The organism is Clostridium sp. D43t1_170807_H7 (assembly GCF_015555905.1).
Lineage (GTDB): Bacteria > Bacillota > Clostridia > Clostridiales > Clostridiaceae > Clostridium.
On record NZ_JADNLK010000008.1, the window covers coordinates 57,672 to 149,875 of the forward strand.

At 28.0% G+C, this 92,204-nt stretch carries 85 protein-coding genes, 5 tRNA genes, 1 other RNA gene, 1 pseudogene and 1 riboswitch (1 of these 93 only partly in view); of the genes and pseudogenes, 76 read left to right on the plus strand and 16 right to left on the minus strand.

The annotated features are described in order from the left end of the window. Positions 1 to 824, plus strand: partial view of a transcriptional regulator gene (locus I2E98_RS06725; protein ID WP_243251002.1) — the 3' portion only. 151 nt of this gene lie to the left of the window's left edge; the window shows 824 of its 975 coding nt (coding positions 152–975); its start codon lies off the left edge, out of view; the stop codon is at positions 822 to 824. Positions 825 to 1,163: 339 nt separating this feature from the next. On the opposite strand, the gene I2E98_RS06730 is transcribed toward I2E98_RS06725, so the two are convergent. Next, positions 1,164 to 3,230, minus strand: a complete 2,067-nt coding sequence (locus I2E98_RS06730; protein ID WP_195468194.1) for a helix-turn-helix domain-containing protein — start codon at positions 3,228 to 3,230, stop codon at positions 1,164 to 1,166. Between the two features lie 205 nt (positions 3,231 to 3,435). Between I2E98_RS06730 and clpB the strand changes: the two genes are divergently transcribed. Further along, positions 3,436 to 6,036 (plus strand): ATP-dependent chaperone ClpB, encoded by a 2,601-nt coding sequence (gene clpB, locus I2E98_RS06735; RefSeq protein ID WP_195468195.1) that lies wholly within the window; start codon positions 3,436 to 3,438, stop codon positions 6,034 to 6,036. Between the two features lie 45 nt (positions 6,037 to 6,081). On the opposite strand, the gene I2E98_RS06740 is transcribed toward clpB, so the two are convergent. Together I2E98_RS06740 and I2E98_RS06745 are read right to left on the minus strand one after the other, a co-directional pair. Beyond that, complete coding sequence (locus tag I2E98_RS06740) at positions 6,082 to 7,263, minus strand: MFS transporter (RefSeq protein WP_195468196.1); 1,182 nt, start codon at positions 7,261 to 7,263, stop codon at positions 6,082 to 6,084. A gap of 227 nt (positions 7,264 to 7,490) precedes the next feature. Further along, positions 7,491 to 8,408 carry an aldo/keto reductase gene (locus I2E98_RS06745; protein ID WP_195468197.1) on the minus strand — a complete coding sequence of 306 codons (918 nt, stop codon included), beginning with the start codon at positions 8,406 to 8,408 and terminating at the stop codon, positions 7,491 to 7,493. Positions 8,409 to 8,577: 169 nt separating this feature from the next. Here I2E98_RS06745 and I2E98_RS06750 point away from each other — a divergent pair. The 12 genes from I2E98_RS06750 (at position 8,578) to I2E98_RS06805 (ending at position 17,494) form a co-directional block, all read left to right on the plus strand. Then, positions 8,578 to 8,651 (plus strand) — tRNA-Gly (locus I2E98_RS06750). Positions 8,652 to 8,725: 74 nt separating this feature from the next. Beyond that, positions 8,726 to 8,802 (plus strand) — tRNA-Arg (locus tag I2E98_RS06755). 4 nt (positions 8,803 to 8,806) lie between these two features. Next, positions 8,807 to 8,882 (plus strand) — tRNA-His (locus I2E98_RS06760). A gap of 3 nt (positions 8,883 to 8,885) precedes the next feature. Beyond that, positions 8,886 to 8,960 (plus strand) — tRNA-Gln (locus tag I2E98_RS06765). A gap of 5 nt (positions 8,961 to 8,965) precedes the next feature. After that, a tRNA-Lys gene (locus I2E98_RS06770) sits at positions 8,966 to 9,041 on the plus strand. 144 nt (positions 9,042 to 9,185) lie between these two features. Beyond that, the gene (locus I2E98_RS06775) at positions 9,186 to 10,184 is read left to right on the plus strand and encodes an ATP-binding cassette domain-containing protein (RefSeq protein WP_195468198.1); all 999 of its coding nucleotides are present in this window, start codon (positions 9,186 to 9,188) and stop codon (positions 10,182 to 10,184) included. A gap of 2 nt (positions 10,185 to 10,186) precedes the next feature. After that, positions 10,187 to 11,005 (plus strand): ABC-2 family transporter protein, encoded by an 819-nt coding sequence (locus I2E98_RS06780; protein WP_195468199.1) that lies wholly within the window; start codon positions 10,187 to 10,189, stop codon positions 11,003 to 11,005. 5 nt (positions 11,006 to 11,010) lie between these two features. After that, a complete protein-coding gene (locus I2E98_RS06785; protein ID WP_195468200.1) occupies positions 11,011 to 11,802 on the plus strand; it encodes an ABC-2 family transporter protein in 792 nt (263 codons plus the stop codon). A gap of 165 nt (positions 11,803 to 11,967) precedes the next feature. Then, positions 11,968 to 12,999, plus strand: a complete 1,032-nt coding sequence (locus I2E98_RS06790) for a LacI family DNA-binding transcriptional regulator (protein ID WP_195468201.1) — start codon at positions 11,968 to 11,970, stop codon at positions 12,997 to 12,999. A 263-nt stretch (positions 13,000 to 13,262) separates the two neighbouring features. Next, positions 13,263 to 14,921: an alpha-glucosidase gene (locus I2E98_RS06795; protein ID WP_195468202.1), complete on the plus strand. Its 1,659-nt coding sequence runs from the start codon at positions 13,263 to 13,265 to the stop codon at positions 14,919 to 14,921. Positions 14,922 to 15,019: 98 nt separating this feature from the next. Next, positions 15,020 to 16,687, plus strand: a complete 1,668-nt coding sequence (locus tag I2E98_RS06800) for a PTS transporter subunit IIBC (RefSeq protein ID WP_195468203.1) — start codon at positions 15,020 to 15,022, stop codon at positions 16,685 to 16,687. Positions 16,688 to 16,699: 12 nt separating this feature from the next. Further along, positions 16,700 to 17,494, plus strand: a complete 795-nt coding sequence (locus I2E98_RS06805; protein WP_195468204.1) for an endonuclease/exonuclease/phosphatase family protein — start codon at positions 16,700 to 16,702, stop codon at positions 17,492 to 17,494. Between the two features lie 125 nt (positions 17,495 to 17,619). Here the strand turns inward: I2E98_RS06805 and I2E98_RS06810 are convergent, their stop codons facing one another. After that, a complete protein-coding gene (locus I2E98_RS06810) occupies positions 17,620 to 17,802 on the minus strand; it encodes an alpha/beta-type small acid-soluble spore protein (protein ID WP_133015732.1) in 183 nt (60 codons plus the stop codon). A gap of 234 nt (positions 17,803 to 18,036) precedes the next feature. Beyond that, entirely contained in the window at positions 18,037 to 18,627 is a 591-nt protein-coding gene (locus I2E98_RS06815; RefSeq protein ID WP_195468205.1) for an ECF transporter S component, read from the minus strand. Positions 18,628 to 18,835: 208 nt separating this feature from the next. Here I2E98_RS06815 and I2E98_RS06820 point away from each other — a divergent pair, with 208 nt between their 5' ends. From I2E98_RS06820 to I2E98_RS06880, 13 genes are all read left to right on the plus strand, one after another. Next, on the plus strand, positions 18,836 to 19,174 hold the full coding sequence (locus I2E98_RS06820) for a hypothetical protein (RefSeq protein ID WP_195468206.1): 339 nt from the start codon (positions 18,836 to 18,838) through the stop codon (positions 19,172 to 19,174). A gap of 6 nt (positions 19,175 to 19,180) precedes the next feature. Beyond that, the gene (locus I2E98_RS06825; RefSeq protein ID WP_195468207.1) at positions 19,181 to 20,443 is read left to right on the plus strand and encodes a hypothetical protein; all 1,263 of its coding nucleotides are present in this window, start codon (positions 19,181 to 19,183) and stop codon (positions 20,441 to 20,443) included. Positions 20,444 to 21,014: 571 nt separating this feature from the next. Next, the gene (locus I2E98_RS06830; protein WP_347708018.1) at positions 21,015 to 21,209 is read left to right on the plus strand and encodes a hypothetical protein; all 195 of its coding nucleotides are present in this window, start codon (positions 21,015 to 21,017) and stop codon (positions 21,207 to 21,209) included. Between the two features lie 147 nt (positions 21,210 to 21,356). After that, complete coding sequence (locus tag I2E98_RS06835; RefSeq protein WP_195468208.1) at positions 21,357 to 22,061, plus strand: hypothetical protein; 705 nt, start codon at positions 21,357 to 21,359, stop codon at positions 22,059 to 22,061. A 109-nt stretch (positions 22,062 to 22,170) separates the two neighbouring features. Beyond that, a complete protein-coding gene (gene tig, locus I2E98_RS06840) occupies positions 22,171 to 23,454 on the plus strand; it encodes a trigger factor (protein WP_195468209.1) in 1,284 nt (427 codons plus the stop codon). A gap of 157 nt (positions 23,455 to 23,611) precedes the next feature. Continuing rightward, on the plus strand, positions 23,612 to 24,208 hold the full coding sequence (clpP, locus tag I2E98_RS06845; RefSeq protein WP_133015725.1) for an ATP-dependent Clp endopeptidase proteolytic subunit ClpP: 597 nt from the start codon (positions 23,612 to 23,614) through the stop codon (positions 24,206 to 24,208). A 38-nt stretch (positions 24,209 to 24,246) separates the two neighbouring features. After that, positions 24,247 to 25,542: an ATP-dependent protease ATP-binding subunit ClpX gene (gene clpX, locus I2E98_RS06850; RefSeq protein ID WP_195468210.1), complete on the plus strand. Its 1,296-nt coding sequence runs from the start codon at positions 24,247 to 24,249 to the stop codon at positions 25,540 to 25,542. A gap of 158 nt (positions 25,543 to 25,700) precedes the next feature. Continuing rightward, on the plus strand, positions 25,701 to 27,353 hold the full coding sequence (gene lonB / locus I2E98_RS06855; RefSeq protein WP_195468211.1) for an ATP-dependent protease LonB: 1,653 nt from the start codon (positions 25,701 to 25,703) through the stop codon (positions 27,351 to 27,353). A gap of 545 nt (positions 27,354 to 27,898) precedes the next feature. Beyond that, positions 27,899 to 30,229, plus strand: coding sequence for an endopeptidase La (gene lon, locus I2E98_RS06860; RefSeq protein WP_195468212.1), 2,331 nt, complete (start codon positions 27,899 to 27,901; stop codon positions 30,227 to 30,229). Next, entirely contained in the window at positions 30,219 to 30,818 is a 600-nt protein-coding gene (gene yihA / locus I2E98_RS06865) for a ribosome biogenesis GTP-binding protein YihA/YsxC (protein ID WP_195468213.1), read from the plus strand. Before lon ends, yihA begins: the two co-directional genes overlap by 11 nt. Positions 30,819 to 31,054: 236 nt before the next feature. Further along, positions 31,055 to 31,459: a hypothetical protein gene (locus I2E98_RS06870; protein WP_243251005.1), complete on the plus strand. Its 405-nt coding sequence runs from the start codon at positions 31,055 to 31,057 to the stop codon at positions 31,457 to 31,459. A gap of 23 nt (positions 31,460 to 31,482) precedes the next feature. Next, a complete protein-coding gene (locus I2E98_RS06875; protein WP_195468214.1) occupies positions 31,483 to 31,788 on the plus strand; it encodes a hypothetical protein in 306 nt (101 codons plus the stop codon). A gap of 108 nt (positions 31,789 to 31,896) precedes the next feature. Beyond that, on the plus strand, positions 31,897 to 32,409 hold the full coding sequence (locus tag I2E98_RS06880) for a hypothetical protein (protein ID WP_195468215.1): 513 nt from the start codon (positions 31,897 to 31,899) through the stop codon (positions 32,407 to 32,409). Positions 32,410 to 32,562: 153 nt separating this feature from the next. Here the strand turns inward: I2E98_RS06880 and I2E98_RS06885 are convergent, their stop codons facing one another. Next, complete coding sequence (locus tag I2E98_RS06885; protein ID WP_195468216.1) at positions 32,563 to 33,486, minus strand: hypothetical protein; 924 nt, start codon at positions 33,484 to 33,486, stop codon at positions 32,563 to 32,565. 77 nt (positions 33,487 to 33,563) lie between these two features. Beyond that, a complete protein-coding gene (locus I2E98_RS06890) occupies positions 33,564 to 33,971 on the minus strand; it encodes a Fur family transcriptional regulator (protein WP_195468217.1) in 408 nt (135 codons plus the stop codon). 219 nt (positions 33,972 to 34,190) lie between these two features. On the opposite strand from I2E98_RS06890, the gene I2E98_RS06895 reads away from it, so the two are divergent. Both I2E98_RS06895 and I2E98_RS06900 read left to right on the plus strand, forming a co-directional pair. Further along, positions 34,191 to 34,520 (plus strand): hypothetical protein, encoded by a 330-nt coding sequence (locus tag I2E98_RS06895; protein ID WP_195468218.1) that lies wholly within the window; start codon positions 34,191 to 34,193, stop codon positions 34,518 to 34,520. A gap of 213 nt (positions 34,521 to 34,733) precedes the next feature. After that, on the plus strand, positions 34,734 to 34,958 hold the full coding sequence (locus I2E98_RS06900) for a hypothetical protein (protein WP_195468219.1): 225 nt from the start codon (positions 34,734 to 34,736) through the stop codon (positions 34,956 to 34,958). A 44-nt stretch (positions 34,959 to 35,002) separates the two neighbouring features. On the opposite strand, the gene I2E98_RS06905 is transcribed toward I2E98_RS06900, so the two are convergent. Next, complete coding sequence (locus tag I2E98_RS06905) at positions 35,003 to 36,469, minus strand: nicotinate phosphoribosyltransferase (RefSeq protein ID WP_195468220.1); 1,467 nt, start codon at positions 36,467 to 36,469, stop codon at positions 35,003 to 35,005. Between the two features lie 123 nt (positions 36,470 to 36,592). Here I2E98_RS06905 and I2E98_RS06910 point away from each other — a divergent pair, with 123 nt between their 5' ends. The 7 genes and pseudogenes from I2E98_RS06910 (at position 36,593) to I2E98_RS06940 (ending at position 44,210) form a co-directional block, all read left to right on the plus strand. Further along, entirely contained in the window at positions 36,593 to 38,587 is a 1,995-nt protein-coding gene (locus I2E98_RS06910; protein WP_195468221.1) for an ATP-dependent helicase, read from the plus strand. Between the two features lie 68 nt (positions 38,588 to 38,655). Next, positions 38,656 to 39,042 carry a hypothetical protein gene (locus I2E98_RS06915; RefSeq protein ID WP_195468222.1) on the plus strand — a complete coding sequence of 129 codons (387 nt, stop codon included), beginning with the start codon at positions 38,656 to 38,658 and terminating at the stop codon, positions 39,040 to 39,042. Between the two features lie 128 nt (positions 39,043 to 39,170). Then, a complete protein-coding gene (locus tag I2E98_RS06920; protein ID WP_195468223.1) occupies positions 39,171 to 40,355 on the plus strand; it encodes a M20 family metallopeptidase in 1,185 nt (394 codons plus the stop codon). 329 nt (positions 40,356 to 40,684) lie between these two features. Next, entirely contained in the window at positions 40,685 to 41,653 is a 969-nt protein-coding gene (locus tag I2E98_RS06925) for an RluA family pseudouridine synthase (RefSeq protein ID WP_195468224.1), read from the plus strand. A gap of 21 nt (positions 41,654 to 41,674) precedes the next feature. Then, the gene (locus I2E98_RS06930) at positions 41,675 to 43,279 is read left to right on the plus strand and encodes a polysaccharide biosynthesis protein (RefSeq protein ID WP_195468225.1); all 1,605 of its coding nucleotides are present in this window, start codon (positions 41,675 to 41,677) and stop codon (positions 43,277 to 43,279) included. A gap of 116 nt (positions 43,280 to 43,395) precedes the next feature. Continuing rightward, positions 43,396 to 43,986 (plus strand): annotated as a pseudogene (locus tag I2E98_RS06935) (catalase). Then, entirely contained in the window at positions 43,983 to 44,210 is a 228-nt protein-coding gene (locus I2E98_RS06940) for a catalase (protein WP_195468226.1), read from the plus strand. The pseudogene I2E98_RS06935 and the gene I2E98_RS06940 overlap by 4 nt, the downstream one beginning before the upstream one ends. Positions 44,211 to 44,258: 48 nt before the next feature. Here I2E98_RS06940 and spoVB read toward each other — a convergent pair whose 3' ends face one another. Next, a complete protein-coding gene (gene spoVB / locus I2E98_RS06945) occupies positions 44,259 to 45,758 on the minus strand; it encodes a stage V sporulation protein B (RefSeq protein ID WP_195468227.1) in 1,500 nt (499 codons plus the stop codon). A gap of 196 nt (positions 45,759 to 45,954) precedes the next feature. Here spoVB and I2E98_RS06950 point away from each other — a divergent pair, with 196 nt between their 5' ends. From I2E98_RS06950 to I2E98_RS07020, 15 genes are all read left to right on the plus strand, one after another. Next, complete coding sequence (locus I2E98_RS06950) at positions 45,955 to 47,229, plus strand: PQQ-dependent sugar dehydrogenase (RefSeq protein WP_195468228.1); 1,275 nt, start codon at positions 45,955 to 45,957, stop codon at positions 47,227 to 47,229. A gap of 217 nt (positions 47,230 to 47,446) precedes the next feature. Continuing rightward, positions 47,447 to 47,944, plus strand: a complete 498-nt coding sequence (locus I2E98_RS06955; RefSeq protein WP_195468229.1) for a hypothetical protein — start codon at positions 47,447 to 47,449, stop codon at positions 47,942 to 47,944. 21 nt (positions 47,945 to 47,965) lie between these two features. Further along, entirely contained in the window at positions 47,966 to 49,642 is a 1,677-nt protein-coding gene (locus tag I2E98_RS06960) for a B12-binding domain-containing radical SAM protein (protein WP_195468230.1), read from the plus strand. Between the two features lie 211 nt (positions 49,643 to 49,853). After that, entirely contained in the window at positions 49,854 to 50,180 is a 327-nt protein-coding gene (locus I2E98_RS06965; RefSeq protein ID WP_195468231.1) for an ATPase, read from the plus strand. After that, entirely contained in the window at positions 50,167 to 52,116 is a 1,950-nt protein-coding gene (locus I2E98_RS06970) for a V-type ATP synthase subunit I (RefSeq protein ID WP_195468232.1), read from the plus strand. The genes I2E98_RS06965 and I2E98_RS06970 overlap by 14 nt, the downstream gene beginning before the upstream one ends. A 12-nt stretch (positions 52,117 to 52,128) precedes the next feature. Further along, complete coding sequence (locus I2E98_RS06975; RefSeq protein ID WP_195468233.1) at positions 52,129 to 52,611, plus strand: V-type ATP synthase subunit K; 483 nt, start codon at positions 52,129 to 52,131, stop codon at positions 52,609 to 52,611. Between the two features lie 52 nt (positions 52,612 to 52,663). After that, a complete protein-coding gene (locus I2E98_RS06980) occupies positions 52,664 to 53,248 on the plus strand; it encodes a V-type ATP synthase subunit E family protein (protein ID WP_195468234.1) in 585 nt (194 codons plus the stop codon). A gap of 11 nt (positions 53,249 to 53,259) precedes the next feature. Next, positions 53,260 to 54,261, plus strand: a complete 1,002-nt coding sequence (locus tag I2E98_RS06985) for a V-type ATP synthase subunit C (RefSeq protein ID WP_195468235.1) — start codon at positions 53,260 to 53,262, stop codon at positions 54,259 to 54,261. After that, positions 54,254 to 54,565, plus strand: a complete 312-nt coding sequence (locus tag I2E98_RS06990; protein WP_195468236.1) for a V-type ATP synthase subunit F — start codon at positions 54,254 to 54,256, stop codon at positions 54,563 to 54,565. The genes I2E98_RS06985 and I2E98_RS06990 overlap by 8 nt, the downstream gene beginning before the upstream one ends. Before the next feature lie 17 nt (positions 54,566 to 54,582). Beyond that, entirely contained in the window at positions 54,583 to 56,352 is a 1,770-nt protein-coding gene (locus I2E98_RS06995) for a V-type ATP synthase subunit A (RefSeq protein WP_195468237.1), read from the plus strand. Then, positions 56,352 to 57,734 (plus strand): V-type ATP synthase subunit B, encoded by a 1,383-nt coding sequence (locus I2E98_RS07000; protein WP_195468238.1) that lies wholly within the window; start codon positions 56,352 to 56,354, stop codon positions 57,732 to 57,734. Before I2E98_RS06995 ends, I2E98_RS07000 begins: the two co-directional genes overlap by 1 nt. A gap of 3 nt (positions 57,735 to 57,737) precedes the next feature. Then, a complete protein-coding gene (locus I2E98_RS07005; protein ID WP_195468239.1) occupies positions 57,738 to 58,382 on the plus strand; it encodes a V-type ATP synthase subunit D in 645 nt (214 codons plus the stop codon). Positions 58,383 to 58,544: 162 nt separating this feature from the next. Next, the gene (locus I2E98_RS07010) at positions 58,545 to 59,498 is read left to right on the plus strand and encodes an MraY family glycosyltransferase (protein WP_195468240.1); all 954 of its coding nucleotides are present in this window, start codon (positions 58,545 to 58,547) and stop codon (positions 59,496 to 59,498) included. A gap of 55 nt (positions 59,499 to 59,553) precedes the next feature. Continuing rightward, positions 59,554 to 59,729: riboswitch (SAM riboswitch) on the plus strand. Positions 59,730 to 59,906: 177 nt separating this feature from the next. Then, positions 59,907 to 60,794 (plus strand): methylenetetrahydrofolate reductase [NAD(P)H], encoded by an 888-nt coding sequence (gene metF, locus I2E98_RS07015; RefSeq protein WP_195468241.1) that lies wholly within the window; start codon positions 59,907 to 59,909, stop codon positions 60,792 to 60,794. A 15-nt stretch (positions 60,795 to 60,809) separates the two neighbouring features. Further along, a complete protein-coding gene (locus tag I2E98_RS07020) occupies positions 60,810 to 61,265 on the plus strand; it encodes an S-ribosylhomocysteine lyase (protein WP_195468242.1) in 456 nt (151 codons plus the stop codon). Positions 61,266 to 61,384: 119 nt separating this feature from the next. Here I2E98_RS07020 and I2E98_RS07025 read toward each other — a convergent pair whose 3' ends face one another. Beyond that, complete coding sequence (locus I2E98_RS07025) at positions 61,385 to 61,540, minus strand: hypothetical protein (RefSeq protein ID WP_195468243.1); 156 nt, start codon at positions 61,538 to 61,540, stop codon at positions 61,385 to 61,387. A 187-nt stretch (positions 61,541 to 61,727) separates the two neighbouring features. Here I2E98_RS07025 and I2E98_RS07030 point away from each other — a divergent pair, with 187 nt between their 5' ends. From I2E98_RS07030 to I2E98_RS07045, 4 genes are all read left to right on the plus strand, one after another. Beyond that, positions 61,728 to 61,997, plus strand: coding sequence for an ACT domain-containing protein (locus I2E98_RS07030; RefSeq protein WP_195468244.1), 270 nt, complete (start codon positions 61,728 to 61,730; stop codon positions 61,995 to 61,997). Between the two features lie 29 nt (positions 61,998 to 62,026). Beyond that, on the plus strand, positions 62,027 to 63,382 hold the full coding sequence (locus I2E98_RS07035; protein ID WP_195468245.1) for a PFL family protein: 1,356 nt from the start codon (positions 62,027 to 62,029) through the stop codon (positions 63,380 to 63,382). 269 nt (positions 63,383 to 63,651) lie between these two features. Next, complete coding sequence (gene helD / locus I2E98_RS07040; protein ID WP_195468246.1) at positions 63,652 to 65,943, plus strand: RNA polymerase recycling motor HelD; 2,292 nt, start codon at positions 63,652 to 63,654, stop codon at positions 65,941 to 65,943. A 220-nt stretch (positions 65,944 to 66,163) separates the two neighbouring features. Beyond that, positions 66,164 to 67,144: a calcium/sodium antiporter gene (locus I2E98_RS07045; RefSeq protein WP_195468247.1), complete on the plus strand. Its 981-nt coding sequence runs from the start codon at positions 66,164 to 66,166 to the stop codon at positions 67,142 to 67,144. A 90-nt stretch (positions 67,145 to 67,234) separates the two neighbouring features. Here I2E98_RS07045 and I2E98_RS07050 read toward each other — a convergent pair whose 3' ends face one another. Next, the gene (locus I2E98_RS07050) at positions 67,235 to 68,146 is read right to left on the minus strand and encodes a hypothetical protein (protein ID WP_195468248.1); all 912 of its coding nucleotides are present in this window, start codon (positions 68,144 to 68,146) and stop codon (positions 67,235 to 67,237) included. 168 nt (positions 68,147 to 68,314) lie between these two features. On the opposite strand from I2E98_RS07050, the gene I2E98_RS07055 reads away from it, so the two are divergent. Both I2E98_RS07055 and I2E98_RS07060 read left to right on the plus strand, forming a co-directional pair. Next, the gene (locus I2E98_RS07055) at positions 68,315 to 69,469 is read left to right on the plus strand and encodes a hypothetical protein (protein ID WP_195468249.1); all 1,155 of its coding nucleotides are present in this window, start codon (positions 68,315 to 68,317) and stop codon (positions 69,467 to 69,469) included. Between the two features lie 61 nt (positions 69,470 to 69,530). After that, positions 69,531 to 71,324, plus strand: coding sequence for a hypothetical protein (locus tag I2E98_RS07060; protein WP_195468250.1), 1,794 nt, complete (start codon positions 69,531 to 69,533; stop codon positions 71,322 to 71,324). 56 nt (positions 71,325 to 71,380) lie between these two features. Here the strand turns inward: I2E98_RS07060 and I2E98_RS07065 are convergent, their stop codons facing one another. Then, a complete protein-coding gene (locus tag I2E98_RS07065) occupies positions 71,381 to 72,517 on the minus strand; it encodes an aminotransferase class V-fold PLP-dependent enzyme (RefSeq protein ID WP_195468251.1) in 1,137 nt (378 codons plus the stop codon). Positions 72,518 to 72,539: 22 nt separating this feature from the next. Further along, positions 72,540 to 72,815, minus strand: coding sequence for a DUF3343 domain-containing protein (locus I2E98_RS07070; protein WP_195468252.1), 276 nt, complete (start codon positions 72,813 to 72,815; stop codon positions 72,540 to 72,542). 295 nt (positions 72,816 to 73,110) lie between these two features. Between I2E98_RS07070 and I2E98_RS07075 the strand changes: the two genes are divergently transcribed. Further along, positions 73,111 to 74,280: a clostripain-related cysteine peptidase gene (locus tag I2E98_RS07075; protein ID WP_195468253.1), complete on the plus strand. Its 1,170-nt coding sequence runs from the start codon at positions 73,111 to 73,113 to the stop codon at positions 74,278 to 74,280. Positions 74,281 to 74,414: 134 nt separating this feature from the next. Then, positions 74,415 to 76,094, plus strand: coding sequence for a YrzE family protein (locus I2E98_RS07080; protein WP_195468254.1), 1,680 nt, complete (start codon positions 74,415 to 74,417; stop codon positions 76,092 to 76,094). 25 nt (positions 76,095 to 76,119) lie between these two features. Here the strand turns inward: I2E98_RS07080 and I2E98_RS07085 are convergent, their stop codons facing one another. Continuing rightward, positions 76,120 to 76,746, minus strand: coding sequence for a CoA pyrophosphatase (locus tag I2E98_RS07085; RefSeq protein WP_195468255.1), 627 nt, complete (start codon positions 76,744 to 76,746; stop codon positions 76,120 to 76,122). A gap of 137 nt (positions 76,747 to 76,883) precedes the next feature. Here I2E98_RS07085 and I2E98_RS07090 point away from each other — a divergent pair, with 137 nt between their 5' ends. The 7 genes from I2E98_RS07090 to I2E98_RS07120 all read left to right on the plus strand — a co-directional run bounded on the left by I2E98_RS07090 (position 76,884) and on the right by I2E98_RS07120 (position 81,580). Beyond that, a complete protein-coding gene (locus I2E98_RS07090; protein WP_195468256.1) occupies positions 76,884 to 77,399 on the plus strand; it encodes a SprT-like domain-containing protein in 516 nt (171 codons plus the stop codon). A gap of 46 nt (positions 77,400 to 77,445) precedes the next feature. Then, the gene (locus I2E98_RS07095; RefSeq protein WP_195468257.1) at positions 77,446 to 77,718 is read left to right on the plus strand and encodes a DUF1292 domain-containing protein; all 273 of its coding nucleotides are present in this window, start codon (positions 77,446 to 77,448) and stop codon (positions 77,716 to 77,718) included. Positions 77,719 to 77,735: 17 nt separating this feature from the next. Continuing rightward, positions 77,736 to 78,137 (plus strand): hypothetical protein, encoded by a 402-nt coding sequence (locus I2E98_RS07100; protein WP_195468258.1) that lies wholly within the window; start codon positions 77,736 to 77,738, stop codon positions 78,135 to 78,137. Between the two features lie 62 nt (positions 78,138 to 78,199). Then, positions 78,200 to 78,378, plus strand: a non-coding RNA gene (ssrS, locus tag I2E98_RS07105) — 6S RNA. Between the two features lie 677 nt (positions 78,379 to 79,055). Continuing rightward, positions 79,056 to 79,250 carry a DUF896 domain-containing protein gene (locus I2E98_RS07110; RefSeq protein WP_195468259.1) on the plus strand — a complete coding sequence of 65 codons (195 nt, stop codon included), beginning with the start codon at positions 79,056 to 79,058 and terminating at the stop codon, positions 79,248 to 79,250. 13 nt (positions 79,251 to 79,263) lie between these two features. Continuing rightward, entirely contained in the window at positions 79,264 to 80,178 is a 915-nt protein-coding gene (gene hprK / locus I2E98_RS07115; RefSeq protein ID WP_195468260.1) for an HPr(Ser) kinase/phosphatase, read from the plus strand. A 13-nt stretch (positions 80,179 to 80,191) separates the two neighbouring features. Then, positions 80,192 to 81,580 carry an aminopeptidase gene (locus tag I2E98_RS07120; protein ID WP_195468261.1) on the plus strand — a complete coding sequence of 463 codons (1,389 nt, stop codon included), beginning with the start codon at positions 80,192 to 80,194 and terminating at the stop codon, positions 81,578 to 81,580. A gap of 79 nt (positions 81,581 to 81,659) precedes the next feature. Here the strand turns inward: I2E98_RS07120 and I2E98_RS07125 are convergent, their stop codons facing one another. Continuing rightward, complete coding sequence (locus I2E98_RS07125; protein ID WP_195468262.1) at positions 81,660 to 82,493, minus strand: PHP domain-containing protein; 834 nt, start codon at positions 82,491 to 82,493, stop codon at positions 81,660 to 81,662. Positions 82,494 to 82,706: 213 nt separating this feature from the next. Here I2E98_RS07125 and I2E98_RS07130 point away from each other — a divergent pair, with 213 nt between their 5' ends. From I2E98_RS07130 to folK, 7 genes are read left to right on the plus strand one after another with little or no spacing between them, the layout of a single operon-like run. Then, entirely contained in the window at positions 82,707 to 83,303 is a 597-nt protein-coding gene (locus tag I2E98_RS07130) for an aminodeoxychorismate/anthranilate synthase component II (RefSeq protein ID WP_195468263.1), read from the plus strand. Between the two features lie 27 nt (positions 83,304 to 83,330). After that, positions 83,331 to 84,674 carry an aminodeoxychorismate synthase component I gene (pabB, locus tag I2E98_RS07135; protein ID WP_195468264.1) on the plus strand — a complete coding sequence of 448 codons (1,344 nt, stop codon included), beginning with the start codon at positions 83,331 to 83,333 and terminating at the stop codon, positions 84,672 to 84,674. 11 nt (positions 84,675 to 84,685) lie between these two features. Continuing rightward, positions 84,686 to 85,441 carry an aminotransferase class IV gene (locus I2E98_RS07140; RefSeq protein WP_195468265.1) on the plus strand — a complete coding sequence of 252 codons (756 nt, stop codon included), beginning with the start codon at positions 84,686 to 84,688 and terminating at the stop codon, positions 85,439 to 85,441. Further along, a complete protein-coding gene (folE, locus tag I2E98_RS07145; RefSeq protein WP_195468266.1) occupies positions 85,434 to 85,985 on the plus strand; it encodes a GTP cyclohydrolase I FolE in 552 nt (183 codons plus the stop codon). The genes I2E98_RS07140 and folE overlap by 8 nt, the downstream gene beginning before the upstream one ends. 7 nt (positions 85,986 to 85,992) lie before the next feature. Beyond that, positions 85,993 to 86,466, plus strand: coding sequence for an HD domain-containing protein (locus I2E98_RS07150; RefSeq protein ID WP_195468267.1), 474 nt, complete (start codon positions 85,993 to 85,995; stop codon positions 86,464 to 86,466). A gap of 13 nt (positions 86,467 to 86,479) precedes the next feature. Beyond that, entirely contained in the window at positions 86,480 to 87,289 is an 810-nt protein-coding gene (gene folP / locus I2E98_RS07155; RefSeq protein ID WP_195468268.1) for a dihydropteroate synthase, read from the plus strand. An 8-nt stretch (positions 87,290 to 87,297) separates the two neighbouring features. Then, a complete protein-coding gene (folK, locus tag I2E98_RS07160; RefSeq protein ID WP_195468269.1) occupies positions 87,298 to 88,101 on the plus strand; it encodes a 2-amino-4-hydroxy-6-hydroxymethyldihydropteridine diphosphokinase in 804 nt (267 codons plus the stop codon). Positions 88,102 to 88,176: 75 nt separating this feature from the next. Here the strand turns inward: folK and I2E98_RS07165 are convergent, their stop codons facing one another. Next, positions 88,177 to 88,668, minus strand: coding sequence for a DUF4883 family protein (locus I2E98_RS07165; RefSeq protein ID WP_195468270.1), 492 nt, complete (start codon positions 88,666 to 88,668; stop codon positions 88,177 to 88,179). Between the two features lie 234 nt (positions 88,669 to 88,902). Between I2E98_RS07165 and I2E98_RS07170 the strand changes: the two genes are divergently transcribed. The 3 genes from I2E98_RS07170 to I2E98_RS07180 all read left to right on the plus strand — a co-directional run bounded on the left by I2E98_RS07170 (position 88,903) and on the right by I2E98_RS07180 (position 91,880). Further along, positions 88,903 to 89,925 carry a pyruvate kinase gene (locus tag I2E98_RS07170; protein WP_195468271.1) on the plus strand — a complete coding sequence of 341 codons (1,023 nt, stop codon included), beginning with the start codon at positions 88,903 to 88,905 and terminating at the stop codon, positions 89,923 to 89,925. A 73-nt stretch (positions 89,926 to 89,998) separates the two neighbouring features. Further along, complete coding sequence (locus tag I2E98_RS07175) at positions 89,999 to 91,459, plus strand: amino acid permease (protein ID WP_195468272.1); 1,461 nt, start codon at positions 89,999 to 90,001, stop codon at positions 91,457 to 91,459. A gap of 151 nt (positions 91,460 to 91,610) precedes the next feature. After that, positions 91,611 to 91,880, plus strand: a complete 270-nt coding sequence (locus I2E98_RS07180) for a hypothetical protein (RefSeq protein ID WP_195468273.1) — start codon at positions 91,611 to 91,613, stop codon at positions 91,878 to 91,880. Positions 91,881 to 92,204 lie beyond the last annotated feature (324 nt).

A 92,204-nucleotide genomic window follows, 5' to 3' on the forward strand; every position in this document is an offset into this window, starting at 1 on the left:
AAGAAATTATTGTTTATTATAATGATATGGGAACATTCTTTATGAAAACAGAAGAGTATCATGAAGCAATAAGTTATTTTTCAAGAACAAGAGAAATTTATGAAAATAATTATATAAAAGATAAACGGAATTACATTTATGCATGCTTTTATGAAGGAATTTGCTATAAAAATATTAAAATAATTGAAAAAGCATACGAATGTTTAAAGAAAGTATTAGAATTTGTAGATATCTTTAGTGATAAGGCTAGAGGAGATTTTTATCATGAATTTGCAGATTTAAATATTCTATTATATAAGGGGGAGGCAGAAAGATACTTAAATAAAGCTTTTGAATATAAAAAGAATGATCCAAAGGAATTAGCTAAATTTAAAGGAAAGAATGGAGAAACATATTTTGAAGTTCAAGAAGTTGAAAAGGCTATGAAAGAAATAAAGGATGCTATAGAAATTTATCCAAGAGAAGATAAAAAAGGTTGTGCTGAATTCTTAATAGAATGTATTAATACACTATATAATAATAGAGAATATGAAGAAGCTTTCCAATATACTGATGAGGCCTTAGATTTAGCTATTGATATAGATGAAATAAAGCTTATTGAAAAGGGTTATTATTTTAAAGGTATGATATATCAGAAGAAAGGTCAATTTATACAAGCAGAAATGTATATGAATTTATCTACTGACTTTTTATTTAGATTTGCTAATAGAGAAGAAAAATATAAGAGATATAATGAAATGGCTGAATTGTATTATAATTTAGGAGAATTAAAAGAGTCTGTTAAATACTTTACATTAGCTATAAATATTGAGAAAAAATTATAATATAAAAAATAGAGGAGTTTAAAACTTCTCTATTTTTTATATTATAATTAATTTATTTACTGTCATAATAAAAAATTAGTTATCGTGATGTAAAAGGTTAGACATCCAAATCCAAAATGCCCACTTTGATTTAGTATCATTTAATAGTGATGGATTAAAAAATAGCCCTCTCATAAAAAACATCCTTTCATAAAAACAATTTATATTATTAGTATAGCTTAAAGATAAAAATAATGTATTCATGTAGATGCTTTAGTTTTAGTACAATAAGTGTTAATTATCTAAAAGTAAATATTTATAAAAAGCATAAAAACACCTAAAAAAGGTGTTTTTGGTACGTTATTTTATATTTTTTAGTACTATTAGCTTAGCACCATAACCCTTAAGTTCAGTAATTATATTTAAAACAGAACTTTTTTTAGAATATTTAAATTCTATTTTAGGATAAGATGCTTTGTGAAGAATCTCCTTTTCTTCTTTTCTAAGTCTATCAGGAGAACCCATGGATAGCCAATAATTATAAGAGGAACCTATAGCTTCATTAAGTTCGTAGGTAATAATTCTAGTTGAGTTTTTTATATTTACTATATTAAGTGAGTATTTTCTTTCAAAAGATTTTTTTATACCCCCTTGTTGATAAATATCTTCATAGCTAACTAAGGTATTGACATCATCGTTATGAGAGTATAAAAGAATAGCATAATAGTCATCTGATTTTGTAACAATATATCCATCATCAAGTGAAATTATATCATTACCTAATTTACTTAATAGATAATATGCATAATATGATGGTTTTCTAATTCCCATATCATTAACTATACCAGGAGCCCCTATAAATACTTCATTTGTAATGTTTATTTCTTTCTCAAGAGCATCAAAGGCTTTAAGAAAGTTTAAAGAATTACTTTTAAAAATAGTGCTGTGAATTATATATGGAAGCATGTAGGCTGTATCATATATTGAATTTAAATCAGATTTAGAGGTAAAATCAACTTCACAAACTTCTAACTCATAAGAATCTTTTATATAATTACGTAGATTACTTTTAATTTCCTCAGATAATCTAGAATCAAATTGAAACTTAAAATCAGCAACTTCTACGATATCTAACTCTGAAAAATAGTCTAAAAAGCTACTCAAAATATTAGTATACTTTTCTAAAGAGTAATCTAAGTTGTCAAGTAAAATAAGAGGTTTTAGATATATGTTAGATAAAAATTCTAATACACCTTTTGCTTTATTCCAATTATAGAAATCAGAATCTAAAAATACTCCCATATCACTATGAAACATTTTTTCAAGGCGTCCATATTCAAAATGTATTTCTTCTTGTATTTCCTCTAATATATCCTTGTTATCTTCAATCAAAAGGTCAAAAGACTCTCCTAAGTTAATACATTTTTTAAAATCTTTTTCTAATGGATTTAATATCCTATCAACATCAACATGAATATTCCAAAGTTTATTTTCAAAATTAAATCTATTATAATTTTCTAAGCTGTAAGAAAGGGTTTCAAGAGCATCATTAAGGGAAAGTTCCACAAATTGCTTAGATAAATCATATTCTTTTTCTGTAGTGGCATATTTTTTTCTATATTGAAGAGGAGTACAGCCATAATAATACTTAAAGTTCTTATTAAAGTAACGTACATGAGAAAAACCTATTTCATCAGAGATTTCAGAAATACTCATATCGCTATCTAGTAATAGTTTTATAGATTCCTCAATTCTAGTTAGGTTAATCAAGTCTGTAAAGCTGTAACCAGTAGCATATTTTATCTCGTGAGATAGATAATGTGGGCTTAAGAATTCCTTTTTTGCAATTTCTTTTAGCGTAATATTATTATTGTAATTATTATATATATACTTCGAAATTCTATGGTATCTAGCTAATTGGTCTGTTTTTTCTTTTAATTCTTCTTTTTCATGAGTTAAATAATGAAAATTATTAACCAGATGATAAAGAAGTGTTATAAGAAGTTCTTCTATTTCTTCATCATAATCTTCTAATTTTTGAACGTATTCACAAAGCATTTGAGATAAAATTGTTTTTAATTCTTCATATTCAGGTCCGTTTTGGTCTTCATCATCATTGGAGTTAGTATAGAAAAATATATTATTTATATCTTTATAATATTTTTCAAAGAAAAATGGATCTATATTAAAAATTAATACTTTATTATCATCTACACCTTGAATTTCATGAGATTCATCTGAATTTATTATTTCAACTTCACGTTCCTTTAGTGTGAAGGAGTCTGTATCTATTTTAATGTGTAAAGAACCCTTTAAAACATATATAATCTCAATTGAATTATGCCAATGAGTTGGATAATTTTTTATATTCAAATACGAGATTTTTATAGGCAAATCAAAGGGATAATTTATATATTCTCTTCTCAAAATTTCACCTCTAATTTTAAAATAAATGTATCTTGTAAATATTATAGCAATAACTACCATTAAAAACAAAAAAATATATAAAAAAGTGATATACTATATATGGAATAAAAAACCAAAAAACAAAAATGAAATTTACTTTGACTTTCTTTGACTTTTGTATTAAAATTAAATTAAAGTTAAGAATACTAATAAGAGGTGAGTAGAAATGAACGTTGAAAGAATGACATTAAGAGTACAACAAGCATTAAATGATGCAAATTTAACTGCAGTAAAATATAATCATCAACAAATTGATGTTATTCATTTATTTTCTGCATTAGTAGAAGCTGAAGATGGATTAATTCCCAATATCTTCACAAAGATGGGAATAAACGTGAAGATGATGAAGGTTGATATAAAAAATGCTCTAGATAAAATGCCTAAGGTTACAGGTGATGGAGCAAATGGATCAGGAGTTTATATAACAAGACAAGTAGATGAGGTTCTTGTTAAGGCTGATGATTTAGCAAAGAAATTTGGAGATTCTTATATTAGTGTTGAACATTTAATGTTAGCTATTATAGAGGTTGATAAAAATGGACCTACAAAGCAAATATTAAATAAATATAATATAACTAAAGATAATTTTATGAAGGTATTATCAGAAGTTAGAGGAAACCAAAGAGTTGATACTCAAGATCCTGAAGGGACTTATGATGCACTAGCTAAGTATGGTACTAACTTAGTAGAACTAGCTAAAAAGCATAAATTAGATCCTGTAATAGGAAGAGATGATGAAATAAGAAGAACTATTAGAATTATTTCAAGAAGAACTAAAAATAATCCAGTATTAATAGGTGAGCCAGGTGTTGGTAAAACTGCTATTGTTGAAGGGTTAGCTGAAAGAATAGTAAGAGGGGATGTCCCTGAAGGATTAAAAGATAAAATTATTTTTTCATTAGATATGGGATCACTTATAGCAGGTGCTAAATATAGAGGTGAATTTGAAGAAAGATTAAAAGCAGTTTTAAAAGAAGTTCAAAATAGTGAAGGTAAGATTATATTATTTATAGATGAAATTCATACTATTGTTGGAGCAGGTAAAACTGATGGAGCAATGGATGCAGGTAATTTAATTAAGCCATTACTTGCAAGAGGTGAATTACACTGTATTGGTGCAACTACTTTTGATGAATATAGACAATATATTGAAAAAGATAAGGCACTTGAAAGAAGATTCCAACCTGTTATTGTTGATGAGCCATCAGTTGAAGATGCAATTTCAATATTAAGAGGATTAAAGGAAAGATTTGAAATTCACCATGGAGTTAGAATTCATGATTCAGCTATAGTTGCAGCAGCAAAACTTTCTGATAGATATATTCAAGATAGATATTTACCAGATAAGGCTATTGATTTAATTGATGAAGCTGGAGCTATGATAAGAACTGAGATAGATTCACTTCCAGCAGAATTAGATGCCATTAGAAGAAGAATTGTACAACTTGAAATAGAAAAAGAAGCTTTAACAAGAGAAAAAGATGAAGGTTCTAAGAAAAAGTTAGAGGCTTTAGAAAAAGAATATTCAGAACTTAAAGCTAAAAATGATGAAATGACAGCTAAGTTTGATAGAGAAAAGGGAGCTATCTTAAAGTTAAAAGAATTAAAAGGTAAACTTGATGAAGCTAGAGGAAACCTTGAAGCAGCTCAAAGACAATATGACTATAATAAGGCTGCTGAAATCCAATATGGTGAAATTCCTAGTTTAGAAGCTGCTATTGAACAAATGGAAGTAGAAGTTAAGGAAAATTATGAAGGTGCTTTATTAAAAGAAGAAGTTACTGAAGAAGAAGTTTCACAAGTATTATCAAGGTGGACTGGTATACCTGTTTCTAATTTATTAGAAGGTGAAAGAGAAAAATTATTAAGACTTGAAGATGAAATGCAAAAAAGAGTAATTGGGCAAGAAGAGGCTATCACATCTGTTACTTCTGCAATACTTAGAGCAAGAGCAGGATTAAAAGATATAAATAGACCTATAGGTTCATTTATTTTCTTAGGGCCAACAGGTGTAGGTAAAACTGAGCTTGCAAAGACTTTAGCAAGAAATCTATTTGATTCTGAAGATAATATTATAAGAATAGATATGTCTGAATATATGGAGAAACATGCTGTATCTAGATTAGTTGGAGCGCCTCCAGGATATGTGGGATATGAAGAAGGTGGTCAATTAACTGAAGCTGTTAGAAGAAAGCCTTATAGTGTAATATTATTTGATGAAATTGAAAAGGCACATGAAGATGTATTTAATATGTTCTTACAAATACTAGATGATGGTAGACTTACAGATAATAAAGGTAAAACTGTTGATTTCAAAAATACAATTATCATTATGACTTCTAATATAGGAAGTAGCTATCTTTTAGAAAATAAATCAGAAGATGGTATAGATCCGCAAATAAGAGAAGAAGTAATGAATGAAATGAAAATGAGATTTAAACCAGAGTTCTTAAACAGAGTAGATGATATTATAATGTTTAAGCCATTATCTGAAAATGGAATCACTAAGATTATTGATATCTTCGTTAATGAAGTTGCTAGCAGATTAAGAGATAGAAATATAACTTTAGATATCACACCAGAAGCTAAGCATATATTAGCAGTTGAAGGTTATGACCCAGTTTATGGAGCAAGACCACTTAAGAGATATATTCAAAATATTTTAGAAAATAAACTAGCAAGATTAATTATTGCTGGAGAAATTAATTATGGTTCTCATGTTGTAATTGATGGTAAAGATGATGAAATTGTAATTAGAACTGAATAGGAGGAAAAGGCTATGGTATTAAAAATACACATAGCCTTATTTTTATTATGAATACTTATTATTTAAAATTAAATTTGAGTTTAAAGGAATTAGCACTATAAAACTTATAAAAACTAAAATAGCAGAAATTAAAAATGGTAATTTATTTCCTATATCAAAGATAAATCCAGCAGTTAATGATCCGGTAACTTGACCTATTGCTTTAGATGAATTAAAAACTCCCATAAGAGATCCGTAATTTTCTTTAGCAAGTTTTGTTATTATACTTTGTTGTAGTGGGATATGTATACTTGCAAATGATACAAATATTACTGCACAAGTTAAGAATAAAATAACATTATTTGATATTACCATAAGAATTAATGAAGCTATAATACATAGAGTTATAGTTTTAAATATATTAATTTCTTTAAAGAACTTTGCCAATAAAGGTGTAAAAATTAAATTTACCATAAAACCAACTATTCCAACAAATGCCATGAATCCACCTATGAATGTAGGAGGAAGTTTTAAAACATCTTCTATGTAATAATTAATAGTGGAGTTATAGCTTGTTGATGCAAAGTAAAAGGCAATAACTATTATAAACATAATTATTAAGTTTTTATTTAAAAGCTTTGAATAATTAATTTTATTATAATTATTAGTTACGGAAGTTATAGAACTTTTCTCTTTTTTAGGTTCTTCTAATAATAAATATACTAAGGTACCTAAGATTAAACATAAAATAAATTGAGAAAAGAAAGTATATTTAAAATTATTGTTACCTATTACGCCTCCAAGAAGTGATCCTAAAGAGGAGCCAATTGTATTTGCAGATGCATAGTATGTAATATATTTTATTCTATTTTCTTTTGTTGTTATATCAGTTAAATATGCCATTGATGTAGTTAAATAGCTTACTACAAAAAATCCCCCAGTAAATCTAAATATAAGTATTATAAATGGATTAGTATTAAAACCAAAACCAAGTTGGCTTATACCATAGCCTATAGCACCTAATATTAAAAATTTAATTCGTCCTTTTTTATCAGATAAAGTACCAAATAATGGTGAACCAATAAAGTTACCAATGGACATTGCGGCAAAGAATAGTCCAAACATAAAGGTAGGTAATCCAAGTCTTGTTATAAACATAGGGGTAACTGGATGAGCCATGTTAAATGTAAGTGAACTAAACATAGTTAAAATTATAATAAATATTAATGATTTATTCTTATTTTTCATTTATCCTCCTCAATATAATTGTTTAAAAACATAAGTTTTTTTATATTTAATAGTATATCTATAAAATCAAAAAAATCCAATTAACTTTTAAGGTGATTACGTAGAAAATTGTACTTTTTAGCTTAAAAGTCAGTGATAGAGAAAAAATTGATTATATTACTTTCTGGAGATTATATAATCAATTTTTCGGCATCACGGCATTCAAGCCTTAACGAACAATTTAGTTATTAAGGGAGTTGATTTCCTGCTGATAGATATATAGAATACCATTCTTCACGAGTTAATTGTACGTTAGAAGCAGTACAGATATCTCTTAATCTACTTTCGTTCGTTGTACCAACAATAGTTTGTATTTTAGCTGGATGTCTAAGTATCCATGCTGTTGCAACTGCAGTGGAACTTACTCCATACTTTTCACCTAATTCTTTAAGTTTTTTATTAAGTTCAGGAAATTTTGGATTATTTAAGAATGTACCTTCAAAGAATCCATATTGGTAAGGTGACCATGCTTGAATATTTATATCTTTTAAACGACAATATTCTAAAATTGATCCATGTCTATCTATAGAAGGAGATATTTTCATGTTTACGTTTAAACCAGAATCAATAATTCCAGTATGCATAATGCTAAATTGAAGTTGGTTAATAGTAACTTTATTTTTTAAATACTTATTTAATAATTCTATTTGCATTGAATTGTGGTTACTAACACCAAAATTTCTAACTTTACCTTCGTTATATAGTTTTTCAAAAGCTTCATTTACTTCTTCAGGTTCCATTAATGTGTCAGGTCTATGCAATAATAATATGTCTAAATAATCAGTTTTCAATCTTTTTAATATAGAATCAACAGAATTTATAATATGTTCTTTAGAATAATCATAAAATCCAGGTCTAATAGCACATTTAGACTGAATAATAATTTTTTCTCTTAAAGATGTAGACATAGAAAGTGCTTCGCTAAAGATTTCTTCTGACTTTCCTTTGCCATAAATATCAGCATGATCAAAAAAATTAATGCCACAATCTAAGGCTGTATTAATTAAGCTATTAACTGAAGTTTTATCCATAGTTGAAATTCTCATGCATCCAAGACCTATTTCGGATGCCTTAATATTACCATTTGCCATTATTATTTCTTTCATAAATATAATCCTCTCTATGATGTAAATTATTAATTAATCATTTACATTATATCATTTAGATGAATTATAAGTCTATGTGGCTAAGATATTAAAAAAATAAATAAAAAAATGAAAAAATAGTGTTGACAAACATCGACAAACATAATATACTAAACAACGTAGTCGATGCGCGGGTATCGTATATCGGTAATACTCCAGCCTTCCAAGCTGGAAAGGTGGGTTCGATTCCCACTACCCGCTCCATTTTATTTGAATAGGAAACTCAGCAAAGCTGAGAAAATTCAAATAACTAAATCTAAGATTTAGATTTTCATTTTGCGTGTTTAGCTCAGCTGGATAGAGCAACGCCCTTCTAAGGCGTGGGCCAGGAGTTCGAATCTCTTAACACGCACCATATGGTGAACGTAGTTCAGTTGGTAGAGCGCCAGTTTGTGGCACTGGTTGTCGTGGGTTCGAGTCCCATCGTTCACCCCATATAGGGATATCGCCAAGCGGTAAGGCACCACACTTTGACTGTGGTATTCGTAGGTTCGAATCCTGCTATCCCTGCCATTTTTGGTTTACTAGCTCAGTCGGTAGAGCACTTGACTTTTAATCAAGGTGTCCGGGGTTCGATTCCCCGGTAAGCCACCAAAGCAACTAAGAATTTTCTTAGTTGTTTTTTTGTGCTTTTAAACAATATTACTGTAAAAAATTATAAAAATAACAAAGGAAATATGAATAATAGTTAAATAATGGTATAATATTTAATGAAGTAAAATAAAAAAGGGTGAGTTTATGATAAGGGTAGAGAATTTAACTAAGGAATTTAAGATTAATAAAAAATATCCAGGCTTTAAAGGCGCAATTAAATCTTTCTTTTCAACAGAGTATATTACTAAAAGAGCAGTAGATGATATTAGTTTTGAAATAAATGATGGAGAAATAGTAGGTTATATAGGAGCAAATGGAGCTGGAAAATCAACAACCATAAAAATGATGACAGGAATTTTAACACCTACAAATGGAATCGTTACCGTAAATGGTATAGTACCCTATGAAAATAGAGAAAAAAATGCTAAAAATATAGGGGTAGTATTTGGACAAAAGACTCAGTTGTGGTGGGACTTACCCATCTCAGAAACATTTTCACTATTAAAAGATATATATGATATTAGTGATAATGATTTCGAAGAAAGAATGAACTTTTTGAAAAAGGTATTAGGATTAGAGGAATTCTTTTTAAATCCTGTTAGAACTTTATCTTTAGGACAAAGAATGAGAGCTGATTTAGCTGCTGCCCTTATACATAATCCTAAAGTTATATATCTAGATGAGCCTACTATAGGATTAGATGTAGTTGTAAAGGAGAGTGTACGTAAAGCAATAAAAGAAATAAATAAAAAATATGGTACAACCATTATATTAACTACTCATGATTTAAATGATATAGAAGAACTTTGTAGCAGAATAATCATAATTGATAAGGGTAAAAAAATATATGATGGTGAAATTGAAGGGGTTAAAGAAAAATATGGTTATTTAACTACAGTAGAGATACAGGTAAAAGAAAATATAAATTTAGGTAAATTTAATGAATTTACAGATATAAAAGAAGATGAGGAATTTAATTTATCATATAAAGATAATAAGTTATTTATAACATTTAATAAAAATAAAATATCTTCAACAGATATTATAGGAAGAACAATGAAAAAGTTAAATGTTATTGATTTTTCAATAAAAGAAACTAGCATAGAAGATATAGTTAAAAAGATGTATAGAAATGAGGTATAAAAATGGAAGGAATAAAAGGAATAAAATCTTATCTACCCTTTACCAGAAATGTATTTCAACGTCTTATTTCATATAAAGCTAATGCAATAATATTTATGTTTGGTGATTTTCTCATGTTAGCCGTTACTTATTATTTATGGAAAGCTATTTATGGAAGTACTGCTGAAACTGTATTAAATGGATTTACTTTTAATGAAATGATAATATATATATTCATATCATTTTTAACATCAATAATGATAAATGTTGATATAAGTTATGATATATCAAGAGAAGTTAAGGATGGTTCAATTGCAATTAATTTAGTGAGACCTATAAACTATGAAAAAAGAATGCTTTTTCAAGGGTTAGGAAATGTATTGTATAATTTTATAATTATATTTATAATAGCATTTTCTGCTACTACATTTTTATTTTATAAGTTTTTTGGATATATAAGTATATTTAGAATAATTATTTATTTTATAAGTATTATTTTAGGTATTTTTATAAATTTTTATTTTAGTTATATATTTGGACTTATTTCTTTTAAGATAACAAATATGTGGGGGTTATCACAAATAATGCAAGCTATAGTAAATTTGTTATCAGGAACTTTAATACCAATAGCATTTTTCCCAAAATGGGCACAAGCTATAATAAATTTTTTGCCTTTTAGTTCTGCTATATATACTCCATCAATGATTTACTTGGGGAAAATAAATGGAATAAGTATTTTATTTGCTTTAGGATTACAATTGTTTTGGGGGCTTGTACTAATGATAATAGCTAAAAAAATGTGGAAAGCTTTAATTAAGAGTTTAACAATTCTAGGGGGATAAGATATATGAAAAGATATTTTAGGTTATATTTAAAGTTTTTGGAACAGTATATCAAGACCTTAATTGAATATAGGGCAGATTTTGTATTAGGTCTTATAGGATTTTTGTTTGTGCAATCTATAGGGGTAATATTTATTGCATTAATATTTAATACTATACCATCATTGAAAGGCTGGAGTTTTTATGAAATATTATTTATATATGGCTTTGCACAAATTCCAAGGGGAATAGATCATGTATTTACAGATGAACTTTGGATATTTAGTTGGCAAACTATAGTTGAAGGTAAATTTGATAAATATTTAGTACGTCCATTAAATCCACTATTTCAAGTAATAGTAGAAAAATTTCAGCCCGATGGATTTGGAGAAATAGTTATAGGTACTGTTCTTTTAGTTACTTCATGGATAAAGCTTGGATTGGATATATCTATTGCTAAAATAATATCATTAATAGTTGTTATAATTTTTGCAAGTTTGATTTATACTGCAATAAAGTTGGCAGTAACATCTATTGCATTTTGGATAAAATTTGCTCAAAGTTATTTATTTATGGTTTATCAATTAAGTACTTTTGTAAAATATCCTATTACTATTTATCCAGCCTGGATAAAGGGAATAATAACCTTTATGATACCATTTGCTTTTACAGGATATTTTCCAAGTGCATATTTTTTAGGAAGGGAAAGTTTCTTTAGTGGTATTTTATTAACCTGCATAGTTGGAGTAGTTAGCTTAATTATTGCCTATAGAATTTGGTTAATTGGAATGAAGAGATATGAAAGTAGTGGTAGTTAAATAAAATATTATACTTGAAATAGAAAATGAAAAAATTTATTAGAATATAGTTAATAGCACAGCAATATTTAGTAAAATATGTAAAAATTATGCTGTGCTTCTATTTATTTTATTATAAATTTGTACTATAATAATTTTGATATGAGAAAGTAAGAGGGAGTATTTATGAAGGTAACAATAAAAGATGTAGCAAGAGAGGCAAAAGTGGCAACGTCTACAGTATCAAGGGTTTTAGCCAATAGCAGTAAAATAAGTGAAGAGACAAAAGAGAGAGTTAATGAAGCAATAAAGAAATTAAATTACACTCCAAGTGTTGTAGCAAGGGGCCTTGCTAATAATAAAACAAGGATACTAGCAGTTTTATTACCAGGAGGGGCTGAGGTGTCTTTTGAAAATCCCTTCTTTGTTCAAGCAATGAAGGGAATTAGTATGTATTCACAAAAAGAAGATTACTATATAATATATGCTTTTAATGAAAATAAAAAAGGTGATGAAGAATGGATAAAAAAATTTACTGAAGGTAATCTTGTAGATGGAGTATGTTTATTTAACGTAAAAGATAATGATATAACTATTAACTATTTAAAGAAAAAGGAATTTCCTTTTGTTGTAATAGGTAGGCCAGATGAAATTCATGGTGTTTTATGGGTAGATAATGATAACTTTGCAGCTATGTATAACTTAACTCAAAATATGATAGAGTTAGATAATAAGAAAATATCATTCATAGGAGCTAAACCTGAAATGAATGTTTCTAAGGATAGATTAAATGGATACAAGCAAGCATTGTTCAGTAGAAATATAGAGCTAGACAATGAATTAATTATAGAGATGGATGATTTTTCGGAGGAAAATGGTTATTTAGCAGCAAAAAGAATATTAGAAAAAAATAAAGTAGCAGCTTTTGTAACAACGGATGATTTACTTGCTTTTGGAGTACAAAAAGCGATTCAAGAGTTAGGATATAAGGATATATCTATAGTGGGATTTAATAATATACCGTTAACTCAATATAAAAATCCACCATTAGCATCTGTTGACATTAATTCTGAAAAATTAGGAATGTATGCTACTAAATTGCTAATTGATAAATTAGAAAATAGAGAAAGTAAAGGATATTATGTTATTGAAACTAAGCTTGTTGAAAGAGAATCATTAAAAAAAGAAAATATAAATTTAATGCAACCGATTGCATAATATAAAGAAAATGAAAGATATTGCAAGTTGATTTCAAAATTTGACTAAAAATAGGATAATTTAATTATTGTAAACAGTTTCTTGGAATGTTATAGTAAACTCATGGAGCTGGTAACGGTTTAGTAAATTAACTGGTAACGGTTTAGTGAATTATAAGCTTAACAGATGGACAAGCTCATAATGTAAATATTGTACAGTACTATTTACTGTACATATTATTTAAACGTTTATGCAATCGATTGCGTATGAAGAGGTGAGTTTTAATGAAAGAAGTTTGGTGGAAAGAGGCTGTAGGATATCAAATATATCCTAGAAGTTTTAAAGATTCTAATTGTGATGGAATAGGCGATTTAAAGGGGATAACTTCTAAATTAGATTATTTGAAAGATTTAGGTATTAATGTAATTTGGATATGTCCTATGTATAAATCGCCAAATGATGATAATGGATATGATATAAGTGATTATCAAGATATTATGGATGATTTCGGAACAATGAAAGATTTTGATAAATTGTTAGAAGAGGTTCATAAGAGGGATATGAAACTTATAATAGATTTAGTAGTAAATCATACTAGTGATGAACATGAATGGTTTATAGAGTCTAGATCATCGAAGGATAATCCAAAGAGAGATTGGTATATTTGGCGAGAAGGCAGGAATGGAATGGAACCTAACAATTGGGAGAGTATTTTTAAAGGATCAGCATGGGAATATGATAAAAATACTGAGGAATATTTTTTACATTTATTCACAAAGAGGCAACCAGATTTAAACTGGGAATGTAAAGAGTTAAGAGAAGCAGTTTATAATATGATAAATTGGTGGTTAGATAAAGGAATTGATGGATTTAGAGTTGATGCAATTAGTCACATAAAAAAAGAAAAAGGATTAACAGATATGAATAATCCAGAAGGTTTAAAATATGTGGAATCTTTTGATAAGCATATGAATGTGGAAGGTATACATAAGTATTTGAAAGAGCTAAAAGAGAGAACTTTTGATAACTATGACATTATGACTGTTGGAGAAGCAAATGGGGTAGATGCTGAAGAAGCTGACCTTTGGGTGGGAGAAGAAAATGGAAAGTTTAATATGATATTTCAATTTGAACACTTACATCTTTGGGGAGCTGAAAGTGAAAATACCTTTAATGTAAAGAATTATAAAAAGGTATTAACAAAGTGGCAAAAGGCATTAGATGGTAAAGGGTGGAATGCATTATATATAGAAAATCATGATATTCCTAGAGTAATTTCTACATGGGGAAATGATGAGGAGTATTTAAGAGAGTGTGCAACGGCATTTGGTCTTATGTATTTTATGCAGCAAGGAACACCTTTCATATATCAAGGTCAAGAAATTGGAATGACAAATGTTAAGTTTGATTCAATTTATGATTATAACGATGTAAGAGGGATAAATATATATAAGGAAAAATTATCAGAAGGGTTGAGTAAAGAAGAGGCATTAAAGTATGTATGGGCAGTATCAAGAGATAATTCTCGTACTCCGATGCAATGGGATGATAGTGTTAATTCAGGATTTACTGAAGGAAAGCCTTGGATAAATGTTAATGAAAATTATAAGAATATAAATGTACAAGCACAATTAAAAGACGAAAATTCAATTTTAAATTTTTATAAAAAAATGATTAGAATAAGAAAAGAGTATAAAACGTTAATTTACGGTAGTTATGATCTTATTTTAGATGAAGATGAGAAAATTTATGCGTATACAAGAACTATGGATAATGAAAAATTCATAATAATAGTAAATTTATCACACGATGAAGCAAAATATAATTATGAGGAAGAATTAAACTACGAAAGATTATTATTAAGCAATTATAATGTTGATAAACATAATGCAATAAAAGAATTTATTTTGAGACCATATGAAGCAAGACTTTACAAGATATAGGTATGTAAATAAAAAATAGAACTCTGGTATATTAAATACTTAAAATAAAAAATATAAATTTAGGAGGTTAATCCTCCTAATGAAAAGGGGAATAAAAAATGGGTAAAACAAAGAAAAAGGGCAAATTATTATCTTTCGATTTTTGGCAAAAATTTGGTAAGGCGTTATTAGTAGTTATTGCTGTCATGCCAGCAGCTGGATTAATGATAACTATAGGAAAACTGCTAGGAATGTATTTTGAGGCAGATATAATACAAGCAGTATCAAGAGTTATGGATAATATAGGTTGGGGAATAATTGGAAACTTACATATATTATTCGCAGTTGCAATAGGTGGTTCATGGGCTAAGGAAAGAGCAGGAGGAGCTTTCGCAGGATTATTATCATTTATTCTTATTAATCGTATTACAGGTGCGATATTTGGAGTAAGTACTGAAATGTTAGCAGATAGTACTGCAACGGTTAAGTCATTGTTAGGCGCAACATTAACAGTTCCAGATTACTTTACAAGTGTTTTAGGCTCTCCAGCACTAAATATGGGTGTATTTATAGGAATTATTTCAGGTTTCTTAGGTGCAACATTATTTAATAAATATTATAACTATAACAAATTACCACAAGCGTTAAATTTCTTTAATGGAAAAAGATTTGTTCCATTCGTTGTTATTTTATGGTCAACAGTTACTGCTGTTATATTATCTATAGTTTGGCCTTTTGCTCAAGGTGCTTTAAATAACTTTGGTATTTGGCTTGCAAATTCAAAGGATACAGCACCAGTATTAGCACCATTTGTATATGGAGCATTAGAACGTTTATTATTACCATTTGGATTACATCATATGTTAACGATTCCTGTTAATTATACTGAATTAGGTGGAGTTTATACATCGTTAACAGGAGCAGCAGCAGGTACAGTTATTGCAGGTCAAGATCCATTATGGTTTGCTTGGATAACAGATTTAATTAACTTTAAGTCTGCAGGAAATATGGCTGAATATAATAATTTATTAGCAACAGTAACTCCAGCAAGATTTAAAGCTGGACAAGTAATATTATCAACAGCATCATTATTAGGTGTTGCATTAGCCATGTATAAGAATGTAGATACAGATAAAAAGAAAAAATATAAATCAATGTTTATATCAATTAGTTTAGCAGTATTTTTAACAGGTGTAAGTGAGCCAATAGAATTCTTATTTATGTTTATTTCCCCAGTACTTTATGTAATTTATGCAATATTAACAGGACTAGCATTTGCTTTAGCTGATGTAATTAATTTAAGAGTTCATGCTTTTGGTGCAATAGAGCTTATCACACGTGTACCTATGATGATTAATGCTGGATTACTTGGAGATGTTATTAATTTTGTTATTGCGTGCTTAGCATTCTTTGGAATTAACTTTGGTGTGTTTAGTTTTTGTATTAAAAAATTCAAGATTCCAACTCCAGGACGTTTAGGGAATTATGATGAGGAAGAGTCAAATGATGCAAAAAATGAAGCCGCAGTAGATAAGGCAACAGCTAATGATGTATTGTCTTTAAAAATAATTTCTTTATTAGGTGAGAAAGAAAATATTGAAGATGTTGATGCGTGTATGACACGTTTAAGAGTAACTGTTAAAGATATTGAGAAGGTTGCAGATGAAAAAGAGTGGAAGAAAAATGGAGCTCTAGGATTAATATTGAAAGATAGTGGAGTTCAAGCAATTTATGGTCCAAAGGCAGATGTATTAAAATCAAATATTCAAGATATATTAGGAGTTTAGTAGGGGTTTAATATGAAACTTTTAACTTTAAATTGTCATTCGTGGCAAGAGGAAAATCAAGCTGAAAAAATTAAATATTTAGCAAGTGTTATTAAGGAAAAGCAATATGATGTAATTGCACTTCAAGAGGTAAGTCAAAGGATTGATGCTAAATCTGTTGATTCAAGAATTAAAGAAGATAACTTTGCTAGATTATTGATTCAAGAATTAAATAAACTTGATGACTATAAATATAACTTCATATGGGATTATTCACATATAGGATATGATATATATGAAGAAGGATTAGCGATACTTACAATTCATGAAATTAAAGATTCTAAATCCTTTTATATTTCACAAAGTAATGATAAAAGCAATTATAGAAGTAGAAATATAGTTAGTATAACAATTGAACTGAATGATGAACTAATTGATTTTTATAGTTGTCATGCGGGTTGGTGGAATGATGATATAGAACCTTTTAAATATCAAGCTGAAAAGTTGTTAGAAAATATATCAAATGAAAGATTATCATTTATTATGGGGGACTTTAACAATAATGCATTAGTAAGAAATGAAGGATATGATTATTTAATAAATAAAGGGTTAATAGATACTTATTGCATTGCTGAAGAAAAAGATTCAGGGGTAACCGTTAAGGGAGAAATTGCTGGTTGGGAAGCTCAAGGTGAAGATAAAAGATTAGATCTAATATTAAGTAATAAAGAGATAAAAGTAAAAAAATCTAACGTAATATTTAATGAGATAAATAAACAAGTAATTTCTGATCATTATGGAGTAGAAGTTTTTATAGAAAAGAAATAGACAGTTATATAATTATTTTAATAAAGTCTATTATAAATAAAATTATATAAAGGTAAAGAGTGTAAATATCAATTTTGATATTTACACTCTCTTATTTTGTTTTATTAACTTATTTTTAAGTTAGCTTATTTAATTCCTTGTTCGTATTGTTCAACCATTCTCTTAACCATTTCGCCACCAACGCTTCCACATTGTTTAGAAGTTAAGTTTCCGTTGTAGTCTGTGAAAGGAACTCCCATTTCGCTTGCTACTTCATTTTTAAATTTTGATAATCCGTTTTTTGCTTCTGGTACTAACTTTTGAGCCATAAAAGACCCTCCTTTAAATAAATTAATATTTATGTTCCTTTGTAAGTAATTAATTTTTACTTACACTAGTATTATGTGCAGAGTTAATTTATATAATCTATTAAAAACAAGGGAATAGAGGAAAAAAAGAATATTTTAACTAGCATATGGGAGTAAATTATATAATGGTAAAAATATAAAAAATTAATACATACTTAGATAATTATGGATATCCTAGTATGTATTAAAATGTAATTATTTTCTTTTCATTTTTAGCATTGTAACAACTATTGGTATTGTTATTAATGCAGAAACTATAGCTTCAGGTATTCCATTGGTCAATCCAACAGTAAGCAAAGTACCAGCTACTGCTTCTCTTGATATTTCTCTTGCTTGTGCGTATCTATCTAGATATAAAATATAAGTTAGTCCTAATACCCCAATTGTATTAGTTAGAGTACCTAAAATTGCTGCAACACCTGCACAAATTCCAGTATTTTTTATTTTGCTTTTAAGTAGTTTAAATGAATAATATGCTACTACACCAATAAGCATTCTTGGAATTAATGCAACTATTGGATTCCAAAATATAAAGGATGTTAACCCAGGAGCAGTAATATTTTGATACATTGAGAATAATCCAAAAATTAATCCTACAGCAATACCTACAACAGGACCTTCTAATAAAGCACCTATGATTACAGGAACATGCATTATAGTAAGGCTAAAAATAGGTAGGCGAATTAATCCTAAACCACTTATACCAAGAAATATAGAGATTCCGCCTAGTGCGCCTATGAGAACAAGCCTTCTCGTTTTAGAACTAGAATTAGTATTTCTTTTCATTAGTATTTCTCCTTACATTGTATAAAAATTTATTAAAATAATGTTCAAATTTTAATTTAATATAAAAATACAAATTTTTCAATGGAAAATAAATTATTATTTTGAGTGTATTATATTTTAAGGGTAAAATAACTAAAAAATGTTGAATCGTATAAAATAAATGATATATTATGAGTAGAGTATATTATTTATGTAAGGAGTAAAAAAGATGAAGTTATTTAAAATTAAAGATTTAGTTTTTAATAGAGAGGATTTTTTAGATGATATAAATGAATTTGAGGATTTATTACCGATAATAGAAGAATTGCAAGATGAATTAACATATGAAGAGATTGAATGTGTTGGTGAAAATGATTGTTGTGGAAAAAGTAATAAAAATTATATAGTTGAAATTCAAGGATTTTTAAATCAAGAAGATGAATTTATAACTAAAAAAGAGATTGAGGAAAATCCTAGTTTATTTAATGGGCAAGTAATGGATTTATTTGTTATTAGGCTATACAAATGTGTATCTTGTGGAAAATGGATTATAGATATTTTGGAGTAGTACCTTATGGAAGAACTTAAAGAGATAATAAAAGAAGGCTGTAAAAATCTTAATTCTAATTTTTTAAGTTTTATTAAAGATATTAAAAATATTAAAGATATAGGTTTTGGAGTATTATGGGAAAGAAATAAATCTAAATTCGCTATAATGTTTATACCTATAATTGTGATTTTTATATTTTTACTTGGTAAATTTAGTTTATCTAAAGAAGAAGTTTTGAATAAATTTCAATTAGCCTTAATTAATGGAAACTATTCTATGTTATCTCATTATGTAAAAGTAGAGAATGAAGGGGTGTCTTCTGAAGAATTACAACCATTAATTGATGGATATAACAAAGATGAGACAAGAATTAGAAAAATAGTAAATGAAATTAGAAAAAGTGGAAACAGTGGAAACTTTACCTTGAAAAGTAGTAAAGGACTTTTAAAAGAAAGATATTATATTGATATTAATACTGTTACTGTTAATTTTGTTACAAATGTAAATGACGTTGATATAGAGTTTTCAAATAAAAGATTTAATTTACTTGATAAAGCTGAGTTTGATGTGATTCCAGGTATATATAAAGTTTTATATACATATAAGACTGAGTATGGTGATATAAGTGATAGTAAAATTATAAATTTAATGGAAGATAAAACTGTTGAAATAAATGTTGATGGCAATTATATTACAATGTATTCAAATTTTGATGATGCAAAAGTATTTATCAATAATATTGATACTGGTTTGGTGTCTAAAGATATTAAAAATTATGGACCTTTTCCTAAAGATAAGGAGATTAAAATTTTTCTTCAGAGGGAATTCCCCTGGGGAACTATTAAGAGTGAAGAGATATCAATAAAGGATGAACAATACATTAAGCTTGATATAAATATGGTAAATGATGTATTAAATAATATGATTGATGAAACAGTAAATGATTTTTACAGTAGCTCATTCCAGGCATTGAATAATAAGGATAAAAATATTATTTCTAGAGCTACTGAGGAAGTGAAGGAACTGGTTTATAATTATATTAATGAGAAAACTTTTTTATTAAGCAACAATTATGAAATAACTGATTTAGCTGTTGAAATTGAAAAAAGTGACTTTAAATATGAAGATAATATATATAAGGCTAGTTTAGTTACAAGGATTGACTATAGTGTATATAAAAAAATATTGCCATTTGTTAAAAATTTTAATCAAAGCTCTTTTATTTTAAATTTAGAGTATGAAGATGAGGAATTTATAATTAAAGGAATACAGAAAGTAGATATATAAATAGTAATATCAAAAGATAGAAGCTTTCATATGATGATACTCTTTCGTAAGGGGATGTAATCGCAACTGTGGGTTCAGCAGGAAATAGTACAGCTCCCTCCCATTCACTTTGAAATAAGAATTAATGGAGACGCTGTATATCCTTTAAATTATATACCGTATTAAACTTAAAAGATCATTATATAAAAAGGGTTATGTGAAAACATAGCCTTTTTGTATAATAAAGTTTAAGTAAGACAATAATAGTGAGGAAAGGTATCAGTGATAAATTTTGTAAATAAAAAACCTGTGCTCAGCACAGGTTTAAGGGATTACAATCACTTAAGAAAGGGAATAAGTGATTGTGTGGGGTTTTATTAAAACTCTATAATTAAATTAATTTAATTATAGAGCGGTATGGGCTATTAAAAAGTATCTATAAATTAAATACTATATTGATATTATACAATAGTATTTAATAAAATCAAATAATTTTTACAAAAAAAGTTGAAAAAATTTTTTTTATGTATAAATTTAGAATTAAACTTGCAAATTTCTATGTTAATATATGGATTAAAAGGAGGGAATTTACGTGTTAGACAGAGGAGATGTTCTTAAAGATAAGCCAGATTATGAGGATTATAGTGAAAATGAAGTTAAATTAACTATAGAAGAAATGAGGGATTTAGGGATGTTGAGGTGTGGAGGTTGTTGCGCTAATAAAGGTAATAGTAATAGTAAATGTAGTGGATGCAATAAGTCAAAAAAATGCTGTAAATCAAAATAATGGATTGTCGAATAAGGAGGTAGAAAGTGATGGAAAAAAAGAAAATAAGTAAAAAATATATAAAAAAGTAAATAAATGTTTATTAAATGGTTTTTATATGCTAATATTATAGTTGTAAATAAAGTTTTTCTGCAGGGGAGGTGCAGTATGGCAAAGCCAAGTATATTTAGTAGAGATTACGAAAAGATTATGCGAAAGAGAAAGAAAAGAAGAAATATAATTGTTTTATTAGGCGTATTAACTTTATCAGTAAGTATAATAATTATTAAATATGATATGCAGAAAATAAGTGCAGCTTTTAAGGATATAGCTTTTAGTAAGGAATTAGGATTGAGTAGCTTTAGAACAGAAAATATAAATCTATCAATTGATGATTATATATTAACTTTAAAAGTTATAAGGAATAATGATGACTTAGAAATAGTTGATATTAAATGTGATAAACACTTAATATCAACTGATATTAATAAAGATAGAGTTTTAATTATAGATAATAATCAAAAAATTTATTTGATTAATACTAAGAAAGAAATTATAGATTTAACATTAGATGAATATGTAACACAAAATGGGGAAAGAATTTCTAGAAGTGAAATGCTAAGTAATAATTCAAATTATCTTTGGCATACTGAAGGGAAAATAGTTAATGATGAGAAAATAGCATATGTTACGAATATTCCAGGATTTTATGGTGAATTGAAACAATATATTGCAGTTGCTACAGTTAATGATAATACACATAATATTAATGAGGCTTTAAAAGGTAATTCAGTTAAATTATATAAAAGTGATGAAAAAGGATTAAAGGTTGAAATTGATGGCAATATTATGTATATTACTAGTGAAGGGTAAAATATTAAGTGATTTTGTGAACAAACATTTGTAAAGAATAGCTTGAATATGTTATAATAAGCTAGTTGTATTAATCAAACAAGAGATACTTTTTTAGGAGGAATATACAATGGAAGCTAAAATGGAAAAAATCGATGTAAATATCGTTAAATTTGAAGTAAAGGTTGAAGCAGAAAAATTTGATGCAGCTTTAACAAGAGCTTATAAGAAAAATGTTAAGAATTTCAATGTACCAGGATTCAGAAAAGGAAAAGTTCCTATGAATGTGGTTAAAAAATATTATGGAATAGAAGTTCTTTTAGAAGATGCAGTTAACTTTGCAATAGAAGGATCATACAGTGAAGTATTAAAAGAAAACAATATAATACCAGTAGACTATCCAAAGATAGATGTAGTTGAAGTTGGAGAAGGTAAAGACTTCGTTTACACTGCAGAAGTTACTGTTTACCCAGAAGTTGAATTAGGTGAATACAAAGGGTTATCAATAGAAAAGAAGACTTACGAAGTAACTGAAGAAGAAGTTTCAAAGAAACTTAAAGAAATGCAAGAAAAGAATGCTAGAGTTGAAACTAAAGAAGAAGGAACAGTTGAAAATGGAAATATAGCTGTTATTGACTTCAAAGGATATGTTGATGGAGAAGCATTCCAAGGTGGAGAAGGAAATGACTATTCTTTAGAAATTGGATCAAAGACTTTCATTGATACATTTGAAGAACAATTAGTTGGAGCTAAAGTAAATGATACAGTAGAAGTTAATGTTACTTTCCCAGAAAACTATGGAAAAGAAGAATTAAACGGAAAACCAGCTAAATTTGAAGTTACTATAAAAGAAATAAAGGTTAAAGAATTACCAGAATTAGATGATGAATTTGCTAAAGAAACATCTGAGTTTGATACTATAGCTGATTTAAAAGCTGATGTAACTAAAAAATTAGAAGATGCTAATGCTGAAAGAGCTGAAAGAGAATTTGAAGAAGCTGTTATTACTGCTGTAGCTGGAAATGCTAAAGTTGAAATTCCAGAAGTTATGGTAGAAAAAGAAGTAGATAAGATGGTTCAAAACTTACAACAAAGATTACAATATCAAGGGTTAAGTTTAGAACAATACTTCCAATTCACAGGAACTGATGAAGAGAAGATGAGAGAATACATGAGAGTTAATGCTCAAACTAAAGTAAAAGTAGATCTAGTATTAGAAGCTATAGAAAAAGCTGAAAATATTGAAGCAACTGAAGAAGAAATAAAGGCAAAAGCTGTAGAAGTTGCTAAAATGTACGCTGCATCAGAAGATGAAAAAATGGTTGATTTATTAATGCAAAGCCAACAAGCTGCATTAAGAGCTGATGTTATTACAAATAAAACAATGAAATTATTACTTGAAAACAATAAATAGTCTTATATTAATTGCCAGGAGAAATTCTGGCAATTATTAAAATATTTCTTTAACAAAATAAAGTAAATTTTATATAATTTTAATATAATTACTTTTGATTAGTTGGATATATTATAAAGTAAGAAGGGTTTTAAAGAGAAAAGGAGGGAATGCAAATATGAGCAATTATATTCCATATGTTGTAGAGCAAACAGGAAGAGGAGAAAGGTCTTACGATATATTTTCAAGGCTTTTAAAAGATAGAATTATAATGCTTAGTGGTGAGGTTAATGATGTTACTGCTAATTTAGTAGTAGCTCAATTACTATTCTTAGAAAGTGAAGATCCTGACAAGGATATTTATCTTTACATAAATAGTCCAGGTGGTTCAATTACTTCAGGAATGGCTATTTATGACACTATGCAATATATAAAATGTGATGTAAGTACAATTTGTATTGGTATGGCCGCTTCTATGGGAGCATTCTTATTGTCAAGTGGAGCTCCAGGCAAGAGATTCGCGCTTCCAAATAGTGAGATAATGATTCACCAACCATTAGGAGGATTCCAAGGTCAAGCTACTGATATTGATATTCATGCTAGAAGAATATTAAAGATAAAAGAAACTTTAACTAGAACAATGGCAGAGTCTACTAATGGAAAAGTTGATTATGAAACTATGGTTCAAATGTGTGAAAGAGATAATTTCATGAGTGCAGATGAAGCATTAAATATTGGATTAATCGACGAAGTTATTGTTAAAAACAAAAAATAATTAATTTTTGGCGGGATGAGCCAAAGTGAGGTGATGTTATGGCTAAATTTGAAGATAAAAAGCAATTAAAATGTTCATTTTGTGGTAAAAATCAAGATCAAGTAAAAAGGTTAATTGCTGGACCTGGGGTGTATATATGTGATGAGTGTATAGATTTGTGTTCTGACATAATTCAAGATGAATTTGAAGACAATGTAGAATTAGATACTACAGCATTACCAAAACCAACAGAAATTAAAGCATATTTAGATCAATATGTAATTGGGCAGGATAGGGCAAAAAAAGCACTATCAGTTGCTGTTTACAATCATTATAAAAGAGTTAAAGCTAATATGATAGATGATGATATTGAACTTCAAAAGAGTAATATATTATTATTAGGACCAACAGGATCAGGTAAAACATTATTAGCTCAAACATTGGCTAAGTTTTTAAATGTTCCGTTTGCAATAGCTGATGCAACAACTTTAACAGAGGCAGGATATGTAGGTGAAGATGTTGAAAATATTTTACTTAAGCTAATCCAAAATGCTGATTATGATGTTGAGAAAGCAGAAAAAGGAATAATATATATAGATGAGATAGATAAAATTGCTAGAAAATCTGAGAACCCATCTATAACTAGAGATGTTTCAGGAGAAGGAGTTCAACAAGCTTTATTAAAAATCTTGGAAGGAACAACAGCTTCTGTTCCCCCACAAGGTGGAAGAAAGCATCCGCATCAAGAATTTATTCAAATTAATACTTCAAATATATTATTTATTTGTGGTGGAGCTTTTGATGGTATAGAGAAAATAATTCAAAAGAGAACAAGAGTAAGCACAATGGGATTTGGTGCTGAAATTCAATCTAAGGAAACTAAAGATGTAGGAGAAGCTCTAAAAAATATTCTTCCAGAAGACTTATTAAAGTTTGGATTAATACCAGAGTTTGTAGGAAGATTACCTATGGTAGTTTCTTTAGAATCTTTAGATCAAGATGCTTTAATTAATATTTTAAGTCAACCTAAAAATGCATTAGTTAAACAATATAATAAGTTATTTGAGATTGACAATGTAGAATTAGAGTTTACTGAGGATGCACTTAAGGCTATTGCAGATGAAGCTATCGCAAGAAAAACTGGTGCTAGAGGATTAAGAGCAATTGTGGAAGATATAATGATTGATGTTATGTTTGATGTTCCATCGGACGAGAATATAAGTAAAGTTATTATTACTGAAGCAACGATTAAATCTAAGCAATTACCCGAATTAGTAAGATTAGGTGAAAATGAAGTTAGACCAGTTTTAAAATCTAAAAAAACTAAAAAAAGAAAAGGTATGGAAACCGCATAATAAAACACCTCTAGATTTCTAGAGGTGTTTTTGTTTTTACTTTTTTATTATTAGTTCTACTAGAAAAATTATAATTAATTACCACTAATTATGGAATAATACAATTATTAAAGGTTAATAATAGAAATAGAGTTTGTAAAAGTGGAGGGTAGAACTTTATGAATGAAATAATGATAATCCTACAATTTATAATGATGATTCTATTTATAATATATTTATTTAATAGTAATAAAGCGAATCATTCTAGAACGGTAGTAGTAGATAAAGAAAATAAGAAGGAAATGGAAAAACTTCTTAAAATGAGAAGAGTCAAGTTAACAGAACCTTTAACAGAGAAGAGTAGACCAATTAACTTTGATGATATTATAGGACAAGAAGAAGGGATAAAAGCATTGAAAGCTGCTATATGTGGTCCTAATCCCCAACATGTTATTATTTATGGACCGCCTGGAATAGGAAAAACAGCTGCAGCTAGATTAGTATTAGAAGAAGCTAAAAAAAAGGAAAAGTCGCCTTTTAAAAGAGATGCCAAATTTGTTGAAATTGATGCTACAACTATGAGATTTGATGAAAGAGGTATAGCAGATCCTTTAATAGGTTCAGTTCATGATCCTATTTATCAAGGGGCTGGAGCCTTAGGGGTAGCAGGAATACCGCAACCTAAACCAGGAGCTGTTACAAAAGCTCATGGTGGAATATTGTTTATAGATGAAATAGGTGAATTACATCCTATAGAAATGAATAAATTATTGAAGGTGTTAGAGGATAGAAAAGTATTTTTAGATAGTTCATATTATAGTTCAGAAGATCCTAATATGCCTACTTTTATAAAAGAAATATTTGATAATGGATTACCAGCAGATTTTAGGCTTATAGGTGCAACAACTAGAAGCCCTGAAGAAATTATTCCTGCTATAAGATCTAGATGTGTAGAAGTATTTTTTAAGGGGTTACAGGCTGATGAAATAAGAGAGATAGGAAGTAGGGCTATAGAGCGTGTTGGATTAAAGAGTACAGATAAAGGATTGGATATTATTAGTAGACATTGCTCTAATGGTAGAGAAGTAGTTAATTTGGTTCAGTTATGTGCAGGAATTGCTATTAATGAAGATAGAGAAAATATTACGGAAGATGATATAAAATGGGTTATTGAAAATGGTCAATATACTGAAATACCAGAGATAAGAGTTCCTGAGAAATCTCAAATTGGAGTGGTTAATGGATTAGCAGTACATGGAGCTAATATAGGGATATTAATGGAAATTGAAGCTACAGCTAGAAAGATAGCAGATAGAAAAGGCGAGCTTAAAATTTCTGGAATTATTGAAGAAGAAGAGATTACCATGAATAATAGAAAAATTAAGAGAAAAAGTACAGCATACTCCTCAATACAAAATGTATTAACAGCTTTAAACAATATTTTTGATTTAAAATGTGAACAGTATGATATTCATATAAATATACCAGGTGGAATTCCAGTGGATGGACCATCTGCTGGAATAGCAATTGCTAGTGCTGTTTATAGTGCTATAGTAAAAAAGCCTATTGACAGTAAAGTTGCAATGACTGGAGAAATAAGTCTTCTAGGTGCGGTTAATCCTATTGGGGGCGTTAATGCAAAAATATTAGCAGCTAAAAAAGCAGGGGCAACACGAGTGTTAATCCCAGAGGCAAATTGGAATGACAGCTTTTGTGAATACGATGGAATATCAATAATTAAAGTTAAACATATTAAAGAGGTGTTAGATTTGTGTATAATAGATGCTCTAAATTCTAAAATAGATATCTTATCAGCAAAAGGAAAAGAGTAATTGAATGATATTGAGCACCACATGGAGTCGAAAAAATGAAATATTTATTTTCCGGGAAAAGTGAAATTTTCACCTAGAATTTATATAATTGATTCAGTAAAGTTTGCTAAAGTTTTTAAACTTACTTCGCTCAAACAGTAAAAACTTCTTAACGCAACTTTATTTCATCAATTATTAAATTCTACGGTTCAATTTCAATGTTCCCTCCAAATTAATATTTCATTTTTTCTTTTTCGATGTATTTGCTTATAACGTGTCACTTTATAGTTAATGTTTTGTGCTACAAATTTTTTCTTTTAAGGTGGTTACCGCATAAAATTGTATCTTTTAGCTTAAAAGCTAGTGATAGAGAAAAATTAATGATATTATCGGAGGAAATTTACACAATTTCTGTAGGGAATATCATTAATTTTCGTCATCACGGCATTCAAGCTCTAACGAACAGTTTAGTTATTTTGAGTATAAAGTTGAAAAAAAGCGTGTTTATGTGTATAATAGAAAAGTTAAATGTATTAATAAGATGATATTTAGAATGGAGGGGGAAAATGAATACAGATTCAATTTTATTACCGTTAATTCCTCTTAGGGGTATTACTATTTTTCCCAATATGATTATACATTTTGATATTGGTAGAGAAAAGTCTATTGCTTCACTTGAAGAAGCAATGTTACAAGAGGGTAAAATATTTTTAGTTACGCAAAAAGATCCTGAGGTTGAATTACCAACTGAAAAAGAGGACATGTACTCAATAGGGACTATATGCAAAATAAAACAAATACTTAAACTTCCAAAAGGAACTACAAGAGTTTTAGTTGAAGGTATAGAGAGAGCTACATTATTAGAGTTTGAAGAAAAAGATAATCACTTAAGAGGGGTTGTTGAAAAAATATCAGAAGCTGAAAGAAGTGTTGAAACTAATGAAGATTTAGCATTTAGAAATCAACTTGGTAAAGCATTTGCAGCATATATACATGCAACAGAAGGTGACGATAGTAAAGTTCTTCAAATGATGGAGCAGGAAAAAAATTTAGGAAAAGTTACAGATTTAATTGCTGCATATATACAGTTAGAGGATGAAAAGAAGCAGTTAATATTAGAAACTATTGATGTTCATGAGAGAATAGAAAAATTACTTGTTTTCATTGATGAGGAAATACAAATAGTTGAAATAGAAAAAGAGATAGGTAACAAAGTAAAAACTAAGATTGATAAAAGTAATAAGGAATATTTCCTGAGAGAACAAATTAAGGCTATTCAAGAAGAGCTTGGAGAAGATGAAGAAAAGAGAGAGTTCAATAAATACAGTAATCAATTAAAGAAGCTTAAAATGCCAAAAGAAGTGAAGGAAAAAGCAGAATACGAGTTATCAAGATTGAAATCATCTAATTCAAGTGATGGAAATAACATTAGAAGTTACTTAGATTGGATGGTTGCACTACCTTGGAATAAGTCTACTAAGGATTCCTTTGATATAGAAAAAGCTTCGATGATACTTGATGAAGAGCATTATGGATTGGAAGAAGTTAAAGAAAGAATTTTAGAGTATCTAGCCGTAAAACAATATACTAAGTCTTTAAAGGGTCCTATTTTATGTTTAGTTGGTCCTCCAGGGGTAGGGAAGAGTTCTATAGCTAAATCAGTAGCTAAATCTTTGAATAAAAAATTTGTAAGAATTTCCTTAGGAGGAATTCGTGATGAAGCTGAAATAAGAGGTCATAGAAGAACTTATATTGGTGCAATGCCAGGAAGACTAGTTTATGCTTTAAAAGAAGCTAAAGTAAATAATCCATTGATTTTATTAGATGAAATTGATAAATTAAGTGCAGACTATAAAGGTAATCCAGCTGATGCTTTATTAGAAGTTTTAGATCAAAATCAAAATAAAACATTTAGAGATGCCTATATGGAAGTTCCTATTGATTTATCTAATGTTCTTTTCATTACTACCGCAAATTCATTAGATACTATTCCTAGAGCGTTGCTTGATAGAATGGAAATAATTCAGGTTTCAGGGTATACTTATGAAGAGAAATTCCATATTGCTAAAAATCATTTGCTTAAGAGGGCTATGGAAGAGTATGGAATTGATGAAAAAACAATAAAAATTTCAGATAATACTATAAAAGAGATAGTAAATGGATATACTAGAGAATCAGGTGTTAGAACTTTAGAAAGACAAATTAATAAAGTAATTAGAAAAGCTATTACCGAGTTAATTAAGAGCAAAAAGAAAAGTTTAACAGTTTCTTCAAGTAAGTTAGAGAAATATCTAGGTCCTGTTGTATTTGAGTTTGAAAATGAAGAAAAAAAAGATAAAATAGGAGTTGTTACTGGTCTTGCTTGGACAGCATATGGTGGAGATACATTACCGGTTGAAGTAGCTGTTATGAAAGGAAATGGTAAACTTGAATTAACAGGTCAATTAGGTTCAGTAATGCAAGAATCAGCTAAGGCTGCTTATAGTTATGTAAGAGCTAATAGTGATAAATATGGAATAGCCTCTGACTTCTATAAGAAAAATGATATTCACATTCATGTACCAGAAGGAGCAGTTCCAAAGGATGGTCCTTCAGCAGGTGTAACATTAGTTACTGCGTTAGTATCTGCTTTATCTAAAAAGCAGGTAAAAGGAAATATAGCTATGACTGGAGAAGTTACTTTAACGGGAAGAGTATTAGCTATAGGTGGCGTTAAAGAAAAGTGTTTAGCTGCACATAGAATAGGAATTGATACTATTATTTTACCAAAAGAAAATAAAAAGAATGTAGATGAAATACCATCATCAATTAAAGGTAAGTTAAATTTAATATTTGCTGATAATGTTGAAGAGGTATTAAAAAATGCATTAATCGGAGTTGATAAAAGTGATAATTAAAAAATCTGAGTTTATTATATCTGCTGTTAAGAGAAATCAATATCCAATTGACGGTAGAAATGAAATTGCCTTCGTTGGAAGATCTAATGTAGGTAAGAGTTCTATAATAAACGCTTTAACAAACAGAAGAAAACTTGCTAAGGTATCTCAAACACCTGGTAAGACAAGACTTATAAACTTTTTCTTGATAAATGATGATTTTTATCTAGTAGATTTACCTGGATATGGATATGCTAAGGTGTCTAAAAAGGAAAAGGAAAGTTGGGGAAAAACTATAGAGATGTATCTGACAGATAGGGAAGAGTTAAAGAGAGTTATATTATTAGTTGACTCAAGACATAAGCCTACAGCAGATGATATTATGATGTATGAATGGATAAAGCATTTTGATTATGATTGTATAGTTATTGCAACAAAGAGTGATAAGCTTTCTAATAATGATCTTGCTAAGAGTAGAAAATTAATAAAAGAGACATTAGGCCTTGGAAGTACTGATAAATTTTATTTCTTCTCATCTTTAAATAAAAAAGGTAAAGATGAGTTAATAGATAATATATTTGAAGATTTATCAGAAGAGGCTCAAGTTTAGTAAAATAGCTACCCAGATGTGGGTAGCTATTTTATTTTGATAATATTTATCACATTTAAGATGGATTTAGAATAATTAGTAGAGAGGAGAAAATGTTAGGGAGACATGAAAATTAAAATTAATAAATTTTAAGAGAAAATATCATTATAAAGATAAAAATAGTGTCAAATAACATTGAGAAGAATAGTATATAGTATAAAAACAAAAAAAATCAAATCCTTAGGAGGAATGTTAATATGCCTAGTATGCAAGATATGATTGATGAATTAAATGACATTGAATGTCCAAGCTGTCCTCCAACTGATTCAAGTTGTAACTGCTTTGGAGGCTTCAATAATTGCGGCTGTGGATGTGGCTTTGGAAGCTGGATATGGATATTATTAATTCTATTCTACGCTGGACAAGGCGGAAATAGTGGATATGGCGGAAATACAGGATGCTGCTGCAACACAAATAATAACTGCTGTTGTGGAAATTCTGGAAACTATGGAAATAATGGTTTCTTTGGTGGATTAGGAAATTGTGGTGGAGGATATTTATTCTTACTAGTTATCCTATTCTTATGTAATGGTAGCTTCGGATGTGGTAACAATTTCGGATCTTGCGGTAACAATTTCGCATCTTGTGGTAACCTAATATAATTTAGTAGGAAGGAGGAATAGTTATGTCAAAGAAAAAACACAATAAATGTTGTTGTGAACCTTGTTGTGAACCTTGCTGCTGCAATAATGCTGTAGCAAATAATGGTGGATGCTGTGGAAATATATTTGGTGGATTAAACAATTGTGTAGCACCAATTATATTCTTACTAATTGCTTGTGGTTCAGGACTTCTTAATAACAACTGTTCATATTTAATAATCTTATTATTCTTACTATGTGGTGGATCCTATGGCAGCCTATTTGGAGGATATGGTAATGCAGGAAACGTAGGAAACAATTGCTGCTGTGAAAGTAACTGTTGCTGCTAGTTAAGAGGATGGAGGGTCTTATGACCCTCCAAAAAAATGTCTTAATTTATAAACATATATTATTTAATTACATATAATGGAATAAAGAAATTAATTGGAGGAAGCTATATGTCCAAGCGTAAGCATAAGAGCAGAGGCAATACTAGGAGTGAAGTTGCAAGTGAAAATAGAAATAATGCAAATATTAATAATGCCAATAATACTATGAATAATAGACAAACATATAATAATGGACCATTTGGAATAAATCCTAATCAATTATTAAGCAGTATGTTCGGAAATATAGATATGAGTCAAATAAATAGTTTGTTGCAATCTATGAATACACAAGGATTTGATTTTAATAATTTAAATTTAGGAAATATAATGGGAAATATGAATCCAATGGCAACTTCTATGAATCAAAGTAGTAATAATAGCAATGTGAATAAAGAAGTGGACCATAAAGATCAAGAGGAAGAAACTAAGAGTGTTAACAATAGTATTTTAGATGAGAATATTGATAGGAATGATGAGAATATGCAAATGTTAAAGGCTATTAGAAGTATTGTAAATGGAGAAAGAGGAGCTTTTATAGATAAGATTATTTTGATGTATAATGATGGGGCTTTTGATGATTAATATTATTAGTAGTAATATATGAATAAAATCGGCAGAAAGGTTAATACTATTACTGTACCGGAGAGTATTCTCCTATAGCTAATGAAGAGAAATCTTCATTGAAGCTAAACCCCCCCATCCCCCTTTTAGGCCGCTTTTTTAGCGGCCTTTTATTTAGTTTTTTATTATGGAAGATATTTTATATTCATCTGACTCCTCTAGTTCTGCTTTTACATACATAGTAAGCTCTTTAGGGCTGCTGTCTGAATCAATAAAATTAACTTTTTCAAATGAAAGTATCCAATATATTGAAGTTGCTCTTCCTGAATCATCCCATGATATATCATAGAAATAACCTTTTTGAAAAGAATAGCGATAAGTAGATTTATCTAAATTCCATAAGATTCCTAGTTCTTCGCTTGGAATATATGCAGTAAATATATCTGGAGCATCGTCTAGTTCATAATCAGCTTCAATAAGGTTAATAAGTGTTTGAATGTTACCTAAGGATGGGATTGTTGGATTGCTAAATGTAATATCTTTTATTGAATTAGCATTTAATATATATCCATTAGTACCTTTATCACCTGTAGTTGAATTAGTTATATATATTTTGGGGGTTCTTGAATTGTTATAATCTAAAATTCCTAAAATATTATTTTGCGAAAAAAGAACTTCTTGAAAAGTATTATCTTTCCATTGGAATATATAAAAAGTAGGTTTATTATTTTTAAAACCGCTAATAATTAGTTCAGGAATTTTATTTCGATTTAAATCTATGTAGGAAATATTTATATTGCAAGAAGAAGTTATATCTATTAAAGAGTAATCAAATTCATTACTCTTTAATAATATTTCACCAATAGAATTTTTGATTTTTATTGAGTAGGTCGAATTAGTTGAAATAATTGTTAATTGATCATTTTCACCATCGGAATCAAAGTCATATTCCTTATTGTTTTCCAAAGATTTATTAGATAGAGTTTCTGTGTTTTTGGAATATGTATTAATTATAGTTGTTATACTTACACATATTATAAAAATTATTATAATGAAAGCTATAAAAGTATTCTTTTTTACTGTTATAAAATTGAACATAGTATCACCTCAGTTAAGTATATGAAGATACTATATAATAAATACGTCTATAAAATAAAAAAAGCCAGTAGAGGATTCTACTGACAATCTTTACATAGACCATAAAAGAAAAGTTTATTCCATTTAACTTTATAATGTGTGTTTTCCTCAACCATCTTATTTAGAGGAGAGAAATCCATATCATGTAAATCATCTACCTTACCACAGTTAATACATTGAATATGGCCATGTTCGCTGCAATTTCCATCATATCTAAAATTACCTTCACCAATATTGATTTCTTGTATAAGACCAATTTCTACTAAAGTTTTTAAAGTTTTATATACCGTTGCAAGACTCATAGTAGGATAATTTGGTTGTAAAGCTTTATAAATAGTTTCGGCAGAAGGATGTTCACTAGTACTTTTTAGATATTGGTAAACTGCTAATCTTTGAGGTGTTAATTTTAGTTTTTTTTCTTTAAAAGTTAGAATTATATCGTCCATAAGGTACACCTTCCTATATTTATTTAATAATATTATATTAAAAATTATAATTATCTGTCAATAATATTTATCAATTAAGAAAGAAAATTCAGAAATATTTCATTGTAAATTTATACAAATTATGATATTTTATAAGAAGAGTAAGAATTACATATTTATTATATGAGTTGCATAAAATATAATTTGTAATTAGTGTAGATATTAAGGAGGAGAAATTATATGGCAAAATATAAAGTTGGCGATGAGTTATTAATAATTAATGATCCAAATGCTGAAAATGAAAAATTAAAATCTTTAACTAAGTTAACGCTTGAGGGTGATTATGCTCAAATTTCTTGGGGATTAAAAATAGTAAAGGTTGAATATGATAAGCCTTATGTTACATTAACATATACTAATGTTGATGGTGAATTAAATAAAGTTTTTGCCGAATGTAGAGATATCGAAAACTTTGATCAACAAAAAGTTTTAGAAAAAGCTTTATTAAAAGCATTCCAAAATGAAATAATAAAAATATCAGTTGTTAAAAACTCTGCTATTAAAAAATAGAATATATAGTTTTAGGATATCAATTTCTTCTATGAGGAAATTGATATTTTTTTATCAAAAAAATATAAAAATATTGATTTAATGAAAAAATATGTTATATTATAAATAAATAGTATAAAACATTGCAAAAATGGGATAAGGGTTTAATTATGTATAAAAATAGTATATAATAGGCTTATGATTTCGTTTTCAGATAAAGTGGGGGTATGGGTTATGAGTAAATGTCCATTTTGGTCAAGTAAGAAGGAGAAGATAAGTTGTAGTAATGAATGTCCAATGAGTCCGGCTAAAAATCACAATGAAATTTGCCCTTTTGTTGAGCATTTAGTAGGAGAGAAAGTTGTTTTCAAAGAAATTATTGATGATGATTTTATGTATTCACAAGATACAAATTTGGATTATATAATTCCAGCATATGTTGGATATAAAGATGAGTAAGTATAATAGTCACTGAAACAAAGTATCAGTGACTATTAAATTTTTTAGTGATCTTTTTCCATTAAAAGCTCTTGTTTTAAATTCCAAAGCTCTTGCGAAAGGTCCACATAATAAGTATGAGGATTTTCAAATCTTAAAATTTCAGGCCATAATTTAGATGTTTCTTGTTTAGAAAATTCCTTGATTTCTAATACTGAAGGTGAAGAGTAGACTTGTTCACCATTTTCGAAAATTTTAACTAATAATTCTTTTGCATAGAAATTATTAATTTTTTTCCTTTTCCATGTATGAATTGGATGGAAAATTTCAAGTTCAGAATTTTCATCTATTTTTTCGTTATTTAGAGAAATAATATCAGCTATTGCAGTGTTAGTATTTTTATCGAATAATCTATATATTTTTTTGAAACCAGGATTAGTAATTTTTTCGCTATTTTCACTAATCTTTATTTTAGGAATTATTGTAGAATCTTTTTCAACAGCTACAAGTTTATAAACACCACCAAATACAGGTTCAGATTTTGCAGTAATTAATCTTTCACCAACACCAAATGCATCAATACAAGCTCCTTGTGATAAAACGTCTCTTATTATATGTTCATCTAAAGAGTTAGACACAATTATTTTACAATCGCTATAACCGGCCTCATCAAGTATTTTTCTGCATTTTTTAGTTAAGTATGTTATATCTCCAGAATCAATTCTTATTCCTTGTGGTCTTTTTCCAAGTGGCTTTAGAACTTCATCAAAAACTTTAATAGCGTTAGGTAATCCAGATTTAAGTACATTATAAGTATCAATTAATAAAGAACAATTGTCAGGATATGTTTGAGCCCAAGCTTCAAAGGCTTCATATTCAGTATCAAATAGTTGAACCCAGCTATGCGCCATTGTACCAACCGCAGGAACATTAAAGTATTTGTCAGCAATTGTACAAGCAGTAGAGTCACAACCACCTATTATAGAAGCTCTTGCACCATATATAGCGCCGTCATAACCTTGTGCACGTCTTGAACCAAATTCCATAACTGTTCTACCATTAGCTGCTCTACAAATTCTATTTGCTTTAGTAGCTATTAAGGTTTGATGATTTATAGTTAAAAGTATCATTGTTTCTACAAATTGAGCTTGTACAACAGGACCTCTAACTGTTACTAAAGGTTGATTAGGGAAAACAGGATTTCCTTCAGGAATAGCCCAAACATCACATTCGAACTTAAAGTTTCTTAAGTAATCTAAAAATTCTTTTGAAAAAATATTTTTTTCCTCTAAATATTTAATATCGCCTTCAGTAAATGATAAATTGTTTAAGTATTGAATAAGTTGATCAACTCCAGCCATGATGCAGTATCCACCACCATCAGGTACTCTTCTGAAGTACATATCAAAGTATGCGATTCTATTTTGTACTCCTTTATTAAAATATCCATTAGCCATTGTTAATTCATAAAAATCCACAAGCATTGTAAGATTTCTCTCATTAGTAACATCAAATCTCATTAAATTTTCCATTTTTATCTCCTTTATTGAAAAATACCTAAAGATATTGTACATCTATATATAAATTATTACAATATAGTTATTTATATTATAATAGTGGTAATAATTAAAGTATATTAAATTTAAGGAGAACATATGAAGATAGCATTAGATAATTACCAAATGAAAGCAATTAATATTAAAGGTAAAAATACATTGGTAGTAGCAGCTCCGGGTAGTGGAAAAACAACGGTTATAATAAATAGAGTCAATCATCTTATTGAAGAAAGAAAAGTAAAGGTTGGGAATATAATTGTTATAACATTTACTAGAGCAGCAGCTGAAAATATGAAATCAAGATACAAAAATATTTTTAAAAAGGACATAGCTCCGTTTTTTGGAACTTTCCATGGTTTGTTTTATAAAATTTTACTTAGGGAGGGTTTTGATATAAAAATAATAGATGGTGGCAAAGGGCATGGAATAGTAAAAAGTGTATTAGGAAAATATTTTGATGACGTAAATGATGATAAAGTTAGAGATGTCTTAAATAATATATCATTGTTTAAAACATCATTAGGGAAATTAGAAGAGTTTTCACCATCAATGTCTATGGAGATTTTTAAGGAATGCTATGAACAATATGAAAAACAAAAGGAAAAAGAACAGCTTTGGGATTTTGATGATTTATCTGTAAGAGTATTATATTTATTTAAAAATAATTCTAATATATTAAGTAAATATAAGAGTCTGTTTAAGTATGTTTTAGTTGATGAATTCCAAGATTGTGACGAGTTACAAGTAGAATTTTTAAAAATGATAAATGATGGAAATGAACTATTTGCTGTAGGAGATGAAGATCAATGTATATATTCATTTAGGGGATCTAAACCTGAATATATGGTGGAGTTTGATAAATCTTTTATTAATGGGGAAAAGGTATATTTGTCAACAAACTATAGAAGCAAAAAGAATATAATTGATATATCTAAAAAGCTAATTTCTAATAATTTGGGTAGAAATAATAAGGAGATATTATCATTTGAATCTGAAAAAGGAATTGTAAAATTTATGAAACCTTATAATGAGTTTTTACAAGGTGAGGAAATTGTAAATATCGTTAAAAGTTTTGTTGGTGAAGAATATAGTAATAATGCTATATTATACAGAACTAATATGGAAGCAAGAAGTTTGATAGATACTTTTACAAGAAGAAAAATACCCTTTGTTTTATTAGATAAGGGATATAATTTTTTTGAGCACTTTATATGTAAAGATATAATAAATTATTTAATACTATCAATAGACCCGTATAATAGAGAGGCTTTTAATTTTATAATAAATAAACCATTTAGGTATATTAGCAAAAGTAACTTAAGTTATGTAGGAAATTATAAAGAATATAAAAATGTATTTGATATTCTTATAGATAAAAGTGATACTGCGCCATTTCAAGCAAAAAAATTAGATGATTTAAAGAAGGATATTGCATATCTTAATAAGATTTCATTGGGAAGTGCTGTACAATATATAATATCTTCATTAGGATATATTGATTATTTAAGGGAATATGCAAGTAAATTTAATCAAAATTTTAGTGATTTAGAAGATGTGTTGGAAGAATTTAAAGGAGCAATAGAGGGATTTAGAAATATAACAGAATTTTTGGCTCATGTAGATAATGTTAAAGAAGAAATAGAGAAAAGCAAAGTAGTTCAGGATGGTGTAATTCTTAGTACAATACATGGTGTTAAGGGAATGGAGTTTAAAAATGTATTTATTATTAACTGTGTAGAAGAAACAATTCCACATAAATCATCAATAGAAGATAATTTAGAAGAGGAAAGAAGACTTTTCTATGTTGCTATTACAAGAGCTATTAAAAATCTTTATGTATTTTCACCTAAAACTATTAGAGGTAAATTTGGTGATGTATCTAGATTTATTTTGGAGAGTGGATTAGAAGAGGAAAGTAGTGTTGAAGATTATGGAATTAAAATAGGAGATACTGTTTATCATAGACAATATGGAGATGGTAAGGTCAAGTCTATAGAAGGAGATAAAATAACTTTAGATTTTAAAGAGGGAATTTTGAGAAGCTTTTCACTAAGAGTATTAATAGAGAATAACTTAATAATATTAATTAAGTAATATTAATTAATATTCTGTAAAAGGGTAATAATAAGTATATAAAATCTTTTGTAAAAGGTGGATTTATTATGCGTAAGTATGGAAAATATGTAAAGATACTTTTATTTATGATTATTACTAATTTAAGTTTAAATAGTTTTATAGAGTCAACATTTGCTTTTTCACCTGAAGAAGGAAAAAAAATAGAGGCATTTATTGAAAAAAATGATGATTTAATTAGTACAGAAGAGAAAGAAAACTTAAATCAAATAATTTCGAAATTAAATCAATATATGGTGCTGTCTCAAGAAGAGAGAGAATATATTCAAGAGTGTGAGTTAAATGTAATAAGAAAAAAGCTAGGAGATGCACAATTTGAGGAGTATAAAAAGCTTATAGAAAAAAGAGCATCAGGTGCAGAGTTTCAACAACCAGAAAGATTTAGACTATATGAATTAGAAAAAATGTTAAGATAGACTTATAAAAAATGAGATAGATTATCAAATTAATTGAATAAAAGTAATGCATAATATATAATTAATCTAAATAGGCTTATATTTTTAGTATAAGCCTGTAAATTTTTTTGGGGAGAAGTTTTTAGTTTATGAAAAGTTTTGATATGGAAGCAAACGATATTAAAGATGAATTAATAGAAATAAGAAGGACCTTGCATCAATATCCAGAATTGGGATTTGAAGAAACTAATACATCTAAATTTATAAAAGATTTTTTAGCAAAAGAAGGTATAGAATTTAAAGAATTTGCTGGTACTGGTGTATGTGGTATTATAAAAGGTACTAAAGAAGGTGAAAATAATAGGGTAATTGGCTTAAGAGCAGATATTGATGGATTACCAATGCAGGATAAAAAAAGTTGTAGTTATGCATCAAAGGTTAGTGGAAAGATGCATGCATGTGGACATGATGGACATACTACAATTTTATTAGGTGTAGCAAAGTTATTAAATAAAAATAAAGATAAATTTAATGGGATTGTAAAGTTAATATTTGAACCAGCAGAGGAAACTACTGGTGGAGCGAGAGTAATGATAGAAGAAGGTGTTTTAACGAATCCTACTGTAGATGTTATGTGTGGATTACATGTTGAAGAAACATTAGATGTAGGAATGATAATGGTTAGAAGAGGAACGGTAAATGCCGCATCTAATCCCTTTAATATCACAATAAAAGGTTCAGGTGGACATGGAGCTTATCCTGATACAGCTGTTGATCCAATAGTTATGGCAAGTCATGTTGTTACTTCTCTGCAAGGCATAGTTAGTAGGGAGATAAAACCTGTTAATCCAGCGGTTGTAACAATTGGTAGTATCCATGGTGGAACAGCACAAAATATAATACCTAATGAAGTGAAATTAGGTGGAATAATAAGAACTATGACAAATGAAGATAGAGAGTTTGCAAAAGTAAGATTAAAAGAAATTGTAAATGGTGTGTGTACAACTTTTAGGGGGAGTGCAGAGATTGAAATAGAGGAATCATATCCATGTTTGTATAATGATGATAATATGGTAAAAATATTAGAGGATTCTGCAAAAAACATTATAGGAGCTGAAAATGTTAAGTTACAAAAGAATCCTAAGTTAGGAGTAGAAAGCTTCGCTTATTTTGCAAATGAAGTACCATCAGTATTTTATTTTTTAGGAATTAGAAATGAAGAAAAAGGAATAATACATCCAGCACATAATAGTTTATTTGACATAGATGAAGATGCATTACCTATTGGAGTAGCAATTCAATGTGAGGTTGCTATAAATTATTTGACAACTTAAAAAAATAATATTAATCTAATATAATGGGAAATTGTCTAAGAAATATAAGTTTACAACTCTAATTGAATAAAGAAGAGTTGTTTCATAAATGAATCTCTAAATCTTTGATTTAGCAAGATGAATTTACAACTCTGATTGAATAAAGAAGAGTTGTTTCATAAATGAATCTCTAAATCTTTGATTTAGCAAGATGAATTTACAACTCTGATTGAATAAAGAAGAGTTGTTTCATAAATGAATCTCTAAATCTTTGATTTAGCAAGATGAATTTACAACTCTGATTGAATAAAGAAGAGTTGTTTCATATACATAATATAGGAGTTGATTTTTTGAAAATTGAAATAGGAACAAATGAGGCAGGTCAAAGACTAGATAAGTTTTTGAGAAAATATTTAAAGGATGTACCTTTAAGTGCTATATTTAAGGCATTAAGAAAAGGTGATATAAGAGTAAATGGAGTAAAGAAAAAAGAAAATTATTCTCTAGAATTAGGAGATGTTATTGAAATAAGATATATCCAAAGTAAGCAAGAGAAGAAAGAAGATTCATTTATAAAAGTAAATTATAGTGGACTTATGGTTACATATGAAGATGATAATATATTAATTGTTGAAAAATGGCCTGGCGTTTTAGTTCATCCAGACCAAAAAGGTGCGCAACCTTCACTTACTGACTACGTACTATCATACCTACATGGAAAAGGTGACTATTTACCAGAGAAGGAAAAGACATTTACGCCAGCACCATGTAATAGATTAGATAGAAATACTTCAGGTGTTGTTATATTCGGTAAGAATTTTGAATCATTAAGAACAATGAATGAGATGATAAGAGAAGGTAAGGTAAAAAAATATTATAATGCTTTAGTAAAAGGAAAAATCAAAGACGGAATATATAAAGGTTATATCTCAAAAAATGAAAATGAAAACATATCAAAAGTATATGATGAAAAGAAGCCTAATACAAAAGAAATTTCTATGGAAGTAAAAACAGTTCAAACAAATGGAGCATATTCATTACTTGAAATTGATCTTATTACAGGTAGAAGTCATCAAATTAGAGCACATTTAAGTCACTTAGGAAATCCTATAATAGGTGATTTTAAATATGGAGATAGAAAGTTAAATTCATTCTTTGATAATAAGTTTGGATTGAATTATCAGTTCCTTTATGCATATAAACTTATATTTAAGGGAGCAGATGGAAAGCTAGAATATTTAAAAAATAAGACAATAGCAGAATCACTTCCACCAATGTTTAAGAAGATAAAGAAGGATGTATTTAAATTTACGATATAAGAAGGTATAAAGGGGAAAGTTATGGAAGAAAAGTCAGTAGGTCGTAGTTTTCTTATCTTATCTGTAGCAGGGATACTTGTTAAAGTATTATCAGCGGCATATATACCATTATTAAATGCTATTATAGGGCAAGATGGAATTGGAATATATAATGCAAGTTATTCATATTTTGTTTTTATATTAGCTATTACTAGTTTAGGAGCACAACCAGCAGTTGCGAAGGTTGTATCAGAATTAAGAGCTCAAGGGCATCATGAAGATGCCTTAAGAGCTATGAAGGTTGCAAGAACATACTTGGCTATTATAGGTGCTATTATTACAATAGCATTTATAGCTTTAGCTGAGATTATTGCTTCCGGAACAGAGTGGTCAGAAGCAGCTTTATCATTAAGATTTTTAGCTCCTACAGTATTTTTTAGTTGTATATTAGCAACATATAGAGGTTATATGCAAGGTACAGAAGATATGAAAACATTAGCGATATCTCAAGTGCTTGAGCAAATAGTTAATATAGTATTAAGTTTAATATTCGCATATGTGTTTATTCAAATTAGTATTGAATGGGGTAGTGCAGGTGGAACAGTAGGAACTACAATAGGAGCAATTGCAGCTTTAATATTCATATTAATAATGTATGATAAACTTGACTATGAAGGAAAAGCTGAAATAGAAAATAAATCTGAAAAGTATATAAGTAACAAAAAAATATTAAAGAAGCTTCTATTTTACGGAGTACCAATAATAATGGTAGCTGGATTGCAAAATGCAGGAAGTCTTGTTGATACTATAAATGTTAAATCAAGATTGCTTGCAGCAGGATTTTCAAATATAGAATCAAGAAGGTTATACGGTGTATTAGGTTATTATAATACATTAATGAATGTACCTTTTGCATTAGTTACAGCATTAAGTGCTGCAATATTTCCTAAGATAATACAAGCATATACACAAAGGAATAGAAAAGAATTAAAGGCTCAGATGGCGTATAGTTTTAAGATAACTTATTTAATAACTATACCAGCAGCAGTAGGGTTATCTATGTTAAGTAAAGAAATATACTTAATGCTATTTAATACAACAGCTGGATATGAGTTATTGAAATATGGTTCAGTTGTATTAATATTTATGTCTATATCTGCAATTCAAAATATTATATTACAAGGTATTAATAAAGTGTATTTGGTATTAAGTACAGCTTTTTTAAGTATAGTAATTAAATTTATTATTAATTATTTCTTGGTTTCTATAAAAGATATAAATATATTAGGAGCAATTTTTGCAAGCTTTTTTGCATTTTTAGTTCCTGTAATTATAAATCATAGAAGACTTAAAAGGATTTTTAAAATGAAAATTCCTATATTAAAATTAGCAATTATACCTACTATATCTTCAGCACTTATGGCTTTAGGGATTTTTGTTTGTAGAATTCCAATTGATAGAATTATGAATATTATTGGAAGAGGAAGAATTACAATTTGTTTTATTGTATTAATCCTTATAGGAGTTGGTGGATTGATATATTTAGTTGCTTTAATTTTCTTTGGGGGTATAAGCAAAAAAGATTTAGATATGATTTCACCTAGATTATTTACTTTATTACCAAGATTTTTAAGAAAAAATATGTAGAATAGAATTGTTAGAAGTTCATCATCTTATAGTAAGATGATGAGCTTTTTTAGTATTAACTAAAAAGTAAGTATTTGAATATTATATAAATAAGAAATGTTTTTTGGGGAGAGTATATGAAAGGGAAAAGAGAATCAAAAAACTGCAATCTAAATACTGATACTGGAGCACCCATATTTAATGATACTAGCTCCTTAACAGTTGGAGAAGATGGACCGGTTTTATTAAAAGATACTAATTTAGTTGATAAACTTGCAGCATTTGATCGTGAAAGAATTCCGTAAAGAGTAGTGCATGCTAAAGGGTCAGGAGCACATGGTTATTTTGAAGTTACAAATTCTATGAAAGATTATACAATTGCTAAAGTTTTTACTGAAGAAAATAAAAAAGTACCTGTCTTTGTTAGATTTTCTACTGTTATAGGGTCAGAGGGTTCGGTAGACACAGCAAGAGACCCTAGGGGATTTGCAGTAAAGTTTTACACAGATGATGGAAATTATGATTTAGTAGAAAATCATTTGCCAGTTTTTTTTATAAGAGATGCTATTAAATTTCCAGATATGATTCACGCCTTTAAACCATCTCCAGATACTGGAGTAACAGATTTAAATAGGTTTTGGGATTTTATAGGCCTTAATCCTGAGTCAACAAATATGATTACTTTTTTATATTCAGATTTAGGTACAATAAAAAGTTTTAAAGAATGACATTAGATAGAAATCCAGATAACTTTTTTGAAGAGACGAATCAAGCAGCATTTGTACCATCCAATTTAGTTCCAGGAATAGAAGCATCAAATGATAAATTTTATAATATAGTTTGTGATTTGAAAGATGTAAAAAAAGATATTCAAGATAGAGTAATAGCTAATTTTCCAAAAGCTGATAAAGATTTTGGAAATAGAGTAAAGAAAGCTATAGGATACAAATAGTATTAATAAGAAAAGTCTGAAAATTTCAGGCTTTTCTTATTGAGTATATTAATCTTCATCTAGTCCAAATCTGCTTAGATATGCAAAAATACCAAAGGTTAAAGTGATAATAATTAAATTTTTGCTTAAAAATAAACCATCTAACAATCTAGTTGTAAGTAAATTTAACATTAAATAAACTAATATCCCTATAAGGGAAAAAATAATTATATTATAAATGGATAAATTTAATTCAATATGTTTCTTTACTTCATGTAGGTTTATTATTAAACCTAGAGTAGATGTAATAAATATTGTTATAATGTAAGAGAAAATATTTATACTTGGTATTGCAGTAAAGAAGTAAAGGCATAATATTTCGGTAACAGAAACAATTATAGAGTTTCTTAAAATGATACTTTGTCTATTCAATCCATTTAAAATTCCAAACATTGTATTAGCTACAAAGAAAATAGGTGCTGATAAAGAAGAAAGCCTAATATATAGACCTAAGTCATCTCTTTGGAAAAACATTTGACCTAATGAATCAGGAATTAACTGACATATAATAGTAGTAGCCATACCTAATAAAAATGCGACTTTCAAAATAGTCTTAATTCTTGTAGAAGCATTATAATAATCACCACTACTTATAGTTTGAGATAAATCTGGAACAAGTAATGTGTTGATTGAATTAACAACTATAAGAGGAAAGGTAACTATAGTTAAAGCCATTCCATTAAACCTACCAATTAGATTAAGAGCAGAACTGTAATCAAGTCCAGATGCTACTAATTGTCTTGGCACAATTAATGTTGAAATTGTTGAAAATGCATTTCCTAAAAATCCATTTAAACATAAAGGTAAAGATATTATTAATACATTAAAAATTAGCTGAGCTCTACTTTCAGGTATTTCATTACTAGAAGGCATTCTCTTTTTAGTGTATTTATAATAGCAAAATAATAATAATAAGCTTTGCAATTCTCCTAATGCCAGTGATACATAAGCTAAAGTTACAATAGATGATAATGTTTGAGATTTGAAAATATAAATTAATAAAGTGATAGTTATAATTCTCATAGCTTTTTCGGAGATATCTACAATAGCAGGTACTGTAATTTTAGATGTCCCATAAAAGAATCCTTTCAATATATTAGAAAGGGCAATAAATACCATTGCAGGACAAGTTACTTTAATAGCATTTAATGTTCTTGCATCTTTTATACCATATTGACTTATGTATGGAGCTAGAAAAAAAACTAAAAATCCTATAACAATAGACCAAATTATGTTAAAGAAAGCAACAGAACGAATAGTTTTAAATAAATTATTATATTCTCCTTTTGAGCTATATATTGCAGCTCGTTGAGAAATAGCAGCTATAATACCTGCAGTCATTAAGCAAATAAACAGGTTGTATACAGGCATTACTAAACCATAAAGAGCAACTCCTTCAGGTCCAGCTAAATTATTCAAGTACATAGAGAAAATGAAGCCTAGTATTCCGGTTGTTATATTAGCTGCTGTAAGAAAAAATGAATTTTTAAAAAATATATCTTTCTCCAAAGTTAATTAGCCCCCTTAAGTAAAGTTTGTAAGTCTACTTTCAAAATGAATTTTTTAGTATAAAACTTGTAGTGAATTACATTAATACTTATTCGGTAAAACAAGATAATATGATATTAACTAGTTATTATTTAATTATTAAGTAATATTTTATTAGTATGAAAATATAAATAAAAATATAAAGGGGGAGGGAGTAATGTGGCGATTTTTAAAGTTTGTAGTATTTTCAATAATAATTGTGACTTTATCATTTGGAATTTATAAACTTAGTAATAGATATGATTTAAATCTTATTTATAAAAATGTAGATTGGTCTATAAATACAAAAGGTTTAGAGGGTGCAGTTTCTTTTGACTTTGATAAAGAAAATAACTTATACATAGCATTTAAAAATACTATTAAGATGATCAATAAGGATAATAAAGAGGAAATTTTACTTTATGATAAGTGTTTAAATATATATGATATAGCTTGCTATAATGATGATATTATAATTGCAAGTGATAATAGAGTGCTATTGTACGATGTAAATAAGGAGCAATATACAGAGTTAATTAATGGTTTACCTAATAATGGGCTTAATTACAAAACAAATATTATTTTGAATGGAGAGTATTTATATGTGAGTATAGGATCCAATACTAATTCTGGAGTTGTTGATGAGAATAATAAAAATGAGGATAAAGCATCTTTTGAGTGGGAGTCGACTGGAATAGGGTATAGTAACAATTATGCATTTACACCCTTTGGGGAAGGCATTACTGAAGGACAGAAAATTAAGGAAAATGCTTTGAGTAACGCAAGTATTTTGAGATACGACTTAAATAGCAAAGAATTTATAACATATGCTACAGGGATTAGAAATGTTGAAGGGTTAGCAGTAAATAGTATAGGAAAGTTAACAGCTATAGTTGGAGGTATGGAAGATAATGGAGTCAGATCTGTTAAAGATGATGTGGATTATATATATGATATAAAAGAAAAAGCTTGGTATGGATGGCCAGATTTCAGTGGAGGAGATCCTATTACATCTCCAAGATTTTCAGATGGAACTAACAAGTTATCATTTGTTATAGCTAATCATCCAACAGAAGTTACTTTAGCGCCTAGATATCAGCATGATAAAGTATCTGCTCTAAGTGGATTAACTATTGACTATGAAGGAAAATGTTTTCCTAAGGATACGGTAATATTTGCAGATAATGTAGAAAACTATATATATGTTTTAACTGAAGATGATGCATCAAAAGCAATATTAGCATTAGATAAGGAAAGTCATGTAGAAAAAATAAGATATAATGATGCAAATATATATATATTGGATAGTAAAGGGGGTTGTTTATACAAGATAGGTGGCCAAGTAAATACAACTATATTCAATTTACCAAATGTAATTTGGATATTTATTATAGTTTTTGTAATGTCAATAATAATAGCTCTAATGTATAAAATTAAGATTAGAAAAAAATAAATAGTAACATAAAAATATTTTGAAATTTATTTTCAAAATATTTTTTTGCATTAATATAGATAAATGAGGTAATATACATGAGTAAGAATAAATACTACAAAATCTGAATACATAATAAAAAATATGATTTAACTTAAAATAATTTACATAATTATACAAACATGATAGTAAAATTTATAAAGAATTAAAATTTTTTTATTTTAGGGGTGTGGTATTTATGGGAAAAACAATTATATTAAACTTAAGCAATATAAAATTAACAGGAGATGTATTAGACGTTGGAGAAAGTTATGGTGTAATATATAATATTTCAAAAGATACTATAGATGAAGTCTCAGTAGATTTATTAGAAGGTACAATTGATGAAAAAAATACTTATGGAGAGTATGATACTTGTACAGTGTTTTTTTATTTAAGCAGCATATGGAGGGAGTCTAATAAAGTTAATTTAATTAGAGAAGCTAGTAAGTTAGTTAAGGTTGGAGGAGAAATATATATATGGGATATAAATAAAGAAATTGGTGAAGTATCAAATAATAAGGTTATGGCAGTATTACCATCAGGAAAAATAAAGGAGTTTGAGTTTAAAAATTTAAACCCGCTCTCTAAATCAAATATAGATGATACAAAAAGAATGTTGAGTGATATATATGATATAAAAGAAGAAAAAGTTTGGGAAGACATTTTTTTTGTAAGAGGTGAAAAAATAAAGTAATTAAACGAAAGGAAGAAAAAAATGAAGGTATTATTAACAGCTATAAATTCAAAATTTGTTCATAGCAATTTAGCGGTTAGATATTTAAAGGCGTTTACGGAGGATATGGATTATGAATGCCAAATAAGAGAATTTTCAATAAATGATAGAGATGAAAAAATATTAGAGGAGATAATTAAAGAAAAAGCAGATGTAGTAGCTTTTTCAACATATATTTGGAATATAGAAATAGTTAAAAGGTTATCAAATTTAATAAAGTTAGTGGACGAGAATATAAAAATTGTTTATGGTGGGCCTGAAGTTTCTTATGATAGTTTAAATATACTAAAAGAACTTTCTGGAGATTATGTAATTCAAGGAGAGGGAGAAAAAACTTATAGGGAGTTTGTAGAATATTTACTTGGAGCTAGAAGTATAAGGGATATTAGAGGCCTGTACTTTAAGGAAAATAATGAAGTTATTAGTAACGGTAATAGACCACTTATGAATATGGATGAAATAGTGTTTCCATATAAGGAAGATGAAAATTTAGATAATAAAATAGTATACTATGAAGCTTCTAGAGGTTGTCCTTTTAATTGTAAATATTGTCTTTCTTCCACTACACATGGTGTGAGATTTTTAAATATAGAAAGAGTTAAAAAGGAATTACAATATTTTATAAATAAAAAAGTTAGATTAGTTAAGTTTGTTGATAGAACATTTAATTGTAATTTTAAATTTTCAATGGCTATATGGGAATTCTTAATAAATGCAGATACTAATACACAATTCCATTTTGAAATTTCTGCAGATATATTAAAACCACAGGAATTAGAGTTGTTAAGAAAAGCGCCAAAGGATAGATTCCAATTTGAGGTAGGTGTACAAACAACTAATGATGAGGTGTTAAATAAAATAAATAGATTTGTTAATTTTAGTGATATAAAAGAAAAGGTAGTTGAATTGCTTGAGATTAAAAATATTAAGCAACATTTAGACTTAATAGCAGGCTTGCCAGGAGAAGATATAGTATCATTTAAAAAATCATTTAATGATGTTTATAGTATAGGACCAGAAGAAATCCAGTTAGGATTTTTAAAATTACTTAGAGGATCTTCTATGAGAGAAGAAGCTGAAGAGTATGGAATGAAGTATTCTCCATATCCTCCATATGAAATATTACAAACTAATGATATATCATATGATGAACTTTTAATATTAAAAAAAGTAGAAAGTATGGTTGATAAATATTATAACTCTCAAAAATTCAACAACATAATAAAATATTTAATAAAAAGCTTTGAAACTCCATATGATTTTTATTTAGAATTAGGAAATTATTTTGATAAAAAAGGATACTTTGATAGAAATATAGGAAATAGTGAGTATTATAAAGTATTTTTAGATTTTAATATGGATATAACAAAGTTAGATAGTGAAATATTAAGAGATATAATAAAATATGATTATTTAATGTTTAATAAAAGGAGGGGAATGCCTGAGTTTTTAGGAAAAGGATTAGAAAAGAAAGCTGAAAATGAAATTAAGGATCTGCTTAGAGAGGAATACTCTTTTAAAGATTACTACATTGAAAGTTTTGTTATAAATATAGATGATTTTATACAAAATAATTGTATAAATAGGGAAAAGGTATATTTCCTATGTTCATATGAAGGTGAAATGATTGATATAACTAAAAAAGTAAAACAGAATTAATATTATGAAAAGTATATAAAAAACAAATAGATTTTTTGGAAAATGAATAATTATTGTAATATTAAAATGTTGTTTAGGAAATGTTAACAAAAAAAAGTTGAAAAATTGTAAAAACAGTGTATAATTAATAAAGAGATAAAAAGTAATTAATACTATATAAAGTATTAATATTTATATTATCCAACTTGTATATAGTAAAGGTGGTGAGACTTTGGCATTAGAGGCAATTAATGAGATAAAAGAAGCTGAAAAAAAAGCAGAATTAATAATTTCAGAAGCTAAGCAAAAAGCAAAAGAAATTGTTAGTGATGCAGCTAAAGAAGCAGAAGTCAAATATGACGAAATAATAAATGGTGCTAAAATAAAAGCTAATAATTTATTAAATGCGGCTTTAGAAGAAGGAAATAGCAGTGCACAACCTATTTTAAATATGGGTGAAAAAGACATAGAGGCTATACGTAATATGTCTCAAGAAGTAAAAGATAATGCTATTAATATAGTTGTTGAGAGGATAGTGAAGATTCATGGCAATAGTTAAGATGAACAAATTCACTTTGCTAACCTTTGAATCAAAGAAAGAAGAGCTTCTTCGTAGACTACAAGGATTTTCAAATGTAGAGTTTATAAACTTACAAGATGAAAATTTATTAGAAGCTAATGAAGTTTTACAGTCTCTTTCAAAAGATGAGGTAGATTCAAATATAGCAAAGTATGAAGAAGATTTATCAAAGGCTAAAACTACTCTAGACTTTTTAACTAGCTATATGCCTAAAAAGTCAGGATTAAAAGCATTAGAGGATGACAAGGAATACTTAACTATTGATGAGTTAGAAAAAGCAGTTAAAAATATTAACTGGCATGAAATCTATAGCAAAGTTAAGGAAAAGGAAGATGAGCTTCACAGCTTAGAAAGCAAGATTACTAAGCTAGAAGGCGAAATTGAAGTTTTAACTCCATGGCAAGCCTTAGATATTTCTTTTGAAGCTCTAAATGAGCTAAATGCAGTATCAACTTTTGTTGGAAGTATTTCAAAGCAATATGAAGCACAACTTAATGAAAGTTTAGATGCTGAGTATGTTGAGATTATTTCAAGAGGTAATAACGACATAAATATAGTAGTCGTGGCTTTAAAAGAAAGACATGATGAAGTATTAAATCTTTTAAGAGGATTTGGATTTAGTTCATTTAAATCAGAGTTTGATGAAATACCACAAGTAGTTATTACAAATCATGCTCATGAAATAGAAGAATTAAAATCTAAAATATTCTTTGTAAAAGAAGAAGTAGCTTCTTTTGAAGAAGACTACAAAAAGATGAAGTTAGTTTATGATTATCTTACAAATGCTGTTTTAAGATATAAAGCATCAAATAACTTCTTAAGAACTACTAATACTGTTACTATTCAAGGATGGTGTGGAGTAGAGAAAAATGAACAACTTCAAAAAATATGTAAAGAAGTTTTAAAAGATGATTATTACATATCATTTGAAGATGTAAAAGAAGATGAGATAGATGAAGTTCCAGTTAAACTTAAAAATGGACTACTTAACAAAACATTTGAATCTGTAACAGAAATGTATAGTTTACCAAAATATAATGAAGTAGATCCTACTCCATTATTAGTACCATTCTATTTAATATTCTTTGGTATGATGGTAGCAGATGTTGGATACGGATTAGTAATGTTAATTGCTGCATTCTGTGCAATGAAATTCTTAAAATTAAATAAGAAAAATCAAGACTTCGCTAGATTCTTCTTATTCTTAAGTATACCTACTATAGTTATAGGTTTAATTTATGGATCATTCTTTGGAGATGCAGTAAAAATACCAGGACTTATAAATCCAACGAAAGATGTTAATACACTTTTAGTTGCTTCAATAGTATTTGGTGTTATACAAATATTCTTTGGATTATTTGTAAAAGCTTATAGTTTAATTAAAGCTGGAAAACCAAAAGATGCATTTTATGATGTTGGTTCATGGCTTATAACTTTAATATCAATTGGTGTATTAGCTGGTTGTATAATGCTTGGATGGCCATCAGTAATTAAATATATTGCAATTGCAGCAATGATATTTGGTATGTTAGTTATAGTATTAACTGGTGGTAGAGCTGAAAAGACAAAAGGTGCTCAAATAGGGCAAGGTTTATATGCTTTATATGGAATAACAGGTTATATTGGTGACTTAGTTTCATATACAAGACTTATGGCATTAGGATTATCAGGTGGAAGTATTGCGATGGCATTAAATCTTTTAATGAAATCATTAACTGGACCATTTATAGTACTTATACCATTTGTATTCGTAGCAGCTCATATATTTAACTTATTACTTGGGTTATTAGGAGCATACGTTCATACGGCAAGATTACAATACGTAGAATATTTCTCAAAATTCTATGAAGGTGGAGGAAGAGCATTTACTCCATTCAAAGCATCAGAAAAATATATGAATTTAAAAGAAAACTAGGAGGATTTTAAAATGAATACATGGATACAATTTTTTATGGAAAATAATGGTGGATTAATTTTTGCAGCACTAGGAGTTGCATTAGCAGTTGGATTAGCAGGTATAGGTTCAGCTAAAGGTGTTGGATTAGTTGGGGAAGCAGCTTCAGGATTAGTTACAGAAGAACCAGAAAAGTTCGGTAAAGCGTTAGTATTAGAATTATTACCAGGTACACAAGGTTTATATGGTTTCGTTGTTGGTTTCGTTGCATACACTAAGATGTCTTCAGGAATGTCTTTAGAACAAGGTTTATACTTAGTAGGTGCTTGTTTACCAGTAGCTTTAGCAGGTTTATTCTCAGCTATAGCTCAAGGTAGAGTTGCTGCTTCAGGTATTCAAATATTAGCAAAGAGACCAGAACACAATACTAAAGGTATCATCTTATCAGCGATGGTTGAAACTTATGCATTATTAGGATTCGTTATATCATTCATGCTAGTAAGTGTAGCAATGTAATTTTACATGGCAATATGAAATTAGCGTCAATATAAGATTGGAGATATAAATTATGTCAAATGTAAAGAATATAACTTCTAAAATCCTTAAGGATGCAGAAGCTGGAAAGGAAAATATCTTAGCAACTGCTACTGAAGAAAAGAACAAAATTATTTCTAAAAAAGTAAGCAGTGCAAATGAAATTGCACAAGAAATTTTAGATAAAGCTGAAGTTGAAGCTAAATCTAAAAAAGAAAGAGTAATTTCTAGCGCTAAACTAAAGGTTAGAAATAACAAATTAGCAGCTAAGCAAGAAATCATAGATGAAGTTTTTGAAAAGAGCATAGATAAATTAACAAAGTTATCTAAAGAAGAGTTCTTAAACTTTGTAAAAAATACAATTTCATCAATGAATTTAACTGGAAAGCAAACATTAATTTTAAATGAAACAGGATTAAAGTTTGTAGATGCAGCTTTCATTGAAGAATTAAATAAAAAGGTAAATGCAGAAATTACTTTAAGTGAAACTGCTGGTAACTTTAAAGGTGGTTTCATCTTAGAAAATAACGGCATAGAAATAAATAGCACTTATGAAGCTTTAGTAAGCTCATTAAGAGATGAGTTAGAGTTTGAAGTGGCAAAGGTGTTATTTAATTAAGGAGGGGTAGTATGGATGTAATGCAATTTACTCAAGCTCTTTCAAGAATTTGGGTATTGGAAACAAGACTCCTTGATAAGGCCAAAGTAGAAAGAATGTTAGAAGCTAATTCTGCTGATGAGGTTTTAAAAATACTTGGGGAAACTGAGTATGCAAATATAATGGGTAATGTAAAAAGAGCGGCTGATTACGAAGAAATTCTAAGCACTGAACTTAAGAGAGTTTACAAATTAGTTTATGAACTATGCCCAGTAAAAGAAATCGTAGATTTAATGAGCATTAAATATAAATACCATAATATTAAGGTTTTATTAAAGGGAAAATTCTTAAATAAAGATTTTTCAAATATGCTAATAGATTTAGGAAAAGAAGATTTAAGTGATTTAAAGAGAAAAATTGATACAGATAATTTCAGAGACTTAAAAGGAAATGTTGAAAAAGCAGTTCTAGAAGTTATAGCTGATTTTGAAGTAAACAAAGATCCTCAAAATATTGATATTATAGTAGATAGATATATGTTTAAAGAATTAGTAGAAATAAAGAAATCTTTAAATTATAAGTTTACAGATAAACTTGTAAATGCAATTATTGATTCTACAAATATTAGAACTTTATTAAGAATTAAAAAGCAAGGCAAAGGAAGAGAATTTGCTTCAGAAGTATTAGTTAATGGTGGATCTATAAGTAAAGATACATTGGTATCTATATTAAATGAAACACCAGAAAATATTATTTCAAAATTAAGCACAAGTGTATATTCTGATTTAATAAAAGACGGTGTTGAAGGATATATAGCTACAAATTCAGCAAATCTTTTAGAAAAGTTAAGTGATAATTATATTATGGATCTTATGAAAACTGGTAAGCTAGTAACATTTGGGCCAGAAAGAATTTTATCATACATTTATGCTAAGGAAACAGAAATTAAAATAATAAGAATTATTATGGTAGGAAAGCTTAATAATATTGCTGAGGAAGTAATCAGAGAAAGGCTGCGTGATATTTATGTATAAGAAAATCGGTGTAGTTGGTGATAAAGACTCAGTTTTAGCATTCAAAGCTATTGGAATAGATGTATTTCCAGTTGTAGAAGCTGATGAGGCTAGAATCGCTGTTGATAGAATGGCTATGAATGGATATGCAGTTATCTTCATAACAGAGCAAGTTGCAGTAACTATTGAAGAAACAATTGAACGTTACAATAAGCAAATGCTTCCTGCTATAATCTTAATTCCAAGTAATCAAGGAACTCTAAACATAGGTTCAAAGAGAATCAGCGATAGCGTAGAAAAAGCTGTTGGTGTAAATATTTTATAGGAAGGCAGGTTAGAAATTTGAAGACCGGAAGAATAATCAAGGTTGCAGGTCCTTTAGTTGTTGCTGAAGGAATGGACGAAGCAAATATTTATGATATGGTTAAGGTTGGAGAAAAAGGTCTTATCGGAGAAATCATTGAAATGAGAGGCGATAAGGCATCTATCCAAGTTTACGAAGAAACTACAGGAATAGGGCCAGGGGACCCAGTTGTTACAACTGGAGAACCATTAAGTATAGAACTTGGGCCAGGGCTTATAGAGTCAATGTTTGATGGAATACAAAGACCTCTAGATGCATTTGAAAAAGTAGCTCAATCACCATTCTTAACAAAAGGTGTTTCAGTTACTTCATTAAATAGAGAAAGAGTTTGGACTTTTAACCCTACAGTTGCAGTTGGAGATAAAGTTGAAGCTGGAGATGTAATAGGAACAGTTCAAGAAACTGCTGTTGTGTTACATAAAATAATGGTTCCTTATGGAATAGAAGGGACTGTTAAAGAAATAAAGAGCGGAGATTTCACAGTTGTTGATACAGTTTGTGTTGTTGAAACAGCTAAAGGCGATAGAGAAGTTCAATTAATGCAAAAATGGCCTGCAAGAAAAGGTAGACCATATGCACAAAAATTAAAGCCAGAAGCTCCAATGACTACAGGTCAAAGAGTTATCGATACATTCTTCCCAGTAGCTAAGGGGGGGGCTGCAGCCGTACCAGGTCCTTTCGGAGCAGGTAAGACAGTTGTTCAACACCAAATTGCAAAATGGGGAGATGCTGAAATAGTTGTTTACGTTGGATGCGGTGAGCGTGGTAACGAAATGACAGACGTTCTTAACGAGTTCCCAGAATTAAAAGACCCTAAAACTGGTGAATCTCTAATGAAGAGAACAGTTCTTATAGCTAATACTTCAAATATGCCAGTTGCTGCCAGAGAAGCTTGTATATACACAGGTATAACAATAGCTGAATACTTTAGAGATATGGGATACTCAGTATCAATTATGGCTGACTCTACTTCAAGATGGGCTGAGGCATTAAGAGAAATGTCAGGTAGACTTGAAGAAATGCCAGGGGATGAAGGTTATCCAGCATACCTAGGTTCAAGACTTTCTGATTACTATGAAAGAGCTGGTAAAGTTGTTTGTTTAGGTAAAGATGGAAGACAAGGAGCTGTTACTGCAATTGGTGCGGTATCACCTCCAGGGGGAGACCTTTCAGAGCCAGTTACACAATCAACATTAAGAATAGTTAAAGTTTTCTGGGGATTAGATGCTCAACTTGCATATAAGAGACACTTCCCAGCTATAAACTGGATTAACTCATATTCTTTATATTCTGACACAGTTGATGGTTACTTAAACAAAACTGTTGCTGAAGATTGGTCTGTTTTAAGACAAGAAGCTATGACTTTACTTCAAGAAGAATCAGGTTTACAAGAAATCGTAAGCTTAGTAGGTATAGATGCATTATCTGAAAAAGATAGATTAAAATTAGAAGTTGCTAAGTCTGTAAGAGAAGACTATTTACAACAAAATGGTTTCCACGAAATAGACACTTATACTTCATTAGATAAACAATACAAAATGTTAAAGCTTGTATTATTATTCAGAAAAGAAGCTGAAAGAGCTTTAGATGCAGGTGTTTACTTAGATAAAATCTTAGAATTAGAAGTAAGAGATAAGATTGCAAGAAGTAAATATATCCATGAAGATAACATATCTAGAATGGATGAAATTGCTGCTGAATTAAGAGCTAACATTGATACTTTAATCAACGAAGGAGGGGTTCTTTAATGCTTAAGGAGTATAGAACAATTACAGAAGTTGTTGGTCCTTTAATGGTTGTTGAAGGAGTTAGCGGTGTTAAGTATGACGAACTAGTTGAAGTTGAATTACAAACTGGTGAATTAAGAAGAGGTAAGGTTCTAGAAGTTAATGGAACTAAAGCAATGGTTCAATTATTCGAAGGATCATCAGGAATTAACCTAAAAGGAACTAAGGCTAAATTCTTAGGAAAGCCACTTCAATTAGGTGTATCAGAAGATATGCTAGGAAGAGTATTTGATGGAATGGGTCATCCAATTGATAACGGTCCAAAAATAATACCAGAAAAGCAATTAGATATAAATGGGGAAGCAATTAACCCAGTATCAAGAAATTACCCATCAGAATTTATACAAACAGGTATATCTGCAATTGATGGATTAAATACACTTGTTAGAGGACAAAAGTTACCAGTGTTCTCTGCATCAGGTCTTCCACATGCTCAATTAGCTGCACAAATAGCAAGACAAGCGACTGTTTTAAATTCAGATGCTAACTTTGCCGTTGTTTTTGCTGCTATAGGTATAACATTCGAAGAATCTCAATTCTTCGTTGATGAATTCAAGAAGACAGGTGCTATAGATAATGCTGTATTATTTATGAACTTAGCTTCTGACCCAGCTATCGAAAGAATAGCTACACCAAGAATGGCATTAACAGCTGCTGAATTCTTAGCATACGAAAAAGATATGCACGTTCTTGTTATCATGACAGATATAACTAACTATGCTGAAGCTTTAAGAGAAGTTTCTGCAGCTAGAAAAGAAGTTCCAGGTAGAAGAGGTTACCCAGGTTACTTATATACTGACCTTTCTACATTATATGAAAGAGCAGGTAGAATTAATGGAAGAGGTGGTTCAATTACACAAATTCCAATATTAACAATGCCTGAAGAAGATAAAACTCACCCAATTCCAGACTTAACTGGATATATTACAGAAGGACAAATTATCCTTTCAAGAGAGTTATATAAGAAAGGTATTATGCCACCAATTGACGTATTACCATCACTTTCAAGACTTAAAGATAAAGGTATAGGTAAAGGTAAGACTAGAGAAGACCATGCTGATACAATGAACCAATTATTCTCAGCTTATGCACAAGGTAAGCAAGCTAAAGAATTATCAGCAATCTTAGGAGAATCTGCTTTATCTGAAACAGATAAGAAGTTTGCTAAGTTTGCAGAAGCATTTGAAGAACAATATGTTTCTCAAGGTTTCGAAGCAAATAGATCAATCGAAGAAACTTTAAATATAGGTTGGAAATTACTTACGATTCTTCCTAAGACAGAACTTAAGAGAATCAGAGATGAATATCTTGAAAAGTATATGCCAAAGGGAGATGAAGAGTAGAATATGGCAAAATTAAATGTCAATCCTACTAGAATGGAGCTATCTAAGCTGAAGAAAAGATTAGTTACTGCAGCAAGAGGGCATAAGCTTCTTAAAAACAAACAAGATGAGTTAATGAGACAATTTATTAATCTTGTTAAATATAACAATGAATTAAGAAAATCAGTAGAAGCTGAACTTGAAGGTTCATTTAAAGATTTCGTTATGGCTAGTGCTGTAATGAGTTCTGAATTTTTAGAAGAAGCAGTTGCTTATCCAAAAGATAGTGTATCTGTTGAAGTAGGAACAAAAAACATAATGAGTGTTAATGTTCCGCAAATGAAATTCCACAGACAATTACAAGATAGTGAAGGAAGCATTTATCCATATGGTTTTGCCAATACATCTTCTGAATTAGATGATGCTATAGGAAAGCTAGAATCTATACTTCCTAAGCTTCTTGAATTAGCTGAAGTTGAAAAATCAACACAGTTAATGGCTGATGAAATTGAAAAGACAAGAAGAAGAGTTAATGCCCTTGAATATATGACAATTCCTCAATTAGAAGAAACAATTAAGTTTATTAGAATGAAACTTGATGAAAATGAAAGAGGAGCTTTAACTAGATTAATGAAGGTTAAAGATATCATTAACGCAAGAGCAGAGTAGATCTTTACATTATCACAATAGGGAGTTGCTTTATTGCAACTCCCTTAATTTTTTTCTTTAATGTATTTAATATTATATATTTGATAATGAAGTGAATTAATAGTATAATGCTAATAGAATACATAATATTGCATATTATGATAATTTTTAAGGAGAATCTTAATGAAATATTTACTAGCGACAATAATAGCTTTTTCAACAGTATTTATTTTGACACCAATACTTATGAAATTAGCTTTTAAATATAATTTTACTGATAAACCGACTAAGAGAAAAAAACATAAGGGTGAAACTCCACTTTGTGGTGGAATCGCTATGTTTATTGGATTCTTTATATCATATTTTATTGTTTTTCATAATTATAGCTTTGATGAAAAATATGGAATATTTATAGGGTCACTATTAATATTAATTATAGGGGTAGTAGATGATTACTATAAGAGTATAGGAAAAGAATTTGGCATTACTCCAAGATTGATAGTTCAACTTTTAGCTGCAGTAATTGTATTTAAATCTGGAATTTCATTTGAAGGGTTTAAAAACCCATTTACAGATGAGTACATAACATTATCACCTATAGTTCAATTTGTGCTTACTATAACATGGATTTTTGGTGTTACGACTGTAATAAATTGGTCTGATGGAATGGATGGTTTAGCTGGAGGGTTATCATTTATTTCAGCAATGACTTTTGCAGCAACTGCCATAATATTAGGGCAACCACCATCATTGTTATTTTCTCTTATAACAGCAGGAGTTGTATTAGCATTTTTATATTATAATAGGTATCCAGCAAAAGTATTTATGGGTGATTCGGGAGCTAATTTTTTAGGGTTTATTTTAAGTATAATTGCTTTAGATGGAGCATTTAAAGGAGCAACAATATTAAGCTTAATGATACCAATTTTAGCTTTAGCTGTTCCGATCTTTGATAACATATTTGTTATATTTAAGAGATTTTCGGAAGGAAAACCTATATATCAAGCTGATAGAAGTCAAATTCATTATAGACTTCAAGAAAAAGGCTTAAATACTAATCAAATAGTAAGATTTATAAGTATAATTAGTTTAACTTGTAGTGTTATTTCTATATTGTTATTACTAATAAAATTTTAATTTAGAAAAAAATAACTATTTACAAATTCGGAAAAATTTTGTATAATTTAATAAAATCTTATCAAGAGTGGTGGAGGGACTGGCCCGTTGAAACCCAGCAACCTGTTGCAAGTGACAAGTAATAAGTGACAAGTGGCAAGTTAATATTAATAACTTGTCATTTGTCACTTGAAGCCTGTCACTGTTCGAACGTGGTGCTAATTCCAACAGCTTTAAGCTGATAGATAAGGGTATTTTATAGGCAGAGTATTTTTAAACCTAAGGGAAATATCCTTTAGGTTTTTTTTATTTTATAAAAAGAATAAGTAATAAAAACAAGAATAAGAATTTATTAAGGAGTTTTAGTTATGAATATAAAGTTATTGTAATAAACTAAAAACTACTAACTAATTTTAAGGGGGCATTTTTATGAAAATTAATGAATTATTTAATAGTAAGGAGCTAGTATTTTCTTTTGAGATATTTCCACCAAAGGTTACATCACCAATTAGTACTATTTATAAGACTTTAGAGGAGTTAAAGGATTTAAAACCAGATTTTATTAGTGTAACTTATGGGGCTGGTGGAAGTTTAACTAACAATAGAACAACTGAACTCTCCTCAGTTGTAAAAGAAAAATATGGAGTAGAATCAGTGGCACATTTAACATGTATATCATCTACTGAGGAAGAAATAGATATTATCTTAGATGATTTAAAAATGAAAGGTGTAGAAAACATATTAGCTTTAAGAGGAGATATTCCAGTTGGGCAAGATCCTAAAGGAGAATTTAAATATGCATATGAGCTTATATCTCATATAAAAAATAGAGGAGATTTTAATATCTTGGGAGCATGTTATCCAGAGGGACATGTTAAGGGGAGAGATTTTAATGAGGATATGCTGCATTTAAAATTAAAAGAAGAAATGGGGGCAACTCAATTTATTTCTCAATTATTTTTGGATAATAATTATTTTTATAATATGTTAGAGCAAAAAGAGAAATTAGGAATTAAATCACCAATTCAAGCTGGAATTATGCCAGTAGTAAATAAGAATCAAATAGAGAGAATAGCATCTTTATGTGGAGCTCATATTCCAGAAAAGTTTATTAAAATGATGAATAAATATGAACATGATAAAGATGCTTTAAGAGAAGCTGGTATTGCATATGCGGTTGAGCAAATAATAGATTTAGTTTCTACTGGTGTAGATGGAATTCATTTATATACAATGAATAATTCATATGTAGCAAGAAGAATACATGAAAATATAAATACAATTATAAATTCAATTAATAATAAAAAAGTTGTGTAATATAGGAGGGTAACAATGAATAAAGTAGAAAGTTTTGAATTAGATCACAGAAAGGTTAAAGCTCCATATATAAGGAAGTGTTGTTTATTAAATGGTCCACAAGGAGATTTTGTAACAAAGTTTGATATTAGATTTCTACAACCTAATAAAGAAGCTTTTGGAACTGCTGCAATGCATGGGTTAGAGCACTTATTAGCATATAAACTTAGAGATAATTTAGAAGGAATAATAGATTTTTCGCCAATGGGATGTAGAACTGGCTTTTACTTAAGTATTTTTGGTGATAGAGAAGCTAGTGATATAAAAATTGCAGTAGAAAATGCATTAAATGAAATTTTAGAAGCTACAGAAATACCAGCGGCTAATGATATACAATGTGGAAATTATAGAGATTTATCACTATTTGGTGCTAAAGAATATGCTAAAGAAGCATTAGAAAAAGGTTTTTCTTTAAATATTTATGGTGAATAGTTGAAGTATTATTTATAATATAAAATTTAATAAAGGGGTAATAAGCAAGGTTAAATATTTTTTTATTATATAACCTTGCTTTATTTTTTCAAATAATTTTAATTAATACTACTTTTATTTCACTTATAATTTTTATTTTTCAGATTTTTATCTACTTTTTCTAAATAATTATGTTCTTTTACTATGCTGTTTTCGAAAGACTCAACAGCATTTTTAGTAAAGTTACCAACTCTAGCTAAATCTGAAGGAGTATTTACATGCAAATTATTACTCATAGCAGTCACCATCCTTTTAGTGAAATTTTAAATTAGATAATCATATTTCCTTAATTATATTTTGCCATAAACTAAAAAAACTATTATAGAGATAAAAGGATTAATTTGATATTTTGGGATATAAGTGGTAGAATTAATATAATTCAGGAACAAAAGTTTGTTAAATAAAGGTAAGGAGGAATAAAAAATGAAAGCGATTTTAACAGTAATAGGGAAGGATAAAGTAGGCATTATAGCAGGAGTAAGTAGTGAACTTCAGAAATTGAATATTAATATTTTAGATGTTAATCAAACTATAATGGGTGAATTTTTTACAATGATAATGATGTTAGACTTAAAATTAAGTAATGATAATTTTGAAGAAATTAAAAATATTTTAGAGTTAAAAGGAAAAGAGTTAGGGGTTGAAGTTAAGATTCAAAGAGAAGAAATATTTAACTCTATGTATACGGTATAAAATATTAAATCTTTCAATGGAGGAAAATTATGAATGCAAATAATATATTAGAAACCATAAAAATGATAGAAGAGGAAAAATTAGATATTAGAACCATAACCATGGGAATTTCTCTATTAGATTGTATAGATAGTAATGGAGATAAGGTAAGAGAAAAAATATATAATAAGATTACGACTTATGCTAAAAATTTAGTTAAAGTTGGAAATGAAATAGCAAATGAATTTGGTGTGCCAATAGTGAATAAAAGAGTTTCAGTTACACCTATTTCAATAATTGCAGGAGCAACGGATGAAACTAATTATGTAAAATTTGCAGAAACATTAGATAAAGCAGCACATGAATTAGGAGTAGACTTTATAGGTGGGTTTTCAGCTTTAGTACATAAGGGATACACTAAGGGCGATAGAATTCTTATTAATTCAATACCGGAGGCTTTAGCTAAAACTAGTAAGGTTTGTTCTTCTGTAAATGTTGGATCTACGAGATGTGGAATTAATATGGATGCAGTAAAGGAAATGGGACAAGTTATAAAAAAGACTGCTGAATTAACAGCAGACAAAAAAGGTTTTGGATGTGCAAAACTTGTTGTATTTGCTAATGCTGTTGAAGATAATCCATTTATGGCAGGAGCTTTTCATGGAGTTGGAGAAGCAGATAGAGTTATAAATGTTGGGGTTAGTGGTCCAGGAGTAGTACAAAGAGCTATAGAAAAGATTAAGGGAGAAAGTTTTGATGTAGTTGCTGAAACTATTAAGAAGACTGCATTTAAAATTACTAGAATAGGACAATTAGTCGCACATGAAGCATCAAAAAGGTTAGATACACCTTTTGGAATTGTAGATTTATCATTAGCACCTACCCCAGCAGTTGGAGATTCAGTTGCACATATTTTAGAGTCTATGGGTCTTGAGGTTGTTGGAACTCATGGTACAACTGCAGCTTTAGCCCTTTTAAATGATGCGGTTAAAAAAGGTGGAGTAATGGCTTGTAGTCATGTAGGAGGATTAAGTGGAGCTTTTATTCCGGTTTCAGAAGATGCTGGTATGATAGATGCTGTATTAAACGGCTCATTAAATTTAGAAAAGCTTGAAGCAATGACAGCTATTTGTTCAGTCGGATTAGATATGATAGCAGTGCCTGGAGACACAACAGCAGAAACTTTATCAGCAATGATTGCTGATGAAAGTGCAATTGGAGTTATTAACAATAAAACTACGGCAGTTAGAATTATTCCAGCGCCAGGCTGTAAAGTAGGAGATTTAGTTGAATTTGGAGGTTTATTAGGAACTGCACCTGTAATGCCTATAAATAAGTATTCTTCCTTTGATTTTATTCAGCGTGGTGGTAGAATACCAGCACCAATCCATTCATTTAAAAATTAGATAAAAATAAAATTAATATAGAGACACTTAATCATTGTTTAAAAAAACAATAAATAATGGTTGACGAGTCTCTATTTTATTAGATAAAATTAAATATTTATGTTATTAAATTTAAAAAATATATAATAAAATTTAGGAAATATAAAATAAAAATGTTCAATTAAGGTAATACTATAAATAATTATAACTGTACAAATTGGCAACAGTAGATTATTATTAAATGTTGCATAAAATAATACAAAAAAATAGATTGGTCGTGAGGAAAAGTAATGAGTGAAAATTTAGCTTTAGAAAGAGACATCCTTGAGCAAAAGCGTAAAGATATACTAAATGAAGTTGAACAAAAAAGAAAATACCAAGAAGAAATAGCTAAAAAATTAAGGGTATTAACTAAGGAAGCTAAAGGAAGTTATAATCAAGAAAAAGAAAATACGGAGAAAATATATAATTTATTAAAAAAAGAGATAGAAAATTATGAGGAAGCATTAAAGAACCCGTATTTTGGTAGAGTTGATTTTAATGAGAAGTTTGGTATTGAAGAAAAGGTTTATATAGGTAAAAAAGGAATAACATCTACAGTAGATGGTGAAGAAATTGTTGTAGACTGGAGAGCTCCTGTAGCAGATCTTTATTATAGTGGAACTGGAGGAGATGCTTATTATAAGGCTCCTATGGGAGTGGTTGAAGGTGAGTTGAATTTAAAAAGAAAGTTTTTATTTAACGATGAAAACTTAGATAAAATTTTTGATGAAAGCACTAACGAAATCATTATTAACGGAGAAGAAGGGGAGGAGCTTGTTGATGAGTTCTTAAAAATAAATCTAGAAGAGAGTAGAGGGAAAAAACTTAAGGAAGTAGTTGCAACTATACAAAAAGAGCAAAATGATATTATAAGATGGCCTAAGAATCTTCCAATAATAGTTCAAGGATCCGCAGGGTCAGGAAAAACTACAATTGCATTACATAGACTGGCATATCTTTTATATAGATATAGAGAATCCATGGAAGGAAAAGATATATTAGTATTAGCACCAAATAAGTTATTTCTAGATTACATTTCTGATATTTTACCTACTTTAGGGTCAAATGATGTAAAACAAACAACATTTCAAGAACTTGTAATGAAAACCCTTAAATTAAAAGGAAAAATAAAAACTAAAGATGATAAACTTAAGGAGCTTATAGAAATAGAGGACCATAGAGAAAAACAATTTATTGTGAATGCCTCAAGAGTTAAAGGAAATTTAATATTTAAAACTATAATAGATAGATATATAGCTTTATTAGAAAGCAGTTCTTTAGAAATAGATGATATTTTAATGTCAGGTTATGTTTTATTCTCAAAGAGAGAAATAATGAGACTATATTTAAAGGATTTACAAAGTTATCCTATAAATAAGAGAAAAGATGAAATTAAGAGATATTTACTATTAAAGTTAAAAGAAAGAATAGAAAGCCTTATTATTCAAATTGATAGAGAATGGGATATAAAGATTAAAGAAGTGAAAAAAGAGCTAGATGATGGTGACTTAAGAAGACATAAATTAATAGAGATATATAATGAAAGAGATAATCTTAAGGAATATATTAGACATGATGCAAAAAAAGTAATGAATGAATATTTTAAAAATTGGAGAGGAATAACTTGTAGCGATATCTATATTAATTTATTTAAAGATGATCAAGTTTTTGAAATTGCAACTGGAAATAGGATTCCTAGGGCACTAGCTGAATATATAAAGGCAGAAGCAATATCAAATTATGAGAAAGGTATAATAGATGAGGATGACTTACCAGTACTTTTTTATATACATATGTTATTAGAAGGAATTGATGAAAAATCAAAATACAAACATATAGTAGTAGATGAGGCACAAGATTATAGTCCATTCCAAATTTATTTAATTAATAGTTTATCTATGGGAAATTCTTTAACATTAGTTGGAGATTTAGCACAAGGTATCTATCATTACAAGGGAATTAGAACCTGGAATGATATTACTGATGGTGTGTTTGATGGAAAGGCAACTTTTATAACACTGAGCCAAAGCTATCGTTCAACTGTTGAAATAATTGAATTTGCGAATTCAGTATTAAATGCTCAAGGTTTAGGTTTAAAAAGTGCAAAACCGGTATTGAGGCATGGAGAAAAACCAGAAGTAATTAAATCAGTTTCAAGAAGAGAATCTGTAAGAATGATTGAGGAAATTGTAAAAAGGCTTAACTCTAAAGGAAAACATAGTATTGCAATAATAACAAAAACTTATAATGAAGGTAAAGTTTTAGAAAAAGAATTAAAAAAACATACTGATTTAGAATTTACTTTAATTAAGGGAAATGAGAAAGAAAGCCCAGGTACAGATATAATAATAATACCTGCTTATTTAACAAAGGGATTAGAATTTGATGGAACTATAATATATAATCCAACAGAAAAAAATTATCCAGATAATATATTAAATCAAAGATTGCTTTATGTAGCATTAACTAGAGCACTTCATAGTGAGTATATAATTGCAGAAGAAGAACTTTCTAAGAATATAAAATTTGAAATATCTTAGCTATAAAATTATTAATTGATAGAATTTATTAAATTAGAAAAATATAAAAATTAAAATCAAGTAAGCTAATAAGATGTGTAAATACTATTATTAACTTACTTGATTATTTATAAAATATATACAAAAAATTAATTTGAAAGATTATTCTTAGTTAAGGTAGAATAATTTTAGTGAATTTGAAAAAAATATAGGATTTAGGATGAAAAATAGGAGGATGGGAATGAGTTATATATTTTTAATAGTAGGATTTTTTCTATTAATTAAAGGAGCAGATATTTTTGTTAGTGGTGCATCTAATATTTCAAAAAAATTAGGAATACCTTCTGTTATAGTTGGTTTAACAATAGTATCATTAGGAACAAGTGCGCCAGAGCTTGCAGTAAGTGCTATTTCCTCACTTGAAGGAAGTAATGAGATAGCAGTAGGAAATGTATTAGGCTCAAATCTTTTTAATACATTGATGGTACTTGGAGTTACTACTATAATAATGGCATTAACAATTAAGAAATCTGAGGTTAAAAGAGATTTTAGTATAAATATATTAGTAACCATATTACTTTTACTTTTGACCTTTACTACTTTGTTAGGTGGAAAGGACAATTACATATCAAGACTTGATGGGATTGTATTATTAATAGGTTGTATTTCATATATAACTTATTTAATATTATCTGTAAAGAAAGGTAAAGTATCAAGTGAAAATGTACAAGAGGAGCTAGCTTTAGAATCAACTAATGAAATAAGCATTTTCAAGAGCATATTTAAATTAGTTATAGGTGTTGCAGGAATTGTTATTGGGGGACAAATTGTTGTAGATTCAGCAACTTCTATTGCAACCTCATTAGGGATGAGTGAAAAGCTTGTAGGACTTACAATAGTAGCAATAGGAACATCATTGCCTGAACTTGTAACATCTGTAGTTGCAGCCATTAAAGGGGAAGAGGATATTGCCCTTGGAAATATATTAGGTTCAAATATATTTAATATTTTATTAATTATAGGATTATCATCAGCTATAAGCCCCATAGCTGTATCAAGTAATTTAATATTTGATTTCGTATTTTTAATTGTAGTAACTTTAATAATTGGTATTATGATATTTATTAATAAAAGTGAAGAAAAACGCTTTGGTAAAAAAGAAGGAATTATCTTAGTAGTTTTTTATGTAATTTATATGATTTATATAATAATTAGAAATTAAAAAATCTCTACGTGAAAGAATTAAAAATTAATACTTTCACGTAGAGTTTTTTATATACTTAATTAAAATGTTAAAACACTATGAAGACTGTTAACATTTTCTATATGGTGGATCAAAATCATCGTATGGGAATAATAATTGATTAAATCCAACACATGGATCATTGATTACAGATGGTTGACATTGAGGAACTTCTATTGGTCCACTAGAAGCTACAGTCATGTTAGTAATTCTGTATAATTCGATAATTGTAAATAGCCCAATTACTACGTCAGCATGGTAAACCAAACTTGTTGCAGTAGCACAAGGAGTTGATGGAGTTGAAGGATATTGTCCTATCTTAGGAACCAATGGACTAGCTATAGCTTGAACATAAGCATAAGGCACATTGTTTGTATTTTGAGGAATATTACAGTTAGGACAAAGTGCACTATCTCCAATAGCTATAGAAGTATTTGGATCAACAACTCCACCTTCTAATGAAATTTGTTTTGTATAAACTGTATAAGCAGGTACTGTACTTGTAGTTGTACCATCTACAAGAAATTGAAATGCAGTATTACTTGAATTATAGAATGTTAAATCATATGAAAATGTATATTGAACAGTTACATCATAAAATCCAGGAAGTCCAAATTGTCCTGGAGATGCTACAGAAATATTACTAATTGCAGTAGAAAAATTAGAAATTTTAATACTAGTTATAGTATTATCAAAAGCGATAACAGTGCCAGGTGTAATAGGAGAAGTTGTTAATGGGCCAGTTTCTCCAGTTGCATTTGCAAGTGATGTAGTACCACCATATAAGCTTGAACTTATTTTTATAAAATCTGAAGTTTCAGGTGGTAATCCTCCATTAGGACATGGTGGAACTGGTGGTTGTGAACAATCAATAGGTCTTAAACAATCTTGTTGTTTGCAACGACCATATATTTTTTTTGCAATCAAGCACTCATCAGAAAGTGCTTCTGGTTGTAATACGTTAAAATTGTCTTGTGACATATATAATCCTCCTTATTAATAGATTAAGCAACTAACTTAATAATATAATATGAGAGGGTATATAAAGTGTGAAAAAAATCCATATGCAAATATCGATGGTCTTACAGGTAATATTTGCAAAAATATTTTCATACTTTTAATATATAGTATATTTTGGATGATGTTGTTATGAAGGATTTTAAACTACTCAATTATAATGGAAAGTTGTACAAAATATTTATGGAGGGGAAAACTTTATACATAAACTTTAATGGAAAAACTAAAGTAATAAGTGAAAATGTTTTAAAATATTCTTTAGAATATTTCAATAAATCACTGTGGATAAGTATATATAATACAATACAATTAATAATTTTATTAGAAATAAGTATACAAGAGGATAAAGAAATAAAAATTAATAAACAATTGGTTATAGACACAAAAGGATATTCAGAAAAAATAGATTCATTGACAATGATAATTAAGAATACTAATCAGATAAATTTAGTATTTAGAGGATGGAATAATAATAAATCTTTTATATTCAATAGCAATATAAGTATATGTAATAAGTTTAATATAATTTCTGATAATACTTCAAATAGTAGAAAGAGACCTTTTTCCGTCTATTCAGAAGATGATAAAGCTATATTATTAATTTCAGAAAAGGGACAGTGTGAAGAGTACGTATTATATAATTTAATAGAGGATAGAGTAGAAGAAAGTTTTTCATTACCAAACACTTCTGATGTTTCTATGATCAAATATGATGAAAAACCTATTATTTTTTATAACAAAAGAATTGATAGTAAGCTATATATAAGGTATAGATATATTGATATAGAGAAGGAAGAAGAAAATATACATGAAGAAAAAATATTAAATAGTTTACCTCAAGATATAATAAATCCTCAAATATCTGTATATATGGGAATTATATATTTAGTATGGAAGAGTAATAGATGCATTAGAAGTGCAATGTCTAGAAATTTAAGTAATTGGAATATTAATTATAGCGAAGAATGTATAAATAATATAAATACAAGTATCATAAAGGTTTGTGAGGATAGGATTGAAAGAATGAATACTTATATGAAAGAAAATATAGTATATAACTTAATTGTTAATAGAGAAAATTGCAAAATTAGAGATCAATCATATAAACTTTTAGAGTTGATGTTTTATGAGAATAGTCTAAGCAAGAAATTAGATAATATGAATAATTTATTAAACATTCAACAGTATTATAATAGTAAGAATGAGGAATATTTAAGTAAAATAAGAGAATTAAATAGTATAATTATGGAAAAAGATAAAATAATATATAAGCTATTAAGTAGATAAAAATTTATATATTATTAGATAAATTATTCAAGATATAGTAACAATATCATGGAGGAGAATGATGGATTATTATGAAAGGGAAAATTTTTGGATAGAGCTAAAGAATAGCTTATTGAATTTTTATAATAAAGAAAACAAAATATATGTAGCTAGATATGAGGAACATAAATTAGTAGAAGAAAATATTATATTTGATAAGTGTCAAACATTAAATACTGTAATTCTAAGTTCAGATGGAGATATTTCACTTATATATATTAATTTAAAGGGAGAATTATTTTTAAGTAATTTCATTAATAACAAATTAGAAAATAGTGTAATTTTGACTAGAGCTGTATCTAAAAATAATTATATGCAAATTGCTTCTGTAAATAATTCTTTAAACATTTTTTATATTAATGAAGTTAATACTATTAGCACTATTTGTTTTAGAGTATTAAGTAATAGGCTTACTTTAACTCCAGCTGTAATTATAGATGGTGTGGATACTAGGTGCAATGTTCCGTATATAATAAGTGCAAGTAATGATGGACTGGCAATATGTTATGTAAAAATAGGTTATCCTAATACTATTGGATATAGAACTTATGATATAAAACGAAATAATTGGTCAAGTTTTAAAGAGTTAGATCAATGTAATTTTCCAATTATAAATTTTGACTTTGTTGTTAAGGGGGATACTATAGCATATTCATATATATTTGCTAATTATAGAAGAGCAAATATAGTTTGTGGTATAGGCAAAGAGAATATTAAAAACAATCTTATACAAGAAGCAGAACCAACAATAAGGTTAAGTGATATGTATATTTCGGAAGATAATAAACTATATTTAGTATATCTTTTAGAGGATGTTCTAAAAATAAAAGAATTAGAAGTAAATAGAGAAATAAGATCAATTGAAGATATGAAACTTAAAAATATATCTTATTATAAAAAATACAGCTATTCTTGTGATAAAAAAATATCAAAAAATACTATTATCTATATAAAAACAGATGATTTAGATATTTATACAGATAGTAATTTTGTTAAAAATGTAGCTATTGAAAAATATAAGTCTACAATGAAATTTCCAAGTCTTATAAATGATTCTCTTATAACAGAGGAAAATTTAAATGAAAGTATAAGTAGTCTTAATTTAGATGAAGATATAATTAATAAAGAATATATAAGGCCATTTATTTCAAAGATAAAGGGATATGAGGTTGCTATTAATAACTTAACTGAAAAATTTATGATATCTGAAGATGAAAAGAAGAAATTAATGGAAAATATAAACTATTTAAATACACAATTAACTCAAAAGAATTATCAAATAAATAGCTTGCAAAGTGCTTTAACAGAAAATAAAATATCGGTTGCAGGGTATGAAAGTAAAATAAATGAATTAACAAGAAGAGTAAATAAAAAGGAAGAAAAAGTAGTTGATCAAGAATTGATTAGGCTTAGAGAAATAATAAATAAAGATGAAGTTGAAAAGAATAACTATATTGATATTATTAAAGAAAAAGATGAAAAAATAATAAGTATAAATGAAGATTTGAATAGAAAAGCAAATGAGATTCAAAGCTTAATTGAAGAAAATAAGAAAATAGAGTATAACTATAAAATAGAGGTATCAAATTTAAATAAAAAAATATTAGATTTGATGGAAGAGAGTAATTTAGCAAATAAAGAAAAAACAGAATATTTAAGTGAAATAAGTGCTTTGAAAGATAATATTAATAAATTGAATCAAATAATAGACAATAATAATAATGAAATTAATTCTTTGAAAGAAGAAATTATATTATTAGAGGAAAGAACAAATAATGATTCATTTATAAGAAAATTATTTAAGAATGGAGAATAGTTTATAAAAATAGACTGCTTTTATATGATTATAGAAGTAGTCTATTTTTATTATATTTAAGTATTGTATATTTTAATTAATGAATTTATTAAAACTTCAATATCATTAAATGTGTTAAAGTAACCAGGACTTACTCGAACAGTTCCTTTACCTTCAGTTCCTATAATTTTATGAATAAGTGGAGCACAATGATAGCTGGTACGTAAGTAAATTCCTTTATTATTTAAGGCTTCGCCTATTTCAGAACTATCAAATCTTTCCATATTAAAAGATAAAACAGGCGTTTTTATAGAGGAATTAGTCTCTCCATATAATTTTACATAAGGTAATTTTTTTAATTCAGAAGTTAGATATTCCATTAATTCAGTTTCATGATTGCGTATTGTATTAAGACTTGTATTTAATATAAAATTAACACCCTCATTCAATCCAACTATTCCAGGTGAATTTAAAGTACCACTTTCCATTTTATCGGGGTAAAAATCAGGTTGAATCATTGATTCAGAATTACTACCGGTACCCCCTTCCTTAATGGGAGATAGTGTTAAATTATCAGCTATATATAAACCACCGGTTCCTTCTAAACCAAAAAGTGATTTATGGCCAGGAAAAGCTAGTAGGTCGATATTCATTTTTTTTACATCTATATCACAATATCCAGCAGTTTGGGCAGAATCAACAATAAATATTAAGCCAAGTGATTTTGCTAAACAACCTATAGACTCAATATCTTGTACAGTTCCTAATACATTAGAACCATGATTAACGATTATTGATTTTGTATTACTTTTAATAGACTTCTTGATTTCAGATAAATTTAAGTATCCCTTTAAATCTACAGGTAAAAAGGTAGTTTCTACATTATATTTTTTTAATGAGTATAGTGGCCTTAATACAGAGTTGTGTTCAATCATAGTTGTTATTACATGATCTCCAGGTTTGAGGATACCTTTAATGGCCATATTTAAAGAGTCTGTTGTATTAGAAGTAAAGATTATTCTAAGAGGATCATCAATATTGAATAATTTTGCAAGTATTTCTCTACAATTAAAAATTTTTAGTTCACATTTAAGAGACATGTTGTGTGACCCTCTACCCGGATTAGCACAATAAGTTCGTAAGCATTTATCTACCTCTGTATACACTTCATTTGGTTTGGGAAATGTGGTAGCTGCATTATCTAAATATATCATAGATCCTCCTTAAAGATTATATTTAAAATGTTATTTCTTCATAACAATATCTTCTTATTGCTGTATTTACATATTTTTTATGAATAGCTCTTATTGCAATATCATTATTTTTTATTAATTCAATTACTTTTTCAATTTCTGACTCATCAACTTCAATAGACCTTGCACAACCAGCGGATAAGCAACAAGGTGTTTGGATCATATAAATATTTAATTTATTACTCTTTAATAATCTATATAACAACATACTATTATTTGCAGAGTCAAAAGTTATTATATATATAGGTTTTTCAGACATATTATTTCCTCCTAGCTTATCTTTACTTTTAATATTATATTCAATAGCAGTATATAAAGTGTAAAGATATAGATAAAAGCTTTAAAAAGCATAAGTAAAATCATTAATACAAAATAGAATAGAAAAGTAAAATATTATATTAATAATAATTTGTAATGGAATACTATGTTGATATATTATAGTCATTTTGTTTATGAGTATAAAATAGATATTAGAAGAATTTAGTCTATTATAGCTTTATACAATCATAAATATAAAGAAGAATGCTATTTTATATTAGGAGTTGAGTTTAAATATGGCAAAGAAAAAATGGACAGTTATGATGTACTTAAATGGGAATAATGAACTAGGAATAGAGATGGAAAATACATTTAAAGAAGTATGTAAAATTAAAAATAGTGAAGTAAATATAGTTATACAATTAAGTAAAGCTCCCATTGAAATAGTCAATCTAATAAGACAAGATAAAAGTAGATATAAAGATGAATGGGTAGGAGCAAGGAGATATGCAATAACAAATGGAGATTTAAATTTAATAGAGGAATATTCCAATATAAATATGGCTGATTATAAGAACTTATATAAATTTTGTCAGTGGGCAGTAAAATATTATCCAGCAGATAGATATATGTTAGTTATTTCAGGACATGGTTTTATAGTAGCTAGTTTATCAGATTTATGTGGGGATAAACCTTATATTATGGGAATGTATGAGATGTGTTTTTCTATAAATAGCTTAAAACAAGATTTAAATATAGACATAGATATATTATCATTAGATATTTGTAATATGAATACTGTAGAGCTAATATATGAGCTAGGAAAAAATAAGAATAATACAATAAAATATTTAATGACCTATATTAATAATGGACCTCTTGAGGGGATGGAATATAAGGATATAATACCTTTATTAGATAGTAAAGATACTAAGAATATTTTAATGGATATAACTAAAAAGAGTATAAATAATATTGTAGTTGCAGAAGTAAAACATGGAAGGTTAGAAAAGATAAAAGAGTTAAGCAATAAGTTATCATTTTATTGGCTTTTAATAAATAATAAAAAGGCAACTGATAGGGAGATAAAATTATATAATGATCTTCATCAAAGAATAGATAAAGTTATTAATAAATTAGTAATAGCTAAAAATAATAGGGAGCAAAAGAAGTCATTATTGCATTTAATGTTTTATAACAAATATCAAATAGAGGATATTGAATCATTTACGAGATTTTATTATAAATTATCATTTACTAAAAATAATTACTGTAGTAATGTAATCGCAAAAAAAGATGTTAATGAAAAGCCTAATATGCAAAAATCAATTGTAGAACAGGAAGTCTTAGATAAGAGAGATATAGAATTGTTTATTAGAAATTTTAATGAGGATAAAATAGATGAAAAAAATATTGAAGATATAGCAAATGAGATATATAAACATAATAAATGGAGTATTTATTAAATTAATATAAAAACTAAGAATATTTCCAAATGAATAAGTTATTTAATAACTTATTAAAGAATGGTTTAAAACTTTAAAAAAAGTATTGAATTCTATTAAATATCCATTTATAATATTGTTATGGAGGGATAAAAATGAAATTTCAAGGTAATTTTAAACAATATTTAAAGTGGTTATTAGGGAGTTATTTAGTAATAGGTATATTATTAGCTTTTAATAGTAAGCTTATTTTAGATTTTTCACTAAGTACATTTGTATTAGTAGGACCATTCGTATTATGTACAGTAGCGTATGGAGTTTTAACATTAAATAAAAAATATATAATTAGTGGAATAGGGGTTGGATTACTATATTTTGTAGCATTAATGGTATTTAGTCCAATATTTATGCCAAGCACTCATAGAAATTTAATTGGAAATGTAGAAGAAATAGAATTTTCAAGTGAAATTGAACATATAGATTTAAAACAACTACCTATTATTGATAAGGATTTAGCTTACAAATTAGCAGATAAAAAATTAGGAGAAATACCAAGCTTAGGTAGCCAAGTAACAATAGGAGATTTATCTTTACAAAGCGTAAATGGGCAATTATATTATGTAGGCCCATTAGAGCATTCATCATTCTTTAAATGGCTTACTAATAGAGAAGGAACAAAGGGGTATATTAAAGTAAGTGCTACTAATCAAAATGATGTACAATTAGTTACAGAATTAAATGGAGAAGATATACATTTAAAATATATTCCATCAGCTTATCTTTTTAGCGACTTAGATAGACATGCTTATTTAAATGATATGAAAGCTGGACATACAGATTATACTTTTGAATTAGATGATGAAGGAAATCCTTATTGGGTTATTACAAGATATGACAATGCTATTGGAATAACAGAGCAAAAAGCAATAGGGACAGAAATAATAAATGCACAAACAGGTGAAACTAATATTTATGATATAGAAAATACACCAAAGTGGGTAGATAGAATACAACCATCAAGTTATATAAATAATTATTTAAATAAATGGGGAGAGTTAGTTCATGGTATCCTAAATTTTAGTGATAAAGATAAATTAAAATCAACTCAAGGAATGAACATAATATTCAATGATGATGAATGTTATTACTATACAGGAATAACTTCAGTGGGTAATGACGAAGGGCTAGTTGGATTTATGCTAACTAATACTAGAACTGGTGAAGCAAAAATGTACAAGACTTCAGGTGCAACTGAAGCTGCAAGTATGAAATCAGCAGAGGGTAAAGTTCAACAATATGGCTATACAGCAACATTCCCATATTTAATAAATATACAATCAGAGCCAACATATTTTATGACATTAAAGGATTCTAATGGGCTTGTTAAGCAATATGCTATGGTTAATGTTAAAAACTATAATACGGTTGCAGTAGGTGACACATTACAATCAACATTAAATAGATATTTAGAAGCTTTAACTAATACTAATATTTCATTAGAGGGAAGTAATAGTGAAGAATCATTAGTTGGCGAAGTTGAAAGAATAGGATTAGTTGTTAAAGAGGGTTCAAGTATTTATGATATAAAGATAAAGGGGAAAGATAGTTTCTTCTCAGTATCAACTGAAACATCAAGAGAAGTTGCCTTAACAAATATTGGTGATACTATTTCTATTAAATTTATAAAAGTAGGAGATGGACAATATATAATAACTAATTCTTTTGAAAATTTAACTTTAAAAAATCAGTCTGAAGATAGTAAAAAATTAGAAGAAGAAGTATCGATAAGTGATGATAAAGCTATTACAGAAGAGGATACGACAGATATAAATTAATATAAAAATAAGAAACTATCACATATTAATTGTGGTAGTTTCTTTGCTTTAAATAAGATAAAAAGTTAAGAAGAATTTTAGCCGTAATACCCCAAATAACATAATCATTATAGATATAAAATGGAATTTCGTAAGAGCCAGTAGAGAATTTATAATCATGTTTTTTAGGAATTAATTCGTAAGGAAAGTTGGCGTCAGGAGTAATATGAACTTTATTAACAAAAGTAGATACATTAGTATTTAGTAAAAAATCTAATGGAACAAAAAAAACTTCCTGAACTTCATAAACATTAATTTTAATATCACTAATATCTTCGATAAAAACTAAATAGGGATGGATAAGAGTATTATAAGGAGATATAAAAATATCTAAAGGAGATATAATTCTAACCTTATCTTCACATATTCCTATTTCTTCACAAGTTTCTCTTATAGCAGTAGTAAGTGGGCTTTCATCTTTTTCTATTTTCCCGCCAGGAAAACAAACTTCATTTGGTTGATTGCGCAATGTTTTAGCTCTAACTTCAAAAAGAATGTGTAAAGAATTATTATAATTAATAAGTGGAATAGTAACAGAAGCTCTTTTAAATTTTTCCCATCCGTTAATATAAGGAGTATAATTTGCAAAAATATTATTTATATCATCAATCATAAAAAATCACCTAATTATTTATATTAATAAAAAAATTTCAATATACATAATTTTAAAAAATGAATTTGTGAAATAAGGAAAAACAACTTATAATAAAAAAATATTCTATTTAATTAGTTATAGTTTAGGAGTAAATTATGTATAAAGTTTGGTCTATAACAGATATAAAAATAATTATAAATGAAATATCAGAAAAATGGAATTATCCATGTGATATAAAAATAGAAATTTCTAAAAGAGCAAAGAAAAGAATGGGAGCCTTCTTTTATAAAAAATATAACAATAAGATAAAGCCTTTAAAATTTGTATTTGCTGAAGAGTTAGTAAATGGTAAGTATAGTGAAGAAGTTGTTAAAGAAGTAATAATTCATGAGTATTTACATTATTACTGCAATACTATAACTAATAGTAATAATGGACATAATAAATTTTTTAAGGCTTGTTGTATTAAAAGTGGTATATCTAGTAGTACAACATTTAAATATAATAATGAATCCGGGGATGATTTATCAAAATACAAGTATAAGATATATTGTAGTAACTGTAAAAAACTTGTATGTATGAATGTTAGAAAAGATGCAGCAGAAAGAAAATTAAGATTATATCTATCTAAATGTTGTAATGAAAAGCTATTTTGTGATAAGCTTTTATAGTAAAATTTTTAAAAAGTGTAACACTAGAAGAGAAGGAGAATAAATAATGAGTGAAGATATAAAAGACGTTCAAAACGAAGAAACTCAAATAATGACTTTCTTAGATGAAAATGGAAACAAGGTTCAATTTGAAGCTATTGCTAGAATTTATTTAGAAGATAAGGAGTATTTATTATTAGCACCTGTGGAAGATAAGGATAGCGAAGATATTTACGTATTTAGAATAGATGAAGTAGATGGAAAGCAAGAGTTAAACCTTGTAGAAGATGATAAAGAGTTTATAGCAGTAAAGAAAGAGTATAATAAGTTATTATACTAATTATAAGGAGAAAAAAAGTGCAAGAATCACAAATTATAAAAATATTAAATGAAAATAACTTATCAGATGTAGAAGTTTTAAAAAGTAATGATGAGTTTGCTTTAATAAACTTTTACTTTGATTTTGACAAAGATGTACTAGATGCAGCAAAGGCTTATTCTAATGAAGAAAGTAATTTAGAAGAGTATAGTAAAGAATGGTATAATGAATATTACTTCCCGTATCTATATGATTTTGCCAATGATGAAGTATTAGAGATCATAGAAGAAATAATAGAAGAATTAGGTATTGAAGGCGAAATGATGGCTATTCAGATGACTGAAAAAACTAGCGATTATGTGCAGTTTATGGCTTTATTTACAGAAGAAGATAGTAATATATCAATAGAAGAGGTAGTAAAGGATTACATGTCTAAATAAAATTTCTAAAAAGGAATAGATTACTATTGAACTTTTGATATAATTTGATATAATAAAAGCATGAAATCCTGAGATGTGCGTTTAGCTTATGATGTTCAACCTACATTATATTTACGGGATTTGCAACAGATTTGTGGATGTCGGGCTTCATAAGATCAGAAGATGGCAGAAGCAAGTTGAGCAGAACCCACCTGCGAGCTGCAGGTGTGAATATTTAAGCGACCGGCATGTTGGGAATAAATTAGAATTAAACACCTCAAATTTTGAGGTGTTTTTTTCATGTTATGCAGCTTTTGATTTAGATGCAGAATATTTATTTGAATGTTTTCTTTTATATTTTTTATAAATAATATGTTGATATCGCCATACATGCTCGTCCAAACTTTGAGATATGTATATAACGAATTTATTTCGAGGAGATAGAAATTTCAAAAGTAAATTTAAAGTTATCTTTTGTAGAATAATTTTGTTTTTAAGACTTTTTTTATTCATAAAGCACCTCCTTGCGTTATTAATTAACATTATATGGATTATTATAACATAATTGGAAGAAAAGTAAAATAATATAATTTTACAAAAAAATACAAAATCTTCATTGAATAAACATAAGTATCTTTAAAATTAAATTTGTTAATAATATAAGATAGATTGATGTTAGAGAAAAAGTATGGATTTTGCCGAAAATATCAAAAAGATGAAATAAAAAATATTTAAAGTTGATATTAAAAAGAAATAAATGTAAAATAAAAATAAGCAAGGTTAAAAATTAAAGTTTATTTAATCAAGCTTAACTTAGACTTCAAATTTTTACTTATACTTTTTAAAGAGAATATTCATTTAATAAAATATAATTATTTAGTACTTTGGAAAGTTGAAGTTTAACATTTAAAATATTTACATAAGGAAAGGAAGTAAAAAATGGATTATACAAAAGCAAAAATAGAAGATGTAGTTATTAGAATAAATGAATTATATAAGAAGAGCAAAGAAGAAGGCTTAACGGAACAAGAAAAAGAAGAGCAACAAATTCTAAGAAGAAGATATATAGATAGTTATAAGGCGAATCTTAGAGCGCAATTACAGGGTATTGAGCCTAAGAATAAAAAAAAGTAGAAGGTGATTAATATTGTCAGTTACTGTAGAAAAGTTAATATCAGATTTTGAATTAGAAGTTTTAGTTGAGGGCGAAAAGAATGTAAAGATATCTGTTAACGATATAAATAGACCTGGATTACAGTTAGCTGGTTTTTATAATTATTTTGCACCTGAAAGAATCCAAGTTATAGGAAAAGCTGAATGGAGCTTTTTAGATGACATGGGAATAGAGTTAATGAGAAAAAGAATTAATAAGTATTTTAGTTTTGACTCTAAATGTATAATTATTACTAGAGGATTAGAACCACATAGTGAATTCCTAAAGGCAGCTAAAAAATCAAAGTCATGGTTGTTAAGAACTAATATGGTTACAACAAAGTTCATAAGTAAGCTTACTATGTATTTAGCAGGAAAGCTTGCACCAGAAACTAGATTACATGGTGTTTTAGTGGATGTATATGGTATAGGTATACTTATAACTGGAGAAAGTGGAATAGGAAAAAGTGAAACTGCACTAGAACTTATAAAAAGAGGACATAGATTAGTATCTGATGATGCAGTTGATATTAAAGAAATAGATGGTAGTTTAATAGGTACATCACCTAGAATAACTATTGGAATGTTAGAAGTTAGAGGTATAGGTATTATTGACATATCTTCATTATATGGATTAAGTTCTATCTTACCATCAAAAGACATAAATTTATTAATGCATTTTGAACATTGGAAAGATGATGGAGATTATGATAGATTAGGGATTGATAAAGAAACACAAGATATACTTGGAGTAAAGGTTCGAAGATTAAGAGTGCCTGTAAGACCAGGAAGAAATATTGCAGTTATAATTGAAGCTGCAGCAGGTAATTATAGACATTCATTAATGTCTGATGTTACACCAGTAGATATTATAGAACAAAGAATGTGTGAAATTGGTGAGGAAGAATAAGGAGGGCTATATTATGAGCAAAGATGCTAAAAAGAATGCATGGCTAAAATATGATGAAAATGGAAAACAAGAGGTTTTTAATTTTTGTGAAGGATATAAAAATTACCTTTCAGTGGGAAAAACAGAAAGAGAATGTATCCATGAAGCTATAAGATTAGCAGAAGAAAAAGGTTATAGAAATTTAAACGAAATAATAAAAAATAATGAAACTTTAAAAGTTGGGGATAAAGTTTATTCTAATAATAAAGATAAAAGCCTTGCCTTATATTTAATAGGAAAAGATTCTATTGAAAATGGAATGAGAATTATAGGATCTCATGTTGATTCTCCAAGATTAGATTTAAAGCAAAACCCATTATATGAGGATAGTGACTTAGCGTTAATGGATACTCATTATTATGGTGGAGTAAAAAAATATCAATGGGTAGCACTACCACTTGCATTACATGGTGTTGTAGTTAAAAAGGATGGAACAAAAATTAATGTGGTAATAGGTGAAGATGATTCTGATCCTGTACTTGGAATTTCAGACCTTTTAGTACATCTTTCAGCAGATCAATTACAAAAGAAAGCAAACGAAGTTATTGCTGGAGAAGATTTAAATGTTCTTGTTGGAAATATTCCATTAGAAGGTAAGGAAAAAGAAGCTGTTAAGGAAAATATATTACTTCTTCTAAAAGATAAATATGATTTTGAAGAAGAAGATTTTATTTCAGCAGAGTTTGAAATTGTACCAGCAGGTAAAGCTAGAGATTTAGGTCTAGATAAGAGCATGGTAATGGGATATGGTCAAGATGATAGAATATGTGCATATACTTCATTAATGGCTTTATTAGAGGTTGAAAATGTGGAAAAGACTTCGGTTGTATTATTAGTAGATAAAGAGGAAGTAGGAAGCATTGGTGCTACAGGAATGCATTCAAGATTCTTTGAAAATTCTTTAGCTGAAGTTATGGATAGAATGGGACAATATTCAGAATTAAAATTAAAGAGAGCGCTTCAAAATTCATTAATGTTATCAGCAGATGTTACTGCAGCCTTTGATCCGAATTATCCAGGAGTTTGTGAAAAGAAAAATACTGCTTATTTTGGAAGAGGACTAGTATTTAGTAAATATACTGGAGCAAGAGGTAAGAGTGGATGTAATGATGCAAATCCAGAATTCGTTGCTTGGCTTAGAAAGATTATGGATAAAAATGATGTTGCATATCAAACAGCAGAACTTGGAAAGGTTGACCAAGGAGGCGGTGGTACTATCGCTTATATTTTAGCTCAATATAACATGGAAGTTATAGATTGTGGTGTTGCTCTGCAAAATATGCATGCTCCATGGGAAGTATCTAGTAAAGTAGATATATATGAAACTAAGAATGGATATAAAGCATTTTTAATTGAAGAATAAAAAGTTTTAAAAGATATCGAAAATTTCGATATCTTTTTATATTATTAAAAAAATAAGAGTTGCCAAGGGCAACTCTTAATTATTTAGTATTAAGTTTATTTAAAAACTTTTCAAGTCTATGTTCTTCCATAGATTGAGAACCTAAAATTCCATGTTTTGTATCATCTTCTTCATGACCATGTGAGTCAGAACCACAAGAAGTTAATATGTCTTTTTTATCTACAATCTTTAAGAAGTTTGCAGTCTCTTCTGGGGTATTAAGACCATAAATACCTTCAATACCATCAAAATCTAATTCAAGAACATCTAAAACATGTAATTTTTTTAATAATACAGGGTGAGCTAAAATTACAAGAGCGTTATAAGTTCTTAATAATTTAATTCCCTCTTCTGCGTCTAGTTTATTTGCAGGTATATATGCAGGGCAATGGTCCCCAATAAAGTTGTCAAAGATATATTCTTTTGTATAAGGATAACCAGCATCTATTATAGCTTTAGCTATATGAGGTCTTGCAATAGTATCTTTACCATTCTTAAGAACTTCATTAACATCTATTTCGATATTATTAAATTCCTTTAATCTTTTAACTATTTCATGTGCACGAGCAATTCTTTTTGCCTTTAAATTCTCTAAAAAGTGATTTAAATCTGGATTTTTATAATCATCACCTTTAAAGTAACCTAAAATATGAATAGTTTCTCCTTTATAAGTTGTAGATAATTCTACCCCAGGAATAAAATGCATGTCTAATTTTTCAGCTTCAGATTTTGCTTCCTCTATACCAGATAAAGTATCATGGTCAGTTAATGCCAGGTATTTTACACCCCTATCATAAGCCTTTCTTACAACATCTTTAGGTGAATATTTACCATCTGATGCAGTAGAGTGTGTATGTAAATCGCATATAATCATAATAAATTTAAACTCCTTTCAAGTAAGTGTTTTGTAGTATATAAAGCTATGATATAATTTATTCATCAATAATGCAATAATAATGAATTAACTTTCCTTATAGGTAAAGTTATTAATTCAGATTAATATATTAATAATTTATGTTTAAATTAAAAAAATATAGCTTGAAGTTAGAAAAAATTGAAATTTTACAAATGAAATTGGAGGAATATAATGCTTTTAATGATTGATAATTATGACTCTTTTGTATATAACTTAGTCAGATATTTTGAAGAGTTAGGGGAAGAAATTATTATTTATAGAAATGATAAGATTACTATTAAAGATATAGAAAGTATGAATATAGATGGAATAGTAATTTCACCAGGACCAAAGTCACCTAAAGAGGCGGGATTAAGTTTAGATATTATTGATAAATTTAAAGAAAAACTTCCTATATTAGGGATTTGCTTAGGTCATCAGTGTATAGGGCATTATTTTAATGCTGTTGTTAAAAAAGGAAATGAGCCAGTTCATGGTAAAATGTTTAATATAACTCATAATAATAGAGGGATATTTGAAGAAGTAAAGAATCCTTTAAGAGTTACAAGATATCATTCATTGATAGTGGATAAAGAGAATTTTCCAGACAGTTTAGAAATTATTAGTGAGACTGAAGATAACATAATAATGGGAATTAAGCATAAAGAGTATCCTATATATGGAGTTCAATTCCATCCAGAAGCTGAGATGACAGAAGAGGGGCATAAAATTTTAAATAACTTTATCAAAATAACAAAGGAATTTAGCAAAAAAAGTAATAAATGCTAATAAAAATACTATTGGGAGTGAAGTTAAGTGGGGTTAATTAAAATAGAGTTTAATAGTAAATTAAATGCATTTGAAGTATATAATTTATTTAAAGATGAAAAAGATACTATATTATTAGATAGTTCTAAAGAAGATAAAAACCTTTCTAAATATTCTTTTATTGGAATAAATCCATTTTTAAAATTTGAAGTAAAAAATGAAAAAACATATATAAACGATAATATAGTTGAAGGTGATACATTTAAGATATTAGAAAATCTAGTAAATGAATATAAAAATGATATTGAAGATAATATACCATTATTAAGTGGAGCTATGGGGTATATTTCTTATGATACTGGAAGGTTATTAGAAGAATTACCTAATACAGCTGAAGAGGATTTTAATATACCAGACATGAGATTTGTTTTTTATAAGAATATAATAATATTTGATTTAATTAATGACAAAAAATATATAACTGATTTATATGGAAATGTTGAAAATATAGAGAGTCTTTTGAAGGTAATACATAATGGAAAAAAGATTAATGATGAAATAGTATGTGAAAAAAGTAAAAATATTTTTTACTCAAATTTCATTAAGGAAGATTATAAGAAAGCAGTTACTAGATTAAAGGAATACATAGTGTCTGGAGATGTTTATATTGCAAATATGACACAAAGATTTTGGTGTCATAATGAAGAGGATTCCTTTAATATATACAAGAAATTAAGAAGCATAAATAAGGCTCCTTTTTCAGCATATTTAAACTTTGAAGATTTTCAAATAATAAGCTCGTCACCAGAAAGATTTATTCAAGTTGCTAATAATAAAGCACATACAAGACCTATAAAGGGGACAAGACCTAGGGGACATAATACTGAAGATGATGAAAAAAACAAATTGGAGCTTATTAATAGCGAGAAGGATAAAGCAGAGTTATTGATGGTTGTAGATTTAGAGAGAAATGATTTTAGTAAGGTTTGTAAGCCACATACAGTTAAGGTAACGGAGAACTTTAAATTAGAAGAATATGCTACAGTATTTCATTTAGTTTCTACAGTAGAGGGACATCTAAAGGATGACGTTTCATCTGTAAGATGTATAAAAGAGTGTTTCCCAGGTGGATCAATAACAGGAACTCCTAAAATAAGGGCTATGGAAATAATTGAAGAATTAGAAGGTGTTAAAAGAAATATTTATACAGGCTCTATAGGGTATTTTGATTTTAGAGGTAATTGTGACTTTAATATAGTAATAAGAACAATAATAAAAAAGGATAATAAGGCATACTTTGGTGTTGGTGGTGGAATTACTTATGATTCAATAGAGGAAGATGAGTATATTGAAACGTTAGATAAGGCAAAGGCCTTAATGAGAGTATTATAAGAGGGGAATATATGAGAAAAGTTATATACGATAATGATATTATAAGTATAGATAGTGGAGTCTTTTTTGGTAGGGGAGTTTTTGAAACTATATTAGTAAAGACAATGCCAATATTTTTAGAAGAGCATATACAAAGATTAAATAAGTCAATTATAGAGCTAGAGTTGGGTGAGTTAATATCTATAGAAGATGTAATTAATTTTATAAAGCAACATAATATAAAAAATAAAGCCTTAAAAATTACTGTAACTGAGAAAAATTTAATTTATTCTATAAGAGAAATAAAATATAAAGATAATGATTATCAAAAAGGCTTTAAAGTTGGGATTTCTAAGGTTTTAAGAAATTCAACATCTAGAATAGTATGTTTTAAAACTTTAAATTATTTAGAAAATATTATAGAATATGAATTATGTCAAAGAAATCAATTTAACGAATCTATTTTTTTTAATGAAGAAGGTAATTTATGTGAAGGGTGTACAACCAATATTTTTATTATTAAAAATAAAATAATATACACTCCATCAATTCAATGTGGATTGTTACCAGGAATAGTTCGTCAGTGGATTATTAATAATTTTGATGTAATAGAGAAAAAAATAACAAAAGAAGAATTGTTAAATAGTGATGAAGTTTTCTTAACTAATTCATTAGTTGGGGTTATAAAAGTTTCTAATATAGAAAACAAGTTATTTAAGAGTGAAGTTATTGAAAAAATAAAAAAGCAATATGATAAAGCAATAAATGGAGGCGAAAAACATGAATAAAGAAAAGATAATGGAAGGTGTAAAATTAATATTAGAAGGTGTAGGAGAAGACGTAAATAGAGAAGGTTTAATAGAAACACCTGATAGAATAGCAAGAATGTATATGGAAATTTTTGAAGGAATAGGTAAGGATGCTAAGGAAGTATTATCTAAAACATTCTCTGTAGAAAATAATGATTTAGTATTAGAAAAGGATATAACATTCTTTTCTATGTGTGAGCATCATTTAGTACCCTTCTTTGGGAAAGCACATATAGCCTATATACCTAAGGGGAAAGTAGCAGGACTTTCAAAGCTTGCAAGAACAGTTGAGGTCTATGCGAAGAAACCACAGTTACAAGAAAGATTAACAACAGAAATTGCAGATGCCTTAATGAAATATTTAGATGCAGAAGGTGCTATGGTTGTAATTGAAGCAGAACATACATGCATGACTATGAGGGGAGTTAAGAAACCAGGAGCTAAAACTGTAACTACTACTTATAGAGGAGTATTTAGAGAAGATATAGAACTAAGAAGAGAAGTTATGAACTTTATAAGATAGGTGTAATATGAATAATATTGATGCAATAATGAATAATAAGCTTTATAGAGAAGCATTAGAAAAATTAAGTGAGTATGAAAGAGATAGAGAGTTTTGTAATCATACTATAGAACATTTTATTGATGTGTCAAGAATTGCATATATAATGGCTTTAGAAGAAAATTTAAGTGTTTCAAAAGAAGTTATTTATGCCATAGGATTATTACATGATATAGGTAGAGTAAGGCAATATGAAGAAGGTATTCATCATGATATTGCTAGTGTAGAAATGAGTAGAGAGATATTAAAAGAAACAAGCTTTACAGAGGATGAAGTTAATATTATTTTAAATGGAATAGCTAATCACAGAAAAGAAAGTGATAATAAATTAGAAGAAATAATATATAAGGCGGATAAACTATCTAGGCAATGTTTTAATTGTAAAGCTGAAAAAGAATGTTATTGGAGTAGTGAAAAGAAAAACTTTAAGATAACATATTAAGGAGGAAAAGGCATTGAGAATAGGAAATAAAGAGTATAAGTTAGGTGAAAGAACTTATATAATGGGAATATTAAATGTAACACCAGATTCATTTTCAGATGGTGGAAAATTTAATGAAATAGAGGCTGCTGTAAGTCAAGCTAAAAAATTAGTGGAAGATGGAGCTGATATTATAGATGTTGGTGGAGAATCAACAAGACCAGGAGCAGAATATGTAACTGAGGAAGAAGAAATAAAAAGAGTAGTTCCTATAATTAAGGCTATAAAAAAAGAGTTGGATGTGACTATATCAATAGATACATATAAAAGCAAAACGGCAGAAGAAGCTATAAAAGCCGGAGCAGATATTATAAATGATATCTGGGGAGCTAAATATGATAAAAATATAGCTAAAGTAGCTGCAGAATATAATGTTCCAATAATTTTAATGCATAATAGAGAAGCTAAGCCTTATGAAAATTTAATGGAAGATGTAATAAATGATTTGCAAGAAAGTATTGATATTGCATTAGAGGCTGGAGTGAAAAAGGAAAATATAATTTTAGATCCAGGTATAGGATTCGCTAAGACTTATGAAGAAAACTTAGTGGTAATGAATAATTGTGAAGTTATAAAAGGAATGGGATATCCAGTACTTTTAGGAACATCAAGAAAGTCTATGATTGGATTAACTTTAAATTTACCTGTTAATGAGAGAGTTGAGGGAACCCTTGCAACTACTGTTATGGGAATAATGAAAGGCATGGAATTTATTAGAGTTCATGATGTATTAGAAAATAAAAGAGTAGCTGTTATGACAGATACTATATTAAAAGCAAAGTAGGTAAGAAAATGGATAAAATATATTTAAAAGATATTGAAATTTTTGCAAACCATGGTGTTTTCCAAGAAGAAAAAACATTAGGTCAAAGGTTTATATTATCATTAGAGTTATCATTAGATATTAAGGAAGCTGCAACAACTTGTGATTTAACTAAGTCAGTTCATTATGGGGAGTTATGTCATAAGGTTATAGATATTTTCCAAGAAGAATCTTTAGATTTAATTGAAAGTGTTGTAAATAAGGTAGCTAACTTCATTTTAGATAATTATTCAATGGTTAAAGGTGTTAAAGTATTATTAAAAAAACCATGGGCACCTATAGGAAGACATTTAGATTATGCAGCAGTTGAAATTACTAGAGAGAGACATTTTGCCTATATAACAATGGGAAGTAATATGGGGAATAGAGAAGAAAACTTTAAAAATGCCATGAAGAAAATTGAAGAGGTTAATGGAATAAAGATTTCTAAAGTTTCATCTTTTATAGTTACAGAGCCATGGGGAAATGAAAATCAAGAAGAATTTTTAAATGGTGCAATTAAAGTAGAAACATATTTAACACCAAGAGAACTTATGGCCGAGCTTCTTAGAATAGAGCATGAGCTTGGAAGAATTAGAGAAATAAAATGGGGTCCAAGAGTAATAGATTTAGATATTGTTTTATATGATGATATAGTAAGCAACGATGAATTTGTTATTTTACCACATCCATTAATGCATTTAAGGGATTTTGTATTAAAGCCATTAAATGAAATAGCACCATATGCGTTACACCCATTAAAAAATAAGAGAATTTTTGAACTTATGGAGTAAAAAATAATACACTCAAAATATCTATGATTTTCATAGAGTATTTTGAGTGTATTTCTATTTTTAGTAGGTAACAAATTAATTATTAGAATTAGCTTTATTAATTATATAAACACAAAATGAATAAATATTATTCCTTATAGGAACATCAGTCATAGTTATCATGTCTTCTTCTAAATTTCCATCCCAAGGAAAAAGTGTTATAGAATTTTTATCATAAACATTTATAACATATTTTGAGTTATCACTATCAAATTCAATAATAAGTTTATATTTAACTTTTTCATCTTCTAAATTTAGTTCGCTTACATAGTTATCGTTATTTAAAGATTCTAAAAAACAAGGCAAAATATCTTCATCTTCTTCTGCAACTTCATGATATTCATAAAAGTTAACATCAAAGACTTTAAGGGAATAGCTTTCACTATTCTTTATTTTTTCGTAAATTTCACTTGAGTAATAATAAAGATTAGGTTTAGTTCTAAGGTTTATGTATTTAGGATCATTAAAAACACAGCCAGATAAAAGAGTAACTAATAACAATATATAAATAAACTTTAAGTATTTCATTTTATCCTCCCACAAAATGATTATATAAATAATTATTCTATAAAAGTATATTTTAGAACACGGCAATACTAAATAGCCTTCTATTATTTTATAAACAAATTAATTATTATGAAATTATATTAAGGAAATATATGATAAAAATATAATTTATTTAAATATAAAAGTAACAATATGTAATAAAAAGAAAAATATTATAATAGTATAATTTATAAGCAATATATAGGTAGGGTATTAATGAAAGTAATTGCAACTATTGGACCTAGTTCATCAAATAAAAAGGTTTTATCTGAATTAATTAATAATGGCGTAGATGTTTTTAGGCTGAATTTTTCACATTTTTACCAAAGAGAGTTTATAAGAATATTGAATGATTCTAGAAGTATAAAAAAAGATATAAATATTATGGCAGATTTATGTGGAAAAAAGGTTAGAGTAGCTGAAAACTTAAAAAGCATATTTAAAGTGTATATTAATGATATAGTTTATTTTTGTAGTGGTGATGTATATTCTTTAATTTCAAGTAATAATGATAAGGTTAAAATTATTCCACTTAATATAAAGTCTGAGATTATAGAGAAAAATGATATTAAAAGAATATCTATGAAAGATGGAACTATGAATTTTGATATTATTGATAAAGATAAAGTGTTTTTAAAGGCAATAGCAAAAGATACTGGTGTAATTAGAGGAGGAAAGGGATGTAATATTCCTGGTGCTTATTTAGGAGAAGATTCATTGAATGATAAGGATAAGGAAAATTTAAAGTGGGCTATTGATAACAATATAGATATAATTGGACAATCTTATGTTGAAAGTTCTAGGGATATATTATGTGTAAGAGAATACATAAAAAAAATTAAAGGAAATCAAAATGATATTAAGATATTTTCTAAGCTAGAGACTATAGTAGGATTGAATAATTATAAAGAAATAATGAATTGCAGTGATGGAATTGTTATTGCAAGAGGAGATTTAGTGCCTGAGTGTGGGATAGAGATTTCTGTGGAAGAGGAATTTGAGTTATTAAAGAAGTTAAGAAATGATAATTATGATAAAGAAATAATAATAGCAACTCATGTATTGGATAGTATGAAAAATGGATTAAATGGTACTATAAATGAAATGGAGAGTATATATTCATTTATAAATAATGGAGTAACTGGATTTTTATTAGCAGGAGAAACGTCTATTGGAAAATACCCAGTACAAACAGCTAAGCTGTTAAAGGAATTAATTAAAAAGTATAAAAAATATTAATTGTTAAAGTGTAGACAAACCATTTTTTCCTATGTATTATAAAATAGTACATCTATACTAAGGAGGAAATTTAATGAGTGAACAAGAGAAGAATTTACGTTGGTACAATTTAGCTATGATGGCCTTTGTATCAGTGTGGGGGTTTGGTAATGTTGTAAATAACTTTGCCAATCAAGGATTAACAGTAGTTGTATCATGGGTACTTATAATAGGATTATATTTTGTGCCTTATGCATTAATGGTAGGTGAGCTAGGATCTGTTTTTAAAGATAGTAAAGGTGGAGTTAGTTCTTGGATAAGAGGAACTTTTGGAACTACGCTAGCTTATTTTGCAGGATGGACTTATTGGGTAGTTCATATACCATATTTAGCACAGAAGCCACAAGCGGCTTTAATAGCATTTGGATGGACTGTGAAGCAAGATGGTAACTTTATAAAAGGAATGGATCCATTAGTGGCTCAATTATTAACATTAGCAGTATTTTTATTCTTTTTATGGGTTGCTTCAAGAGGGGTAACATCTTTAAAGATGATAGGAACGATAGCAGGTACATCAGTATTTGTTATGTCTCTTTTATATGTCATATTAATGTTAGCTGCACCTTCAATTAGAGGAATAGAATCAGCAACAGTAGATTTTAGTTTAAAAAATATGATGCCGAACTTTAATTTTTCATATTTTACTACATTATCAATGTTAGTTTTTGCAGTTGGAGGAGCTGAAAAAATATCTCCATATGTAAATGATATGAAAAAGCCAAGTAAAGATTTCCCTAAGGGAATGATTACATTAGCTATAATGGTTGCAGTATCTGCCTTACTTGGTTCTATAGCAATGGCAATGATGTTTGATGCTAATAATATACCAGCAGATTTAAAAATGAATGGACAATATTATGCATTCCAAATGTTAGGTGAATATTATGGAGTTGGAAAATTATTTATAGTAATCTATGCATTAGCTAATTTCTTAGCTCAAATATCTGCATTAGTATTCTCTATAGATGCTCCATTAAAAGTTCTTTTAGCTGATGGAGATAGAAAGTTTATACCTAAAGCCTTAACTAAGACTAATAAATATGGTGCACCTATTAATGGTTATATAATGACAGCTGTTTTAGTTGGTATATTAATAATAGTACCAGCTCTTGGAATTGGAGATATGAACTCTTTATTTGATTGGTTACTTCAATTAAACTCTGTAGTTATGCCAATGAGATATCTTTGGGTGTTCTTAGCATTTATAGGACTTAAAAAAGCAGCGGATAAATATAAATCAAATTACAAATTTGTTAAAAATGACAAATTTGCTATGGTAATTGGTGTTTGGTGCTTTGCATTTACTGCATTTGCTTGTATAATGGGTATGTTCCCAAGTAGTATTGAGGCATTTTCTAGTGATTGGTGGTTCCAAGTATCATTAAATGTTATTACACCATTTGTATTAATTGGATTAGGATTTATATTACCTATTATAGCTAAAAAAACAAATGGAAATTCTGGAGATACTTTAGATTCTAAGAATATAGCATAAACTAAAAGTAAGTAAAAATTATTAATAAAACCATATAAAGTATTAATAACCTCTTAACAAAATATTAAATAACCTATATTGCAAAAGTAATTAATTGATAGTATAATGAAAACATAAGTTAAATATTATAGTGTAAATGAGGTTGATTTAAATGAATAATTTAAAATCTATATTATGGACAATAGTTTGGATAGTAATTTTTATTGCTATAGTTAAATTTTTTATATACCTTTTACCTTTTATTATAGTAATAGGACTAGTAGGTTATATAGTATTTAAAGGTAAAAAAGCTTTTAGAAATAAAGAGCATAATAATGAAACATATAATTCTTATAATCAAAATGTTTATGAAGAAAGTAGTATAGATGATGATAGTAATGGAGAAATAATTGATGTAGATTATAAGGAAGTAGATGAATAGTATTTAGAAGTATTCCTAAAAGAAATAAGATTTGTCTTTATATGAAAAACTTAAATAAGATTATAACCTTATTAATATTAAAGCATAATAGAATGTAAATATAAGAAAAATTCAGTAATGATAAGTTACTGAATTTTTTTTGTATAAATGAATACTACCTGCTGTGCAGGTATGTTCAGAGTAGCTTAAGCGGTGAGTATATAAAAAAACTCCTTTTGTCAATAATTAAAAAAGGTTCGCAGCCAATTTTAATAGACAAAAGGAGGATCCATATAATGGATAACAATAGTTTATCACATACAAAATATAACTGCAAATACCATA

Bases quoted from the DNA above. Each gene is read 5' to 3' on its own strand.
- clpB (WP_195468195.1), top strand. From the start codon at position 3,436: ATGAACGTTGAAAGAATGACATTAAGAGTACAACAAGCATTAAATGAT.
- I2E98_RS06740 (WP_195468196.1), bottom strand. From the start codon at position 7,263: ATGAAAAATAAGAATAAATCATTAATATTTATTATAATTTTAACTATG.
- I2E98_RS06745 (WP_195468197.1), bottom strand. From the start codon at position 8,408: ATGAAAGAAATAATAATGGCAAATGGTAATATTAAGGCATCCGAAATA.
- I2E98_RS06775 (WP_195468198.1), top strand. From the start codon at position 9,186: ATGATAAGGGTAGAGAATTTAACTAAGGAATTTAAGATTAATAAAAAA.
- I2E98_RS06780 (WP_195468199.1), top strand. From the start codon at position 10,187: ATGGAAGGAATAAAAGGAATAAAATCTTATCTACCCTTTACCAGAAAT.
- I2E98_RS06785 (WP_195468200.1), top strand. From the start codon at position 11,011: ATGAAAAGATATTTTAGGTTATATTTAAAGTTTTTGGAACAGTATATC.
- I2E98_RS06790 (WP_195468201.1), top strand. From the start codon at position 11,968: ATGAAGGTAACAATAAAAGATGTAGCAAGAGAGGCAAAAGTGGCAACG.
- I2E98_RS06795 (WP_195468202.1), top strand. From the start codon at position 13,263: ATGAAAGAAGTTTGGTGGAAAGAGGCTGTAGGATATCAAATATATCCT.
- I2E98_RS06800 (WP_195468203.1), top strand. From the start codon at position 15,020: ATGGGTAAAACAAAGAAAAAGGGCAAATTATTATCTTTCGATTTTTGG.
- I2E98_RS06805 (WP_195468204.1), top strand. From the start codon at position 16,700: ATGAAACTTTTAACTTTAAATTGTCATTCGTGGCAAGAGGAAAATCAA.
- I2E98_RS06810 (WP_133015732.1), bottom strand. From the start codon at position 17,802: ATGGCTCAAAAGTTAGTACCAGAAGCAAAAAACGGATTATCAAAATTT.
- I2E98_RS06815 (WP_195468205.1), bottom strand. From the start codon at position 18,627: ATGAAAAGAAATACTAATTCTAGTTCTAAAACGAGAAGGCTTGTTCTC.
- I2E98_RS06820 (WP_195468206.1), top strand. From the start codon at position 18,836: ATGAAGTTATTTAAAATTAAAGATTTAGTTTTTAATAGAGAGGATTTT.
- I2E98_RS06825 (WP_195468207.1), top strand. From the start codon at position 19,181: ATGGAAGAACTTAAAGAGATAATAAAAGAAGGCTGTAAAAATCTTAAT.
- I2E98_RS06835 (WP_195468208.1), top strand. From the start codon at position 21,357: ATGGCAAAGCCAAGTATATTTAGTAGAGATTACGAAAAGATTATGCGA.
- tig (WP_195468209.1), top strand. From the start codon at position 22,171: ATGGAAGCTAAAATGGAAAAAATCGATGTAAATATCGTTAAATTTGAA.
- clpP (WP_133015725.1), top strand. From the start codon at position 23,612: ATGAGCAATTATATTCCATATGTTGTAGAGCAAACAGGAAGAGGAGAA.
- clpX (WP_195468210.1), top strand. From the start codon at position 24,247: ATGGCTAAATTTGAAGATAAAAAGCAATTAAAATGTTCATTTTGTGGT.
- lonB (WP_195468211.1), top strand. From the start codon at position 25,701: ATGAATGAAATAATGATAATCCTACAATTTATAATGATGATTCTATTT.
- lon (WP_195468212.1), top strand. From the start codon at position 27,899: ATGAATACAGATTCAATTTTATTACCGTTAATTCCTCTTAGGGGTATT.
- I2E98_RS06870 (WP_243251005.1), top strand. From the start codon at position 31,055: ATGCCTAGTATGCAAGATATGATTGATGAATTAAATGACATTGAATGT.
- I2E98_RS06875 (WP_195468214.1), top strand. From the start codon at position 31,483: ATGTCAAAGAAAAAACACAATAAATGTTGTTGTGAACCTTGTTGTGAA.
- I2E98_RS06880 (WP_195468215.1), top strand. From the start codon at position 31,897: ATGTCCAAGCGTAAGCATAAGAGCAGAGGCAATACTAGGAGTGAAGTT.
- I2E98_RS06885 (WP_195468216.1), bottom strand. From the start codon at position 33,486: ATGTTCAATTTTATAACAGTAAAAAAGAATACTTTTATAGCTTTCATT.
- I2E98_RS06890 (WP_195468217.1), bottom strand. From the start codon at position 33,971: ATGGACGATATAATTCTAACTTTTAAAGAAAAAAAACTAAAATTAACA.
- I2E98_RS06895 (WP_195468218.1), top strand. From the start codon at position 34,191: ATGGCAAAATATAAAGTTGGCGATGAGTTATTAATAATTAATGATCCA.
- I2E98_RS06900 (WP_195468219.1), top strand. From the start codon at position 34,734: ATGAGTAAATGTCCATTTTGGTCAAGTAAGAAGGAGAAGATAAGTTGT.
- I2E98_RS06905 (WP_195468220.1), bottom strand. From the start codon at position 36,469: ATGGAAAATTTAATGAGATTTGATGTTACTAATGAGAGAAATCTTACA.
- I2E98_RS06910 (WP_195468221.1), top strand. From the start codon at position 36,593: ATGAAGATAGCATTAGATAATTACCAAATGAAAGCAATTAATATTAAA.
- I2E98_RS06915 (WP_195468222.1), top strand. From the start codon at position 38,656: ATGCGTAAGTATGGAAAATATGTAAAGATACTTTTATTTATGATTATT.
- I2E98_RS06920 (WP_195468223.1), top strand. From the start codon at position 39,171: ATGAAAAGTTTTGATATGGAAGCAAACGATATTAAAGATGAATTAATA.
- I2E98_RS06930 (WP_195468225.1), top strand. From the start codon at position 41,675: ATGGAAGAAAAGTCAGTAGGTCGTAGTTTTCTTATCTTATCTGTAGCA.
- I2E98_RS06940 (WP_195468226.1), top strand. From the start codon at position 43,983: ATGACATTAGATAGAAATCCAGATAACTTTTTTGAAGAGACGAATCAA.
- I2E98_RS06950 (WP_195468228.1), top strand. From the start codon at position 45,955: ATGTGGCGATTTTTAAAGTTTGTAGTATTTTCAATAATAATTGTGACT.
- I2E98_RS06955 (WP_195468229.1), top strand. From the start codon at position 47,447: ATGGGAAAAACAATTATATTAAACTTAAGCAATATAAAATTAACAGGA.
- I2E98_RS06960 (WP_195468230.1), top strand. From the start codon at position 47,966: ATGAAGGTATTATTAACAGCTATAAATTCAAAATTTGTTCATAGCAAT.
- I2E98_RS06970 (WP_195468232.1), top strand. From the start codon at position 50,167: ATGGCAATAGTTAAGATGAACAAATTCACTTTGCTAACCTTTGAATCA.
- I2E98_RS06975 (WP_195468233.1), top strand. From the start codon at position 52,129: ATGAATACATGGATACAATTTTTTATGGAAAATAATGGTGGATTAATT.
- I2E98_RS06980 (WP_195468234.1), top strand. From the start codon at position 52,664: ATGTCAAATGTAAAGAATATAACTTCTAAAATCCTTAAGGATGCAGAA.
- I2E98_RS06985 (WP_195468235.1), top strand. From the start codon at position 53,260: ATGGATGTAATGCAATTTACTCAAGCTCTTTCAAGAATTTGGGTATTG.
- I2E98_RS06990 (WP_195468236.1), top strand. From the start codon at position 54,254: ATGTATAAGAAAATCGGTGTAGTTGGTGATAAAGACTCAGTTTTAGCA.
- I2E98_RS07000 (WP_195468238.1), top strand. From the start codon at position 56,352: ATGCTTAAGGAGTATAGAACAATTACAGAAGTTGTTGGTCCTTTAATG.
- I2E98_RS07005 (WP_195468239.1), top strand. From the start codon at position 57,738: ATGGCAAAATTAAATGTCAATCCTACTAGAATGGAGCTATCTAAGCTG.
- I2E98_RS07010 (WP_195468240.1), top strand. From the start codon at position 58,545: ATGAAATATTTACTAGCGACAATAATAGCTTTTTCAACAGTATTTATT.
- metF (WP_195468241.1), top strand. From the start codon at position 59,907: ATGAAAATTAATGAATTATTTAATAGTAAGGAGCTAGTATTTTCTTTT.
- I2E98_RS07020 (WP_195468242.1), top strand. From the start codon at position 60,810: ATGAATAAAGTAGAAAGTTTTGAATTAGATCACAGAAAGGTTAAAGCT.
- I2E98_RS07025 (WP_195468243.1), bottom strand. From the start codon at position 61,540: ATGAGTAATAATTTGCATGTAAATACTCCTTCAGATTTAGCTAGAGTT.
- I2E98_RS07030 (WP_195468244.1), top strand. From the start codon at position 61,728: ATGAAAGCGATTTTAACAGTAATAGGGAAGGATAAAGTAGGCATTATA.
- I2E98_RS07035 (WP_195468245.1), top strand. From the start codon at position 62,027: ATGAATGCAAATAATATATTAGAAACCATAAAAATGATAGAAGAGGAA.
- helD (WP_195468246.1), top strand. From the start codon at position 63,652: ATGAGTGAAAATTTAGCTTTAGAAAGAGACATCCTTGAGCAAAAGCGT.
- I2E98_RS07045 (WP_195468247.1), top strand. From the start codon at position 66,164: ATGAGTTATATATTTTTAATAGTAGGATTTTTTCTATTAATTAAAGGA.
- I2E98_RS07050 (WP_195468248.1), bottom strand. From the start codon at position 68,146: ATGTCACAAGACAATTTTAACGTATTACAACCAGAAGCACTTTCTGAT.
- I2E98_RS07055 (WP_195468249.1), top strand. From the start codon at position 68,315: ATGAAGGATTTTAAACTACTCAATTATAATGGAAAGTTGTACAAAATA.
- I2E98_RS07060 (WP_195468250.1), top strand. From the start codon at position 69,531: ATGGATTATTATGAAAGGGAAAATTTTTGGATAGAGCTAAAGAATAGC.
- I2E98_RS07065 (WP_195468251.1), bottom strand. From the start codon at position 72,517: ATGATATATTTAGATAATGCAGCTACCACATTTCCCAAACCAAATGAA.
- I2E98_RS07070 (WP_195468252.1), bottom strand. From the start codon at position 72,815: ATGTCTGAAAAACCTATATATATAATAACTTTTGACTCTGCAAATAAT.
- I2E98_RS07075 (WP_195468253.1), top strand. From the start codon at position 73,111: ATGGCAAAGAAAAAATGGACAGTTATGATGTACTTAAATGGGAATAAT.
- I2E98_RS07080 (WP_195468254.1), top strand. From the start codon at position 74,415: ATGAAATTTCAAGGTAATTTTAAACAATATTTAAAGTGGTTATTAGGG.
- I2E98_RS07085 (WP_195468255.1), bottom strand. From the start codon at position 76,746: ATGATTGATGATATAAATAATATTTTTGCAAATTATACTCCTTATATT.
- I2E98_RS07090 (WP_195468256.1), top strand. From the start codon at position 76,884: ATGTATAAAGTTTGGTCTATAACAGATATAAAAATAATTATAAATGAA.
- I2E98_RS07095 (WP_195468257.1), top strand. From the start codon at position 77,446: ATGAGTGAAGATATAAAAGACGTTCAAAACGAAGAAACTCAAATAATG.
- I2E98_RS07110 (WP_195468259.1), top strand. From the start codon at position 79,056: ATGGATTATACAAAAGCAAAAATAGAAGATGTAGTTATTAGAATAAAT.
- I2E98_RS07120 (WP_195468261.1), top strand. From the start codon at position 80,192: ATGAGCAAAGATGCTAAAAAGAATGCATGGCTAAAATATGATGAAAAT.
- I2E98_RS07125 (WP_195468262.1), bottom strand. From the start codon at position 82,493: ATGATTATATGCGATTTACATACACACTCTACTGCATCAGATGGTAAA.
- I2E98_RS07130 (WP_195468263.1), top strand. From the start codon at position 82,707: ATGCTTTTAATGATTGATAATTATGACTCTTTTGTATATAACTTAGTC.
- I2E98_RS07140 (WP_195468265.1), top strand. From the start codon at position 84,686: ATGAGAAAAGTTATATACGATAATGATATTATAAGTATAGATAGTGGA.
- folE (WP_195468266.1), top strand. From the start codon at position 85,434: ATGAATAAAGAAAAGATAATGGAAGGTGTAAAATTAATATTAGAAGGT.
- I2E98_RS07150 (WP_195468267.1), top strand. From the start codon at position 85,993: ATGAATAATATTGATGCAATAATGAATAATAAGCTTTATAGAGAAGCA.
- folK (WP_195468269.1), top strand. From the start codon at position 87,298: ATGGATAAAATATATTTAAAAGATATTGAAATTTTTGCAAACCATGGT.
- I2E98_RS07165 (WP_195468270.1), bottom strand. From the start codon at position 88,668: ATGAAATACTTAAAGTTTATTTATATATTGTTATTAGTTACTCTTTTA.
- I2E98_RS07170 (WP_195468271.1), top strand. From the start codon at position 88,903: ATGAAAGTAATTGCAACTATTGGACCTAGTTCATCAAATAAAAAGGTT.
- I2E98_RS07175 (WP_195468272.1), top strand. From the start codon at position 89,999: ATGAGTGAACAAGAGAAGAATTTACGTTGGTACAATTTAGCTATGATG.
- I2E98_RS07180 (WP_195468273.1), top strand. From the start codon at position 91,611: ATGAATAATTTAAAATCTATATTATGGACAATAGTTTGGATAGTAATT.